This window comes from Azospirillum sp. UENF 312511 (genome assembly GCF_058780635.1).
Window position 1 is genome coordinate 346,030 of record NZ_JBSNCG010000004.1, and the last position, 113,346, is coordinate 459,375.

The following is a 113,346-nucleotide window of genomic DNA, read 5'->3' on the forward strand; positions in this document are numbered from 1 at the left end:
GAAGGCCAGGATTCCGGCGTTCGCGGCGAGGTAGGTTTCGATGGCCCGCCAGAGCTTCCCGGCGTCGGAACGGCCCTGGTTGACGGATCGAAGCTGCCGGAAATAGTTCGGCCCGCCTTCGAGGCCGCCTTGCGCGTGGGAAAGCGCGTGGCCTTTGTCCAGGCCATCGCCGGCCCGTGGGTATCCGTTGTGGTAGGCGTTGTCGCGGGTGTTCGCCGCAATCTCCCGCGTTTTCCCAAACATCATCACGGTGAGTTGGTTGTCGGCGTCGAACAGGCATTCATTCGCGCCATCGCTGAACACCAGGAAATCCACCTCCTTGCCCAGCGACCGGCAATGCATTTTCATGGCGAGCCGGATCATGGTGTCGATCAGCTTGTGCTCGGCCGCGACCTTGTCCTTCTTCTGCGTCTTTTCGTAGCGGTCGAGTATGGACGCATAGGCGGCCATTCCGCTGCGGTCGATGGTGTCGCCGGCCAGAGTGTTGTCGATCAGGCTCGCCAGTGTCTCGGGCATCGGAGCCTCCTCACCCTATCGGTTCCTGCGTTGGCGGTTCCTACCCGGACTTCGTCGTGGCGATGTCGTAGGAGCTGACGATGGGCGCCTGCGGTTTGTGGCCGGCGTCGTAGGGCGTGTATTTCAGCTCGATCTTGGAGAAATTCAGGCTGATCGTTTCGGAAGGGCGACCGGTGCCGTTGGCCGAAACGCTGTACGCGCTGACCAGCGCGTTCTCCAGCGTGTAGGTCATGAAGGTGTCGCCGGGATCGCCGGTGGTGACGAGGTCGATCTGCACCTTCTTGCCGACCTTACCGGCCACCGCCTCCTTGAAGAACTTGGGCGAGGACTTGTCGAGTTCGCGGGTCAGGGTGACTTCGCTGATGGAGGGTTCCGAGGCTTCGCGGTTGGCCGCCCGGCCGCTCGGTGTGCTGATGGCGCGGCCGACGCCGAACTGCATGGAGCCGACGTCCACCCAGTTCTTGTGGGACTCATGCGTCGCGTCGCCTTCGATGCCGTCGATCTTCACGTAGATGGCCATCGGATTCCTCCCGGAGGATTGAAGCGGTTTTCAGTGGATCTCGAAGGAAAAGCGTCCCTGCGGGTCCAGCCCGACCTGGGCAGCCGCGACGGACTCGTCGCGCGCCAAGCGCTCCAGAAGGAGAGCGGACAGGTCGGGCAGCAGGCCGCGGGTCAGGATATGCTCGATGTTGCGGGCGCCGCTGTGAACCTCGCCACACCGCGCGGCAATTGCCTCCACCACCTTGGGGCCGTAGCGGAAGTCGGCGCGGTAAGCCTCGCGCAGGCGCCGGGCGATGCGGTTCAGGTTCAGCTCGACGATGCGGGTCAGGATGTCGGGCGCCAGCGGCAGGTAGGGCACCAGCGTCACGCGGCCGAGGAAGGCCGGCTTGAAGTGGCGCAGCAGCTCCGGCTGCAGGGCCTCGGGCAGCGTGTCCGGCGCCGGCAGGCCGGTGGGAGAGGCCGAGAGCCGCGTCAGCGTGTCCGTGCCGGCGTTGGAGGTCATGATGATGAGGGTGTTCTTGAAGTCGATGTCGCGCCCCTCGCCGTCGCGCAGCATGCCCTTGTCGAACACCTGGAAGAAGATGTCCTGCACGCCGGGGTGCGCCTTCTCCATCTCGTCCAGCAGGATGACGGAGTAGGGGCGGCGGCGCACCGCCTCGGTCAGCACGCCGCCCTCGCCGAAGCCGACATAGCCGGGGGGCGAGCCCAGGAGCATGGAGACCTTATGCTCCTCCTTGAACTCCGACATGTTGATGACGGTCAGGTTCTGCTCCCCGCCGTACAGCGCCTCGGCCAGCGCGAGCGCGGTCTCGGTCTTGCCGACGCCGCTGGTGCCGACCATCAGGAACACGCCGATGGGCTTGCGCGGGTCGGTCAGCCGGGCGCGGGCGGTGCGCACGGCCTGGGCGATGGCCTCCAGCGCGTGGTCCTGGCCGATGACGCGCTCCGACAGGCGTTCGCGCAAGGACAGCACCGCGTCGATCTCGCTGGTCACCATCCGGCCGACCGGGATGCCGGTCCAGGTGGCGACCACGTCGGCCACCGCCGTCCCGTCGACGAAAACATGGACCAACGGCTGCTCGCCCTGCGCCTCGGCCAGTTCGTCGAGCGTCCGGGCCAGCGCCGCCTTGCCCTCCGCCGCCTGGGGGGAGTTGGGTTCGGCGGCCTCGATCGCGTCGCGCAGGCACTTGATCTCCGCGGCAAGCTCCAGCTCCCGCGCCCAGCGCGCCTCGACGGCGGCGAGCGCGGCGATGGCGGCCTCGCGCCGTTCGGTCAGTTCGGCGATGGCGGCCGCGTGGTCGGTGCCCAGCGCGGCTTCGCGGTCGAGCACCGCGATGCGGTTGGCGAGCGCGTCGATGGTCCGTCGCTGGTCCTCCACCGCCGCCGGGGTGGCCGACTGGCTCATGCCGACGCGGGCGCAGGCGGTGTCGAGCAGGCTGACCGCCTTGTCCGGCAGCTGCCGCCCGGCGATGTAGCGGTGCGACAGGCGCACGGCCTCCACCACCGCCTCGTCCAGGATGCGCACGCCGTGGTGCGTCTCCAGCGTCGCCACGAGGCCGTGCATCATCGACAGGGCGGCGGCCTCGTCCGGCTCCTCCACCTTCACGACCTGGAAACGGCGGGACAGGGCCGGGTCACGTTCGAAGTATTTCTTGTATTCGGCCCAGGTGGTGGCGGCGATGGTGCGCAGCTCGCCGCGCGCCAGCGCGGGCTTCAGCAGGTTGGCGGCGTCGTTCTGCCCGGCCTGTCCGCCGGCCCCGATCAGGGTGTGCGCCTCGTCGATGAACAGGATGATCGGCTGGGGCGACGCCTTCACCTCGTCGATGACGGAGCGCAGGCGGTTCTCGAACTCCCCGCGCACGCTGGCGCCGGCCTGCAGCAGGCCGAGGTCGAGCGTCTTTACCGCGACCTCGCGCAGGGCCGGCGGCACGTCGCCGGCGGCGACGCGCGCGGCGAATCCCTCCACCACGGCGGTCTTGCCGACGCCGGCCTCGCCGGTGAGGATCGGGTTGTTCTGGCGGCGGCGGGTCAGCACGTCGACAATGGCGCGGATTTCCGCGTCACGGCCCAGCACCGGGTCGATCTTGCCGGCGCGGGCGCGCTCCGTCAGGTCGATGGTGAAGCGCGCCAGCGCGCCGCCGGCCGCGGCGGGGGTGTCCTCCACCTTGGGGGAGGCGCCGGGAGCCGGGGCTTGGCGGGCCTCGCGGGAATTCCCGGCGATGCCGTGCCAGTCGGCGGCCAGCGCCTCCGCCGATAATTTGGCGAGGGGGCCGAGCGCCGAGCGCGTCGCCTGGGCCAGCGTTTCGTCGCTCAGCAGCGCCAGCAGCAGATGACCGGAGCGGACGCGCGGCGCCCCGCCCTCCATGGCGCCGTCCAGGGAGGCCAGCAGCCATCCTTCCCGCGCGAGGCTGACCAGATAGGGGGACAGCACCGGCGTGCGCGTGTTGCCGGCGCGCATGCTGTCCAGGCTGCGGGTCAGGCTGTCCTGGACGCGGCCGATGTCGATGGCGTGGTGGTGGGCGATGGCGTGCAGGTCGGTGTCGGGCTGGTCCAGCAGGCGGAGCAGCCAATGCTCGATCTCCACCGCCTGGTTTCCCCGCGACAGCGCGAAACCCGGCGCCGCTTCCAGGGCCGTCCGGCATGGTTCGTTCAGCTTTGCAAGGAGCGACGACAGGTTCACCGACACCATCGATCCGGCCTCCTGAACTTGCCCTGGTGTTCGCCTATGCTTGTTCGGCGAGCAAATCTTTCAAAGCAACCGGGGGTGTTTCAAAGGCCATTCCTGTGTATAGGCGATGGGAGTAGCCGGGCGACATCTGTTCGGGTCACTTCCCCCGCAGGATGCGACGATTTCGGGCGTGCCTCCGGTTGGCGGTCAGTTGATGGTGACCAAGCCGCCCTTGATGGCGACCATGGCGTCGCCCTTCACCTGGTTCATGGGAGCTTTCACCTCGGTCATGGCCTGGCCTTCGATGCGCACCATCACGCCGCGGATGGTGACTCCGGTCTGGTCCAGCCGGATCGAGCTTTGGCCGACCTTCAGCTCGATGGACTGCATGGCCTCGCACTCGCTCTTGCCCAGGGCGACCTTGGTGGTCTGGTTGCCCTGCTGGATGGTGAGGGCGTCGTTCCCCATCTCGATGGTGACCGTCCGGTTGCCCTCCTTGATCGTCTCGGTCTGGTTGTTGCCGACCTCCAGCGTGTCGTCCTTCTCCACGACCCGCTGGAAGTCCTTCTGGGCGTGGAAATAGACCTGCTCGCTCCCCTTGCGGTCTTCGAAGCGCAGTTCGTTGAAGTCGGCCGGACCACCGCCCTTGCTGCTGCGCGTCTTGACGCCGCTCTGCGTCTTGTTGTCGGGCAGGGCGTAGGGCACGGGGTTGTCGCCGTTGTAGACGCTGCCGACGATCAGCGGCCGGTCGGGATCGCCGTCCAGGAAATCCACCACCACCTCGGTCCCGATGCGCGGGATGAACTGGTGTCCCCAGCCGCGCCCTGCCGACAGCTGTGCCACACGGATCCAGCAGGAACTGTTCTCGTTGCGCTTGCCCAACCGGTCCCAGTGGAACTGCACGCGCACGCGGCCGTGCTTGTCGCAGTCGATCTCCTCGCCGGAGTTGCCGACGACGATGGCCGTCTGGGGACCGCGCATGACCGGGCGCGGCGTGACCCGCGGCGGACGGAAGGCGACGTCCGCCGGAATGGCGTCGAAACCGTTCTGATAGGTCGCCTGCCCGCCGCCGGTCGACCGCAGCTTCGGGTCGGTGGCGGCGTGCCGGACGCCGGTGACGACGTAGGCGCGGCCGTTCTCCGCGGCCACGGCGTGGTTGTGCAGGGTGAAGCGCCCGCCGGGCACCATGTGGCGGGCGCTGCCGGCTCCGGAGACCTGGAGAAAGGGCGCCTCGATTTCCTCCATCCGCATCTTGGCGCGGGCCGTGCCGGCGCCAAGGTCGGCGTAGCCGCCGGGATACTCGAACCGCTCTTGCGGCGCGCCGCGCATCGACGGCAGCATGGTGTTGCTGGACGCGGTCAGGTCGGTGCGCGGGGTTTCGAAGTTGAAGTCGCGCTGCACCATCCGGTCGGGGCGGAAGCGGTAGCCGCCGACCCACTGCGTGATGCCGCCCCAGCCTTGCCCTTCCCGCGCCATGTCGATCCGGCTCTCGGGAAGATCCTTGTAGGCGGACGCGCTGTCGGCCATGACGAGGACGTGACGGTCGGCCTCGTGCCGGAAGACGTAGAAGATGCCCTCCTCCTCGGCCAGCCGCGAGAGGAAGGCAAAGTCGCTCTCGTCATACTGCACGCAGTAATCGCGCGTCGTGTCCGCCCCCTTGATGCCCGACAGATCGAACTGCACGGCGGGGGAGGCGGCGCGGTGATCCTCCAGAACGGTGCGGATGATGTCGCGCACGCTCTGCTTCTGAAAAATGCGGCAGTCGGTGGTCTGGGTGAGCAGCCATAACCAGGGCACGACCTCCAGCCGATAGGAGCGCTGGCCATCCTCGATGGGGGCGCCGACATCGAATCCCTGCACGAGGGCGTGGAAGCGGCGCGGGGTTCCGGCGGGTGCCGACACCGACCAGGACACCGGCGTGCCGATCAACTCCTCCGGCTTGATCGTCGTGCGCGGGCTGACGACGTCCAGGGTGAAGCGGAACAGCGAGGATATGCCCTCCTCGCCGGAAAAGCCGGTGAGGAGCGTCGCTCCCCTCCCGAGCACGGTGTCCAGTGTCAGCAGGCGGTTGGTGGATGCGATGGCGATGGCGGCGCTCGGGTCCATGGCAACGCTCCCGGCTGGACTTCCGACGGGTCGGGCAGACCGGAAAGACTGCCGAAGCACTCCACCGAACGCAATGCGAGTGCAGTCCGCCGTGGTGGTTTATTGCTGACTAATCCGCTTGTTCTTTTCGTTACCTACATTTTGATGGCGAGTAATCGGCGCTGCTGGACTGAAATGTTCGTGCGTCAAATGGATGTCCGTCATGGATACTTCTTTCGATACGGCCGCGCTTGACCTTGCAGACATTCTGGCTCCGATTTCCGCCGAGGCGCCCACGGGGCCGGACCTGCGCCTGGACTATGCGGACAGGGCCCCCTATCGGCAATTGAAGGACGCGCGGCAGGCCGCGCGCGCGGCGGAACGGCGGCAGGAAGCCGAGAGCGACGCCTCCGCTATACCATCCGAATGGCGGCTCATCGCCGATCTCGCACCGTCCGTCCTGGCCACGCAGAGCAAGGACCTGGAGGTGGCGGCATGGCTGGCCGAGGCGTTGCTGCGCACGCGCGGCATGGCGGGCCTGGCCGACGGCTTTGCCGTCCTGCGCGGGTTGGTGGAGCGCTACTGGCCCGATCTGCACCCGCAACCGGACGAGGACGGCGTCGAGACCACCATCGCGCCGCTGACCGGGCTGAACGGACGGGACGGAAACGGAACGCTGCTTCAGCCGCTCAGCCGGCTGCCGCTGACCTTCGGGGCGGATGGCAGTTCCTACGCGCTGTGGCAGGTGGAGCAGGCGGCCGGGCTCGATCTGCTGGGGGATGATGACCGGCGCGAGCGCCGCATCGCCGCCGGAACGGTGCCCATGGACGTGATCGAAACCAGCGCGCGTGCGACGCCACCCGCCGCCTTCGTGAGGCTGGCCTCGGACATCGACCGTTGCCTCCAGGCGTTTCAGGGGCTGGAGGCGGCGCTCGACGCGCGGCTCGGCGTGGACGGACCGCCGACACGGGCCATCCGTGACACCCTGGAGCAGATGCGCCGGACCTTGACCGGCTTGGCGGGAAGCGCGCTGGAGCCCGCCGGAACGCTTTTCCTCCAGGGCGATGCGGGCCAGGGCGATGCCGGCTCGTCGGTCGGGCCGGCGGCGTCCGCGATGGCGGCGTTTGCCGGGGCGGCGACCCCCGCCGCATCGTCCTGGCAAGGATCTCCCCGAGCGATGGCGATCGAGGGGTTCGCGTCGCGCGAGGACGCGTTGCGCACGCTGGAGGCGGTCGCCCGGTACTTCCGCGAGGCGGAGCCGCACTCTCCCGTCTCCTACACCCTGACCGAACTGGTGCGGCGTGCCCGGCTGCCTTTCGTCCAACTCCTGGCTGAGTTGCTGCCGGACGAGGACGCGCGGCGCGGGCTGCTGACGGCCGCCGGCATCGACAAGCGGCTTGCCGAGCCCGGAGAGGATTAGATGCAGACCGTGACCGTAGAGCCCGAAGGCGTCAGGGCAGGGAGACGAGGCCATGAGAAAGGAACCGTTTCTCCAGCGCATTCCATTATCGGAACCGCGGGGGGCCAAGCCGCCCGAGGATGAGGGCACGGTGGTGCAGCCGATCTCCATCGGACCGAACTCCGAAGGGCTGCCTTCCGAGGGTCCGAACCCCGACGGATCGATGTCGGAAGGGCTGCCGTCCTTGCGCTCGCCGTCCTTGTCGTCGATGTCGTCCGGGTTCCGGCCCCTGCCACGCGCGGCGGAACCGGTCCAGGTCGGCGACGTGCTCAAGGAGCGGTTCGTCCTGGAACAGGTCCTGGGGGCCGGAGGCATGGGCAAGGTCTTCCTGGCGCTCGACCTGCGCAAGCAGGAGGCGTCCGACCGGAATCCCTACGTCGCCATCAAGGTGCTGAAGGAAAGCCTGCGCGAACACCCCAGCAGCATCATCGCCTTGCAGCGCGAGGCGCGCAAAGCGCAGGAGCTGTCGCATCCCAACATCATCAAGGTCTACGACTTCGACCGGGACGGCGACCGCTTCTTCATCACGATGGAGTACCTGACGGGCAAGTCGCTGGACCGCATCATCCGGGCCGAAGGTTTCACCTCCATGCCGCCGGCCGAGGCCGGGCGGATCATCAACGCGGTGGGCGAGGCGCTGGCCTTTGCCCATGGCAACGGCTTCGTCCATTGGGATCTGAAGCCGGGCAACATCTTCATCACCGACTCCGGCCGCGTGAAAGTCATCGACTTCGGTCTTGCCCGCGCGATCAAACAGCCGACGCCGGGGGACGAGGACGCCACGGCCTTCGACGTGGGCAGTCTGGGCGCGATGACTCCCGCCTACGCCAGTCCGGAAATGATCGAGACGCAAACGCCCGATCCGCGCGGGGACATCTACTCGCTCGCCTGCATCACCTACGAGCTGCTCGCCGGGCACCATCCCTTCAGCCGGATGCCGGCCACCCATGCGCGGGACACGCGGATGAAACTCGTGCGCATCCGGGGCCTGGGGACGGCGCAAATGCGGGCGCTGCAAAACGCGCTGGAGTTCGACCCCGCCAAACGAACGCGTTCGGTCGAGGTTTTCCTGCGTGACATGAAGCTGGGACGTGGAGGCGCCGCGCCGAGGTTCGGCTTGGCCGCAAGGGTCGGGTTGGCCGGGACCGCGGTCGCCGCCCTGGTGGTGGGCGGCCTGTGGTGGACGGGCTGGCTTGCTCCGGCGCCGGCGCCGGAGAAGCCAGCGCCACGGCCGGTGGAAAGCGCCGTCGACGTGGCGCCGCCGACGCCAAAGGCGGCACCGCCTTCGGTATCGACACCCATGTCCACGTCCACGCCCACGCCCACTCCCAGGCCGACTCCGGCTCCGCCGCCGGCCAAGCGCCCCGAACTGGAGCGTCCCAAGGCGGTGGAGGTTCCCCGTCCGCCACCGCCCGATCCGCCCGTTCCAAAACCGTTGGTGGCGCCGCCGCCGCCACGCCCGGTCGAACCGACGGGCGTGGAGAATGTCCGTGCGCTCATGGGCGGATGGTGCAGCGGGGTCATGAAGCTGACCCTGGCACCGGCGGAATGGACGCTGTCGTTGCCCAGCGGCTCCGTCGTTCCGATGCGGGTCAGCCGCTATGAAACGGCCGACGGCACGCTGGTCGTCGAACTGACGGGGACTGACGGGCGACGGACATTTTGGGAGTTCGGCGAATTTTCCGGCGACAACCGCACCATGGTTCAACTGCGCGCCCGTTCGGACAGCGATCCGGACTGGCGCGAATACAACCGGCCCTTCCGGCGCTGCTGACGGTCCAGGACCCTTTATCCGCGGGAGAACGGTGATGAGCGACGGGGACACGATCGACGATCATGCGCCGACCCGGACGTTCTGGTTCCACACGGCGGCGGTCAGCCACGCGGGAACCGTCCGGTCCGTCAACGAGGACGCTTGCCTGGACCGCTCGGACGTCGGGCTGTGGGCGGTCGCCGATGGCATGGGCGGGCACGAGGCGGGCGATTACGCCAGCCGGATGGTGATGGCCGCGTTGAACCGCTGCATCGACCCGACCATGGGCGCGCCGACGGGGCGGGAGATCCGCGCGGCCCTCGACGGGTGCAACGCCGCGCTGCTGGACCATGCCGGGCGTCTCGGCAGTGCCGTTGTGGGCAGCACGGCGGTCGTGCTGACCATCACCGGACGCCGCTTCTCCTGCGCCTGGGCGGGTGACAGCCGGCTGTACCGGGCCCGTGGCGGCGCCTTTGTCCAAGTGACCCGCGACCACAGCTATGTCCAGCAGTTGATCGACAGCGGCGTGCTCGATCCGTCCGAGGCGGAAGGGCATGCCAAGTCGAACGTCATCACCCGCGCCGTCGGCGCCACGGACGCGCTGGTCCTGGACACGGTGGAGGGCGACGTGAACCACGGCGACCTCTTCCTCCTGTGCAGCGATGGCCTCACCAAGACGCTCGCCGATCTCGACATATCCGGCGCGCTCGACACCATGGGCCACAGCGCGGACGGTGTTGCGGAAGCGGCCGGACGGCTGCTCGACGCCGCGCTGGCGCGCGGGGCGCGGGACAACGTCACGCTGGTGCTGGTTCTGTGCGAAGCGGTGGCCGGTCCGTTGCGGACCCCGCCACCGGCCGGCGATCCGCAAGATGGTGATCCGCAAGATGGCGATCCGACGCTCACATCGTGAAACGAGACGACACCGAACGGTTCCCTAGGGGGGAGAGACCTTCATGTTAAGTCGGGCGCGCTTTGGTTTGTCCGCGTTTGTCCTCGTGGTGGTTCTCTTATTGTCGGGTTTCGTGGAGCAGGCCATGGCCGCGGAGCGGCGCGTGGCGCTGGTGATCGGCAATGGCCGCTATGACAACGGCGGCTCCGTACCGGGCGCCGTCGCCAGCGCGCGGACCGTGACCGAGGCCCTGCGCAAGGCCGGCTTCGAGGTGGCCACCCAGTTCGACCTCAACCACCGCAACCTCACCCGTGCGCTGTCCCGTTTCCAGGAGGATTTGGCCCGGGCGGACCTCGGTGCCTTCTACTATGCGGGCATGGTGCTCAGCCTCAACGACAAGAGCTTCATCGTTCCCAGCGACGCCCGCCTCAACATGGAGGTGGACGCCATGCTCGAAACCGTTGAGCTGGATTCGGTGCTGGAGCAGATCCAGAACGCCAGCTACCGTTCCATCGTGGCGTTCGATCCGATCGTGCCCAACCCGATGGTGGACCGCCTTGCGACGGCCATGGGAGCGAACGGCCGTTCGGCCAGCCCGCTCCTGGCCACGACCACGCCGCGCGATCGCATGATCATCGCCTTCGGTCAGCGGCCGGGATCGTCCCCGGTGCCGACCAGGGCGAACGGCGCCAGCGCCTTCGCCGCAGCGCTTGCCGAGGAGATCGTCAAACCGGGCGTCCCGGTGAAACGCGCGTTTCAGGCGGTGGACCAGACGCTCGCCAGCGTTTCCGGAGGCGCCCAACGCATCTGGTTCGAGGACCGGTTGGACGGTGATCTGATGCTGGTCGCGGCGCTTCCGCCGCCTCCACCGCCGCCACCCTCCGGCGATCCGGTGGTGAGCAAGGCGGCACCCCCGCCGCCCGCCGCCCCGGCACCCACTCAGCCGCCGGTCCCCGCACCGTCGGCTGTGATCATCGAACCGTTCAAGGGGGACTTCTACACCACGCGCAAGACAACGGTCTTCAAGGACCCGGACGCCAAGTCGTCCCGTGTCCGGACCCTCGACAAGGCGGCCCCTGTGTCCGTCACGGCCAAGGTCAAGGTGGGCAAGGCGGAGTGGATGCGCGTCGAGGAGGGGGGAAGACCGGCTATGTCCAATCCACCCTCCTGACGAAGGATGCGCCGCCCGAACCGCCGGCGAAGACCGAGGAGGCGAAGGCGCCACCACCGCAAAGGCGTCTGAACGAGGGCGACGTTTATGTCACCAGGGATGCGATCGCCATGCGGGACCGTCCGGAGAAGGGGGCGCGCAGCCTGCGCACCCTCGAACGCGGCGCGCCCGTGACCGTTGCCGTTCCGGTGCCCGAAGGCGATTGGGTGAAGGTTCGCGACGTGTTTTGGAACGACGGCTACATTCCACTCGCCAGCCTTTCCGAAGTTCCCAAGCAGGACGCGGCGAAAAGGGCGCCGTTGTCCGGTTCGACCGGCACACCCCCGGACGTGTCCGTGGGGACACCGAATTCGGGCTCATCAAGTCCCGGTTCACCGGGTTCGGGTTCGCCGGCGGAATCGAAGCCGGGCGACCCGTTCGCCAACCTGCCGCCGCCCATCCGATCCGCCGTGGCCAGCGCGCGTGAGACGACCCAACAGGCCACGGCCAAGCGCAACGCCGGCCGCAGCGCGGCAGAGCAGGCACGGAATGCGCAGAAGCGGGCGCAGGCCGCGGCGCAGGATGGGCGCAGCATCAATTCCCAGTTCCCCAACGGCGATTCGTACCGAGGGCAGGGCGACGGGCCGACCAAGAACGGCTACGGAGTCTATCGGTATGGCAACGGCGGTGCCTATGAGGGCGAATGGAAGAACGACGCCATGACCGGGACGGGCGTCTACAGCTTCCCCAGTGGTGAACGGTTCGAGGGCACTTTCGCGAACGGCAGTCCGAATGGGCCGGGCGTCTACCACTTCCCCAACGGCGATGTCTTCACCGGCGACGTCCGCAACGGCCGCCCGAACGGGGCGGGGGAAGTGCTGTTCGGCAATGGCGACCGTTACCTCGGCACCATCGCCGACATGCAACCCGAAGGCATGGGCACCATGACCTTCCGTTCCGGCGACCAGTTTGTCGGCACCTTCCGGAGTGGGCTTCAGAATGGTCCCGGCGTGCGCATAGCCAAGGGCGGGTCGGGTGAGGATCTGGTCATCCCCGGCGTCTGGCAGGGCAGCGTGGTCGTTCAGAAATGAGCGAACGGCAAGGAACCGTTTGCAGCAGGGCCGCCCGGTGCAGAGCGCTTCACGCGTTCGCGCACGGGCCGCCCAAAACCAATCCGAATCTCGAATCGCAACGGCTTGTCAATCCGCCTTAGCTGCGATCGTAAGCCGCCAGCGCGACCGGCAGAGCCTGGATCACGGCGTTGCCGACCGCGGGAAGCCCCGCCAGCACGGCGCTGATGACCTCGTCGCGCGTGGCGCCCAATCGTTTGGCGTCAGCGACATGGAAGGGCAGACCGCTTTCGAGACGGGCGGCGGCCAGAATTCCGATGTAGACGAGTTCGGCGGTTTTGGCGTCCAGGGCGGAGGCCACTCCCAGCGTTTTCACCGCATCGAGCCACGCCTGCTGGTGGGCCGGCGCTTCTTTTATGAACGTTTGGAAGGCATTGCTTGCTTGTGGCGTGTCGGTCATCGGTTCATTCCGCTCTGGTCGTGGACTCCTTTGGGATTCCTGCCGGTCGGTGCCGTGAGACGCCATGATCTGGATGCTCGGAATCAAAATATTCAATCCCTGGGTTGCCCAACCTCACTGCCATGACGTCGTCAGGGGCGAGGCTGAACCGTACCGGGTTTTCCAAAGGCCGTTTGGCCCGGGTCCGGCCGCCGCGTTCCACGCCGCAAACGATAATGAGAATTCTTCGCATTTTGGGGTGAGGCGGGAGGCGTGCCCGTTCGTCTGAGGAGAAGGACCGGTGGCTCCTTCGGAGAGGACGAGATGAGCGTTGGCAAGTCGCGCACGCGGCTGTGGTTTCTGTGGCACTCCTGGCTGGCGATGCCCCTGTGGGCGTTCCTGTTCTTCGTCTGCCTGACCGGCACCATTGCCGTGGTCAGCACCGAGATCATGTGGCTGGTCAATCCCGCCATGCGGGCGTCGGGTGCCGGGGAGCCGCTGCCGGCCAGCGCGCTGATCGCCGCCGCCGAGGCCGCGGCGCCGGGCGGGCGGGTGAGTTCGCTGAGCTGGGGCGGCTCCCACATGGCGGTCAGTGCCCGCATGGCGATGCCCGACGGAACCTCCACCACCGCCTGGGTGAATCCGGTCAGCGGGGCGGTGCAGGGGCTGTCCACCGGCAACTCGTTCCAGAGCTTCTTCCGCGCGCTGCACGGCTGGCTCATGACCTTCCCGGTGGGCTGGTACCTCGTGACCTTGCTGGCCATCCCGCTCCTCGGGTCGCTGGTCACCGGGCTGGTGGTCTACAAGCGCTTCTGGAAATCCTTCTACCAGCCGCGCATACGCTGGCGGCAGGCGCCGCGCGTGATGTGGGGCGACCTGCACCGCGTCGCCGGCACATGGTCGATCTGGTTCATCGCGGTCATCTCGGTCACCAGCCTGTGGTTCCTGATCTACATGATGCTGTTCCATCTCGGGATGGGGCTGGGCGGCGGGAAGGCGCCGGTGCTGCTGGCCCGCGACCAGATCCCGGTGAGCGCGACCGCGCCGCAGCCGGACGTCGACGCCATCATGGCCAGCGCCAAGGCGGCCCTGCCGGACATGCGGCTGCGCTATCTGTGGCTGCCCGGCACCGCCTACGACCCGGCGACGGTGGCGGGGTCCAGCGGGCAGGTGCCGCTGCTGCCCGACTATGTCCGGGTGAATCCCTTCACCGCCGAGGTGATCCTTATCGAGGGCGGGATGGAGGCGGCGTCCGGCATCGAGCTGACCCGCACCATCATGCGCGCCCTGCACACCGGCGATTTCGGCGGCCTGCCGGTCAAGCTGGTGTGGTTCGCCTTCGGTCTGCTGATGACCACGCTGGTCTTCAGCGGCATGCTGATCTGGATGAAGCGGACCGCCCGCGCCACGGTCGAGGCGGTGCGGGGGCTGCGCTTGGCGGAGGGCCCGTCCAATGCGTAAGCTCTGGCAACGCGGCAAGTTCCATCTCAGCGCCCTGATGATGCTGGTGCCGCTGCCCTTCCTCCCCGACTATTTCAGCCCGAAGCCGATCTTCGTCCCGCCCGAGATCCGGCGGGATGTCGCCGTCGGCCCCTTTCCGGTCACGCTGGCGACCTACGACGAGGCGCCCGCCCGCATGCCGACGGGGGAGCGGATGAAGGAATACCGCATCCACATCCGTCCCGCCGACATCGACCGGGTGCGCGGCGTCTTCCTGCGCGTCGGCAAGCCGCGCAGCCTGCGCACCGCGGGCGCGCTCGCCTTCGGCAACCCCTACGAGCGGGAGGCCGACGTGACGGTTCCGGACGAGCTGGCCGGCACGGAGGAGCTGTGGGTGACCATGGAGGATTGGAGCGGCGGGGTGCATCAGGCGTCCCTGCCGCTGGGCGAGATTTTCGGAGGAAAGCGATGAAGACCCACCGCCTGTTCGCCCTGGCGGGGCTGTTCGCCCTGTGCGCCGCCGGTGCGGCGGAGGCCCATTACCCGATCTGCGAATGCCGAATGGTGGAGGGTGAGACCGTGCAGTGCACCGGCGGCTTCTCCGACGGGTCGAAGGCGCCCGGCGTCGTGCTGGACGTCATCGCCTACGACGAGCAGGTGCTGGTCAAGGGCAAGCTGGGGCCGGATTCCACGCTGTCCTTCCCGCGCCCCGCGCAGGACTTCTACGTCCTGTTCGACGCCGGCCCCGGCCACACGGTCGAGATCGAGCACACGGCGATCAAGTAGCGCCCTCAGCGAAGCCGGAACCATGCATCACCAGATCGTCCGCCGCGCCGGGGCCGAGCGCGAGACCCTGTGGGTCCTGCTGGCCGCCAGCGCCATTCTCGCGTCCGCCGCCCTGGCGGTCGGGCTGCGCGCCGTTCCGGACGCGGAAGCCCCGCTGGCCGCCCACCTCATCGACTCCCGCACCGGCCTGACCGCCGCCGAGCAGGGCCTCTACGCCGACCTGAAGGCGGCGGGGGAGGAGATCGCCGCCCTGCGGGAGGCGGAGGGCCGGGCGCCGACGCCGGAGGAACTGGCCGCCGAGGCCCTGCCGCCCTTCGCCGCCGACCCCAGCGCGGCGGCGCGCGGCGGGCACGCCTGGACCCTCGCCGGGACCGGCGATGGCATCGCCTATGCCGGCGTTTCCGCCGCGCCGGAGCTGGCCGGCTCCCTGGTCCTGCGGCTGGACGGCCATGGCGCCGACATCTGGCTGAAGCGCGCCGCCGAAGCCCCGCCCGCCCCACCGGAGGACGCGGCGCTGACCGCCGCCGGCTGGAAGCGGATCGTCTCCACCTTCACCGCCGGGGTGACCCGATGAGCATTCTTCCCAACCGCCGCCTGATCCTGGCCGGCGCCATGGCCGTTGCGGTCCTGCCCGCCGTGGCCATGCCCGTCCGCGCCGTCGCGGCTCCCGCCGGGCGGCGGCGCTTCGGCGTCACCCTGCACCCCTACTATTCCTACGTCGCCAACATCGTCGGCGACGCGGCCGAGGTGGTGCCGATCATCCCGGCCGGCTTCAACCCGCACGCCTACGAACCGCGCCCGGAGGACATCCAGCGCATCGGCGGGCTGGACGCCATCGTGCTGAACGGCATCGGGCACGACGATTTCGCCGGGCGGATGATCGCCGCCTCGGCGAAGCCGTCGCTGCCGGTGGTCGAATCCAATGCCGACGTGCCGCTGCTGCCTGCCGCGGGAACGGCGGCGCGGGCGGCGGGGAAGGTGGTCAACCCGCACAGCTTCCTGTCGATCACCAATTCGGTCCTCCAGGTTTCGACCATCGCGCGCGAGCTGGGGCGGCTTGACCCGGACAACGCCGCCGCCTACGCTGCCAACGCCCGCGCCTATTCCCGTCGCCTGCGCCAGCTGCGGGCCGACGCGCTGGCGAAGCTGGCGACGGCCGGCACCGCCAGCCTGCGCGTCGCCACCATCCACGGCGCCTACGATTACCTGCTGCGCGAGTTCGGGCTGGAGGTCTCCGCCGTCGTCGAGCCCGCCCACGGCATCGAGCCCAGCCCGGCCCAGCTCGCCGAGACCATCGCGACGATGCGCAAGCTCGACGTGCAGGTGATCTTCTCGGAGCTGAACTTCCCCAGCGCCTATGTCGAGACGATCCGGCGCGAGACCGGCATCCGCCTCTACGCCTTCTCCCACATCTCGCACGGCGACTACGCGCCGGACCTGTTCGAGCGCGAGATGGCCCGGAACCTCGACACGCTGGTGCTGGCGATGGCCGAGGCGGCGCCGTGACGGGACCCGCCATCCTGTTCGACGCGGTGGGCCTGACGCTGGGGCGCACGGTGATCCTCGACGGCGTGTCCCTGCGCGTCGCGGCGGGCACTGTCCACGCGCTGGTCGGTCCCAACGGCGGCGGCAAGTCGTCGCTGATCCGCGCCCTGCTCGGTCAGGCGCCCCACCGCGGGGCCATCCGGCTCGACTGGCCGGGCGACGGGCCGGGCACCATCGCCTACGTGCCGCAATCGGTGGAGTTCGACCGCGGCCTGCCGCTGACGGTGGAGGATTTCCTGGCCGTGCTGTGCCAGCGCCGCCCCGCCTTCCTCGGGCCGGACCGCCGCATCGATTACGGCGCGGCGCTGGACCGCGTCGGCATGGCCGGCAAGGCCCGCCGCCGCTTCGGGGCCCTGTCCGGCGGCGAGCGGCAGCGCGTCCTGCTCGCCCAGGCGCTGATCCCGGCGCCCGACCTGATCGTCCTGGACGAGCCGATGACCGCGCTCGACGAGGCCGGGATCGCCATCTTCGAAACGCTGCTGGCCGAGCTGGCCGCCGCCGGGACCACCGTCCTGTGGGTCGAGCACGATCTGGCCCAGGTGCGCCGGCTGGCGACGCGGGTAACCGGCCTGAACCGGCGCGTGCTGTTCGACGGCGCCCCGCTGGAGATGCTGTCGCCGGATCGGGTGTTCGATCTGTTCTCGGCTGTTCCCCGCCGCACCGGAGCCGAGAGGATCGCGTCATGAGCTTCGAGGCCTTGCGCGCCCTGGTGCAGGGCTGGGCCGGGGCCGGGCTGCTGCCCGCCGGGCTGACCCACGGCTTTCTCGTCAACGCGCTGCTGTCCGGGCTGGTCATCGGCCCGGTGCTCGGCGGGCTCGGCACGCTGGTGGTGACCAAGCGGCTGGCCTTCTTCTCCGAGGCGGTCGGCCATGCGGCGCTGACCGGCGTCGCCATCGGCATCCTGGTGGGGGAGCCCTACACCGGCCCTTACGCCAGCCTGTTCGGCTACTGCCTGCTGTTCGCGCTGCTGGTCAACTACACGCGCAACCGCAGCAACCTGACCGCCGACACGCTGATCGGCGTCTTCCTGTCGGTGTCGCTGGCGCTGGGCGCCAGCCTGCTGCTGATCCTGGCGAGCCGGGTCAACATCCACATCCTGGAGAATGTGCTGTTCGGCTCGGTCCTGACGGTGGACGACCGCGACCTGACCGTGCTGCTGATGGTGGCCCTCGGGGTGACCGCGCTGATGCTGCCGCTGTTCAACCGGCTGCTGCTGGCGAGCTTCAACCCGGCGCTGGCGCGGGTGCGCGGCGTGCCGGTGAAGGGGCTGGACTATCTGTTCATCGTGCTGGTGACCGTGGTCACCGTCGCGTCGGTCAAGATCATCGGCGCCATCCTGGTGGGGGCGCTGCTGGTCATTCCGGCCGCCGCGGCGCGGGTCGTCGCCTCGTCGCTGCGCGGCTTCTTCCTGCTGTCGGTCGCCTTCGCCAGCGTGGCGGCGGTGGCCGGAATCCTGCTGCCCGTGCAACTCGCCCTGCCGGTGCCGTCGGGCGGCGCCATCATCCTGGCGGCGGGGCTGCTGTTCCTGGGTGCGCTGCTGGCGCGCCTGTTCATGAAAGGGGAAGAGGGATGAAGCGCGTCACGCTCGCGGCGCTCCTGCTGCTGTCCACGGTGGCGGGCGCCTCCGCCGAGACGGTGCTGGCCGGACACCCGGTCACCGCCGGGCTGGCCCAGGCGCTGACGAAGGGCACGCCGGTGGTGGTGGAGGCGGTGGTTCCGCCGGCCATCCCCATGGGGCGCCAGCACGCCTTCCTGAGCGGGCGCGGGGAAGCGAAGCTGGCGGAGGTCGCCCGCAAGGCCGACGCGGTGCTGACCCTGCGCTCCGCCTGGGGCGAGGACCCGCTCTATCCGCTGGCGCGGCGCGCCAACATCCGCCTCGTCGAGATCGACGCCGCCCGGCCGGTGGACGGCGCCCTGCCGGGGATCGCGGTCAGCGGCGGTGCGGCCTTCCCCTGGCTGGGCATCGCCAACGCCGGGCGGATGGCCGACATCCTCGCCGCCGACCTGCGGCGCCTGTACCCCGGGTCTGCCGACGCCATTGACGCGAATCTCGCCGCCCTCAAGCGCGGGCTGCTGACGGTGTCGTCCCGGTCGGCGCAGGCGTTCGCCGCGTTGCCGGACCCGTCGGCGGCGGCGCTGTCCGACCGCTTCGCCACGCTGGCCGCCGACCTCGGGCTCGACCTGCGCCGGGTCTGGACCCGCGACGACCGCGACTGGACGCCGGAGCGTCTGGCCGAGCTGACCGCCACCCTGAAGGCCGAGGCAATTCCCGTGGTGCTGCACCACCGCCAGCCGGCGCCGGAAATCGTCCAGGCTGTGGCGGACGGCGGCGCCCGGCTGATCGTGCTGGACAGTCTGGAGAGCGGTCCGCCGGCGGCGATGGACACGGCGCTGGGGCATATGGCGGAGCAGGTGGAGGCGGGGCTGCGGTGAAACAATCCCAAACCCCCACCCTTGCCCTCCCCCGCTGGGCGGGGGAGGGGAACACGCTCCTTCCCCCGCCCAGCGGGGGAAGGTTGGGATGGGGGCAACGCCCCGATCACTCGCTCGCCAGCGCCGCCACGGGATCGAGCCGCGCGGCGCGGCGGGCGGGGATCAGGCCGAAGACCATGCCGGTCAGCACGGCGGAAGCCACCGCCCCGGCGATCGCGGTCGCGGTGAAGACCACCGGCATGGCCAGCAGCCCGATCACCGCGCCGCCGGCCAGCCCCAGCGCCACCCCGGCCAGCCCGCCCAGCCCCGCCACCAGCGCCGCTTCCATCAGGAACTGCCGCTCGATGTCGGCGGCGCGGGCGCCGACGGCCATGCGGATGCCGATCTCGCGGGTCCGCTCGGTCACGCTGACCAGCATGATGTTCATGACCCCGATGCCGCCGACCAGCAGCGTGATGACCGCGGCGCAGCCGAGCAGAAGCGTCATGGTGTCCTGGGTCTCCGCCGCCGCCTGGATGCGCGCGGTCCCGTCGTGGATCTGGAAATCCTCCTGGCCGTGACGCTCGGAGAGCAGGGCGCGGATGGCGTCGCGGGTCTGCCCGATCCGCCCCACGTCGTGCACCGAGACGAGGATCATCTCCAGGTCCGGCTTGCCGATCAGCCGTTGCACGCCCGTGGACAGCGGCACGAACACCCAGTCGTCGGTGCTCTGGTTACCGGTCAGGTCGCCCTTCTGCGCCATCACGCCGGTGACCAGGAAGGGAATGTTGTTCACCAGCACATGCTTGCCCAGCGGCGACTCCCCCCGCGGAAACAGCCGTTCGGCGACGCGGTGGCCGAGAACCGCCACCGCCGCCCCGGCCCGTTCGTCGGCGCGGGTGAAGAAGGCCCCCCGGGCGACCGGCCAGCGGTGGGTCAGCGGCAGCGACGCCGAAGTCGCCAGCCCTTCGGTGCGGTGGTCGATGTTGCCGTGGCGGACCATCACCGGCGTGTCGAGGAAGGGCATCACGCTCTCGACGTTGGGCAGTTCCAGGATGGCCTCGCCGTCCACCTCGGTCAGCGGCGTGGCCGGCAGGCGGGGATCGCCGCTGCCCGCCACGACATAGACCAAGTTCACCCCCAGCGCGCCGACCCGCGCCATCACCGCCTGCTTGGCGCCCTCGCCGATGGCGAGCAGAGCGATCACGGACGCCACGCCGATGACGATGCCGAGCAGGGTCAGCGCCGTGCGGAAGCCGTTGGCACCCAGCGACCGCAACGCTGCCGACAGGCCTTCCCCGGCGTCGGTCCACAGGGAGGCGCCGGCGACCGGGCGTTCCGCCGGGGCAGGGGAGGGGGCTGCCGGTGACGGGGCCGGGCGGCCGCTGTCGGCGACGATGCGGCCGTCGCGCATTTCGATCACCCGGCCGGCGGCCTCCGCCACCTTGCGGTCGTGGGTGATGAGGATCACCGTGCGCCCGGCGGCGGACAGCTCGCGCAGCAGCGCCACCACCTCCGCCCCGCTGGCGCTGTCCAAAGCACCGGTCGGCTCGTCGGCCAGGATCACCGGGGCGTCGTTCATCAGCGCCCGCGCGATGGACACGCGCTGTTGCTGGCCGCCCGAAAGCTGGTTGGGGTGGTGATGGCGCCGCTCCTCCAGCCCCAGGCGGCCCAGCAACTCCACGGCGCGGCCTTCGCGCAGCGCGGCGGGCAGGCCCGCGTAGCGGCCCGGCATCTCGACATTCTCCTGCGCCGTCGTGCCGGGGATCAGATGGTAGTGCTGGAAGACGAAGCCGAACCCGTCCCGCCGCAACGCCGCCCGCTCGTCGCCCTCCAGCGCCGTCACGTCGCGCCCGTCGACGCGGTAGCGTCCGGAGGTCGGGCGGTCGAGCCCGCCGAGGATGTTCATCAGCGTCGATTTGCCGGAGCCGGAGCTGCCGACGATGGCGACGAACTCCCCCGCCTCGACGGTCAGGGAAACGCCGCGCAGCACCTCGACCGCCAGGCCGCCGCCGCTGATGTAGGTCTTGCGGATGTCCTCCAGGACGAGGAGCGGGCCGCTCACAGCCGGAACCCGATCTTGGGCGGGCGGCCGTCGTCGGTTTTCCAGCCCACCACGATCCGCTCGCCTTCGGCCAGCCCCTCCAGGATCTGGGCGTTGAAGCGGTCGCGCACCCCGACGCGGACCTCGCGCGTCTCGATGGCGCCACCGCTGCCGATCAGCGTCACGCGGTGCCGCTCCGCCGCCTCATCAGCCGGAGTCGGGGCGGCCGGAGTCGGGACGGCCGAGGTCAGGGCGGCGACCGGCACGGTGACGGCGTCCCTGGCCGCGGCGGCCACGAAGAAGACCTGGGCGGTCATGTCCGGGCGCAGCTCCCCCCGGTCGTTGGCGATCTCGAACAGCGCGGTGTAGAGCACGACGCTGTTGGCCGCTCCGCCGCCCCCGGACGCGGACGATCCGCCGCCGTTTCCCGTTGTGGGCGGCTTCGGCGGTGCGGGCAGAATCTCCTGCAGGCGTGCGGTCCAGCGCCGCCCCGGATGGCCGAGCGTGGTGAAGTAGAGCGGCATGCCGTCCCTCAGCCGCGTCACGTCGGCTTCCGACACCTGTGTCCACACGGTCATGGCCGACAGGTCGGCGATCCGCATCAGGACCGGCGCCTCGTAGGCGGAGTTGATGGTCTGGCCCTGGCGGGCGTCCACCGCGATCAGCGTGCCGCTCATCGGCGCGTAGATGCGGGTGTAGCCGAGCTGCGCCTCGTCGGCCTGGAGGGTCGAGTCCGTCTGGCGGATCTGCGCCTGGGTGGCCTCGACCTGGGCGGCGGCGATGCGCGCCTCCATGCGGGCCTGGTCGAAGGCCTCGCCGCGCCCCGACCCGCTGCGCCGCAGCGCCGCCTGACGGGCCAGTTGGGCCTCGGCGAAGTCGGCGCGCGCCCGCTGCTCGGCCAGCAGGGCGGTCAGGCGGGCGCGTTCGGCGCGCCCGGCCTCGACCTTGGCCTGTTGCAGGGCGGGGTCGATCTCGGCCAGCAGATCGCCCTCGCGGACCTTCTGCCCGACCGTCACGTGCAGCCGGGTCAACTGGCCGGACACCTGGGCGCCGACATCGACGTAGGCGCGCGGCTGGATCTTGCCGAGCGCCGTCACCGTGTCCTCGACCGTGCCGCGGCCGACCACCGCCACCTCCGCCGAGGCGGCGGGATCGGCCGGGCGCAGCAGGGCGGCGGAGGCCAGCCCGCCGAGCACCAGCGCGGCGGCGGCGAGGCCGCGGCGCACACCGCGCCGAGAACCGGAAGCCACCGCCGACCGCCGCGCCGTCATCACCACGTCGCCCGCAGGGACAGCAGGACGTTGCGCGGCTCGCCGTAGTAGCCGGAGACGTCGATGTTGCTCAGATACTTCTTGTCGAACAGGTTGTTGACGTTCAACGTGGCCGACACCTTGTCGGTGATCTGATAGCGGGCCATCAAATCGACCACCGCGTAGCCGTCGCGGTCGTAGCGCTCGGCGCCGGTCCCGGTGTAGACGTCGCCTTCCCACCGGAAATTGCCACCCACCGTCAGGCGGTCCCAGGCGCCCGGCAGGCGGTAGGTGGTGAACAGCTTGAAGGTGTCGCGCGGCACATAGGTCATCATCCGCTGGCCGTCGGCGTTCTTGATCGAGGTGTGGCTGTAGCCGCCGCCGACCTGCCAGCCGGTCATCACCTCGCCCGCGACCTCCAGATCGAAGCCCTTGCTTTCCGCACCCTTCACCGCCCGGTAGGCCTGCGTGCCGTCCGGGGCGAAGCGGCCGGGATCGACCTCGCCCAGGTTGTTCTGCTGGATCAGGAACACGGCGGCGCTGGCGTTCAGGGCGCCGCCGAAGAACTCGGCCTTCAGGCCGGCCTCGTAGGCGTCGCCGTCCAGCGGGTCGAGGGACTGGCCGCTGGCGTCCTTGTAGTTCTGCGGCTTGAAGATGCTGGTGTAGCTGGCGTAAACCGACCAGATGTCGGTCAGGTCGAGCACGACACCGGCGTAGGGCGTGAGCACGCCGTTCTCCGCCCGCTTGCTGTAGCTTCCCGCCCCCGCGTTCGGGCTGCTCTTCTCGATCTGCTCCCACCGGCTGATGCGGCTGCCGAGGATGACCGACAGCGCGTCGATCGGACGCAGGCGGGTCGCGGCGTAGGCGGCCATCTGCCGCTCGTCGGTTTGCGACCGGCCGGTCGGGTTGAGCGTCGGCTGGGCGATGCTGCCGTTCCAGGTGAAGTAGTTGGGGATCGAAGGATCGTAGCCGGGGATGTTCCAGAGCGGGTGGCTGAGCCCCTCGCGCTTGGCGTAATAGCCGCTGACGCCGGCCATCAGGTCGTGCCGCCGCCCGAACAGGTCGAAGCCGCCGTTCACGTCGGCGCTGACGGAGGTCTGCTCCAGGTCGGAGTTCCAGCGGCCCGCCCAGACGCTCATGCCGGTGCCGTCCCGGTTCAGGTCGCCGCGGGTGCCGAAGCCGAGCAGGCTGTCATATTCGCGGTTGTTGCGCTCCACGTTCAGCGTCGCCGTCCAGCCGTCACCGAAGCGGTGCTTCAGCTCGCTGAAGACGGTCAGGTTGTCGTGCATGTGGTACGCCCAGCGGGCGCCGCTGTTGTAGGAGCGGGGGAGGTTCGTCTTCGTCCCGTCGCTGTAGAACAGCGGGAAGCCGGAGTTGGAGGCGTCGTCGGAGCGGTGCTTCTGGTACTCGACGCCGACCGTCCAGGTGGTGTCCTCGGTGACGTCGGCCTCCAGGACTCCGTAGAGCACCTTCTTGCGCCCGTGCAGGCGGTCGATGAAGCTGTCGTTGTCCTGATAGGCGCCGACGACGCGCCCGCGCAGGCGGCCGTTCTCGGTCAGCGGACCCGACAGGTCGGCCTCGCCGCGGTAGCGCTCCCAGGAGCCGATCTGCCCCTCGGCGTAGCCCTGGAGGGTCGGGGTCGGGCGCTTGCGGACCAGATTGACCGAGGCCGACGGCTCGCCGACGCCGTTCAGCAGGCCGGTCGCGCCGCGCACCACCTCGACCCGGTCGAACACCGCCATGTCGGAGATGGAGTCGTCGAACCCGTACACGGTCGACCGCGGGATGCCGTTCACCTGATAATTCGTCACCGGGAAGCCGCGGGCATAGACCTCGTCTCCGTCGCTGCCCATCGCGCCGCGCTGCATCCGCGACACGCCCACCGTCTGGTTGAGCACGTCGCGGATCTCGTTCAGGCCCTGGTCGTCCATGCGCTGGCGGGTCATCACGCTGACCGACTGCGGCGTCTCGCGCGGCGTCAGGGGCAGCTTGGTGGCGCTGTCGGTCGATCCGGTGGTGTAGGAGCCGGTGCCCTCGCTGCGGCCCGGATCGCGGGACAGCCCGCCCTGGACGGTCACCGGGTCGAGCACCGCCGCATTCCCGGCCTGGGCCGGCAGCTTCTCCAGCGTCACCGTGTCGGGATCGACGAAGCGGGCGATCAGGCCGGTACCGGCCAGCAGGCGGATCAGCGCGTCCTGCGGCGCCAGAGTGCCCGTCACCCCCGGCGAGGACACGCCCTGCGCGATGTCGGAGGGGTAGAGCACCTGGAAGCCGGTGGCCTGCCCGTAGGCGGCGAGCACCCCCGGCAGCGGCCCGGCCGCGATGGCGAAGCTGACGGTCCGGCCCTGCTGGGCCACCTGCACGGGCGCTTCCCCGGTCGTCATCGGCGCCGCCATGGCGCCGTGCAGCGCGGTCGATGCCAGCAGCATGCCCAACAAAGCCGGAGCCCAACCGGTCCGCACCTTGTTCCCCCACACCTTGTTCCCGCGCGCCGTCTGCCCCCGCAGCAGACGCCCCCCAACATCGATCATCACCGAGACCCCGTCATTTTGCGAATGAGTTGCATTTTCGCGTATGCAAGTCACGACGTTGTCCGGTGGAAACCACCTCACCTTGATTTGGAAAAAATTTGATACGAACCGGCTAGACGGAACGGATGATGACCAAGCCGGGAACGGGACGCAGCGTGCGCAAGGGAAGCGTGCGGAGAATGGCGTTCAGGGCGGCGTCCGGCCGGCTGATGTCCACGCTGCCGTCGAAGCGCAGGCCGGCGAGCGGGCGGTCCCACAGCACGATGCGGGCGGGGTGGTAGCGGTTGAGATCGGCGATCACCGCGTCGAGCGGCTGTCCCTGGAAGACCAGCCGGCCGTGCCGCCATGCGTTCTCCACCGCCACGCCCTGGCTCAGCAGCGGGCCGGGACCATCGGGGCCATAGGACCGGCTTTGTCCGGCGGCGATGGGAAGGGGGGGCGCCATCCCGGTGGTCAGGCTGGCCGTTCCGGACTCCACCGCCACCACCACGGAGTCCAGGCAGCGGTGCACCACGAAGCTGGCGTCGGCGGTGGCGATCCGCCCGTCGGCGCAGGTGACGACGAAGGGGCGCCCCGGGTCGGGAGCGGTCACGAAATGCGCCCGGCCCCCGGTCAGACGGACGCGCCGTTCCGCGGGAGTGAAGGCGACGGCCACCGCGCTGTCGGCGTCCAGGGTCAGGACCGAGCCGTCGTCCAGCGTCACCGTCCGCCGCTCGCCGATCCCGGTCGTCAGGTCGCTTGGCCAGCCGGTCAGGACGACCACGCCGCCCAGCGCCGCGGCGCAGGCGGCCGCCCCGCCAACGGCGCCGAGCGCCAGGAAACGGCGCCGCGTCGGCGCGGCACGGCGTTCCTTGCGCGGATCGGGCACCCGGTCAAGATCGCCCCACAGCCCGGCCAGCCGGTCGTATTCGCGGCGGTGGGCCGGGTCCTGCGCCAGCCAGGCATGAAAGGCCCGGCGGTCCGCCGCGTCGGCGTCGCCTGACTCCATGCGCACGAACCACGCCAGGGCCGCGTCCCGCGGGGTGTCCGGTAAGTCCGGCTGGTCGCGATCGCGGTCCATCAGAGCGCCAGCCGGTCGCGGCAATGGGCCAGGGCCTTCATGACATGCTTCTCCACCATGCTGCGCGAGATGCCGAGGCGGGCGGCGATGTCGGCATGGCTCAAGCCATCGAATTTGTGAAGCAGAAACACCTCCCGGCAGCGCGGCGGCAGTTCGGCCATGGCTTGGCTCAGCCGCTCCAGCCGCTGCTTGTGCTCCAGCGTCGCCTCGGCGTCCGGCTCGTCCAGCGGGCGGTCGAGGCCCAGCTCCGCCGGGGCGAAGCGGCGCCCCCGGCGGGCTTCCGCGCGCATCCGGTCCAGCGCGATGTTGTCGGCCATGCGGTACAGGTAGGAGCGCGGGTTGTCGATCTCCGGCAGGGCGGTCAGGCTGCGCAGGCGCAGGTAGGTGTCCTGCACGACGTCCTCGGCCAGGCACAGCGACCCCAGGCGCCGGGCCAGATGGCCCGTCATCTCCTCATAATGGTCGAGCAGCAGCCCCAGCAGGGAAGACCGGTCTCGTTCAGCCATGACCTCGGCAACACCCGTTCCCAGAACCGTGAAAACCACTCCTAACCATGAATGCGAATCATTCGCAATCGATAGATCGACCGGAGAAAAAATCTTTGCCATGAGGCGGTGAGGGGGTGGCGGTCGGTGAACGTCCTGTAGTCGGGAGAGGCGTGCGCGTGGGGCGGGTCCCTGATGGACTGGTGTGCTGGAAGCGGTTGCTCCCTCCAGCCGGAGGGATTGCGACGCGCCACCGTGAACTCATCGCCGCTCGGTGGACGCTGGTTTCAACACAGATGACGCCGACCGTACCCGGTGCCGGGTTCTTGATGATCTACAAGGTCAACGCCTGGGCGCCTCGAAAAACGGTAGCGCGGTTGGCCGGCATCGCCCCCAAGCCCTGCGCGATGCGGTGGCGCGCTACAACGCCGAAGGCGTAACCGGGCTTTATGATCGTCCGCTGCCCGGCCGACCGGAATGGCTAAGCGAAGGCGAGCAGGCGACGCTCAGGGCCATCATCTTCCCTGGCCCCGATCCGAGACGGCACGGCTGCATGGAATCACACCAAGGGCAGGTGCGATTGTTGTGATTTAATAAAAATAAGCTAAAATCCACTATGTATTTGATAGTCAGCCTCCTGGCGCCCGGCAATGCGGATTCGTGACCTCCAGTACATAAGCAAATCCTTTTCTACTTTATCCATAGAAAAATTATCCGCTGTTCGCCTGCCTTCATCAATCATTTGCAAAAAAGGAGCTATTTTTTCATCTGATAGATTAACAGATCGACGCAAACTCTTTGCAACTCCTATAATATCCCCTTCGTCGTGCCAAAATCCATTTTCAGCAGTCGCATAACTGCGCCCACCACCTCCATGGAAACCGGCGATGATGCATCCCGCCGCCATAGCTTCAAGAGGAGGAAGGCCTAACCCCTCACGATGTGAAAGCGAAAGAAAAACAGAAGCATACCCTAAGATATGCGCAACATCCTCTTCGCATTGTCCGTCAATAGAAATCCAAGACCATTGAGAGGATTCAGGAATTAGATTTTTGAGGCGCTCGACCAGATCGGGCATTTTGCGTGGCATGAAAGCAATCGTCCGAAGATTTTTCTCCAGGGGCTTAAAAATTTTACTAACCGGCGCAGGAACAACTGGTACATTTCTTACCTTAAAGGTATTACAAATGGCTTCTGCGATTACATCAGAACAAGCAAAAACATCATGTAGGCGAAAACGCTTTGCATCTGACAAAGCTCCTCGACTCATCTCATAATGATTTTGGCAAAAAACAATTCTATATATATCATCCGAGGCAGAGACGGATTCTACGGCGGTTCGCTCAACCTCGGGAAATACAAGAAACGATTTGGGTGGAACTTTAATAGATCCTTCATTCATAAAAATAATAGGCGCACTTGTTTCTAAGAAATATTTAAAATTAGGAGGCGCAAATGCAACGGCATTTATACCGTTTGCGCGCAATAACTCAACATGCTGTAAGATGACTTTCACGCCGCCGGATGGGGTATTGCATACTGGCAAGAAATAGGCGATAACTGCCATTAGATAGCCTCAATGTATATGTATGATGCTGTGTGCATTTCTGCCTCTTTTAATACATCATGGTTGTAGCTGTGGGAAGCTGGCCGAGGGGCCGTTTTACGCAAACTTACCAGGGTAGCAGGCTTGTCATGACGATATTCTTCCACAGCTGGGTTCGGACTCGTAACCAGTAGCCCTACAGTTGAAGTTGCCCGGTCATGATTTGGCGGCCCAGTGATACGTCCTGGTGATGGATCGATAAACCGCCGCTGAGAGCGGGTTCATGCCGATGAGGAGCCGCGCGGGTGGAGAAGCGGCGTATTTCAGGGGCTGAACTCTCGGTTTTGGCTGAAAAGGCGGAAATATGCGGCGGTTTTGGCGCTATACGGGCGCAGTTCGCCCCTCAAGCCAGATCAGGCGTCGGAAATTGTAGGCGAGGTTGGCGCGGCCGATCTTCACTGTCACGCGGCCCAGGTCGATGGTGCGGATGAGCAGCGCCATGCGCGCCTTCTGGTCGGCGAAGTCTTGCCCGCCCGGCCCCCCTATTTGTCGGTCATCAGGCCGGCGCCGCCGAAACCGCCGTCCACGTTCAGGACATGGCCGTGCACATAGCGGCTCTCGTCGGAGCACAGGAAGACGGCCGCCGCGCCGATGTCCTCCGGATTGCCGTAACGCCCCATGGGAATCAGCCGGCCATAGGCGGCGCGGGTCTCGGCGTCGTGGGCGTGACGGACCATCTCGGTCTCGATCGGGCCGGGAGCGATGGCGTTCACGGTGATGCCGTGCTCGGCCAGTTCCACCGCCATGACCTTGGTCAGCAGCTCGAGCCCGGCCTTCGACGTCCCATAGGCCGCCCGCCCGCGTCCGCCGCGCTGGCCGGAGGGGGAGGTGACGTTGACGATCCGTCCCCCGCCGTGCCCGGCCATCACGCGGGCGGCGGCCTGGGCCACCAGGAAGGCGCCGGTCAGGTTCACCGCGATGGTGCGGTTCCAGTCCTCCAGCCGCAAATCCAGAAAGGGCGTGCTGCTGCCGATGCCCGCGTTGTTGACGAGGATGTCGAGGCGGCCGTAGCGCTCCGTGACGGCGCGGATGGATGCCGCGACCGACTCCGCGTCGGCCACGTTCAACGCCAGCGCCAGCCCGTTCCGATGGTCGAGCGTCGCCACCGCCGCACGGGCGCCGTCCCCGTCGATGTCGGCGACCACCGGCACCGCGCCTTCCGCCGTCAGGGCGCGGGCGATGGCGAGGCCGATGCCCCGCGCCCCGCCGGTCACCAGGGCGACTTTGTCCTTCAGTCTCATGCATGCTCTCCGGAATGGTCCTCCCCGCCGCGTGTGACGAAGCGCGGGGGATCGAAGGCGGTGACGGGCGGCGCGTCGCCGTCCCAGCGCTCCACCTCGACGAAGGCGCTCTGCGCCGCGCAGCCCTGGGAGAGGCCGGAGGCGCCGACGTCCGGCGTCACCAGATTGGGATTGCCGTGCTTGTCCGCGCTGCCGTCGCGGTCGGGTTCGAGCGGGTCGTACCAGGCGCCGGTGGCGATCTGGAGCACCCCGGCCCGGATGCCCTCGCTGAGGACCGCGCCCGCCAGGAAGGCGCCCCTTCCGTTGAACACCCGCACCACGTCGCCGTCGGCGATGCCGCGGGCGGCGGCGTCCTGCGGGTTGATGAGGATCGGTTCCCGCCCGGCGATCTTCGAGGCCCGGCTGACCGTTCCGTGGTCGTACTGGCTGTGCAGCCGGGTGCGCGGCTGGTTCGACAGCAGATGCAGGGGATGCACCGCCGACGGGCGCAGATCCGCCGGCGGGGCCAGCCAGACCGGGTGGCCGGGGCAGTCGGGAACCCCGAACCCCGCGATGGTGGCGCTGGCGATCTCGATCCGTCCCGACGGGGTGGGCAACGGAGAGCGTTCCGGGTCCGTGCGGAAGGCCTTCAGGAACACCTTTTCCGGTGCGGGCGGGATTTCGAACAGCCCGTCCTCCCAGAAGCGGTCGAAGGGCGGCAGTTCCACCCCGGCCCGCTCGGCGCGCCCGCGGGACTCCTCGTAGAGGTGGCGCAGCCAGTCCTCCACGCTGCGCCGGTCCGTGTAGGCGTCCCCCACACCCAGCCGTTCGGCCAGGGCGGAGAAGATCGCGTAATCGTCGCGCGCCTCGCCGACCGGCGGAACCGCGCGCTTCATGGCGATCAGGAAGCGGTCGCCCGCCGAGCCGCCGATGTCGTCCCGCTCCAGCGGTGTGGTGGCGGGAAGCACGATGTCGGCGAACTTCGCCTGGGCGGTCCAGAAGGGGTCCTGCACCACGATCGTCTCGGGGCGGCGCCACGCACGGATCAGGCGGTTGAGGTCCTGGTGGTGGTGGAAGGCGTTGCCGCCCGCCCAATAGACCAGCCGGATGTCGGGATAGGTCACCCAGCGCCCGTCGTAGTTGCAGCCGCCGCCGGGATTCAGCAGCAGGTCGGCGATGCGCGCCACCGGGATGAAGGCGGACACCGGATTTGTCCCCTGCGGCAGCCGCGGCCCGGAAAAGACGCGCCGGTCCGATCCGTGGCCGTTCATGGTGCCGTAGCCGATGCCGAGCCCGCCGCCCGGCGTGCCGATCTGGCCGAGCAGGGCCGCCAGCGCCACCGCCGCCCAAAATGGCTGCTCGCCATGGACGGCCCGCTGCAGCGACCAGGCGACGTTCACCGTCGTGCGGTGCCACGCCATGCGGCGCGCCAGATCCCGGATGGACCCGGCCGGAACGCCGGTGATCGCCGCGGCCCATCCGGCGTCCTTCGGCCGTCCGTCCGCTTCCCCCAGCAGGTAGCGGCGGAAGGGCTCGAAGCCCACCGTGCAGCGGTCGAGGAAGTCCGGGTCGTGCAGCCCCTCCGTCACCAGCGTGTGGCTCAGCGCCAGCATCAGCGCCGCGTCGGTGCCCGGCCGGATGGCCAGCCATTCGGCCTCCGGCACGTCCTCCAGATCCTGGCGAACCGGGCTGATGTTGACGAAGCGCACCCCCGCGGCGCGCAGGCGGCGCAGCGCCGGCCGCAGGATGTGGTCGCTCGCCCCGCCGGAACCGACCTGCGCGTTCTTCGCCGGCAGGCCGCCGAAGGCGACGAACAACTCCCCGTGCCGTTCCAGGCTGCTCCAGGCCGTCTGGGCGGGCAGCAGGTCGTCGATGGTGCCCAGGATGTGCGGCAGCAGCACGCGCGCCGCCCCCAGGGAATAGCTGTCGCGGTGGGTGACGCAGCCCCCCACCGCGTTCATGAAGCGGTGGATCTGGCTTTGCGCGTGGTGGAACCGGCCGGCGCTGCCCCAGCCGTAGGAGCCGCCATAGATCGCCGTGTTGCCGTGGATGCGGCGGACCCGCTCCAATTCCCCGGCCACGAGGTCGAGCGCCTCGTCCCACGGCACCTCGACGAAGGGTTCCCGTCCGCGGCCCTCCCGTGAATCCGGGCGTGAATCCGGGCCGGCGCGCAGCCAGCCGGCGCGCACCGCCGGGCGGCGGATGCGGCTGGAGGCGGTGATCCCCTCCACCATGGAGCGGCCGATCGGCGACGGATCGGCGTCCCATGGCATGGGGTCGAGCGCGGTGAGCCGGCCGCGCTCGACGCGCGGCCGGTAGACGCCCCAATGGGTGGCGGTGAGCATTGCGGTCTTCGCGTTCGGGGGGCGCGTCAGTTCGTCTGGTTCTTGTCGAACCAAGCGTTCTTCAGAGAGCCGTAGACCTGGTCGGCGGTGGTCACCACGTCCTTCAGGCTGGCGGCGTGGACCGTGAAGAAGCGCAGCTCGGCCAGCGGAATCGACGGCAGGTCGGTCTGCACGATCTGCTGGAACTCCTTGAAGGTGGCGATGCGGTCCTGCTGGTTGGCCTGCACCTTCGCCCGCGTGATCAACGCGTCCAGCGTCGGGTTGCGGTAGCCGCTGCCGTTGGTCCAGGGCGTGCCCTTGCCGATCCATTCCGACGAGTAGGCGCGCGTCACGCCCACTTGCGGGTCGGAGAAGGCGGCCAGCCAGACGCCGTTGATGTCGAAATCGCGGTCGCCGTAGATGCGCTTCAGATAGGCGGCGGTGTCCTGGCTGCGGATGGTCACCTCGATGCCGACGCGCTTCAGCGCCTGCTTGATGTATTCGCCGGTGCGCTTGTAATCGTCGCCGTAGGGCAGGAAATCCTCATGCAGCGCAAAGCGCACGCCGTCGGCGCCGCGCTTGAACCCGGCTTCGTCGAGCAGGGCCTCGGCCTTCTTCGGGTCGAAGTCGTACTGCGGGACGGTGGCGTCGTGGAAGGCGGCCAGGGTCGAGGGCACCGGGCTGATGGCGGGCTTGGCGAAGCCGAACCAGACGATGGTGGCAATCGCCTTGCGGTCGATGGCGTGGGCGATGGCCCGGCGCACCCGCACATCCTTGAGATACGGGTTGTCCAGATTCAGGTCGAGAAACATCCAGGGCGACAGCCATTCGTAGCCGCGCGTCTCGATCTTCAGGTTGGGCAGCTTGTCGAGCCGTTCGGCGTCCCGGAGGGGAACCGGGCTGAAGACGGCGTACTGGACGTCGCCCTTCTCCAGCGCGGCGGCGCGGGCGGTGGCGTCCGGGATGACCTTGAAGACGATGCGGTCCAGGTAGGGCTTCCCGACGTCCCAGTAATTCGGGTTGCGCTCCAGGATGATGTGGTCGCCCCTGACCCATTCCTTGAAGACGAAGGCCCCGGTGCCGACGGGCTTCAGGTTGTGCGGGTTGTTGACGATGTCGGTGCCTTCGTAGAGATGCCGGGGCAGCACCTGGGCGCCGTTGGCGTTGACCGCGCTGAGGATGGCGAGCGACGGTTCGCTGAGGCGCAGGATCACCGTGTGGTCGTCCGGCGTGTCCACCTGGGTGACGCGTCCGAAGATGGCCTGATTGCGCGGGTGGATGGTCTTCCAGACGTTTTCCAGCGTCCACTTCACGTCGGCGGCGGTGAAGGGATGGCCGTCGTGCCACGTCACGCCCTTGCGCAGGAAGAAGGTGATCGACAGGCCATCCGGCGCCACCTCCCACCGTTCGGCCAGCGACGGCTTCGGATTCAGGTCCAAGTCGTAATCGACCAGACCGTCGAAGATGTTGCCGGCGAGGACGCTGTTCGGCAGCGCGAAGTTGATGGCGGCGGACAAGGCCACCGGTTCCGGTTGAACAATGGCGGTCAGGGTGCCGCCGCGTTGCGGGGCGGCGGTTTGAGCGTCGGCCTGCGCCGCTCCGCCCAGCAGCGCCAGCAGGCCGGCGGCCATCAGCGCGCGGGCACCCCGTGAACGGAGAAGCGGGCGGGTGGAGGGGGTGTGAGAGGTCGTCATCAAGGATTCCTGCGATCCGGGGAATGCGGGTCGGCAGCGCCGCCCGAATTCACATCATTCCTTAGTTTTAAAAACCAATATATCTAGTATTATAGTTGGTTATTGGCGGGTCAAGTGTGTATCATCGTATGCAGCGTTCTTTTTGCGCCGCCCGGACAACGGTGCCCAGACAATGGCGCCCGATGAAGGCGGAAGGGCTGGTCAGCAGCGTCGGCGATCTTCGCTCCGCCCGGGTCCCAGGGTGCTTGGGTAGTTGGAGAAATTTGTTGAAATTATGAAACAGCAAAAACTTCATGTTAGAAATGTGGTTTCAGGCACCATAAATCGATTAAATGTGTAGACAATGACCGGCCGCCGGGCAATGATGGCTGGGAACCGCGGCGTCCGAAGGGTGTCGGCACCCCGGTGACGCCGCCCCGCCATTGCCCTGGAAAGACGTCATGGCCAACCCCCCGACGGCCCGTCCGGCCTCCGCTTCCGCAGCGTCCGACCCTGGAACGGTCTGGGTTCCGCTTCCCGAAGCCATGGGGATTTGCGCCGGGACGGAGTGTCAGGCTTTCCACGCTCCGGCCGGCGGACTCTGGGCGCAGATGCGCGGCGCTTGGCTGAAGGCCCGCCGCACCGGCTGAGCGCACCGTTCCCGAATCCACAGCTTCCGATCCTTCCGTTCGCTGCACGCAAGCGGGCGTTCCCGAACGCATGTCCGCAAAGGAGACTCCTGTGACCGCGACCTCCTCTCCGGCCGACCGGCCGCCGCTGCCGCTTCTCGACCTTGTGCGCCTGGACGGCGGCGCCGCCGACCGCGCCCTGTTCCTGTCGGAACTGCGCGCGGCCATTCGCCGCTTCGGCGCCTTCTACGTGACCGGACACGGGGTCGATGCGGCCTTCCTCGACGCGATCTTCGACCTGTCGCGCGGCTTCTTCACGCTGCCGGAGCGCGACAAGCTGTCCATCGAGATGGTCAACTCACCCCATTTCCGCGGCTACACCCGCGCCGGGTGGGAGCGGACCCGCGGTCGCGCCGACTGGCGCGAGCAGTTGGACATCGGGTCCGAACGGGAGGCCCTGCCCTGGGGGCCGGGGGCGCCGCCCTGGGTCCGCCTGCAGGGTCCCAACCAGTGGCCGGACGCCTTGCCGGACCTGCGCCCGGCCGTGCTGCGCCTGCAGGATGAGCTGACGGGGGTGTCGCGGCGCCTGCTGTCGGCGGTGGCGACCGCTCTGCGCCTGCCGGAGGACGCCTTCGCGCCGATCCTCACCGACCGGCCGACCCAGCTCATCAAGCTGATCCGCTATCCGGGCCATGACGCCGTAGAGGCGGAGGATGGAGAGGGGCAGGGGGTCGGGCCGCACAAGGACAGCGGCCTGCTGACGCTGGTCCTCCAGCACCGCCAGAGCGGTTTGCAGGTCGAGACGGACGGGGGCTGGGCCGATGTTCCGCCGCTTCCCGGCACCTTCGTCGTCAACGCCGGCGAACTGTTGGAACTGGCGACCAACGGCTATTTCCGCGCCGCGGTGCATCGGGTGGTGACGCCGCCGGCGGGGGTGGACCGGCTGTCGACCGCCTTCTTCCTGGGGGCCGGGCTGGACGTCCGCGTGCCGGTGCTGCCGCTGCCGGACGATCTGGCCGCCGAGGCGCGCGGGCCGGAGCAGGACCCGTTGAACCCCCTGTTCGCGTCGGTCGGCGAGAACACGCTGAAGAGCCGCCTGCGCTCCCACCCCGACGTGGCGCAGCGCCATTACGCCGATCTCGTCGGCGCCCCCGCCTGAACGCCGCCCACCCCCCAAAGCACCGAAGAGGGAGCCCTCCCGATGACCGACCGTTCGCCGCGTTTCGAAACCCTGGCCGTCCATGGCGGCGCCTTCCGTTCCGATCCCGTCACCGGGTCGGTCGCGGTGCCGATCCACCAGACGACCTCCTTCCAGTTCCAGGACACCGCCCACGCCCAGCGCCTGTTCGCGCTTGAGGAGCTGGGAAACATCTACACCCGCGTCACCAACCCGACGGTCGATGCGCTGGAGCAGCGGCTCGCCGTTCTGGAAGGCGGAGCGGCGGCGGTGGCGGTCGCCTCCGGCCAAGCGGCATCCTTCTACTCGGTGCTGAATCTGGCGCAGGCCGGCGACAACATCGTTACCTCGACCGACCTCTATGGCGGCACCTGGAACCTGTTCGCCAACACGCTGAAGCAGATCGGCATCGAGGCGCGCTTCGTCGATCCGGCCGATCCGGAGAATTTCCGCCGCGCCACCGACGACCGCACCCGCGCCTACTACGCCGAGACGCTGCCGAACCCGAAGCTGAACGTCTTCCCGATCCGCGAGGTCGCCGACATCGGCCGGGAACTCGGCGTGCCGCTGATCGTCGACAACACGGCGGCCCCGCTGACGGTGCGGCCCTTCGAGCATGGCGCGGCGGTGACGCTCTATTCGGCGACCAAATACATCGGCGGCCACGGCACCACCATCGGCGGCGTCCTGATCGACGGCGGCACCTTCCCGTGGGAGGCCCACGCCGCCCGCTTCCCGCTGCTGACCCAGCCCGATCCCAGCTATCACGGCGCCATCTGGACGGAAGCCGCCAAGCCGCTCGGCCCCATCGCCTACGCGCTGCGTGCCCGCGTCACCCTGCTGCGCGACATCGGCGCGGCGCTCAGTCCGCAATCGGCCTTCCAGCTGATCCAGGGTCTGGAGACGCTGCCCCTGCGCATCCGCCAGCACAACGCCAACGCCATCCTCGTGGCGAACCACCTGAAGGCGCACGCCAAGGTGACGTCCGTCATCTTCCCCGGCCTTCAGGAGGGCGAGGCCCGGCGCCGGGCGGACACCTATCTGAAGGGCGGTTACGGCGGGCTGGTCGGCTTCGAGCTGGCCGGCGGTGCGGAGGCGGGCCGGCGCTTCATCGACGCGCTGAAGCTGTTCTACCACGTCGCCAACATCGGCGACGCGCGGTCGCTCGCCATCCACCCGGCCACCACCACCCACTCCCAGCTGTCTGCGGAAGACCAGCGCGCCAGCGGCGTGACGCCCGGCTATGTCCGCCTGTCCATCGGCATCGAGCATCCGGACGACATCATCGCCGATCTGGAGCAGGCGCTGGCGGAGGCGTGAGGATCGTCGCCCGATAACCCACAGACCGCGCGGATCACGGCCGGCACCGTCCCTTCATCGGGCGTGCCGGCCGAAATTTTTACAGGCGTGCATATTTCTGTATGCGTTCAAACACTACTGTGTAAGTATATTTACTGTAACATAAAGCGAAACAGAGACGTGAAATATCGGTTCCGGACCAGCCGCGGACGCTCAGTCCGCCGCTGGTCCGCGTGACCGATCAGCCCCGGAGGTTTCCGATGGCCAACGCGCCCGGCGCTCCCGCCACCCCATCCGTTTCATCTCTTGAATTCGACGCCCATCTTGAGGCCGACGTCCTCGTTCTGGGCGGCGGCCCCGCCGGCACATGGGCGGCCATCGCCGCCGCGACCGCCGGTGCCCGCACCATCCTGGCCGACAAGGGCTTCTGCGGCACGTCCGGCGCCACCGCCGCGTCGGGAACCACGCTGTGGTACGTCGACCCCGACCCGGCCAAGCGCGCGGCGGCCAAGGCGGCGCGCGAGGGGCTCGGCGGTCATCTGGCCGATCACGGCTGGATGGACCGCGTGCTCGACCGCACCCACGCGGCGGTCGGCCAGCTGGCCGATTGGGGCTATCCCTTCCCGCGCGACGCCGACGGGCGGGACCGCCGCGTGTCGGTGCAGGGGCCGGAATACATGCGGCTGATGCGCCGCCGGGTGAAGCAGGCCGGCGTGACCATCCTTGACCATTGCCCGGCGCTGGAACTGCTGGTCGATGACGGCGGCGCCGTGGCCGGCGCGGCCGGTGTGCGGCGGCAGAAGGGAAGCCGCTGGGCCGTCCGGGCGAAGGCGGTGGTCATCGCCACCGGCGGCTGCGCCTTCCTCAGCAAGGCGCTCGGCTGCAACGTGCTGACCGGCGACGGTCTGCTGATGGCGGCGGAGGCCGGGGCCGACCTGTCGGGGATGGAATTCTCCAACGCCTACGCCATCGCCCCGGCCTTCGGGTCGGTGACCAAGACCTTGCTCTATCAGTGGGCCAGCTTCACGCGGGCGGACGGCGCGGTCATTCCGGGCGCCGCGTCCAAGGGGGGCCGTTCGGTCATCGCGCGGGTCCTGGCGACCGAGCCGGTCTACGCCCGCCTCGACCGGGCCGAACCGGAGCTGCGGGCGGCGATGCGCCAGGCCCAGCCGAATTTCTTCCTGCCCTTCGACCGCGTCGGCATCGATCCCTTCACCCAGCGCTTCCCGGTGACCCTGCGGCTGGAGGGCACGGTGCGCGGCACCGGCGGCCTGCGGCTGGTCGACGAGACCTGCGCCACCGCCGTGCCCGGCCTGTTCGCCGCGGGGGACGCCGCGTCGCGCGAGCCGATCTGCGGCGGCTTCACCGGCGGCGGCAGCCACAACGCCGCCTGGGCGATGTCGAGCGGCCATTGGGCCGGGCAGGGGGCGGCCGATCATGCCCGCGCTCTGGGGAACGGGGCTCGCACGCTGCGGCGGGCCGGCGGCACCGGACTGCGCGAGGGGAAGGGCGCTTCGATCGACGCCGGGGCGCTGACCCGCGCCGTCCAGGCCGAGGTCTTCCCCTACGACATCAACTATTTCCGCACGGAGGAGGGGCTGACCGGCGCGCTCGCCCGGCTGGACCGGCTGTGGAGCGACGCGGCCGGAGCCGCGCCGTCCTCGGCCGACGACTCCCTGCGCGTGCGGGAGGCCGCGGCGATGCTGGCGACCGCCCGCTGGATGTACCGCTCGGCGCTGGCGCGCACGGAATCGCGTGGCATGCACCGCCGCCTCGACCATGCCGCCCTCGATCCGGCGCAGCGCCATCTGCTGACGGTCGGGGGCCTGGACGAGGTCCATGTCTCCGCCCGTCCGGCGCCGCTCCATCCAGATCCGTCCGGGGCGAAGCGGGAGTTGGCGGCATGATCGAACTGATCAGTCCGACCCGCTGCACCGGCTGCAACATCTGCGTCTCCATCTGCCCGATGGACGTGTTCCAGACGGCGAGCGGGCAAACCAAAGGGGCCGCCCCCGCCATCGCCCGGCAGGCCGATTGCCAGACCTGCTTCCTGTGCGAGGCCCATTGCCCCGACGACGCCCTCTACGTCGCCCCCGACGCCGAGACGGTGACGGGGATCGCCGAAGAGGCGGTGGCCGCCGCCGGCCTCTTCGGCAGCTACCGCCGCGCCATCGGCTGGAGCACCGGCCATCGCGACAACCGTTCCGCCGACCAGACCTTCCGGCTGCTGGCGCCCCATTGAGCGCCCGGCCGCACCCGACAGGAGCTTTCAGATCATGACCGTGTTCGATCCTTCCGCTGTGCGCCTCAGCCGTCGCCGCCTGCTGGCGGGCGCGGCGGTGACCGCCGGCGCCGTGACTGCCGGCGCATTCGCCGCCGCGCCGCTGTGGGCCGGCCCCGCGCGCGCCGCGGCGGCCAAGGCGACGCTGGCCTATGGCAGCACCGGCTACACCTGGGCGGTGCCCTTCGTCGCTGAGGCCGCCGGCACCTGGGCCGAGGCCGGCTTCGACCTCAACACCATGGAGTTCGAGAGCGGGCGCGATTCGATGCAGGCGCTGCTCGCCGGCTCCGCCGACTTCTCCGCCTCGACCGACACGCCGGTGGTGTTCGCGGTGCTGCAGGGGCTGCGCCCGCTGATCCTGGTGAATTACAGCCGCTATTCGCGCGACATGAAGATCGTCGTGCGCAAGGACGCCGGCATCGATCCGGCCAAGCCGGCCAGCCTGAAGGGCCGCCGGATCGCCACCCGCGTCGGCACGTCCGGGCAGTACATGCTGGCGAAGTATCTGGAGTTCGCCGGGCTGGCGCAGAGCGACGTCGAGGTCGTCGACCTCACCCCGAACAACATGACCTCCGCCCTGGTGCGCGGCGACATCGACGGCTTCGCCTGGAGCAGCCAGTCAGCGGTGGTGGCGGAGCGCCAGTCGGGCGGCAAGACCGCGGTGATGACCCAGGACGGGCTGGAGAAGTTCTTCCAGAGCCATCAGCTCCTGCTGACCACCGAGAAGGTGGTGAAGGAGAAGCCGGAGCTGGTCGCCGGGGCCATCAAGGCGTTGCAAGCGGCGGAGCGGCGGATTCACGCCGACGGCGGCTGGGCCGACCTGATCGCGCGGCGCATCCACACCCCGCCCAAGGACATCCTGGAGGCGACGTCCGAATTCACCTTCCAGATCGCCTTCGACGACCGCTTCCTCGACGATCTGGTGGCGGAGGCGGAATGGGCCATCGCCGCCGGCCTCGCCAAGCGTCCGGCGGGCGATCTGCGCGCCCTGTTCCGCGGCCTGATCGTCGACTCGCCGCTGAAGGCGGTGGCGCCCGACCGGGTCACCCTCACATGAGGACGGGGGACATGAGGAGGGGGGACATGAGCGGGCCGCTGATCGATTTCGACCGCGTGTCGCAGATCTACGCGTCCCGCGACGGGTCGCCGGTCTGGGCGCTGCGCGACGTGTCGCTGACGGTGGAGGCCGGCGAGTTCGTCTGCCTGATCGGCCCGTCCGGCTGCGGCAAGTCTACGCTGATCCACCTGCTCGCCGGGTTCCTGACGCCGACCTCGGGGGACGTGCGCTTCCGAGGCCGGCCGCTGGCCGGGCCGGGGCCGGAGCGCGGCGTGGTGTTCCAGGAATACGCCCTGTTCGCCTGGATGACCGCGCGGCAGAACGTCGAGTTCGGCCTGCGCATGCAGCGCGTCTCCGCCCCCATCCGGCGCCGCCGGGCGCTGGAGGCGCTGGACCGGGTCGGGCTGCGCCACGCCGCCGACCGCTACCCGCACGAGCTGTCGGGCGGCATGCGCCAGCGCGTCGCCGTCGCCCGCGCCCTGGTGGTGGAGCCGGAGGTGGTGCTGATGGACGAGCCCTTCGCCGCCGTCGACGCCATGACCCGCACCACCCTGCAGGAGGATCTGCTGCGGCTGTGGCGGGAAACCGGGGTGTCGGTCCTGTTCGTCACCCACAACATCGACGAGGCGGTCTTCCTCGCCCAGCGGGTGGTGGTGATGGGCGCCGGGCCGGGCGTCATCCGCGAGGATCTGACGGTCGATCTGCCCTATCCGCGCGACCGCGGGTCGGCGGACTTCGGCCGGGAATACGCCCGCATCGCCGCGGCGCTGGCCCGCGGCAGCCAGAAGGCCGGCGGGACCGATGGCGAACGGAGGGCCGCGTGACCGCGACGACGGAAGGCATGACCGGCAATCGCCGCGCCATCCCCCGGGGCTCGGTAGCAGAGACGCCGTCCGACGGCGCCGCCTTCGCGGAGGAGTTCCGCCGCGCCCACCGTCGCGGCCGGCGGCGGGCGGCGTGGCTGCGCGCCCTGCTGAACGTGACGGGCATCCTGCTGTTCCTGGCGGTCTGGGAGGCGGTGCCGCGGCTCGGCACCTGGGTCAACCCGGTGCTGCTGCCGCCGCCGTCGGTGGTGTTCGACACCTTCGTCCCGATGCTGCTGTCCGGCGAGATTCCAGCCAACATCCTGGTCAGCCTGCGCCGGGCGGCGCTCGGCTTCGCCATCGCGACGGCGACCGGCGTGACCGCCGGGCTGCTGACCGCGCGCATCGGCCTGCTGCACCATGTCAGCGAGCCCATCCTGCACGGCTTCCGCTCCGTCCCCTCCATCGCGCTGGTGCCGCTGTCGGTGCTGTGGTTCGGCATCGGGGAAGGGTCGAAGGTGGCGCTGGTCGCCTGGGGCAGCTTCTTCCCGATCTGGATCACCACCTTCATCGGCGTGCGCGACGTGCCGGCGGCCTATCTGCGCTCCGCCGCCTGTCTGGGGGCAGGGCGGCTGGCGACGCTGCTGCTGGTGGTTCTGCCGGCGGCGCTGCCGATGATCCTGGCCGGCTTGCGGCAGGGCATCGCCGTCTCGCTGATCCTGCTGGTCGCCGCCGAGCTGTCGGGGGCGCGGGAGGGCATCGCCTACATGATGTCCACCGGCCACCAGATGTTCCGGGTCGACATCATGCTGATCGGGCTGGTGCTGCTCGGCACCTTCGGCTTCATCGCCGACCGCCTGTTCGTGGCGCTGATTCGCCGCCTGTTCCCCTGGTACACCACCGCCTCCTGAGGGCTGCCGATGAGCGAACCGACCCTGATCCTGCGCAACGCGCGGGCCATCACCTTCGATCCGGCCCGGCCGCGCGCCAGCGCGGTGGCGCTGGCCGGCGACCGCATCCTCGCCGTAGGCGGGGAGGAGGTGGCCGCGCTCGCCACCGCATCGACCGAGGTGATCGACCTCGGCGGGGCGACGCTGATCCCCGGCTTCAACGACGCCCACGCCCATATGGAGCGCGAGGGGCTGAAACGCCTGCGCCCCTCGCTGGCCGGCGCGCGCAGCGTCGGCGACATCCTGGAGCGGGTGCGGGCGGCGGCGGCGGAAACGCCGCCCGGCCAGTGGATCGTCACCATGCCGATCGGCACGCCACCCTTCTTCTTCGACGGCGCCGCCACCCTGGCCGAAGGGCGGCCGCCGGACCGGCACGAGCTGGACCGCGCCGCGCCGGACCATCCCGTCTACATCCCCGGCCTGTTCGGCAACTGGGGCAAGCCGCCGGGGCACAGCGTCCTGAACAGCCGGGCGCTGGCATTGAACGGCATCACCGCGGCGACCGCGCCGACCTGTTCCGGCGTCGAGATCCTGAAGGACGCCGACGGCGAGCCGACCGGCGTCATCGTCGAGCGCAACAGCCGCCCGACCGTCGAGTTCGACCTGCTGCCGGCGGTTCCCCGCTTCGGCTTCGCCGAACGGCTGGAGGGGGTGCGGTTGTCCCAGCGGCTCTACAACGCCCAGGGCACCACCAGCGTCTATGAGGGGCACGGCTCGGCGCCCGAGACCATCTCGGTCTACCGCCGCCTGTGGGAGCTGGGGGAGCTGACGGTGCGGGTCGGGCTGGTGGTCAGCCCGAGCTGGGCCGACATCGCCGAGGCGCGGCGCGCCATGCGCGACTGGCTGGCCCATGCCCGCGGCGCCGGTCTGGGCGACCCCTGGCTGAGGCTGTCGGGCGTCCACATCGCCTATGGCGGCGATCCGGCGGTGGCCTGCTGCGCCCGCGCCAACCTGCCCGACACCGGCTGGTCGGGTTTCGTCGAGCAGGCGCTGACGCCGGCCGACTTCCGCGAGGCCTGCCTCCTGGCCGCCGAGCACGATCTGCGCCTGCACACCATCGTCAGCGACAAGCTGCACGAGGTGGTGCCGGTGCTGGAGGCGGTGAACGAGCGCCACAGGCTGGCCGGGCGGCGCTGGGTGATCGAACACATCGGCCGTGCCCGGCTGGCGGATCTGGAGGCGCTGAAGCGGCTCGACGTGCTGGTGACGACGATCCCGACCTATTTCCTGTGGAAGGGCGGAACCGCCTATCTGGCCGAGCCGGATGGCGGCGATCTGGTGGTTCCGCACGCCCATCTGCTGAGGCTGGGCATCCCGACCGCCATCGCCACCGACAACATCCCTTACGACCCCTTCTTCACCCTGTGGACGGTCTGCAACCGGCGCGAACGGACCAGCGGCCGGGTGATCGGTCCAGACCAGCGGCTGGACGCCGAGACGGCCCTGCGTCTGTTCACCGTGGCGGGCGCCGCCCTGACCTTCGACGAGGGCTGGAAGGGGCCGCTGCGCCCCGGCTTCGCCGCCGACCTCGCCGTGCTGTCGGAGGACCCCACCGCCATCGACCCGGACCGGTTGCGCGACCTGCGCTGCCGCCTGACCGTCGCCGGCGGGCGGATCGTCCATCGCGAGGGATTGTGAGCGGGCCGGACCCGTTGCGGATCGTCATCGTCGGTGCCGGCGTGTCGGGCAGCGGCGTGGCGGCGGGGCTGGTGCGCGCCGGCGCCGCGGGCGGCTTTTCCGCCGCGGTGGACCTCGTGGACCCGCGGCCATCGCTCGGCGCCGGCCTGACCTACGCCCCTGGTGGCGACCCGCGCCACCGGGTGAACGTGCCCTCCGTCCGCATGGTGGCGGCGACCGGCCGGACGGGGGAGGAGGGCGCGGAGGAGGATTTCCATCGCTGGTGCCTGGAGCGCGGCGTGCTGGAGGCCGATCCGGCGGGCTGGTCGGAGGGGCTTCACTACCCCGCGCGGTCGGCGTTCGGGCGCTACCTCGACGAACGGCTGCGGTCGCTGTTCGCCGCACCCGGACCGGTGCGGGTGACCCACCGCCGCGACCGGGCGGTCGCCGCCCATCGCCGTGGGACGTCCCACGGAACGGGGTTCGTGGTGGAGATGGCCGGCGGCACGGCGACGGAGGCCGACGCGCTTGTCCTGTGCACCGGAAACCCGCCCCCCGAACTGCCGGGCGTGCTGGCGGCGCTGGGCGGGCACCCGCGGGTCGTCGCCGATCCCTGGGCGGCTGGCGCCCTCGACGGCGTCGCGCGGGACGACCGGGTGCTCATCGTCGGCACCGGCCTGACCATGGGCGACGTGGTGGCGACGCTGCTCGGCCGCGGTCATCGCGGACCGCTGACCGCCCTGTCGCGCCACGGGCTGGTGCCGCGCCCGCGCCCGGCCCAGGCCACATCCTGGACCGACTTCACCGCCGACCCGCCCACCCGTGTCGGCGACCTGCTGCGCCGCGTGCGCGCCGCGGTCGCCGCCGCCCGGCGGGCGGGACGGCCCTGGACCGATGTGCTCGAAAGCCTGCGTCTTCAGAATGGAGCGTTGTGGTCCGCCCTGCCGTTTGACGAGCGGCGGCGGTTCCAGCGCCATCTTCGGGTCTGGTGGGACGTCCACCGCTTCCAGGCGGCCCCGCAGGTCGCCCGTCTGGTGGAGGCCGCTCAAGCGGACGGGCGCCTCGCCGTGCTGGCCGGCTGGCTGGTCGCGGCGAGCGCCGGGGAAGGCGCCTCGGGCGGTGATGGGCTGTGGGTCGTCCACCGGCCGCGTGGCGGGGATGGTCCGGTCGGGCGGAGCTACGATGCCCTGGTGAATTGCACCGGCGCCGGGCATGGGGCCTCCTTCGGCCGCAACGCGCTGCTGGCCGGCTTGGCCGCCCAGGGGCTGATCCGGCCGGACCGGCTCGGTCTGGGGATCGAGGTCGACGGGCGGGGCCGGGCGCTCGACGCGGCGGGCCAGCTGGTTCCCGGCCTGTTCGTCGTCGGGCCGCCGACCCGCGGCAGCCTGGGCGAGGTGGTCGGCGCGTCGGAAATCGTTCCTCATGCGCTGGCTGTCGCCGAGGCTTTGACCGACAGGCGACGGCGGGTCGGGAATGCCGCTTTGGTCTCCTGGCGCTCTTGACCCCATTCCTCTCTTCGGAGTTTCTGTTCATGCTGAGGAGAACGCGTTCCACAGGCGACGGTGCGCTGGGTAAGCCGGCTGATCGTCGCGATGTTCGTGGCGCTGGCCCTGGTCGCCGCCCTGCCGCAACGCGCCCTGTGGATTCCCCACACGCTGGGCTGCGAGTGAGACGCGCATCATGAGCGAAGCGAAGGCCGGACGTCTGGCTGGCAAGGTGGCTCTGGTTTTCGGCGCAGGGTCCTCCGCCCCCGGATGGGGCAACGGCAAGGCGACGGCGGTCGCCTATGCCCGCGAGGGCGCCCGCGTGGTCGCCGTGGACAAGGTGGCCGAGGCCGCGGAGGAGACCGCCGCCCTGATCGCCGCGGAAGGCGTCGCGGCGCTGGCCGTCACCGCCGACGTGACGAAAGGGCCGGAGGTCGCGGCCGCGGTCGAACGGACGCTCGCCTCCCATGGCCGCATCGACATCCTGCACAACAACGTCGGCATCACCGAGCCCGGCGGGCCGGTGGAAACCAGCGAGGAGAGCTGGCGCCGGGTGCTCGACACCGATCTGACCGGCGTCTTCCTGACCTGCAAGCACGTGCTGCCGGTGATGGTGGCGCAGCGGTCGGGGGCGATCGTCAACATCTCCTCCATCGCCGCGATCCGCTGGGCCTATCCCTACATCGGCTATGCGGCGGCGAAGGCCGGGGTCAACCAGTTCACCGTCGCGGTGGCCCGCCAGCACGCCCGCGACGGCGTCCGCGCCAACGCGATTCTTCCCGGTCTGATCGACACGCCGATGGCGCGCAGCCAGATCGCCGCCCATTACAAGGACGCGGAGGAAATGCGCCGGGCGCGCGACGCACTGTGCCCGCTGGGCTTCCAGGGCACGGCCTGGGACATCGCCGCGGCGTCGGTCTTCCTGGCCTCGGACGAGGCGCGCTACATCACCGGGGTGTGCCTGCCGGTGGACGGCGGGCTCAGCCTCGGCATCGGCTGAGCCCGTTTCCACGGTTACCAGCCGGGGACGGCGGCGCCGTTGAACTTGGTCTGGATGAACTCCTTGACCACCGGCGACTGGTAGGCGGCGACCAGCTTCTTCACCCAGGGCTGGTCGGCGTCCTTCTTGCGCACGACGATCTCGCAGGTGTACTGCGACTGCGGGCTCTCCAGGATCAGCGAATCCTTGACCGGGTTCAGCTTCGCCTCCAGCGCGTAGTTGGTGTTGACGGCCGACGCGTCCACGTCGTCCAGCGAATGGACGAGCTGCGGCGATTCCAGCTCCACGATCTTCAGCTTCTTCGGGTTCTCGACGATGTCGAGCGGGGTGGCCTTGATGCCGGCCCCCGGCTTCAGCTTGATCAGCCCGGCGCTCTCCAGCAGCAGGAGCGAGCGGGCGCCGTTGCTGGGGTCGTTGGGGATGGAGATGGACGCACCCGCCGGCAGGTCGGCCACCGTCTTGTGACGCTTGGAATAGACGGCGATGGGGAACAGCGTCGTCTTGCCGACCGGAACGATGTCGTAGCCGCGGGCGTCGATCTGCGCCTTCAGGAAGGGCAGATGCTGGTAGGAGTTGGCCTCCAGGTCGCCGGCGGCCAGCGCGGCGTTCGGCTGGATGTATTCGGTGAACTCGACGATCTGGATGTCCAGCCCGTCCTTAGCGGCGTTGGCCTTGACGACCTCCAAAATCTGGGCGTGCGGGCCGGAGGTGGCGCCGACCTTGATGGTCTGGGCCTGGGCCGGGGCGGCCAGGGCGAGCAGCAGGCCGGTCGCGGCGAGAATGAGGCGCTTCATGATGGATGCGGTCTTTCCGGTGGGACGAACGGGGGTCAGGCGGCAGTGCCGGCGTTGAGGAGGATGCGCTCCATCTCGCGGACCACCGGCTTCTCGATCAGCTTGCCGTCCACGACGACGAGGCCGGTCGTGCTCTCCTGGAAGGCGGCGATGATGCGGCGGGCGTGGGCCACCTCCTCCGCCGTCGGCGTGAAGGCGGCGTGGATGGCCGCCAGATGGCCGGGATGGATCAGCGCCTTGCCGGTGAAACCCAGCGCCGCGGCGCGGCGGGCCTCCGTTTCCAGCCCGGCGGCGTCCTCCAGATCGAGGAAGGGCACGTCCAGCACGGCGACGCCGGCCCGCGCCGCCGCGTGCACGATGCGCGAGCGGGCGTAGAGCAGGGCGTCCCAGGTCGGGCGGACACGCAATTCCGCCGACAGGTCGACGGCGCCGATGAACAGGGCGACGATGGAGGGATCGGCCTCGGCGATCTCGGCCACCCGTTCCAGCCCCTCCGCCGTCTCGATGATGACGTAGAGGGCCACCGGCTCAGGGCGGGAGCGCAGCAGGTCGGCGACGATCCGCACCTCGTCGGCGGAGCGCACCTTGGGCAGAACCAGCGCGTCGGGCAGGGTCTCCAGCTTCAGGATGGCGTCGATGTCGGCGATCCCTTCCGGAGAGCGGATGCTGTTGATGCGCAAGGCCTTTTCCGCCCGCGCGGCGCGCTGCTCGTGATAGGTGGGCAGGGAGAGGGCGCGCGCTTCGTCCTTGCGGTCGGGAGCGACGGCGTCCTCCAGGTCGATGCACACCACGTCCGCGCCCGTCTCCAGCGCCTTGGCGAAGCGGTCGGGGCGGAGGCCGGGCACGAACAGGAAGCTGCGGCGGCGGACGGATCGAAGGTCGGTCATGTCGGTGTTTCCGTGTTTCGGAATGGGGGTGAACCGACCGGCGGGCGCCACAACGCGTGGACGTATTCCTCGCCGGTCAGGTCGGGGGTGTCGAAGGAACTCAGGCGCTTCAGATGCGCCGCGCGGTCGGCGAGCCACAGGTCGCGCCCGATGGCCGATACGAGGCGGGGAACGCCGTGCTTCAGACTGGCGATCTCCCCGACCGCGCGCCCGTGGCTGACGACGCCGCCGTAAGTGAAATTGTGGATGTCCTTCAGGAAGGGCGCGGTGCCGGGGACCTTCCCGACGAATTCGAAGCCCGGCCCCAGATAGGGGTTGGCGGCCAACGCCGCGTCCTCCTCGCCGGGCGGCGGGCTGTAGCGGTCGCGCCAGAGGGCGATGGCGTCGGCGAAGCCGGCCAGTTCCAGACGCCGGGCGAGATCGGCGCGGTAGCCGGTGCCGGCGATCACGAAATCGAAGCTGTGGCGTCCGTCGGCGGCTTCCACTTCAACGGTCCCCCCGGTGTCACGCGCCGCGGTCCAGCCGGCGGCCAGATGCAGGTGGAAGTTGGGAAAGCGCGTGGCCCGGCGCACCGTGTCCGGCATCGGGCCGGGAGCGTTCGCGAAGAAGCGCCGCATCAGGCTCCAGCGGTCGGCGTCCGGCAGCTCGTGGAAATGGTCGAGCGCACCGGCGTAGGACAGGCCCTTGACCGTGGTGACCCGCGTCAGGTCGGCGTTGCGGCAGAACAGATGGACGGCGGCGGCGCCTTGCTCCAGAGCGGTGGCGGCGGTGTCGAAGGCGGAGGAGGCCGCCCCCAGCACGCCGATCACCTTCCCGCCAAGCGCCGCGAAGTCGATGGGATCATCGGTGTGGGCGTAGAGGCTCCGCGGCAGGCTGTCCGCGATGACCGGCGGGATGAAGGGGCCGCCGCTGCCGTCCATCCCGGTCGCCAGCACCAGCTTGCGCGCGGTTTCGGTCCGGGACTCGCCGTCCCGCTCCAGACGCAGGCGGAAGCCGCGCGGCGCCGTCGCGTCCAGCGGCTCGATGCTGGTCAGCCGGGTGCGGTTGCGCACGGCGACGCCGGTGGCGTGCCGGTACCAGCGGACATAGTCCGCCCACACCGTGCGCGGGATGCGTCCGAGGACGGCGTAGGCATCCGCCCCGAACGCCGCCTCGTACCAGGATCGGAAGGTCAGGCCGGGCAGGCCGAGTTCCGGGCCGGGCAGGGTCTTGACCGACCGCAGGGTCTGCATGCGGGCGGTGCTTTCCCACACGCCCTCGCGGCCTTCCTCCGCGGCGTCGATGACGGTGAAGTTGGCGATGCCCGCCCGGCGCAGCGCGAAGGCGACGGCCAGCCCGCTCTGCCCGGCGCCGACGACGGCCACGTCGTGGTCGATGCCGGGGCAGGGCGGCACCCAGTTGCCGCCGTCGTCGCCCAGCCGATCCAGAGCGCGCGCCACATCCGCGGCCAGCGCGTCCACGGCGACGGTGTCGATGGTCATTCTTGTTCTCCAGCAGGAGCCGTGCCCGGGACCGGTTCGATCCACATGCGGACCTTCACCGCGCCGAAGCCGCCGACCGCCGGGCCGGGGTCGGTGCAGTGGGCGCCCGGCAGGGTCAGGGACACCGCACCCTCCCGACCGAAGCGGTCGAAGGCGATGCCGACGCGCTGCGCCAGCATCCCCATCAGGAAGACGCAGACCGGTCCGGTCGTCTGCGCCGGGTCGAGGTGCGCGCCCTGCATGACGTAGCGCTGGCCGACGCGGACCCCGGCCATGCAGCGTTCGGCCTCCACGACCTCCGCCACCACCTGATAGCGGGCGCAGCCCTCGAAGAAGCCTTTGGAGCCCTCCAGCATCGCGGCGACCTCGGGGCGCTCGGCCTCCGGCGTGTCGGCGATGAAGGCATCGGGCACCTTGCGGCCGAAGAAGTCGGCGGCTGTCTTGCGGTCCATGATCGGATGCCTCCTCCGTCGCCTCAGCGGCCCGCCGGGTCGCGCCAGACCTCGCCGAACAGGCGCAGCCAGTTGCCGCCCAGCAGCTTGGCGATGCGCGGCTCCGGCCAGCGGCGGCGCTCCATGGCGGCGGTCAGGTTGGGGAAGCCGTCCAGCCGCTCGAAGCCCGGCGGGTTGCGCACCTCCCCCACCTCCAGCAGGCGGCGCCCGGTGCCCTTGTCGAGCGTGAAGTAGCGGATGCCGTCGGCGTCCACGTCCTGGGTGAAGTCGGTGCCGATGGCGACGTGGTCCTCGCCGCACAGATTTACGGTGTGCTCGATGGCGTCCAGATAGTCGTCGATGGTGCTGTCGTTGCCGCGCGGCATGAAGGGCGGGAACATGGTCACGCCGACCACGCCGCCGCGCTCCGCGATGAAGCGCAGCTCCGCGTCGGTCTTGTTGCGCGGGTGGTCCTTCAGCGCCTTGGGTGCGCAGTGGGTGTAGGCGACCGGCTGGCGGGAGGCGAGGATCGCCTCCTCCGCGGTGCGCGACCCGACGTGGCTGAGGTCGATCAGGATGCCGACGCGGTTCAACTCCGCCACCAGATCGCGCCCGAAGTCGGTCAGCCCGCCGTCGCGGCTCTCCAGGCAGCCCGATCCGACGGAGTTCGCGGTGTGGTAGGTCAGCTGCACGACCCGCAAGCCCAGCTCGTGGAACAGCGCCACATAGGGCAGGTGGTCGCCGAAGCCGGTGGAGTTCTGCCAGCCCAGGATCACCCCGACCCGGCCCGTCTCCTTGGCGCGGGCGATGTCCTCCACCTTATGCACCGGGGCCAGCAGGTCGGCGTGCTCGCGCAGCCGGACCTTCCATTGGGCGACGGCGTGCAGCGACGGCTCAAGCCCTTCCCAGACGGAGCAGGTGCAGTTGGCGGCGGCGATGCCGCCCTGCCGCATGCTCTCGAACACCGAACGGCTCCAGCGGGAAACGATCAGGCCGTCGATGACGGTCAGGGACTCGTGCAGGCTCATCGGGGGAAGCTCTCGTCGTTCGAAGGGTGGTCGAGCGCGGCGTCGGCCAGCCAGGACCACAGGTATCCGGCCCAGGGGCGCTCGACATGGAGGCGGAAGACCGGGCCATCCCCGTCGTCCTCCACCCGTTGCAGAAGGACGCCGATGCGCCCGAGCCGGGTGCGCGTCGCCCGGCCCGCCGGGAAGGCGGACGGATGCAGGTCGAGCGCGGTGCCGCCGGCCAGCACGTCGCGGGCGCGCGGGCCGGACAGTTCGAGATCCGGCAGGCCGTCGCCCACTTCCGCCGCGGCCAGCCCGGCGCGCAGCAGGGCGGGGGCGAGGCTGCCCGGCCCGATGCCAGACCCGCTGCCCAGCACCAGCCATTCGTCGGGGCCGAGCCACAGGACGTCGGCGACGGGGGAGCGCGCAGGGATGCCCGGCTGTTCCGGCGGGGCGACGCCCAGCACACCCGCGGCGGCGGCGCTCCACGCGGCCGTGATGCACCCGCGCAGCAGGGTCTTGGGGCGGTGCCCGGGATCGCGCAGGCGGACGACACCGGGGCGCTCGAAGAAGCCCTCCGGCGCCACCTCCGCGAAGGCGCTGCGCGGCGTTGGACGCTCGGCTTTCGTCAGGTTGTCAGGCATGGAGGCGGTGTCCTTCCGGATCGTAGAATCGCGGCTCGGTCACGGTGGCGCGGACGAATTCCCCGTCGCCGTCCACCGTCACCGTCCGGCCGATCCGCTCCCGCCCGTCGCGCAGCAGCGCCAGCGCGATGGAGCAGCCGAGCGCGGGGCTGGCGTAGGACGAGGTGACGGTCCCCAGCTTCGGCACCGGCGGACGCAGGTCGGTGGTCTCCACGATGCAGGCGCCTTCCGGCAGCACCGCCGCCGGGTCCTCCGTCAGCAGCCCGACGAGCTGGAGCCGGCCCGGCCTGGCGAGATGGCGGCGCCGCATCCCGCGCTTGCCCACGAAGTCCGGCTTGCCGTCGGCGACCAGGGCGGACAGGCCGAGGTCGTGCGGGGTCTGCGAACCGTCCGTGTCCTGTCCCAGGATGACGTAGCCCTTCTCGGCGCGCAGGATGTGCACGGCCTCCAGCCCGAAGGGCGCGATGCCGAAGCCCCGCCCGGCCTCCAGCAGCGCGTCCCACAGGGCGGGGCCATTGCCGGCGGGCACGTTGACTTCGTAGGACAGCTCCCCGGTGAAGCTGACCCGGAAGACCCGCGCCGGCAGGCCGGCGACCCGCCCCTCGCGCACCGTCATGTGGGGGAAGGCGGCGGCGGACAGGTCGATGTCCGTGCCTGCAACTCCTAGAACGGCGCGGGCGTTCGGCCCGGCGACGGTGACGCCGGCCCATTGGGCGGTGACGGGGATCACCGCCACGTCGAGATCCGGCCAGTCGCACTGGAGCCATTCCTCAAGCCAGTCGTGGACGGTGCGGGCGCCGCCGCTGGTGGTGCTGACCAGATAGCGGTTCTCCCCCAGCCGCGCCGTCACCCCGTCGTCGAGGATCGTCCCGTCGTCGCGCAGCATCAGGCCGTAGCGCGCCGCTCCCACCGGCAGCGAACGCCAGCGGTTGGCGTAGACGCGCTCCAGCAGTTCCACCGCGTCCGGCCCGTGCAGCTCGATCTTGCCCAGTGTGGAGCTGTCGAACAGCCCGGCGGCCCGGCGGACGGTCAGCGCCTCGCGGGCGATGGCGGCGGCGCGCTCCTCGCCGGGGCGGGGGAACAGGGCGGGGCGGCGCCAGGACCCGGCGTTCTGGAACTCCGCTCCGGCGGCGGCGTGCCGGGAATCGATGGGGGTGACGGCCACCGGCTCGTACAGCGTGCCCACGTCGCGCCCGGCCAGCGCGCCGAAGGGCACCGGCACGTAGGGCGGGCGGTAGGTGGTGGTGCCGATCGCGTCGATGGCTTCGCCGCGCTCCTCGGCCAGGATGCCCAGGGCGAGCAGGTTGCCCGTGCGACCCTGGTCCGGCCCCATGCCGGCGGTGGTGTAGCGCTTCAGATGCTCGACGGAGCGGTAGCCCTCGCGGACGGCCAGCTCCACGTCCGCCACCGTCACGTCGTTGTGCAGATCGACGAAGCGCCGCGCCCTCCGCGATTTGGCCGGGACGCGCCACAGGGCGCGCGGCGCCAGGGGCGGCGTCGGGCTGGCCGACAGGGCGGGCGACGGGGCGCCCGGCGCGTGTCCGGCGCGCTCCGCGGCGTCCCGCCCGGCTTCCATCCCCTCAGCCAGGGCGGTGGCGAGATCGAAGGTGCCGTTGGCCGCCCCGGCGACCCGCCACGGTCCCTCGGACGGGATGGGACGCAGGGCGGCGGTTTCCGCGTCGTAGCGCAGCCGTCCGCCGACATGGGCGTGCAGGTGGACGGTGGGCGACCAGCCGCCGGATTGGGCCAGCAGATCGCAGGCGACATCCCGCTCCGTGCCGGGCAGCAGGGCGCCGCCGTCGTCGGTCAGGCGTGCCAGGATCACGCCGCGCACCGCGCCGCGTCCCCGCACGGCGGCGACCGCATGGCCGGTCAGCAGGGGAATGCCGCGCTCGCGCAACGCCTCCGCCCAGGGGCCGGACACCTCGGCTCTCAGGTCGGCCACCGCCGCCACCGCGACGCCGGCCTCGTCCAGCTCCAGAGCGGTGCGGTGGGCGCTGTCGTTGTTGGTGAAGACCACCGCCCGCCGTCCCGGCGCCACGGCGTAGCGGTTCAGGTAGGTGCGCACGGCCCCGGCCAGCATCACCCCCGGGCGGTCGTTGTCCGCGAAGGCCAGCGGCCGTTCCAGCGCGCCGGTCGCCAGCACGATCCGCTTGGCGCGGACCTTCCACAGCCGGGCGCGCGGACCCTCGGCGTCGGGTGCCGTGCGCTCCAGCACGCTGAGGAACCCGTGGTCGTGCTGCCCCAGCGCGGTGGCGCGGGTCAACACCAGAACGTCGGGCCGGGCGGCGAGCCGCGCCCGCACCGCCTCCACCCATTCCAGCGCCGGGCGCCCGGCGATCTCCTCCCGCCCGCCGAGCAGGCTGCCGCCCAGCCGGTGGTCGGAGTCGACCAGCAGCACGCGCGCTCCCGCCTCCGCGGCGGCCAGCGCGGCGGCCAGACCGGCGGGGCCGCCGCCGACCACCGCCACGTCTGCGTGGTGCCAGCGCTTGGCGTAGCGGCTGGGGTCCGGCTCCTCCGGCGCGTGGGCGACGCCGGCGAGACGGCGGATGACCCGCTCGTAGAGCGGCCACAGCGCGGCGGGTGCCTTGAAGGTCTTGTAATAGAACCCGGCGGGCAGCAGCGGTGCCGCGAAATCCAGCAGACAACCGATGTCGAGACGCACCGACGGCCAGCCGCCGAGACCGCGCGACACCAGGCCGGGCCGCAGCTCCACCGCCGTGGCGGCGGCCAGCGGCTCGACAAGGCCACCGGCCCCGGTTTCCACGAAGCCGTTGGGCTCCTCCACCCCGCTGCCCAGGATGCCGCGCGGGCGGTGCAGTTTGAAGCTGCGCCCGACCACCCGCACCCCGTTGGCCAGCAGGGCGGCGGCGAGGCTGTCGCCCGCGAACCCCTCGTAGGAGCGCCCGTCGTGGACGAAGCGCACCCGCTGCCCGCGGTCGATCAGGCCGCCGCGCGGCAGGCGGTGGGGCTGGCCGCTCATGGCGCGGACTCCGGGCGGGCGGCGCCCATGGGATAGACCGCGGTGATCTCGTGGGTCACCGTGTCGCGCAGCAGGTTGAACCAGCGCCGGCAGCCGTGCAGATGGTGCCAGCGCTCCGCCACCACGCCCCGTGGGTTCGAGCGGACGTAAAGATAGTCCGCGAAAGCGTGATCGTCGGGCGCCTCGGCGAAGGAGGGGCGGGCGACGTGGGATTCGCCGCCGCAGCGGAATTCACGCTCTTCGCGGGGGCCGCAGTGGGGGCAGGGGATCAGCAGCATGGGTGAGGTCTCCCGTGCGTCAGTGCGAAACGCCGGCGGCGGCGGCTTCGTCGATCAGCCGTCCGGTGGCGAAGCGGTCCAGGCCGAAGGGGACGGCCAGCGGGTGCGGCTCCCCCCGCGCGATGGTGGCGGCGAACACGTCGCCGGAGCCGGGGGTGGCCTTGAAGCCGCCGGTGCCCCAGCCGCAGTTGATGAAAAGCCCCTCCACCGGCAGCGGGCCGATGATCGGGCTGAGGTCCGGCGACACGTCCACCGTGCCGCCCCAGCCGCGCAGCACCCCGACGCGGCTGAAGGTGGGGAACAGTTGCAGCAGGTTGGCGATGCAGTCCTCCAGGATCGGCAGACTGCCGCGCTGGCTGTAGGAGCTGTAATTGTCGCGCGCCGCTCCGAAGACCAGCTCGCCCTTGTCGGACTGGCTGACGTAGCAGGACACCTGATTGGACACGATCACGGTGTCGAGCACCGGCTTCAGCGGCTCCGACACGAAGGCTTGAAGCGTGTAGCTGCGGATCGGCAGGCGCAGCCCGGCCATCGCCACCAGCACGCCGGAATGGCCGGCGACGGCGATTCCCACCTTGCCGGCGCGGATCGGGCCGCGCGTCGTCTCCACCCCGGTCACGCGCCCGTTCTCGATGCGCAGGCCGGTCACCGCGCAGTTCTGCACGATGTCCACGCCGCGCCGGTCGGCGGCGCGGGCGAAACCCCAGGCCACCGCGTCGTGCCGGGCGATGCCGCCGCGCCGCTGGATGGAGGCGCCAAACACCGGGAAGCGCGCGGTGGGCGACAGGTCCAGCGCCGGGGCCAGCCGGTGCAGAGCCGCCCGGTCCAGCATCTCCGAATCGATGCCGTTCAGCCGCATGACACGGTCGCGCTGCCGCAGCGCCGTCAGCTCATGAGCGCTGTGGGCGAGGCTGACCACCCCGCGCTGGCTGAACATGACGTTGAAGTCCAGCTCCGCCGTCAGCCCCTCCCACAGCTTCAGGGAGTGTTCGTAGAGGAAGGCGCTGTCGTCCAGCAGGTAGTTGGAGCGGACGATGGTGGTGTTGCGCGCGGTGTTGCCGCCGCCGATCCACCCCTTCTCCAGCACCGCCACGTTGCTCACCCCATAGCGGGAGGCGAGGTAATGGGCGGTCGCCAGCCCATGCCCGCCGCCGCCCACGATCACCACGTCGTAGGCCGGTTTCGGGGCCGCGTCGCGCCAGGCCGGCGCCCAGTGGCGGTGCCCGGTCAGCGCGTTCCGGGCCAGCGAGAGGAGGGAGTAGCGGGTCATTTCCTATTTTCATACCGGAGTAATAGATAATAGGTAGACGACCTGCATTCGAATGTGTAGAAAAATCTGCATGGCCGGTGCGCGGTATCGTTTCCGTTCCACACGGAGACCCGTCACGCCAGAGAAGAATTCACATTGATAAGGGGGCAGCGTGGCTCTGGTCGCGCAGCAGATCGTCAACGGCATCGTCGTGGGCAGCACCTACGCGCTGTTCGCGCTGGGCTTCACGCTGATCTTCGGCGTGCTGCACGTGCTGAACCTCGCCCACGGGGCGGTGTTCATGTGGGGGGCCTTCACCGGCCTGTTCGCGGTCACCGCACTCGGCCTGCCACTGCCGGCGGCCTTCGCCGTCGCCATGCTGGCCGCGGGGCTGCTCAGCGTGCTGGTGGACGCGGTGGCCTTCCGGCCGCTCCGCCGCCGCGGCTCCCCGGAATTCGCGGCGATCATCTCCAGCCTCGGGGTGGCGCAAATCCTGATGAGCGCGGCGCAGATCGCCTCGAATACCCAGGTGCAGCGCTTTCCCTTCGGCACCTTCCCCATCGTCTTCTATCAGGTGTTCGGGCTGCGCGTGTCGCTGCAGCAGATCGTCATCGTCGGCAGCGTCGCCGTGCTGGTGGCGGCGCTGCTGGTCTTCCTGTTCGCGACCAGCTTCGGCCGGCAGATCCGCGCCGTCGCCATTTCCGAACGGACGGCCAGCCTGCTCGGCGTCAACCCCGGTGCCGTGCACGCGCTGACCTTCTTCCTGTGCGGCGCGCTGGCCGGGGCGGCGGGGGTGATCATCGGCATCGCCTTCAACTCCGTCCATTTCCTGATGGGCGAGCCCTATCTGCTGCGCGGCTTCGTGGTGATCGTGCTGGGCGGCCTGGGCAGCGTGGCGGGGGCGGTGGTCGGCGGGCTGCTGTTCGGGATGATCCAGACGCTGAGCGTCGCCTTCCTGTCCTCCGCCCTCAGCGACGCGATCCTGTTCGGGCTTCTCTTCGTCATCCTGCTGCTGCGGCCGAGCGGCTTCTTCGGAACCCTGCGCCGGGAAATCCGGGTGGTGCGGCAATGATCGACCTTCTTCTCGCCCAGCAGCCGTTGGCGGAGCTGATCCTGGTGAACGCCATCCTGGCCTACAGCCAGTACATCGCGCTGCGCGCCGGGGTCTTCTCGCTGGCGACGGCGGGGCTCGCCTCCCTCGGCGCCTACACCGCCGCCGTGCTGACGGTGCGCTGGGGCGTGCCGATGCCGCTGGGGCTGGCCGCCGCCGCGCTGGCTGGGGCCGCCGCGGGCGGGCTGCTCGCCCTGCCGCTGGCCCGGCTGCGCGGGGTGTTCCAGGCCATCGCGACGCTCGCCTTCGTGCAGATCGTCCTGTCGCTGGCCCTCTATGCGGAGCCGCTGACCGGCGGTGCGATGGGCATGAATGGCCTGCCGCGCACCGTCCAGGGCTGGCACCTGCTGGGCGTCTTCGCGCTGGTCCTCTACCTCGTCTTCGCCCTGTCGCGCGGCGGGGTCGGGAGGGCCTTCGACACCATCCGCCAGGAGGAGACGGTGGCCGTCTCGCTCGGCATCCGGGTCGTCCGGTATCACCGGCTGGCCTTCGCGCTCAGCGGCGCCATCGCCGGGCTGGGCGGCGGGGTGATGGCCCACCGCAACTACAGCCTCGTCCCGGAGGATTTCGGCTTCCCCCTGCTCGTGTCGGTGCTGACCTTCGTGGTGCTGGGCGGGCGCGCGGCGGTGCTGGGGCCGCTGGCCGGGGCGGCCGTGCTGACCGCACTGCCGGAGCTGGCGCGCCCGCTGGCCGACTACCGCCTCGCCGTCAACGGTCTGCTGATGGTGCTGTTCATCGTTTATCTGCCGCATGGCGTGGTGGACACGGTCATCCTCCAGGCGCGCCGCCTGCGTCTTGCCGCAAGGCGGCGCGCGGCGGAGGCGCAGGCATGACCTCCCAAAGTCAAGAGGGGCTGGTTCTCGACGGGGTGACCCGCGCCTTCGGCGGCGTGGTGGCGGTGGACAACCTCTCGCTGACCGTCGCGCCGGGCCGCATCACCGGTCTGATCGGTCCCAACGGGGCGGGCAAGAGCACGGTGGTCAACCTCATCACCGGCCTCTTGCGCCTGACCGCCGGGCGCATCCGCCTGGGCGGTCGCGACATCACCGAGGCCGAGGCGCCGGAGGTGGCCCGCGTCGGCATCGCCCGCACCTTCCAGACCGTCCGCCTGCTGAAGGAGGCGAGCGTCCTGGACAATGTGGTCGCCGGCTTCCATAGACACGAGCGCACGGGTCTCGCCGCCGGGCTTCTCGGCCTGCCCTCCGCGGTCGCCGAAGGGCGAGACCTGCGCCGCCGTGCCGCGGCGATCCTGGAGCGCTTCGGCATGCTCGGCTTCGCCGACCGTCCGGCGGGCAGCCTGTCCTACGGTCACCAGCGCCGCGTTGAGATGATGCGGGCGCTGGCCATGGAACCGCGCCTCCTCCTGCTGGACGAGCCGGTGGCCGGCATGAACGACGTGGAGGCCGACGCGCTGGGCCGCATCTTCGCGGAACTGGCGGGCGACGGGCTCGGCGTCCTGTTGATCGAGCACAACATGCGCTTCGTCCTGTCGCTCTGCGCCGAAATCCACATCATCGACAGCGGCCGGCTGATCGCCAGCGGCACCCCCGCAGCGGTGCGCCGCGACCCGGCGGTGATCGCCGCCTATCTGGGGACGTGACCAGGCATGCTGGAAATACACGATCTGGTCACCGCCTATGACGGCATCCGCGCCCTGCGCGGGGTCACCCTGACGGTTCCTGCCGGCGCCATGGTGGCGTTGATCGGCCCCAACGGTGCGGGCAAAAGCACGCTGCTCAACAGCATCAGCGGCGTGGTGAAGCCGGCATCCGGGCGCATCCGTTTCGACGGTGCCGACATCGCCGGGCTGCCCGCCCACAGGGTGGCACGGCGCGGCCTGCTCCAGGTGCCGGAGGGGCGCCAGATCCTCGGCCCGCTGTCGGTGGAGGAGAATCTTCTGCTCGGGCGGCTGGCCGCCGGGACGCGGGGGACCGCGGACATCGACGAGGTCTACGCCCTTTTCCCGATCCTGGCGGAGCGGCGCCGGCAGGAGGGCGGGTCGCTGTCCGGCGGGCAGCAGCAGATGCTCGCCATCGGGCGCGCGCTGATGGGGCGCCCGCGCCTGCTGATGCTGGACGAGCCGAGCCTCGGCCTGTCGCCGCTGATGGCCGCGCAGGTCTTCGCGGCACTGGAAACGCTGCGCCGGTCCGGCCTGACCATTCTGCTGGTGGAGCAGAACGCGCGCCGCGCGCTCGACGCCACCGGCCACGCCTATGTGCTGGAGCAGGGGCGCATCGTCCACCAGGGGCCGAGCGGCGCGCTCGCCCGCGACCCCGCGGTGGTCCGCCACTACCTGCCCGGCGACGACCTTCCGGATTTTTAACGACAAGGATAATTCCGCATGAAGACCCTGTTCGGCGCCGCCGCCCTGTCGCTGGCCCTCGCCGCCGCTCTCCAGCCCGCCCAGGCGCAGGAGGTGGTGATCGGCGTGCCCGTCGCCTCGACCGGCATCTTCTCCTTCGCCGCCGTTCCCGGCCGCAACGGCATCGAGACCGCGCTGGAGGAGTTGAACGCCTCGGGCGAGCTGGGCAACGTGACGCTGAAGCTGCTGATCGAGGACACGGCCAGCGACAAGAACCAGGCGACCACGCTGGTTTCCCGCTTCGCCCAATACGACAAGGCGGCGGTGATCCTCGGCCCGACCTCCAGCGTCGAGGCCTTCGCCGCCCTGCCGGTGGCGCAGGAGCAGGGCGTGCCGGTGGTTTCCACCGCCTCCGCCGACGTGTCGCGGGTCGGCGACTGGATCTTCAAGTCGAACGCCACACCGGCCACCATCATGCAGGCGCTGGGCGAGCAGGCCGCCGCCCGTCTGGCGCCCAAGACCGTCGCCTATGTCTTCAACCGCGACAACGACGCCTACATCGCCCAGAAGAACGGCGTGAAGGACCTGTTCGAGGCCAAGGGCATCAAGACCGTGGCGGAGGAGACCATCGTCGGCAGCGACACCGACTTCACGGCGCTGGCGACCAAGCTGGCCGCTTTGGACATCGACACGCTGCTGATCTCCACCACCGCCGAGACCAGCGCCAACATCATCATCCAGGCCAAGCAGGCGGGCCTGTCCGACAAGGTGCGCATCCTCGGCACGCCCAGCATGGCCTCGCAGCAGTTCCTCAAGGTCGGCGGTGCGGCGGTGGAGGGCACCATCTTCGTCGCCGACTATTTCCTGGAGAGCACGAGCCCGCTGAACAAGACCTTCGTCGAGGCCTACCAGCGCAAGTTCAAGATCGCCCCGGACGTCTTCGCCGCCATCGGCTACAACCAGCTCAAGGTCGCCGCCGCCGCCATCAAGGCCGCCGGCCCGACCTACGACCGGGCCGCCATCCGCGCCGCGCTGCTGACGGTGAAGGACCTGCCGACCGTGCTGGGTGGCGGCAAGCTGACCATCAACGACAACCGCACCCCCACCTACGGCGGCTTCGTGCTGACCGTGAAGGGCGGCGCCTTCACCCTGCTCTGAGCCGGACGCCGGGGCTTCATCATGGATCAGGCCGCATCGTCTGCCGCCTCCGCATCCTCGCGGCGCCGCGGCGTCCGGGAGGGGGAAAGCTTCACCATTTTCTTCGAGGACCGGTTCGGGCAGCGCGCGATTCCGGCCTGGGCGGGGGAGAGCGTCGCCGCCGCGCTGCTCGCCGCCGGGGAGCGGGCGTGGCGCACCGCGGAGGACGGTTCCCCGCGCGGGCTGTTCTGCGGCATCGGGGTGTGCTGGGAATGCCGTTGCATCATCGACGGGCGCCCCAACACCCGCGCCTGCCAGACCGAAGCCCGTCCGGGCCTGTCCGTCCGTTGGCAGGTCGGTCCGGGGCTGCTGCCCGACGGCAGCGTTCCGGATGGAGCGACGTCATGAGCCGTGCGCGGGTGGTGGTGGTCGGCGCCGGTCCCGCCGGCATGATGGCGGCGGCGCAGGCCGCCCGACTGGGCTGCGCGGTCACGCTGGTGGACGAGGCGTCCCGCCCCGGCGGGCAGATACACCGTCAGCCGTCGCCATCGCTGGCGGGCGGCGCCGTCTCCGCCGCGGCCCGGCCGGAGGCGGAGCGCAAGCGGCGCCTGTTCGAACGCTTCGCCCGTCATGCCGGGTCGATCGACCATCGACCGGGAACGTCGGTGACCGCCGTCTACGGCCTGGACCGGATTCTGATCGCCGACGAGACGAGCAGCCAGCTGATCCGCGCCGACGCGCTGGTGGTGGCGACCGGCCTGCACGAGCGTGTGGTGCCGGTCCCCGGCTGGACCTTGCCGGGTGTGGTGACGGCGGGGGCGCTCCAGGCCCTGCTGAAGGGCGGGCGGGTGCGCGCCGGGGATCGGATCGCCTTTGCCGGGGCCGGGCCGCTGCCGCTGGTCGCGGCGGCGCAGATGGTCGAGGCCGGGGCGACGGTGCCGGTGGTGGCTTTGCTGCGTCCGCTGTGGTTGGGGCTGCTGCGCGATCCGGCGGCGCTGTGGGCCGGGCGCGGCGTGCTGTCGGAGGGATGGCGCTGGCTGTCCATCCTGCGCCGCGCCGGGGTGCCGGTGCTGACCCGCCATGTCGCGCTGTCGGTCAGCGGGGATGGAGCCGCCGAACGGCTGGTGATCGCCCGCCACGACGGCCGTGGGCGGCCCGTCCCGGGAACCGAGCAGCGCTTCGCCGCCGACACCATCGCCTTCAACCACGGCTTCACCGCGAACAGCGATCTGGCGCGCATGGCCGGGGCGGAAACCCGCTTCGATCCCCGGCGCGGCGGCTGGGTGCCGGTGCGCGACAGTGACGGGGCGACCTCCGTGCCCGGCCTGTTCGTCGCCGGGGACGCGGGCGGTCTTGCCGGCGGTTTGGCTGCGGCCTGCGACGGCGCCGTGGTCGGGGCCGCGGCGGCGGGATGGGCGCTGCACCGGGATGCCGGGCGCTTCGCCGCGCAGGCCGCCACGGACCGGGCCGAGCGGGCGCGCCACTGGACCTTCCAGGCGGCGCTGGCACCCTCCTGGGAGCTTCCGCCGGACATCCACGCGCTGGTGACGCCGGCCACGGTGGTCTGCCGCTGCGAGGGCGTCACCCGCGCCCGGATCGACCGCGCCATCGCCGACGGGCATGACGGCCTGAACGGGCTGAAGCGCAACACGCGGGCCGGCATGGGCTCCTGCGGCGGGCGGTCCTGCCTGCGCACCCTGGCGGCGCTCGCCGGACCACGGGGAGAGGGGGAAGCGGTCAACGCGCGCCCCGGCATCCGTCCCGTCGCGCTCGCCGCGCTGGCCAACCGGGTTTCGGACGAAAGCGTGGGATCATGACGACTCTTCCCAGGACCGCCGACATCGCGGTGATCGGCGGCGGCGCCTATGGCCTGTCGGCGGCGCTGTGGCTGCGCCGGCTGCGCCCCGACCTGTCGGTCCTGCTGCTCGACCGGTCGGACTTCGCGGGCAACGAGACGGGGCGTTGCGGCGCCGGGTTCCGTGCGCAGTGGGGGGCGGCGGGCAACATCCGGCTCTGCCAGGAAAGCCTGCCGTTCTACGAGAATTTTGCCGAGGAGTTCGGTTATCCCGAGGGCATCGAGTTCAAGCAGGACGGCTACCTGATCCTGGCCCATGGCGAGGAGCAGCTCGCCCAGCTCCGCCGCAACATCGCGCTCCAGGCCCGGTTCGGCGTGGACAGTACGCTGCTGACCGCGGAGGAGGTGGCGCGGCTGGCGCCCGGCCTCAATCCGGCGGGGGTGGTCGGCGGTTCCTTCTGCGCCCGCGACGGCTCCCTGTCGCCGTTTCGGGTGCTGGACGGCTTCCACCGCGCCGCCCTGCGGTCCGGGGTGATCGTCCGCCTCCGCGTGACGATCGATTCCATCGAGCCGCGGAACGGTGCCTTCCGCCTGCGCGTGGGTGGGGGGGCGATCGAGGCCGGGCGGGTCGTCGTCGCCACCGACACGCGGATTCCGCAGCTTCTCGGGCCGCTCGGCATCGACATCCCGGTGCAGCCCTATCCCAACCAAGCCTTCGTCACCGAGCCGCTGCCGCCGCGGCTCGGCCCCTGCGTGGTGTCCTTCGCGCACGAGATGTTCCTGAACCAGACGGTGCGGGGCAGCGTGGTGGTGGTGGCGTCGGATCGACGCCGGGCGCTCGGCGCCGATGCCCAGCCCACCGCGGACCTGTTCCCGCGCGCCGCCGCCCACGCCATCGACCTGCTGCCGGCGCTGGGAACGGCGCGGCTGCTGCGCTCCTGGGGCGGGCTCTACTCCATCACGCCGGATATGCTGGCGGTGCTCGGCGAAACGGCGCTGCCCGGCCTGTTCGTCGCGCTGTCGGGGGCCAAGGGCTTCATGACCGCTCCCGCGGCGGGGTGCCTGCTTGCCCACCTTGTCGACGGGCGGGCCGTTCCGGACTGGTTCGCCCGCCTGTCCCCGGCCCGCTTCGCCAGTGGCGAGGAACTGGAGAAGGAGCCGGCGATCGTGTGAGGCCGTTGCCCGCGACCGCGCCGACGCTTACGCCAGATGCCATCTGGGGATGTGAGTGGTCGCGGAACAGAAAACCTGGGTAAGGCGCCCTCGCGCTTGTCTGCCTGAATTGACCAGGTTCGCCCAGGCGATTCGCATGCATGGACGGCGCTTAGAGCCCGTTTGAGAATGCGGAAAATCCGCAGCATATAGGGAAATAACCTCAGACCACCTACTGTATGTTGTGTTCTGCGCTAGTTCTCAAACAGGCTCTTACAGCGACCGTGAATACTCCGGCCAGCTTTGGGCCGTGGCGGTGCCGGTGCGTGACGAGCAGGGCATTTTCGCAACGCTCAACATCATGATGCCGCGCAGCGCTGCTTCCCCAGAATCCGCCCAGGAGCGGTTCCTCGATATGCTCATAACGAACGCCAACTGACTTGCCCGTGTCTTCCGTCATGCTTCTTGAGGGTAGCGAGATGGCTGTGAGTGACCTTGTCGGGTGCTGTTGACGTCGCGATTGATTGAGCTGAAAGCCTGAACACCCCGCTTGCCGGATGGTTCAGGCAGTCGGGGTGGAGAACGTCGTGCAGACGGCAAATAAGAATGCGACTTGTTCGCAATTGCCTTTTGCCCTATAGGTCTGGCGGCTCGGGGAAGGATTCCGGGGACTGTTCAATCCGGTGGCTGGGAGGCCGATCCATGCCGTTCCATCCCAGAATGCAAAGCAGCACGGAAGGCATCACCATTCTCGGAGACCTTCAGTGGCGCGCCTGGAACGGGATGATCGCAGACATCTGGAACGTCGCGTGCGACCGGAACGGCCAGGGCGAGTATGTGTCCGAGGCGCCGCGGCTGGTGGTGGTCCTCGATCAGGTGGGCGAGGGCGGGCTGCACGTCACCGCCTCGCCCGGCCGCGGCGAGGCCGGCCGGCTCAGCCGGCGCGAACCGCTGAGCTATGTGCCGGCCGGCCTGCGGGTGTGGTCGCGAACGGTGAACGTCCGCCGGCTCACCCATCTCGACCTCCATTTCGACATGTCCGTGCTGGGGGGCCGCTTCGTCGACGGGCTGGACGTCCGGGGCATGGAGCGGCCGCGGCTGAATTTCGCCGACGACCGCCTGTTCGCCCTGGCCCGCCTGATCGCGGCGGAATGCCGGACGTCGGCGAACCTGCACGACCTCTACGGCGAGAGCCTGATGGCCGCGCTGTTCGTCGGCCTCGCGCAGGCGGAGCCCGTCGCCGACCGCAAGCGGGGGCAACTGCCGCCGCGCCAGTTGAGGCGCGTCACCGACTACATCGAGGAGCATTGTGGCCGCTCCATCCGCCTGCAGGAGCTGGCCGAGTTGACCGGCCTGTCCACCACCCATTTCTGCACCGCCTTCAAGGCTTCGACCGGTCTGCCGCCCCACAAATGGCAGATGCGGGTCCGTGTGGAACGGGCCAAGAGCCTGCTGACCGGATCGGACACGACGCTGGCCGCCGCTGCGGTGATGGCGGGCTTCTCCGATCAGGCGCACCTGACGCGCGTCTTCCGTCAGATCGTCGGCACCACGCCCGCCGCCTGGCTGCGCAACCAGACCGGCTGAGCCGGGCGCTGTCCGACGCGACGAATGCCGGAAGATCGTTCAACCCATCCAAAGACCGTTCAATCGCGCTCCTTTGTGCACATGCTAATCATTCGCAACAACGAAGGCGTTTCGCGGATGCCGCATACAGTCCGAGGCCGATTGCGATGAGTGATATTTCCAACGAGCGACTGACCCGCTTCCTCTTGAGCAGCACGGCGCTCGCCGCCCTGCTGGTGCCGGCGCTCGCCCAGGCGCAGGACGCGACCGCCCCGGCGGTCCTGGCGCCGGTGACCGTCGAGGGCAGCCGAGCCGCCGACACCGCGACCAGCCCGGTCCGCGGCTACGTGCCCGGCCGCTCGGCCACGGGGTCCAAGACCGACATCCCGCTGGAGGCGGTTCCGCAATCCGTCTCGGTCATCGGGCGCGAGGAGATGGACGACCGCGGCGCGCAGAAGGTGGACGAGGCGCTGCGCTACACTCCCGGCGTCTTCAGCCAGCCCTTCGGCTCGGACAGCGACACCGACTGGATCTTCATCCGCGGCTTCCAGGCGACGCAGACCGGCATCTACCAGGACGGGCTCCAGCTCTACAGCTACGGCTTCGGCGGCCAGTTCGTGGACAGCTACACGCTGGAGCGGATCGAGGTGCTGCGCGGCGCCTCCTCCGTCCTCTACGGAGGCAGCAACCCCGGCGGTCTGGTGAACTACGTCACCAAGCGGCCCGGCGACACGCCGGTGCGCTCGGTCGAGGCGGGAATCAACCAGCACGGCACCGCCCATCTCGGGCTAGACGTCGGCGGCGCCATCGACCCGACGCTGAGCTACCGGCTGACCGGGCGCATCGCCGGCGGCGACAGCTACACCGACTTCGCCGACGGCTTCCGCGGCACCATCTCGCCGAGCTTCAAGTGGTCGCCGAACGACCGCAGCACGCTGACGGTGCTGAGCAACTACACCGACATCGACGAGACGCACAACGGCGGCGCCTTCCTGCCCTATGTCGGCACGGTGAAGCCGGCCTCCTTCGGGCGCATCGACCGCAAGGCCAACTTCACCGAACCGGACATCGACACCTACCGGCGCCGTCAGGCCTCCATCGGCTACGAGTTCGAGCACCGCTTCGACAACGACTTGACCTTCCGCCAGAACGCCCGCTACGGCTACAGCCGGGTTCACGAGGTCACGGTCTATCCCTTCGGCTACAACGGCTTCTCGGCGGTGCCGACCGATCCGGACAATCGGCTGTCGCGCATCAATTTCGAGCACACGACCAAGGTCAACACCTTCCTGATCGACAACCAGCTCGAATCCAAGTGGCAGACCGGGCCGGTCGCCCACACGGCGCTGGTCGGCGTCGACTACAAGTATTTCAAGATGGATCAGGTGCAGGCGTCCGGCTCGGCCACGCCGATCAGCGCCACCAACCCGGTCTACGGCGCCGTGCAGGGCCAGCGCTTCTCCTACATCGACCAGGAGCTGACGATGGGTCAGCTCGGCGTCTATCTCCAGGACCAGATGCGCTTCGGCCAGGGCTTCCTGGTGACGCTGAACGGGCGCTACGACATCGCCTCGACCGACGCCGACGGCACGCCCGCCTACGACGGCAAGGATGGGAAGTTCAGCGGGCGCGCCGGTCTGGCCTACGAGTTCGCCAACGGCGTGACCCCCTATGTCAGCGCCTCGACCTTCTTCAACCCGGTGCTGGGGTCGTCGGCGGTGGCCGGTGTGTTCAAGCCGGAAACCGGCCAGCAGGTCGAGGTCGGCGTCAAGTACCGCCCGGCCTGGATGGACGCCATCTTCACCGCGGCCCTGTTCGACCTGACGCGCACCAACGTGGTGACCGGCGCCTTCAACGCCGAGACGCAGCTGGGCGAGGTCAACTCGCGCGGCATCGAGCTTGAGGCCAAGGCCAACATCACGCCGAACCTGAAGGCGGTCGCCTCCTTCACCGCGCTCGACCTCGACATCAAGAAGGACGCCAACCCGGCGCTGATCGGCAAGACCCCCTACATCGTGCCGCAGGTCCAGGGATCGGCCTTCCTCGACTACACCTTCCGGGACAGCGCGCTGGACGGCGTGTCGGTGGGTGGCGGCGTGCGCTACGTCGGCTCGTCCTGGGCCGACAACGAGAACACGTTGAAAGTCCCCGCCGCCACCGTCTTCGACGCGCGGATCGGCTACAAGCCCGCCGCCTGGGGTGTGAATCTCGCCGTCACCAACCTGTTCGACAAGGAGTATGTGGCGAGCTGCCAGACCCAGTTCTCCTGCGGCTACGCCGAGGGTCGGACGGCTCTGCTGACCGTCAACATGACGTGGTGAACGTGAATCCCCTCTCCCCTCTGGGGAGAGGGTTAGGGTGAGGGGGTTGCGCTTTTGCCGAACGTGCCGCTACGGACATCCCCCTCACCCTCCCCACGCCTGCGGCGCGGGTCCCCTCCCTCTCCCCGGAGGGGCGAGGGATACAGAGGTGAAGACCGATGAGCCCAGACCAGACCCAACCCCTCTACGACCTCGCAGGCGTGAGCTTCTCCGTTGCCGGACGGGCGATCCTGTCGGGGCTGTCGCTCCGGCTGGATCCGGGGCGGATCTATGGGCTGGTCGGTCCCAACGGTTCGGGCAAGAGCACGCTGATCCGCCTGCTCGCCCGCCAGCAGCCGCCGGGCGGTGGTACCATCCGCTGCCTGGGGGCGGACCTCGCGCGGATCGGCGACCGCGATTTCGCGCGCACCGTCGCCTACATGCCGCAATTCACCCCGCCGGCCGAGGGCATGACGGTGCGGGAGCTGGTGGCCCTCGGCCGCTTTCCCTGGCACGGTGCGCTCGGCCGCTTCGGGGCGGAGGACGCCGCCAAGGTGGCGGAGGCCATCGCCGAAACCCACCTGGACGCCTTCGCCGACCGTCTGGTCGACAGCCTGTCGGGCGGCGAGCGGCAGCGCGTCTGGCTGGCGATGATGCTGGCCCAGGACACGCGCTGCCTGTTGCTCGACGAGCCGACCTCGGCGCTGGACATCGCCAGCCAGGTGGAACTTCTGGGGCTGGTGCGCCGGCTGAGCCGGGCGCGCGGCATCGGCGCGGTCATCGTGCTGCACGACATCAACATGGCGGCCAGCGTCTGTGACGAGATCCTGGCGATGCGCAACGGCGCGCTGATCGCCCAGGGCACGCCGGACGCCATCATGACCGGCGAGACGCTGGGGGCCATCTACCGCCTCGCCATGACGACCGTCCCGCACCCGGTGACCGGCAAGCCGATCGGTTGCGTGCTGTGACGGGGCAGGCGACGATCACCCGCCGCCACGCGCTGGGCCTCGCCGCCGGAGCGGTGCTGCTGCCTCGCCTCGGGCACGCCGCGTCCGGGCGCCGGGTCGCCGCCATCGACTGGGCGGGGCTGGAGACGGCGCTGGCGCTGGGCATCCTGCCGGTCGCCGCGACCGAGCTGATCCAGTTCCGCAAGACCGTCGTCGAGCCGGAGGTCCCAAAGTCGGTGATCGACCTCGGCTTGCGCGGCACGCCCAATTACGAGGCGCTGACGCTGGCCAAGCCGGACCTCATCCTCACCTCCAACTATTATGAGGGGCAGCGGGCCAGCCTGGAGCGGGTGGCGGAAACCCTGTCGCTGCCGATCTACCAGCCGGGCGTGCCGCCCTACACGCTCGCCGCCGAAGCGGCGCTGACCCTCGGCCGGGCGCTGGGTCGGGAGGCGGAGGCCCGCGCCTTCGTCGCGGGGGCCGACGCGGAGATCGCCCGGCTGGGCGACTCTCTGAGCGGCACCGTCCGCCGCCCGGTGCTGGCGATCAACTTCGGCGACGCCCGCCATGTCCGCGCCTTCGGCGACGACAGCATGTTCGGCACGGTTCTCCAGCGGTTGGGGCTGCGCAACGCCTGGGCCTCGCAATCGAGCTACAGCGCCGCGGCACCGCTGGGGATCGAGGCGCTGGCGCGCATGCCGGACGCCATCGCCGTCGTCGTTCCGCCGCTGCCGTCCGACGTGGTGCGGGGGCTGGACGACAGCGCTCTGTGGCAGGCCCTGCCGATGGTTCGGGAAAAGCGCGTGAGCGTGATCGAGCCGGTCAACCATTTCGGCGGGCTTCCGGCGGCCCTGCGCTTCGCCCGCCTCGTCACCGCCGCCCTGCTGCGGCCGGAGACCGTCCGCCATGGCTGAGCGCGTGGCCGTCAACCGAATCCTGCTGTGGAGCGGGCTGGCGCTGGCCGCCGCCGCGTTGTCCGCTTGGCAGGTCGCCGGGCACGCCGCGGCGCCATCCATGCCCTTGCCGCCGGACGCCGCGTGGCTGGACGGCGTCATCCTCTATCACAGCGTGTTGCCGCGGATCGCGGTGGCGCTGGTCGCCGGGGCGGCGCTCGGCCTGTCCGGGCTGCTGCTCCAGCGCGTTCTGCGCAACCCGCTGGCCGAGCCTTCGACGCTCGGCGTGTCGGCGGGCGCCCAGCTCGCCCTGACGCTGGGGATGCTCTACGCGCCGGCGCTGATGGACGGCGCGCGGGAGGGGGTGGCGCTGGCCGGCGGGCTGGCTGCGGTCGGGCTGATCCTCGCCATGACGTGGCGGCGCGGGCTGGAGCCGGTGGCCGTCGTGCTGGCCGGCATGATGGTCGCCCTGACCGCGACGATGGGCAGCGCCGCGCTGATCCTTGCCAACGGCGAATATCTCTTCTCCATCTTCATCTGGGGCGGCGGGGCGCTGGCCCAGCAGAGCTGGGGGCCGACGCTGACCATCGCCCTCCGGCTGCTGATCGGTGCCGGCGCCGCCGTCCTGCTGATGCGCCCGCTGGCCATCCTCGGGCTGGACGACGCCAGCGCCCGCAGCCTCGGCGTCGCCCTCAACGCCACGCGCTTCGGCGTCATCGGGGTCGCGGTCTGGCTGGCGGCCAGCGTGACGGCGGAGGTCGGGGTGATCGGCTTCGTCGGTCTGGCCGCCCCGGCGCTGGCGCATCTGAGCGGCGCGCGGACTCAGGGCCAGAGGCTGATCGCCGCCCCTCTGATCGGCGCGCTCCTGCTCTGGCTGACCGATGGGCTGGTGCAGCTTTTGGCCGGGGTGGACGGGGAGCGGGTGCCGACCGGGGCGGCGACGGCGCTGCTCGGCGGCCCGCTTCTGCTGTGGCTGCTGCCGCGCCTGCGCATGTTCGAATGGCCGTCGCTGAACAGCCGTCCCGCGCCGTCGCGCCGCAGCCCGCACCCCCATCGGCTGATCGCCCTGTTCGCCGTCCTCGGCGCCGTCGCCGTGGGCCTCGCGCTCACGGTCGGCTACGGGCCGGGCGGCTGGACGCTGTCCACCGGCCCGTTGCTCGACACGCTGCTGGGCTGGCGCGGCCCGCGTGTGGCGGTCGCGGCGGCAGCGGGGGCGATGCTGGCCGCCGCTGGAATGCTGCTGCAGAGGGTGACCGCCAACCCGCTGGCCAGCCCGGAAATCCTCGGCGTCGGCACCGGGGCCGGCGTCGGGCTGACCGCCGCGCTGTTCCTCGTCGCGGCCCCTGGCTTCGGCGTGCAGCTCGCCGCGTCGGCGGCGGGGGCGGTGCTGACTCTGGCCGCCATGCTGGCCCTGTCGCTGCGCGCCGGCTTCGGGCCGGAGCGGCTTCTGCTCGCCGGGATCGCCATGAGCGCTCTGTGCAGCGCCGTGCTGACCGCGGTCATCGCCACCGGCACGCCGCAGGCCTTCGCCCTGCTGCGCTGGCTGAGCGGCTCGACCAACGAGGCCGGTCCGGGCGACGCCTGGTTCTGCGCCGGTGTGGCGGTGCTTCTGCTGGCAACCCTGCCGTTGACCGCCAAGTGGCTGGAGATCCTGCCGCTGGGCGACGTGACGGCGCGGGCCGTCGGGTTGCCGGTGCGGCGCTGCCGCGTCCTGCTGGTGCTGCTGGCCGGACTGCTGACCGCGGCGGCCGCGCTGTTCGTCGGGCCGTTGAGCTTCATCGGCCTGATCGCCCCGCATCTCGCCCGGCTGGCCGGGCTGGGCCGCCCGCTTCAGCAGGGGATCGGGGCGGTGTTTATCGGCGCCGGGCTGATGGTGGTGTCGGACTGGCTGGCGCGCACCGTCGCCTTCCCCTATCAATTGCCGCTTGGCCTGTTCGCTGCGCTGCTCGCCGGCCCCTATCTGGTCTGGCTGCTCGGCCGCTCCAACGCCCGCAGCCATTGACGTCATCCGATCATTTCCGCCGTTCCGCAATGAGAAGAGCCATGCTTCGCCGCTTCCTCTCCTACTACCGCCCCTTCACCGGCCTGCTGGTCCTCGACATCGTCTGCGCCGTCCTGTCGGGCCTGCTGGAGCTGGGGTTCCCGATGGCCGTGCGCGCCTTCGTCGACCAGCTCCTGCCGACCCAGGACTGGCCGTTGATCGTCGCCGCCACGGTGGCGCTGCTGGCGATCTATATGGCGAACGGCGGCCTGATGGCCATCGTGACCTACTGGGGCCACATGCTCGGCGTGAACATCGAGACGGAGATGCGCCGCAAGAGCTTCGACCATCTGCAGAAGCTCTCCTTCAGCTTCTACGACAACAACAAGACGGGCCATCTCGTCGGGCGGGTCACCCGCGACCTGGACGAGATCGGCGAGGTGGCGCACCACGGCCCCGAGGATCTGCTGATCGCGGTCATGACCTTCGTCGGCGCGTTCATACTCATGGCCGTCGTGCATCTGCCGCTGGCGCTGATCACCGCGGCCATCGTTCCGGTGATCGCCTTCGTCACCAGCCGCTACGGCGGGCGGATGACGAAGAACTGGCAGTCGCTCTACTCCCGCGTCGGCGACTTCAACGTCCGCATCGAGGAGAATGTCGGCGGCATGCGCGTGGTCCAGGCTTTCACCAACGAGGACCACGAGCGCAAGCTGTTCGCCGAGGACAACGACCGCTACCGCACCACCAAGCTCGCCGCCTACAAGATCATGGCGGCCTCGACGACGCTCAGCTACATGAGCATGCGGCTGATCCTGATCGTCGTCATGCTGACCGGCGCCCATTTCGTGCTGGTGGGCGAGCTGACCCAGGGCGGGTTCTTCGCCTTCCTGCTGCTGGTCAACACCTTCTTCCGCCCGATCGAGAAGATCAACGCGGTCATCGAGACCTACCCCCGCGGCATCGCCGGCTTCCGCCGCTACACCCAGCTGCTCGACACCCAGCCGGACATCGCCGACGCGCCCGACGCCGTCGCGGCCCCGGCGCTGAAGGGCGACATCCGCTATGAGGGCGTGTCCTTCGGCTACGACCCGGCGCGCCCGGTGCTGAAGGGCATCGACCTGACGATCAAGGCCGGCTCCACCGTCGCCTTCGTCGGGCCGTCGGGCGCCGGCAAGACGACGATCTGCTCGCTGCTGCCGCGCTTCTACGAGGTCATGGCGGGGCGCATCACCATCGACGGGCTGGACATCCGGGCCATGACGCTGGCCTCGCTGCGCCGGCAGATCGGCATCGTCCAGCAGGACGTGTTCCTGTTCGGCGGCACGATCCGCGAGAACATCGCCTACGGCCGTCTCGGCGCCGGCGACGCGGAGATCATGGAGGCGGCGCGGCGGGCGCATCTCGACGGGCTGATCGCCTCCCTGCCGGAGGGGCTGGACACCGTCATCGGGGAGCGCGGCGTGAAGCTGTCCGGCGGGCAGAAGCAGCGCCTGACCATCGCCCGCATGTTCCTGAAGAACCCGCCGATCCTGATCCTCGACGAGGCGACCTCCGCGCTCGACACCCAGACCGAACGGGAAATCCAGAAGTCGCTGATGGAACTGGCGGAGGGGCGGACCACCCTGGTCATCGCCCACCGGTTGGCGACCATCCGCAACGCCGACGAGGTCTATGTCGTCGGCACCGAGGGCGGCCTTCAGCGCATCACCCACGAGGAGCTTGCCGCGCGCGGCTGATCGCGTGGCGGACTCAAGGCGAATTCAAGCGAGCTGCGGCGTCCGGCGCATCTCATCGAGGCGGCGGGAAATCTGCTCGGCGAATTTGGCGGCGGCGACCGGCAGGGTGCGGCCCTTCTGCTGCCCCAGCACCAGCGGGCCGTGGGCGAGATCGACGTCGCTCAAGGGGATCACCGAAAGGCCCGGCTCCAGGGTCGGCGAGGGCGCCCCGATTTCGATCTGGAAGGTCACCACCTGGCTCATGCGGGCGAGGTTGCGCAGCATCTCGAAGGAATTCGATTCCAGCTCGACCGACAGTTTCGTCGAGCTGACCGCCAGCACCTTGTCCAGGATGTTGCGGGTCCCGAAACTGGCGTCCGGCAGGGCGATCGGGTAGGGCGCGCAGTCCCGCAGGCGCAGGCTCGGCCGCCCCGCCAGGGGATGGTCGGCGGCCATGATGGCGACGACCCGTTGGCCGAGCGTCATCAGGGGCTGGAATTCCGCCGTCCGGCGCGGGCTGAAGATGATGGCGATGTCGGCCTCGAAGTCGGCGAGCATCTTCAGCGCCGTGCCCTGGTCGACCACCAGGATCTCGAAGCTGACCAGCGGAAAGCTCTCGCGGAAGGACGTAATCTCCTCCGCGAGGAAGGAGCTGACCAGCGCCTGGCTGCAGGCGATCCGCACTTGGCCGCGCCGCAGGCCCGACAGGTCCTCGATCTGCGACCGCACGCGCTCCAGGTCGGCGGACTGGGCGCGCACCCAGCGGATGAAGCTCTCGCCGGCCGCCGTCAGGCGGATGCCCTGGGCCGACCGCTCGAAGATCGTCGCCCCCAGATCCTCCTCCACGTCCTGGATGCGCCGCTGCAGGGCGGAGGGCGTGATGTTCAGATGCTCCGCCGCCTTGCGCAGCGACCCGAACCGGGCCGCCTCGTCCACGTAGCGCCAAATCCGCATGTGCCGCATGCCGGCCGATCCCCCCGTGTATACTTTTCGTCATCACCCTAACAGAAAATCAGCGTTTGAGGTGCTGTTCGTGGCCGCATAGCCTCCTCCCGTCACCAGGAAGCGTCATGCCGGACAGGCGGGGGCGACGGACTTCCTGTCACACCTTACGGGAGTTGACGGCCTCATGGACAAGCGGTTGAACATCTGGTCCGCGACGTTGGCGGGCGTTCTCCTCAGCGTGGCCGGCGGCTCCACCGCCGCGATGGCCGAGACCCCGGTCAAGCTGGTGCTGAACTGGAAGTATCAGGGTCCCCAGGCGCTGATCCTGCTGGCCGAGGACAACGGCTACTTCAAGGCGGAGGGGCTGAAGGTCACCATCGACCAGGGCGAGGGCTCCGGCGCGTCGATCACCAAGGTGGCGACCGGCTCCTACGACGTCGGCTTCGGGGACATCAACTCCCTGATCACGCTCGCCGCCAAGTCGCCGGACGAGGCGCCGATCGCCGTCTACATGATGTACAACACGCCGCCCTTCACCGTCGCCGTGAAGGCCGACGGGCCGATCCGCACGCCCAAGGACCTGGAGGGCAAGACCATCGGCAGCCCGGCCAGCGACGGCGCCCTGAAGCTGTTTCCCGCCTTCGCCACCATGGCCGGGATCGACGCCGGCAAGGTGACGCTGACCAACATGCAGGCGAACCTGCGCGAGCAGATGCTGATGCGCGGCCAGGTGGACGGCGTGCTCGGCTACGTCAACACCATCACCTTCGGCGCCAAGGCCGCCGGGATGAATCCCGACAAGGACTTCCGCTTCATCAAGTACGGCGACTACGGCATGGATCTCTACTCCAACGCCATCGTCGTCTCGCGCGCCTTCGCGAAGGAGAACGGCGAGGCGGTGAAGGGCCTGCTGCGCGCCATCAACCGCGCCACCAAGGACATGATCGCCGACCCGGCGAAGTCGGTGGGCTCGGTGATGAAGCGCGAACCCCTGCTGAACGAGGCGGTCGAGATCGAGCGCACCGAGGCCACCATCCGGCAGGAGATGAACCATCCCGAGATCGCGCGGATCGGTCTGGGCGACGTGGACCCGGAGCGCTTCCAGCGCTCCATCGAGATCGTGGTCAAGGCGAACGGGCTGGAGCGGACGCCGAAGGCGTCGGACGTCTTCACCGACGCCTATCTGCCGCCCCGCGCCGACCGGCCGAGCCGCGTCGCCCCGTAACACGGCTCCAACAGGCAACACGGCCCCAACAGCAAGACGACGAGCAATGACGATGAATCTGGAACTGAAGGGGCGGGTCGTCCTGATCACCGGCCCGGCGAAGGGCATGGGCGAGGCGGTGACGATGGCCTTCGCCGACGAGGGCTGCCGGCTGGCGCTGGTCGGGCGCGACACCACCGCCATCGAACCGGTCGCGGCGCGGGTCCGCGCCGCGGGCGGGGAGGCCATCGTCATCCCCTGCGACATCACCGACGAGCGGCAGTGCCAGGGGGCGGCGGAGCGCACGCTGGCGGCCTACGGCCGCATCGACGTGCTCGTCAACGTCGCCGGAGGGTCCGGTCCCATCGGCAAGACGGGGTGGGAGACCAGCCAGGAGGAATTCAACGAGATCGTCACCCTCAACATGACCGGCTGTTTCAACACCATGCGCGCCGTCATGCCGACCTTCGCCGCCCAGCGCTACGGAAAGATCGTCAACGTCGGCGGCACCTTTGGGATGCGCGGGCGGGCGGGCCGGATGGCCTATTCGGCGTCCAAGTGGGGCTTGCGCGGCATCACCAAGTCCTTTGCGCTGGAGGCCGGTCCCTTCAACGTCAACGTCAACTGCGTCGCCCCCGGCATGGTCGAAGGGCCGCGCTTCCGCGGCAAGGTCGTGCCGGAAATGGCCCGCCGCCTGGGCATCAGCGAGGAGGCCGCCGCCGAGCGCCACGCCGCCGACTATGCCCTGCGCCGCGTCTCCACGGGCGAGGACGTGGCCAACGCCTGCCTGTTCCTGGCGAGCGACGCCTCGCGGCAGATCACCGGCGTGGACCTTCCGGTCGACGGCGGATGGGCGGCGCTGTGACCGCGCCTCCGGCGGGTCCGAAGACGGAAGGGCAAACGATGTTCCTGCAGAACGCCACACCGGCCGAAACGGCCGAGCTGACCACGCCGACCGGCCTCAAGCCGCCGGGCGGGGCGCGGCCCATCATCGAGTTCGAGCGCGTCACGGTCTCCTACGGGCGGGACGCCGCCGCGACCCAGGCGCTCGCCGAAAGCACCTTCCGCATCGACCACGGCGACTTCATCGCCCTGGTCGGCCCCTCCGGCTGCGGCAAATCGACGATCCTGAAGCTGGTGGGCGGGCTGCTGAAGGCGTCCAGCGGCCATGTCTTCGTCGCCCGGCGCGAGGTCGGGGCGGAGGACGTGCGCATCGGCATGGCCTTCCAGAATCCGACGCTGCTGCCCTGGCTCAGCATCCGCGACAACGTGATGCTGCCGCTGAAGATCGCGCGGCCCTTCCGCGAGGAATGGCGGCAGAAGCGCAAGACCGAGTACCGCGACCGCGCCGACGCCCTGCTTGCCAAGGTCGGGCTTCAGGATTTCGCCAACAAGTTCCCATGGCAGCTGTCCGGCGGGATGCAGCAGCGCGCCTCGCTGTGCCGCGCCCTGATCCACGACCCGACGCTGCTCCTGCTCGACGAGCCCTTCGGCGCGCTCGACCAGTTCACGCGCGAGGAGCTGTGGGCCACCCTGCAGACGCTGTGGATGGAGCGCCGGCCGACCGTTCTCCTGGTGACGCACGACCTGCGCGAAAGCGCCTTCCTGGCCAACCGCATCATGGTGATGAGCGCGCGTCCCGGCCGCATCCTGGTGGATGAGCGGGTGAACTTCCCGCGGCCGCGCACGCTCGACACCACCTACCAGCCGGAATTCACCAGCCTGACGCACACGCTGCGCAGCCTCATCGTCGCCGCGCGGAGCGGCGCAGGAGCGCCGTCATGAGAGCCGTGAACCGCGAGAAGCTTGCCTCCGCCGCCCTCATCGTCGGCGTCTTCGTCCTGTGGGAGGTCTCCTGCCTCGTCTTCGGCATCAGCGAGATCATCCTGCCGCGGCCCAGCCAGATCATCGCCACGCTGATCGACCGCTGGCCGGCGCTGATGCCGCACGCGGTGCAGACGCTCTACACCACGCTGGTCGGCTTCGCGCTGGGTGTCGGGGCCGGGGTGGTGATCGGGCTGCTGATCGGCTCCTCCCGCCTCGCCTACAACGTCGCCTTCCCGCTGCTGGTCGGCTTTTCCTCCATCCCCAAGGTGGCGGTGGTGCCGATCTTTGTCCTGTGGTTCGGCTCGGGCACGGTGCCGGCGGTGCTGACCTCGGCGATCATCTGCGTCTTCCCGGTGGTGGTGAACATGGCGACCGGCCTCGCCACGACCGAGCCGGAGCTGGAGGACGTGCTGCGCACCCTGAAGGCGTCCAAGCGCGACATTCTGCTGAACGTCGGGCTGCCCCGCGCGATGCCTTATTTCTTCGCGTCGCTGAAGGTGGCCGTCACCCTGTCCTTCGTCGGGACGGTGATCTCGGAGACGGTGGCCTCCAACCGCGGCGTCGGCAACATGATGCTGATCGCCTCCTCCAACTTCAACGTTCCGCTGGTCTTCGCCGGCCTGTTCATCCTGGCCGGGCTGGGCGTCGCCCTTTACGTGATCTTCTCGCTGATCGAGCGCCGCGTCACCGGCTGGGCCAACCGCAAGACGGAGTTCGCAGGCGGGTGACCGGTTCAGCCCGCTTCCGGTCATAGCCAAAAACATCCTCGGTATGGAGACAGGCATGTTCACCATCACCCGCCGCGCCGCGCTTCTGGCCGGGCTCGGCCTTTCCCTGGCCCTTCCCTTTGCCCCGGCCGTCGCGCAGGAGCGCACGCCGATCCGCTTCACGCTGGACTGGAAGTATCAGGGCATCCACGCCTGGTACTTCGTCGCCCAGGAGAAGGGCTACTTCCGCGAGGAAGGGCTGGACGTCACCATCGACCAGGGCGAAGGCTCCTCCGCCACCGTCACGCGCATCATGTCGGGCGCCTACGACGCCGGCTTCGGCGACATCAACGCGGTGATCCAGCAGGTGGCCCAGAAGCCCGCCGAGGCGCCGGTGATGGTCTACCACATCTACAACAAGCCGCCCTTCGCGGTGCTGACCAAGGCGGACAGCGGCATCACCGGGCTGAAGGACCTCGTCGGCAAGACGGTCGGCGGCCCGGCCGGCAGCGCCGCCACCCGCCTGCTGCCCGCCCTGCTGGAGCGCAACGGCCTGGACCCGTCCGGCGTCGAGGTGCTGAACATGCAGCCAAACCTCCAGGAGCAGATGCTGATCCGCGGCGAGGTCGCCGCCTCGCTGGTCTTCAACGTCACCAGCTACGTCAACCTGATCCAGCAGGGGCAGAACCCCGACACCGGCTTCCGCTGGATCAGCTACGCCGACCACGGCCTCGACCTCTATTCCAACGGCGTGATGGTGTCCCAGGCGCTGGCGCGCGACAAGCCGCAGGCGGTGAAGGGGCTGGTGCGCGCCATCAACCGCGCCGTCCAGGACGTGATGGCCGACCCGGCCGCCGCCGTGAAGACGCTGGTCAAGGTCGAGCCGCTGATCGACGCCGGAAGCGAGCAGCGCCGCTTGCGGTTCGCCTTCGATGCCATGATGATCACCCCGGAATCGCGCGAGATCGGGCTGGGCGACCTGTCGGACGACCGGCTGGCGCGCTCCATCGACGTGATGGCCGCGGCCTACAAGCTGCCCAACCAGCCGGCGCCCGGCCGGATCTTCGACCGCTCCTTCCTGCCGCCCCAGACGGAGCGGCGCATCGTTCCCTCCGCCGGATGAGGTTGCCATGACGGTCCGTTCCATCGCCTGCACCGCCCTGCTCGACGGGCCCGGCTACACGCCGCGGGGACCGGGGCGGCTGACGCTCCGCGACGGACGGATCGCGGCGGTGGAGCCGGTGATGGGAACCGGGGAGGCCGCGGAGCCGCTGTTCGCCCTGCCGGCGCCCGTCAACGCGCACGACCACGGGCGGCCGGTCCGCTCCAGCTCCTTCGGGGCGGCGGGCAAGCCGCTGGAGGTCTGGCTGCACTATCTGGCCCTGCTGCCGGCAGTCGATCCCTATCTGGCCGCCGCTGCGTCGCTGGGGCGCAGCGCGCTCGGCGGCGCCGGGGCGGTCATGGTGCATTACACCCGCACCCAGGGGCTGACTCCGTTGCCTGAGGAAGCGGCGGAGGTCGCCCGCGCCGCCCGCGACGTGGGGCTGCGGATCGCCTTCGCGGTGGCGCTGAAGGACCGCAACCCGCTGGTCTACGGCCCGTCCGAGGAGTTGCTGGCCCTACTGCCCGACGAGGCGCGGCGGGAATTCGCCCGCCGCACCGCCGCGCCGCCGCCATCCCCCGCCGAGCAGATCCGGCTGGTGGAGGAGGTGGCGGCCGCCGTGGCGGGCGAGCTGGTGGATGTGCAGTACGGCCCGACCGGCGTGCAGTGGTGCTCGCCGGAGCTGTTGCAGGCGGTGGCCGACGCCTCCGCCCGCACGGGGCGGCGCGTCCACATGCACTGCCTGGAGACGCGCTACCAGCGCGCCTGGGCGGACCGCCAGTTTCCCGACGGTCTGTTCCCGTATCTGAAGCGGATCGGCCTGCTGTCGCCGCGCCTCACGCTGGCCCATTGCACCTGGATCAGGCCGGAGGAGATGGACATCCTCGCCGAGACGGGCGTGACCGTGTCGGTGAACACCGGCTCCAACCTCGGCCTGCGGTCGGGCATCGCGCCGCTGGCGGAGATGGTGGCGCGGGGCTGCCGAGTGGCGCTCGGCCTCGACGGGCTGGCCTTGAACGAGGACGACGACGCGCTGGGCGAGATGCGGCTCGCCAACGCGCTGCACTGCGGCTGGGGCTTCGACGGGGCGGTCGACGAGGCGCAGATGCTGCGCATCGCGCTCGCCAATGGGCGCGCGTCGGTCACCGGACGGGAGGAGGGCGGCGTCATTGTCCCCGGCCAGCCGGCCGACCTGCTTCTGCTGGACGCCGGCGCGCTCGATTCCGACCGGCTGCTTGACGGGCTGTGCCTGCGCGACCTGCTGTTCGCCCGCGCCGGGGCCGGCCACATCGCCGAGCTGCTGGTCGCCGGGAGGACCATCGTGCGGCGGGGCCAGGTCACCAGCATCGACCACCCGGCGGTGCAGGCGGAGTTGCTGGCCCGGCTGCGCCACGGCATGGCCGGCAGCGCCGCGCTCCAGGCCGCCCTGCCGGCGCTGGAGGACGCCATGCGGCGCTACTATGACGCCGCCCCCTGCTGTTGATTGAGTTCCCGCTTTTTTAGGACCGCTCCATGCCGCTCGACCTTTTTCCGACTCCCGAATGCGTGCATTGGGGCTTTTTCGATGGAACGCTGCCGCCGGTCGCCGAGATCGCCAGCGGCGACGTCGTGACGATCCACACCGTCAGCGGCGGGACGGAGGATTTGCCGCCGGACGGGCGCGGCATGACCGTCCGCCCGGAGCACCGGCGAATCCTCGCCGCCGTGGAGCCGGGGCCGGGACCGCACATCATGACCGGGCCGATCGCCGTCCGCGGCGCGGAGCCGGGGGACGCGCTGCGGGTGGATATCCTGGAGGTGTCGCTGCGCGACGACTGGGGCTTCAACCTGATCCGCCCCGGCGCCGGGGCGCTGCCCGATCTGGTGCCCGATCTGGCGCCAGGGGGGGGCCGCATCCATCTGCCCATCGACCGCGCGCGCGGCGTGATCCAGATGCCCTGGGGACTGGAGATTCCGGCCCGCCCCTTCTTCGGCGTGATCGGGACGGCGCCGCCACCCGCCGACGGGCGGCTGACGTCCATCGTGCCCGGCGCCTTCGGCGGCAACATCGACAACAAGGAGCTGACGGCGGGCGCGGTGCTGCACCTGCCGGTGTGGACCGCGGGCGCGCTGCTGTCCGTCGGTGACGGCCACGCCGCGCAGGGCGACGGCGAGGTCTGCCTGACCGCGGTCGAAACCGGCCTGACCGGGTGTTTCCGTGTCGAGCTGGTGAAGGGGGCCGGTCTGGCCGGCCCGTGGGCGGAGACGGCGGACCACGTCATCACCATGGGGTTCGACCCGGACCTCGACGAGGCGGCGCGGATCGCGCTCCGCGCTATGATCGCGCTGATTTCCGGCCGCACCGGCCTGTCCGCCGAGGAGGCCTATCGCCTGTGCAGCGTCGCCGCCGATTTGCGGGTGACGCAGCTGGTCAACCGGCACAAGGGCATCCACGCCCTGCTTCCGCGCTGGGCGCTGCACGGCGCGTCCTGAGCCCGCCGGCTCGCCCTCTCCCTGCCGGAGGAGGAGAGGGCGGCGCGGTCAGAGCAGGGCAATCTCGAAATCCTTGGCCCCTTCCCACAGCACCAGACGGCCCAGCTCCGGCAGGTTCTCCAGCCCGGACGTCAGGGTGATGACGTGGTTGCCGGCGAGCTGGCCGACCTTGCTGGAGAAGCTGACGCCGCCGTAGGCCAGCAGGATTTCCGTCTCGCTGAGGCCGCCGGGGTACAGGATGATCTGCCCCGGCGCCGGATGGCTGGTGTGGTTCTCGTAGGGGACGGCGAAATCCGTCTCCCCCAGCGGCACCCACACGCCCTCGCCGCTCCAGCGGACATGGACGATGCGGCTGCGGAAGGGAAGCCGCGCGCGGAGCGCGGCAACCGTCTTCGGCGCCCCGTCCGTCTCGAAGCGGGCTTCGAAACGGAAGGGGCCGGCGGTGATGAGGAGGTCGCTCATGGCCGGCGTCCCCGTCACGGCTTGGCGGCGGTGACCGCCGCGCTGATCTGGGCGGCGGTGACCGCCGCGATGGTCTTGTGGATGTTGCGCGGCTCGGCCGGCGGCATGCGCTGGATGGTGTGGACGGAGCGGCCGTGGCCCCTCATGGTCTCGACCAGGGCGCCGTCGCGCACCACGAAGGCCCCGCGGACCAGCGTGTGCTTCAGCTTTCCCTTCACCTTGCGCCCGTGCCAGGGGGAGATGCGCGACAGCGAGTGCAGCTTGAAGTCGTCGATCACCCACTCCTCGGACAGGTCGAACAGCGCGAGGTCGGCGTCGGCGCCGGGCAGGATGGCGCCCTTCTGCGGGTAGAGGCCGAAGCTCTTGGCCGGGGCTTCCGAGCTGGCGCGGACATAGTCGCGGATGTCCATGCGGCCTTCCGCGACGGCGGTCAGCATCAGCGGCATCTGCGTTTCCACGCCGGGGAAGCCGCAGTCGCAGTTCCAGATCACCGACCGGGTCTTCTCCTCCGGCGTGTGGGGCGCGTGGTCGGTGGCGATCATGTCGATCGTGCCGTCCTTCAGGGCGTTCCACAGCGGCTCGTGGCAATCGGCCTCGCGCACCGGCGGGTTGACGCGGATGACGCCCTTGCAGCGCGCGTAGTCGTCGGTGCTCAGCATCAGGTAGTGCGGGCCGGTTTCGCCGGTGATGTCCACGCCGCGGGCCTTCGCCTCGGCGAGCGGGCGGAGTTCCTCCTTGGAGGAGATGTGCAGGATGTGGATGCGCGCACCGGTCCATTCGGCCAGGGTCGCGGCGCGCTCCACCGCCTCCACCGCCACGACGGCCGGGCGGGAGTCGAGGTGGGCGAGCGGATCGTTGCGGCCGGCCTCGCGCAGGCGCTTCTCCCGCCGCTCCATGATGGTGTTGGTTTCGGCGTGCAGGCTGACGCGCTTGCCGGTCGGCGCGACGCGCTCGAACAGTTCGAGCATGGCGCCGGTGTCCGGCGACGGGATGCGCCCAAAGGTGTTGCCCATGTAGAGCTTGAAGCCGATGACGCCGCCCTCGGCCAGCGCTTCGACGTGGTCGAGCGACTCCTCGCCCAGCACCGCGTAGAGGCCGTAATCGACAAAGGCCTTCTCGTCCGCGATGGCGTGCTTGGCGGCCAGGATCTCCGGCGTGGCCACGGTCGGGATGGTGTTGGGCATGTCGAAGACGGTGGTCACGCCGCCGAACGCCGCGGCGCTGGTGCCGCTGGCCCAGTCCTCCTTGTGGGTGTAGCCGGGATCGCGGAAATGCACATGGACGTCGATCCCGCCGGGCAGGATGGCGAGGCCGGTCGCGTCCAGCGTTTCGGCCGACGGCGGCATCGTCTCCGGCGCGCCGATGGCGGCGATCCTGCCGTTGCTGATGGCGATGCTGGCCGGGAAACGCGCCGCGGAGGTGACGATTTCACCCCCGTGAATCACGAGATCGGCGATCGAATCTGTGCCTGCCACCGGATGTTCCTTCATCATTCAAGCCCGCAATGTGGTGTGGAGCGGTCACGTCGCGTCGTGGACAGGTGGCAGGCTAGGCAGCGTCGCGATTCACCTCAAACGCCAATTTCCGGCAAGGGCGTCGACAAAAAGTACAAGCCCACAGGCGGCCTGGGGGCTGCCGGGCGGTTGTCTCGCGGTATGGCGGGAGGTCAGGAGAGGGCCTTCCGCAACTCCTCCTTGGTCATGCGGGACCGGCCGGGCAGGTTCTGCTGCTTGGCCTTTTCGTAGAGGGCGGCACGGGTCAATTCCCCGCCGTCGTGGTGCCGGAAGGGGGCCGTCTTGCGGGCCACGTCGTCCGGCTGCCGGGAGAACTGCCGGCCCTTCGTCGTGTCGGCGCGCTTCTTGTCGCTGGTGCGCTGGTAGTCCGCCTTGGACAGGTGGTCGCGGGCGTGCCGGGGCAGGTAGCGTTCCCCCGTTTCCCCGCTCGGCTTGCCGGAGCGCGTACCCCAGTCCTCGTCGGTCCACTGCTTCAGGCTGTTGTCCGCGGACTTCGGGCCTTCGTAGCCGCCGCCGCGCCGCTTGTACTCCTGGACGGCCATCTGGGCCTTGCGGGCGGACCACTGGCCGGGCTCGCCGCCTTTGTCGCCGTGTTGAATGCTTGCCTTGACCTTTTCCCACAAACCGGGGTCGGAGCGCTCGGCGCGCGATGCCATGGTGGCCTCCTGCCTGTGATACCGAAGGCGTTTGATGGCTTCCATCAAACGCCTTCGGTTCAAACCCGACAGCACATGGCGCAGCCATGTGCGAAAGGGTCATACGGCCGGCCGATCATGGAACTGTTCATGCGCCGGCCGTATGACACAGTGCAGGAACAGATCGATGTCGGGAGTGGTGCCGTGCCCAGGACCGAATCCGCCGTTCCGCGGTCGTGCCGCATCATCCGTCCTCGCTTCGCCTTGCCAAATTTGCGAACGGATTTGGAGATTCTCCCCCTTTACAAGGGGTAGCGATTGCAACCTTCGCGTCCTGTGGTACTTTGGTGATCCATGCAACCATCCTTGCTCCGGAGACGGGAACGGAGGTGGTCATGACGGCGATTGGGACAGGAAGGGCTGCATCCGTTCGTCGGGTGATGGCCGGATTGGCGCTGTTGCTCGCCGCCCTCGCGGCGATCGCCGTCCTGTCGATGGCCGGTCCGTCCGGCAATGGCGCCCGCGCCGCCGAGACCGCCCAGAACGCTCCGCCGCCGGTGACGGTCAGCCCGCCGCTGCGCAAGGAGATCGTCGAGTGGGACGAGTTCACCGGCCAGTTCCAGGCGGTGGACTTCGTGGAGATCCGGGCGCGGGTCAGCGGCTATCTCGACTCCATCGCCTTCCAGGACGGCCAGCTCGTCAAGCAGGGCGACCCGCTGTTCGTCATCGATCCGCGCCCCTTCGAGGCGGCGCTGGCCTCGGCGCGGGCGGAACAGCAGCAGGCCGAAGCCAAGCTGGATTTGTCGAACCGCCAGCTCGCCCGCGCGTCGGAGCTGCGGCGCAGCGACAACGTCGCGGCCAGCGTGTTCGACGAGCGCCAGCAGCAGGTCCGCGTCGACGCCGCCGGGGTCGAGGTGGCGAAGGCCGCCGTGCGGACGGCGGAGCTGAACCTGAACTTCACCCGAATCACCGCCCCGATCGCTGGCCGCATCAGCCGGCGCGAGGTCAGCGTCGGCAACCTCATCGTCGGCGGCGACACCAGCACGACGACCCTGCTGACCACCATCGTCTCGCTCGACCCGATCTACTTCATCTTCGACATGAGCGAAGCCGACTACCTCGCCTATCAGCGGGCGGCGGCGCGCGGTGCGTTGAAGTCGCAGCGCGACGGCGGCATCGAGGTCGAAGGCCGCCTGTTCGACGAGCAGAACTGGCCCTTGAAGGGCACGCTCAACTTCATCGACAATCAGGTGAGCCCCGGCGCCGGCACCATCCGTGCCCGCGCCGTCTTTCCCAACCCGTCGCTGCTGCTGACGCCCGGCCAGTTCGGGCGGCTGCGCCTGCCGGGGTCCGACCGCTACACCGCCACGCTGATCCCCGATCAGGCGGTGGTCAGCGATCAGGCCAACAAGATCGTCCTGACGGTCGGCAACGACGGGACGGTGGTGCCGAAGCCGGTGCGCCTCGGCCCCATCGAGGACGGGTTGCGCGTCGTGCGCTCCGGGCTGGAGGAGACCGACAAGGTCATCATCAACGGCCTCGTCCGGGCCCGGCCGGGCGCCAAGGTGACGCCGCAGGACGGACGGATCGAGCCACCCAAGCCGCCGGCCGGTTGAGCGGAGCCGGCGCCATGAACATTTCGCACTTCTTCATCAACCGGCCGATCTTCGCGGCGGTCCTGTCCATCTTCGTCACGCTCATCGGGATCTTCGCCTATCTGACCCTGCCGGTCGCGCAGTATCCGGAGATCGCGCCGCCGACCATCGTGGTCAATGCGACCTACCCCGGCGCGTCGGCGCAGGTGGTCGCCGACACCGTGTCCGCCCCCATCGAGCAGGAGGTCAACGGCGTCGAGGACATGCTCTACATGTCCTCGCAGGCGACCAGCGACGGACGGCTCCAGCTCACCATCACCTTCAAGCTGGGCACCGACCTGGACACCGCGCAGGTGCTGGTGCAGAACCGCCTTGCCGTGGCCGAGCCCCGCCTGCCGGAGGACGTGCGGCGCATCGGCGTGACCGTGCGCAAGAACTCGCCCGACATGCTGATGGTGATCCATCTGAACTCGCCGGATGGGACGCGCGACCAGCTCTACATGTCCAACTACGCGCTGCTGCAGATCAAGGACGTGCTGGCGCGCCTGGACGGGGTGGGCGACATCCAGGTGTTCGGTGCCCGCGACTACGCCATGCGCGTCTGGCTCGACCCCGACCGGGTGGCGGCGCGCGGCCTGACCGCCGGCGACGTGGTGCGGGCGATCCAGGCACAGAACGTCCAGGTGTCGGGCGGTGTCATCAACCAGCCGCCGGTGCCGGCCCCCGGCGCCTTCCAGCTCAACGTCGAGACGCTGGGCCGCCTGACCGACCCGCGCGAGTTCGGCAACATCATCGTCAAGACCGACGGGGCCGCGGTCACCCGCCTGCGCGACGTGGCGCGGGTCGAGCTGGGGGCGCAGGACTACAATCTGAACGCCTATCTGGACCGCCAGCAGGCGGTGCCGCTGGTCATCTTCCAGAGGCCGGGCTCCAACGCGCTGGAAACCGCCGACCGCATCCTGGCGACCATGGCGGACCTCTCCAAGGGCTTCCCCAGCGGGATGCGCTACGACGTGGTCTACAACCCGACGGAGTTCATCGCGCAGTCGGTGGAGGAGGTCTACAAGACGATCTTCGAGGCCGTGGCGCTGGTGGTGGTGGTCGTCATCCTGTTCCTTCAGACATGGCGCGCCTCCATCGTGCCGATCGCCGCGATCCCGGTCTCGCTGATCGGCACCTTCACGGTCTTGGCGGCGCTGGGCTATTCGCTGAACACGCTGTCGCTGTTCGGGCTGGTGCTGGCGATCGGCATCGTCGTGGACGACGCCATCGTCGTGGTGGAGAATGTGGAGCGCTTCATCCGCCAGGGCATGAAGCCCAAGGACGCCGCGCACGAGACGATGAACGAGGTCGGCGGCGCGCTGATCGCCATCGCCCTGGTGCTCACCGCCGTGTTCATCCCGGCGGCCCTGGTCAGCGGCATCTCCGGCCAGTTCTTCCGCCAGTTCGCGGTGACCATCGCGACCGCCACGGTGATTTCCTGTCTGGTGTCGCTGACCCTCAGCCCGGCGCTGTGCGCGCTGCTGTTCAAGCCGCACGAGGCGCACCCGCCCAAGCCGTCGCCGCTGATGCGCCCGGTCAACGCCTTCTTCGGCGGCTTCAACCGGGGCTTCGATCGGCTGTCCAACGGCTATGCCGGGCTGACCGGGCGGCTGGTGCGGCTGCCGGTGATCGTGCTGGCGGTCTACGGCGTGCTGCTCGCCCTGACGGGATGGCAATTCAGCCGGGCGCCGACGGGCTTCATCCCGAACCAGGACCAGGGCTACCTCATCACGGTGGTGCAGTTGCCGCCCGGCTCGTCGCTGGCCCGTACGGACGAGGTGGTGCGCACCGCGGTGGACACGCTGCTGAAGACGCCGGGGGTGATCCACGCCGTGCCCTTCGCCGGCTTCGACGGCGCCACCTTCACCAACGCGCCGAACGCCGGGGCGATCTTCGTGACGCTTGCCCCCTTCGCCGACCGCATCCCGAAGGGCCAGACCGCGGAGTCCGTGCTGGGCGACCTGAGGACCCGGCTGGGCGCCATCGAGGACGCCTTCATCATCACCATCCCGCCGCCGCCGGTGCGCGGCATCGGCAATTCCGGCGGCTTCAAGATGATGGTCGAGGACAAGCGGGGCCGCGGCCTGCCCGCGCTGGAGGAGGCGGTGAACGAGCTGTCCGGCGCGGCGAACCGCATCCCGGGCCTCGTCGGCGTGTTCTCGCTGTTCAACACCAAGACGCCGAAGGTCTTCGCCGACATCGACCGCCAGCGCGCCGAGATGCTGGGCGTCACCGCCGATCAGGTGTTCGAGGCGCTGCAGATCTATGTCGGCTCCTCCTTCGTCAACGAGTTCAATCTGCTGGGCCGCACCTACCGGGTGACCGCGCAGGCCGACGGGCGGTTCCGCCAGACCCCGCGCGACATCGCCAACCTGAAGACCCGCAACGCGCAGGGCGACATGGTCCCGATCGGTGCTGTGGCGGAGTTCCAGAACATCACCGGACCCTACCGCGTCGCCCGCTACAACCTGTATCCGGCGGCGGAGCTGCAGGGGAACACGCTGCCCGGCTTCTCCACCGGCTACGCGCTGGCGGCGATGGAGAAGGCGGCGGCCGACACCCTGCCGGACGGCTTCGGCTTCGAATGGACCGAACTGGCCTACCAGGAGAAGGCGGCGGGCAACACCGGCCTGCTGGTGTTCGGGCTGTCCGTCGTCTTCGTCTTCCTGGTGCTGGCGGCGCAGTACGAGAGCTGGGCGATGCCGCTGTCGGTCATCCTGATCGTGCCGATGTGCCTGCTGGCCTCGGTGACCGGCCTGCTGATGCGCGGGCTGGCGGTGGACATACTGGCGCAGGTGGGGTTCGTCGTGCTGGTCGGGCTGGCCGCCAAGAACGCCATCCTCATCGTCGAGTTCGCCCGCCAGAACGAGCTGTTCGAGGGCAAGGACCGCTTCGAGGCGGCGGTCGCGGCGGCGCGCACCCGGCTCCGCCCGATCCTGATGACGTCCTTCGCCTTCATCCTGGGCGTCGTGCCGCTGATGATCGCGCAGGGCGCGGGGGCGGAGATGCGCCAGTCGCTGGGCACCGCGGTGTTCATGGGAATGCTGGGGGTCACGCTGTTCGGGCTGATCTTCACCCCGGTGTTCTACACGGTGATCCGCGGCCTGTTCAGCGGGCCGCTGGCCGTCAACCAGCATCCCAACCCGAACGCCGAGGCGTCCGACCGAGCCCCGGCCGGAGGAGCGTCGTCGGACGATTGGGGAAATGCCGGGCACATCCGTGGCGTTCCGGCCAAGGAAGACTGAGTGGACATCCCGATGCGGCGAAAGGCAGCGCCTTCCACCTCCGGCTGAAAAAGCCGGTGGCGCTGCGCGGGTGGTCTGATAGGCTGGATCCCCTTGAAGGCGTTGCCTGCAAGCGGAATGGATCGGTGGATGATGAGGAAGCCAAGCCGGTGGCTGCTCAGGGCCGCAGCCGCGCTGTCCATCGTCGTGGTCCTCTACGGGGTGTGGCTGTTCCTGCAACCCAGGGGGCTGCCCGCCGGTCTGGCCAGCGGCAACGGCCGGATCGAGGCGGTCGAGATCGACATCGCCACGAAAACCGCCGGACGGGTCGAGGACATCCTGGTCGATGAGGGCGATTTCGTCACCGCCGGGCAGGTGCTCGCCCGCATGGACACCGACGTGCTCCAGGCCCAGGCCAAGCAGGCCGAGGCGCAGAAGCAGCAGGCGGTCATCGGCGTCGAGACCGCCCGCCATCAGGTGCTCCAGCGCCAGGCCGAGCGGCAGTCGGCGCTGTCCCTGGTCGCCCAGCGCGAGGCCGAGCGGGACGTCGCCCAGAAGCAGCTCGCCCGGTCCGAGGAGTTGGAGGCGCGGGGCACGACGTCGCGGCAGGTGCTCGACACCGACCGCGCCCGCTTCGAAAGCGCGAACGCCGCCGTCAGCGCCGCCAAGGCGCAGGTCGCCGCGGCCGACGCCGCCATCGCCACCGCCGAGGCCCAGGTCGTCAACGCCAAAGCGGCGGTCGACGCCGCCGCGGCCACCATCGAGCGCATCCAGGCCGACATCCGGGACAGCACGCTCCGCTCGCCGCGCGACGGCCGGGTGCAGTTCCGGGTGGCGCAGCCGGGCGAGGTGCTCGGCGCCGGCGGGCGGGTGCTGAACATGGTCGATCTCAGCGACGTCTACATGACCTTCTTCCTGCCGACGGAGGCCGCCGGGCGGGTGAGGATCGGGACGGAGGTGCGCATCGCTCTCGACGCCTTCCCGCAATACGTCATTCCCGCCAAGGCCACCTTCGTGGCCGACGTCGCCCAGTTCACTCCGAAGACCGTGGAGACGGCCAGCGAACGCCAGAAGCTGATGTTCCGGATCAAGGCCCAGGTCCCCCCTCCGTTGCTCAAGAAATACATCCGTGACGTGAAGACCGGCTTGCCGGGGGTGGCCTATGTGCGGATCGATCCGGACACCGAATGGCCGGCCAGCCTGCAAAACCTCGTGCCATGAGCGCCGACCGCGCCGACCGCTCCGCCGCATCACCCGTTGCGCGTCTGCGGGACGTTCGTCTGCTGTACGGAAAGGTCCGGGCCATCGACGGGGTCAGCCTGGACGTTCCGGCGGGGCGCGTCTCAGGGCTGATCGGTCCCGACGGGGTCGGCAAGTCGAGCCTGCTGTCGCTGATGTCGGGCGCGCGCGCCCTGCAGGAGGGGACGGTCGAGGTGCTGGGCGGCAGCATGGCCCGGGCACGCCACCGCCGCGCCGTGTGCCCCCGCATCGCCTACATGCCGCAGGGCCTCGGCAAGAATCTCTACCCGACGCTGTCGATCGCCGAGAATCTCGACTTCTTCGGACGGCTGTTCGGCCAGGGCGGGGCCGAACGCCGGAGGCGCATCGCCGACCTGACGCAAAGCACCGGTCTGGCGCCGTTTCTCGACCGGCCCGCCGGCAAGCTGTCCGGCGGCATGAAGCAGAAGCTCGGCCTGTGCTGCGCGCTCATCCACGATCCGGACCTGCTGATCCTCGACGAGCCGACCACGGGCGTGGACCCGCTCTCCCGCCGGCAGTTCTGGGAGCTGATCGACCGCATAAGGGCGGACCGGCCCGGCATGAGCGTGGTGGTGGCCACCGCCTACATGGAGGAGGCGGCGCGCTTCGACTGGCTCGTCGCCATGGACGAGGGGCGCGTGCTGGCCACCGGCAGCCCACGGGACCTGCTCGACCGCACCGGAACCGCGACGCTGGAGGAGGCCTTCGTCGCGCTGATGCCCGAGGAGAAGCGCCGCGGCCACAAGGCCGTCGCGATCGTGCCGCGAGCGGGCGACGCAAGCGACATCGCCATCGAGGCGAAGGGCCTGACCATGCGGTTCGGCGGTTTCGTGGCGGTCGATCATGTCAGCTTCCGCATCCCGCGCGGCGAGATCTTCGGCTTCCTCGGCTCCAACGGCTGCGGCAAGACGACGACGATGAAGATGCTGACCGGCCTGCTCCAGCCGAGCGAGGGCGAGGCCCGGCTGTTCGGGCAGCCGGTGGACGCCGGCAACATCGAGACCCGGCGGCGCGTCGGCTACATGTCCCAGTCCTTCTCGCTCTATTCGGAGCTGACGATCCGGCAGAACCTGGAACTGCACGCCCGCCTGTTCCAGGTGCCCGAGGACGTCCTTCCCCACCGGGTCGCGGCGGTGGCGGAGCGCTTCGGCCTCGCCGACGCGATGGAGGCGTTGCCGGACCGGCTGCCCCTCGGCCAGCGCCAGCGCCTGTCCCTCGCCGTCGCGATGGTCCACGAGCCCGCCATGCTGATCCTGGACGAGCCGACGTCGGGCGTCGATCCCATCGCGCGCGACGCGTTCTGGGAGATCATGATCGGGCTGGCGCGCCGGGACGGGGTGACGATCTTCATCTCGACGCATTTCATGAACGAGGCCGAGCGCTGCGACCGCGTCTCGCTGATGCACGCCGGCCGCGTGCTGGTCAGCGACACGCCGGCGGCGCTCGTCGCCAAGCGCGGCGCCGCGACGTTGGAGGAAGCCTTCATCGGTTATCTGGAGGAGGCCGTGGCGGCGCGCCGGGAAAGCGATGCGGCGGCGGCTCCTAACGATCGCCGGCCGGTTCCGCCGCCCGCCGCCCCTTCCGGTGAACGCACGGAAGGCCGGTTCTTCAACCCGCGGCGCATGCTCAGCTACTCGCGTCTGGAGGCGCTGGAGTTGCGGCGCGATCCCATCCGGGCGACGCTCGCCCTGGTCGGCAGCCTCCTGCTGATGGTCATCATGGGCTACGGCATCAACATGGACGTCGAGGACCTGTCCTTCGCGGTCTTGGACCGGGACCAGACGACGGTGAGCCGCGACTACACGCTCAATCTCGCAGGCTCCCGCTACTTCGTCGAACAGGCGCCGATCATCGACTACGAGGATCTCGACCGGCGCATGCGGGCGGGCGACCTTTCCCTGGCGCTGGAAATCCCGCCGGGCTTCGGGCGCGACGTCGCCCGCGGGCGTCCGGTCCAGATCGGGGCGTGGATCGATGGTTCCATGCCGGCGCGCGCCGAGACGGTCAGCGGCTATGTGCAGGGCATGCACAGCCAGTGGCTGGCCTCGCGGAGCCAGACGCCCGGCCTCGCCACCATCGAGACCCGCTTCCGCTACAACCCGGACGTCGAGAGCCTGAAGGCCATCGTGCCGGCGGTCATCCCGATCCTGCTGCTGCTGATCCCGGCGATGCTGGCCGCGCTCAGCGTCGTGCGGGAGAAGGAACTCGGCTCGATCATCAACCTCTACGTCACGCCGGTCACCAAGCTGGAGTTCCTGATCGGCAAGCAACTGCCCTATGTCGGGCTGGCCATGCTCAACTTCCTTCTGATGGTGGCGCTGGCGGTCACCGCCTTCGGCGTGCCGCTGACCGGAAACCTGCTGGCCCTGACCACCGGCGCCGTGCTCTACACCGTCGCGGCGACCGCCATGGGGCTGCTGATGTCCAGCTTCATGCGCAGCCAGATCGCCGCCGTCTTCGGCACCACCGTCGCGACGCTGATACCGGCGACCCAGTATTCCGGCATGATCGATCCGGTCTCCTCCCTGGGGGGTGCCGCGGCCCTCATCGGAGAGGTCTACCCGACCACCCATTTCCTGACCATGTCGCGGGGCGTCTTCTCCAAAGCCCTGGGCTTCGGGGATCTGCACGCCGCCTTCGCCGCGCTGCTGATCGCCGTGCCGGTCCTGATCGGGGTGAGCGTGCTGCTGCTGAAGAAGCAGGAGACCTGAGCGATGCAGGCGTCCAACGTCCTGAACCTCGGCATCAAGGAACTGCGCAGCCTCGCCCGCGACCCGATGCTTCTGGCCCTCATCGTCTACTCCTTCACGCTGGCGATCTACACGGCGGCCACCGCCATCCCGGAGACGCTGAACAAGGCGGCGATCGCCATCGTCGACGAGGACCGCTCGCCCCTGTCGGCCCGCATCGTCGGCGCCTTCTACCCGCCCTATTTCCTGCCGCCGGTCCTGATCACGCCCGCCGAGATGGACGCCCGCATGGACGCCGGGCTCGACACCTTCGCGCTCGACATTCCGCCCAACTTCCAGCGCGACGTCCTCGCCGGGCGCCAGCCGGCGATCCAGCTCAACGTCGATGCCACCCGGATGACCCAGGCCTTTTCCGGGAGCGCCTACATCCAGCAGATCGTGAGCGGGGAGGTCGGCGCCTTCGTGCAGCGTTACCGCGGGGAACAAACCCTCCCGGTCGACCTCGCCCTGCGGGTCCGCTTCAATCCCGAGCTGAACAAGGGCTGGTTCGGATCGGTGATCGAGGTCATCAACCAAGTCACGATGCTGTCGATCATCCTGACCGGCGCCGCCCTGATCCGGGAGCGCGAGCATGGCACCATCGAGCATCTGCTGGTGATGCCGGTCACGCCCGTCGAGATCATGGTCGGCAAGATCTGGTCGATGGCGCTGGTCGTGCTCGTCGCCTGCGCCTTTTCCCTGGTCTTCGTCGTCCAGGGGCTGCTGGCGGTTCCCATCGGCGGGTCCGTCGCCCTGTTCCTCGGCGCCGCCGCCCTGCACCTGTTCGCCACCACGTCGATGGGCATCTTCCTGGGGACGGTGGCCCGCAGCATGCCGCAGTTCGGCATGCTGCTGATCCTGGTGATGGTGCCGTTGCAGATGCTGTCGGGAGGCATGACGTCGCGGGAGAGCATGCCCGCCCTCGTCCAGGATGTGATGCTCGCCGCGCCGACGACCCACTTCGTCATGCTGGCCCAGGCCATCCTGTACCGCGGCGCCGGCCTCGACGTGGTCTGGCCGCAATTTCTGGCGCTGATCGGGATCGGCGCGGTCCTGTTCAGCCTGTCGCTGGCGCGCTTCCGCAAGGCCATCAGCCAGATGTCGTGAGCCGCGCCGGCCGATCCCGGAGCGGCTCGCCAAGGTCAAGATCGGGCCATCACCATTTCAGCGTGGCGTGCACCAGGAAGGAACGGCCGGCCTCCAGATAGCGGCGGCGGTCGGGCGAGGTCTCGCTGACGCCGACGACGTTGACGTAGTTGTAGTAGCCCTGGTTGAACAGGTTGTTGACCGAGGTGCCCAGGCTGATGTTCTCCGTCGGGTTGACGTAGGCGGCCAGGTCCACCGTGGTGTAGGCCGGAGCCTTCAGGTAGGTCGGGTTGCTCACGTCATCGGCCTTCTTCGCCATCACGTGGGTGGCGGCGACCTGCGCGCCCCAGAAATCGTCCGGCGCGGTGTAGGACAGGCCGGCGTTGACGGTGAAGGGCGCCACCTCGTCGATGGCGGTGCCGGCGTCGATGTCGAAGCCGCGGGCAAAGGCCGCCGCGCCGAACAGCGCCCAGCCCGGCCGGAACCGCCACTCGCCCTTGCCCTCGGCGCCGAAGATCTCGACCTTCGAGACGTTCTGCGCCTGATAGCGCAGGATGCCGCCGGCGCCGGTGCCGACTGCCCTTTGCAGGATGAAGTCGCTGTAGCGGTTGTAGAAGCTGGAGACTTGGAAGCTCGACCCGTCGCTGAACTTGCCGCGCAGGCCGGCCTCGACGCCGTCGCTGCTCTCCGGCTTGAGGTCGGCGTTGGGCAGCACCTCGTAGCCGTAGGTCGGGTTGGAGAAGCCGAGGTTGGCGTCGTCGTAGGGCGGCGCGCGAAAGCCGTGCGCGTACTGGCCGAACAGCGCGTATTCCTTGGTCAGGTCGTAGGTCGCGCCGAACTTCGGAGACAGGGCCAGCTTGTCCAGCTTCTCCGGCTGTGTGGAGGGCCGGGCGGCGAAGTAGGCGGCGTCCTTGTCTGGGTCCATCCGGTAATAGTCGAGCCGAAGCGCCGGCACCAACCGCAGCCGGTCGATGGTGATCTCGTCCTGCACATAGGCCGAGGCCATCAGCGTGTCGGTGTTGGGGAAGGTGCGGCTGGGGTAGGTGTCGCCGTTGTAGCTCTTCGCGGTGGCCCCGGTCGCGAGGTTGGTCAGCGTCACGTCGCGCATCCGCTCGGTGCGGATGGAATCAACGCCGAAACCGTAGGAGATGCTGTTGCGCAGCCCGAAGAGTTGGGTGTCGGAGCGCAGGTTGACGGCGGCGCCGACGATCGTCTGCTTGGATTCGTTGCTGGTGGATTCCCGCAGGGCGGTGCCGGCGGCGAACAGCGGACTGGTGGAGGTGGCGACGCGGGCGTTGCGGGTGCGCTTCTCCTCGCGGTCGAACTGGGTGCCGTAGAGGCGCCAGTCGATGTGGTCGATGAAGCCGATGGGCGCGTCGTGCGCGTGCTCCAGGCTGACGCGCCAGCGGGTCGCCGTATCGTCGGCCGTGGAGCCGGTGAAGGCGCCGCGGGTCATCCGCATCGGCACCATGGAGAAGATGTAGCTGGCGCTGCCGCCGACGTCGTTGCGCAGCGTCGTGTCGGTGCTGCGGTGGAAATACTCGCCGGTCAGCGTCACCTTGTCCGGCCCGTGGTCCCAGACCAGCTTGGCGAGGCCGTTGTTGCCCTCATAGTCCTGCGGGTTGCGGTAGGCCTTGTCCTTGGACTTGTACTCCTCCCCGTCGCGGCGCGTGTAGATGCCGAGCAGGGAGAAGTCGCCGGAGCGCAGCACCCCCGTGCCGGTCTCCGACAGGCTGGAATCGACGCTGTCGTAGGTCGTCTTCAGCGACACGAAGCTGTCGCGGCCGGGCCGCAGATAGTCGGCCGGGTCCTTGGTCACATAGGTCACCACGCCGCCCAGCGCGTCCGACCCGTAGAGCGCCGAGGCCGGCCCGCGCACGATCTCCACCTGCTTGACCGAGTCCAGATCGACCACGTCGCGGTTGTAGCCGGCGGACGGCGCGGCGGAGGCCGGCGATTCCGGAAGCCGCGTGCCGTCGACCTGCATCAGGATGCGGTTGTTGCTGATGCCGCGGATGGTGAAGCCGCCGGCCCCGGCGCGGGACGGGGAGTTGCTGACCGTCACGCCGGGCTCGTAGCGCGGCAGGTCCTGGAGGCGGTGGACGCCGCGCTTCTCAAGCTCGTAATCGGGGATGACCGACACCGTGCCCGTGTTCTCGCCCACGCTGCGCAGGCCGCGCTCGCCATAGACCGTCACCGCGTCGAGGATGGTCGGGGGCGGCGGGGTGGTCGCCTGCGCGGTCTGGGTGGTGGCCTGCTGATTCTGCTGCGCCTGGGCGGCAGGGGCCAGCAGCGTCAGGGCGGAGGCCGACAGCCACAGCGCCGCGCGCAGACGGGAACGGGACGGTGGGAGGGGAGGGCGGTGGGACACGGGTGGCACGATCATCTCTGTCTCTCTGCACGAGGTTTTTCTGGCGTGTTGTTTTTGTAGAAATGCGACTGCGTCTTATTCGCAATTTATAGGCTGAAGCCGCCCGGTGTCGGCGCTGACTCAGGCGGTGCCGTGCGGTGCCCCGCACAGGCGCGCTTTCAGCGCCTCGAACCGCTCCACCTGATCGGGCAGGAGCTGGCGGGCGTCGTCGCGGCCGACGAAGACCTTGAACATCGCCTCCCCGTCGCCGTTGAAGAAGACGACGGAGGCGCTGTCGGCGCTGCCCATGAAGGGCCGGCGGACGAAGCCGACGGTGCGGCAGCGGTCCAGCCGGATGTGGCCGCCGATCGGGCTGCCGCCGGCGAGATTGTAGAAGCCGCGTCCGAATTGCCCGCGCGGCAGCGGCCCCTTGCACTCCAGAACGAGGTCGGCGCTGTGCACCAGCACGGTGACCGTGCCCCAGTCGGCCATGTCCAGCATCGCCGCCTCGGCCGTTTCCCCCGACGCGAAGGCGCGCAAGCCGTCCGGCAGGCATTCGGTGACGGTGAGCAGGCTGACATTGCTCTCCGCTGCGACTGCCTCCAGCACGCCGTTCGGCGCGGCGGCGAGGCGTTCGCGCAGGGCGGCGAGCGTGTCGGGGGGCGGGGCGGTGGGGGTGCTGTGCGGCATGGAAGCAGTCCGGAGCGTCGGTTGCAAACTAAATTGAGAATAGTTCGCATTCGCAAATTTGCTCAACGGCGCTTCGCTTAATTTCGCTTAATGGAGAATGCCGGTGATGGCGCCAGGAACGGCAGGGGCCGTCACCGGGCGGCCCCGGCGTTCCAGCCGGACCACCGCGCGCAGGCCCGGACCGTTGTCCTCCAGCCGCAGGGCGCCGCCGTGCAGCCGGGCGATGGCGTCCACGATGGCGAGGCCAAGCCCATGGCCGGGCACCCGGTCCGACGGGTCGAGCCGGCAGAAGCGCTGCACCGCGAGCGCGCGCTGGCCGGGAGCCAGCCCACGGCCGCGGTCGGCGACGACGATCTCGTTCCAGCCGTCGCGCCGACCGGCCGACAGGTGCAGCGCCTCGCCCGGCGCGTATTTCAGGGCGTTGTCCACCAGATTGGCGATGGTCTGGAACAGCAGCGTGCGGTCGCCGCGCAGATCGAGGTCGCGCTCCACGGCGACGGTGATGACGGTGCCGGTGCCCTCGGCCAGCGGCAGGTAGGATTCGGCCACCTCGTCCAGCAGCGCCTTCGCGTCCAGCGGCTCCACCGCCAGGGTGCAGCGCCCGGTCTCGATCTCGCCCAGCCGCATGATGGCGCGGAACAGGTGCTGGATGCGCCGCGTCTCCTCGATCCCTTCCTCCAGCTCGCGGCGCAGGGCGTCGTCGGGGCAGTTCTCGGCGATGGTGGCCAGCCGGTTGTGCAGGTGGGTCAGCGGCGTGCGCATCTCGTGCGCGATGCTGCTCGACACGCTGGACACCTCCTCGACGAGCCGGGTCACGCGGTCGAGCGTGCGGTTGATCTCGCGGCCGAGCCGCGCGAACTCGTCGTCCGGGCCGGTGATGGCGACGCGGCGATCGCGGTCGCCCGCCGCGTAGGCGGTCAGCGCCATGGTGATGGCCGACACCCGGCGCAGCGTGCCGGCGCTGAAGCGGATGCCGAAGGCCACGCTGGTCAGCAGGAACACCAGCACGCCGCAGCCCGCCGCCAGCGGTACGGCGCGGAGCTGGTCGAGCATGGGCTGGAGGTCGTAGGCGTTGACGTAGCGTCCGCCGTCGCCCAGCCGTACCACCATCCCGCGCACCTTCCAGCCGTCGCCGCGCTGGTCGATGCGGCCGGTTTCGCAGGGGGCCGGACCGCCGCAGGCGATGACGGCGAGCAGCCGCCGGGCCATCGCCTCGTCGCCGTAGAGCACGCGCCCGTCGCGGTCGATCACCATGCGCCGCCGCGTGCCCTCCGGCGCGAAGCGTTCGCGGCGGCGCAGCTCCGCGACCAAGGCGGCGGCATCGCCGAAGCCGCCGTGCAGGCGGTGCGTTTCCTGGTCGCGCTCCAGCAGGTCGACGACATGTTCGTTGACCAGCTCCACCAGCAGGGCGCGGCTCCACAGCACGGCGGCGCCGGCCACCACCAGGAAGACCGCGCCGATGGCCATGGCCTGGCGGAAGCTGCGCGTGTCGAGATGGCGGCGGAACCTCCGGACCCAGGCCGGTCTAGCCCAGGACATAGCCGATGGCCCGCACGGTCTTCAGCAGGGGCGGGTCGAAATCCTTGTCGATCTTCGCCCGCAGCTTGAAGACATGGACCTCCACCAGATTGGTCGGGGGGTTGAAGCCGTAGCCCCAGGCCTTCTCCAGCAGCATGCTGCGGGTCACGGTGCGGCCGGGGTTGCTCATCAGGATGTGCAGGAGCTTGAACTCCTTGTCGGTCAGCTCGATGGGCACGCCGCGCCGGGTCACTTGCCGGCGGGTGACGTCCATCACCAGATCGGCGACCTCCAGAACGTCGCCGGCCCCGGCCAGGACGGCGCGGCGGGTCGCCAGATGCTCCAGCCGGACCAGCAGCTCGGCGAAATCGAAGGGCTTGCCCAGATAGTCGTCGGCCCCGGCGCGCAGCCCGGCCACCCGTTCCGTCGTCTCGTCCAGGGCGGACAGCACCAGGACCGGCGGGTGGCGGGTGCCCTGCAGGCGCTTCAGCACCTCCATGCCGTCCAGCTTGGGCAGCATGCGGTCCAGCACCACCACGTCGAACGCCTCCTCGCGCAGCAGGCGCAGCGCGTCCTCGCCATCGCCGGCGAAGCGGCAGGAATGGCCGGAGCCGCCGAGCTTCGCTCCGATCCAGTAGCTGACCGCCGCGTCGTCCTCAACGATCAGAACACGCACCGTCCCCTCCCTCCGACGCCTCTTTCGGGCGCCCCGTCTCGTCCTCAGTTTGCTATTAATAATCATTCGCAATTGATTTTTCCAGACGCCGCGGCGCGTCCGGTGGCGGCGTAGACCACGCCCTCCTCCTCGGGCAGGTCGAGCCGGACGAAGGCCGTGCCGAAGACGCGCTCCAGCACCGGCACCGGCAGGTCGGCCATGGCGCCGGCCCAGGCGACGCGCCCGCCGGCCAGCAACAGCCCGTCGTCGGCGTAGCGCGCGGCCAGCGTCAGGTCGTGCAGGATCACCGCGCAGCCGCCGCCGGTCCGCTCCACCCAGTCGCGCGCCGCCCGCAGCAGATGGTGCTGGTGGGCGGGGTCGAGGCTGGCCGTCGGTTCGTCCAGCAGCAGGTAGGACGGTCCTGCCACGTCGCGCCCGTGCCGGCCCGCGGCCAGCTGGGCGAGCGCGCGAGCGAAGGCGACGCGTTGGCGTTCACCGCCGGAGAGCTGGGGCATCAGCCGGCCGGCCAGGCCGCCGGCCCCGGCCCGGATCAGGCAATCGGCGATCAGCGCCCGCCGGTCGCCGGGACGGATCAGCCAGGGCTCGGTCGCCAGCTCCATCACCTCCTCCACCGAAAAGGCGAAGGCGACTTGCTGGTGCTGCGCCACCAGGGCGCGGCGGACGGCCAGCCGCGGCGCCGGGATGGCCGCCATTTCCACCCCGTCCAGCAGGGCGTGACCGGCGGTCGGCCGCCGCTCCCCGGAGAGGAGGGAGAGCAGGGTGGATTTGCCGGCCCCGTTGGGACCCAGGATGGCCAGCACCCGGCCGGGCCGCACCGCGGCGGTCACGCTGTCGAGCAGGCGGGCGCGGCCGATGGTCAGGCCGGCGTCGATCGCTTCCAGCATGGTCAGGTCCCTCCCAGCGCGCCGGCGCGGAGGCGCAGAAGCCACAGGAAGAAGGGACCGCCGACGGCGCCCAGCAGCAGGCCGGCCGGCACGTCGGCCGGGGCGGCGATGGTGCGGGCCACCGTGTCGGCCAGGACCAGCAGGACCGCCGCGGCCAGGGCCGTCGCCGGCATCAGCCGGCGGTGCACCGGTCCCAGCAGAATCCGCATGACGTGCGGCACGATCAGCCCGACGAAGCCGATCAGGCCGGACACCGCCACCGCCGCCCCGACGCCCAGCGCCACCAGAAGCACCGTGCGCACGGCGAAGCGGTGCGGGTCGAGGCCCTGGAGGAAGGCCTCCCGCTCGCCCATGGCGAACAGGTCGAGCCGCCGCGCCCCGGCCAGCAGCCCGGCGGTCGCCAGTCCCATCAGGAGCATCGCCGGCCCGATCTGCGCCCAGCTCGACCCGCCGAAGCCGCCCATCATCCAGAAGGTCATCTGGCGCAGCGCGAGGTCGTCGCCGAGGTAGCTGAACAGCCCGATGCCGGCCCCGCCCATGGCGTTCACCGCGATGCCGGCCAGCAGCATGGTGGCGGGAGAATTGCGCCCGTCGCGGCGGGAGATCGCCAGGATCAGCACGGTGGCGGCCAGCGCGCCGAGGAAGGCGGCCAGCGGCAGCACGGTGGCGAGGGACAGGCCGCTGCGCGCCAGCCCCAGCCCCGACACCCCCAACACCATGGCGGCGGAGCCGGCCAGCGCCGCGCCGCTCGACACCCCGACCAGCCCGGGATCGGCCAGCGGGTTGCGGAAGACGGCCTGGAGCGCCACCCCCGCCACGCCCAGCGTCACCCCGACCGCGGCGGCCAGGACGATGCGCGGCAGGCGCAGCATGGTCAGCACCATCCAGTCGCGTTCGGACAGCGGCGTTCCGGGCAGGCCGAGCAGGGCGGCGAGGTGGGACAGGCTGCGGTCGAGCGGGACGGACACGCCGCCCGTCGCGACGGCAATCAGCACGGCCAGCGCCAGCGCCACGGCCAGCGCCGCCAGCACCGGGACGAGGGGTGGGCGCCGGAAAGACGGCGCCGCCCGGTCTCCTTTCCGGGAGGACGGCATGGACAAGGTCAGGCTCATGGTTGCCCTTGAGGAGAGGTGCCCTGGACGCGGGTGAGTTCGGCGACCGCCTCGGCCGTGCGGGGGCCGAGTCCCATCAGCAGCGCCCCGTCCACCACCGCCACCCGCCGGGCCTTGGCCGCCGGGGTCAGGGCAAGCTGCGGCGTCGCCAGGAACGGGTCGAGCCCGCCCGACCGGTCGACCAGCGACCAGCTGACCAGCAGGATGTCGGGCGCTGCGGCCAGGACGGATTCCGACGACATCGGCACATAGTCGCGCTCCACCTCCAGGGCGTTGCGCGCGCCGGCCATGGCGATCAGCGCCGCGGGGACGGAGCGGCTGCCCGCCGCCATCAGACCGCCGGGCCCGCCGCCGACCACGCCGAGCACGACCGGCGCGCCGTCCTTCGTTCCGGCTTGGGCGGCGATGGCGGCCAGAGCGGCGAGGTCGCGGTTCAGCGAGTCCGCCAGCCGCCGCCCCTCCGCCTCCCGGCCGAGCAGGCGGGCGACCCGCTCCACCTTGTCGAGCAGACCGGCCAGCGTCGGCGTTTCCGGCACGACCTCCACCGTGACGCCGAGCGCCCGCAACTGGTCGAGCGTCGTCTCGGGGCCGGCGCCCTGGATCGCCAGGACGTGCGTCGGGGCCAGCGACATCACGCCCTCCGCCGAGAGGGCGCGCATGTAGCCGACATCGGGCAGGCCGTTCACCGGCTGCGGATAATGGCTGCTGGTGTCGCGCCCGACGACCGAGCCGCCGTCGCCGAGCGCGAAGACCAGCTCGGTCACCGGCGGGCCGACGGTGACGATCCGCCGCTCCGCCGCCCCGGCCAGGGTGGCGGCGGTGAGCGCAAGGGTGGCGGCGATCGCCGCGGGGAGAAAGCGCAGGCTCCTCATCGGCCGGCCTCCGTTCGTCACAGGGATGCGGCGAGCGCGCGCCACTCCGCCCGCTCCGGCTTGTCCTCGTCGCGCTGGCCGCAGAGGATCGCCGCGTTGTCGCCCTGGTCGTCGTACAGCTCGACGGTGGTGATGCCGCCCTTGTCGGTCGGCTTGTGGACGACCCAGGCGCTGGACAGCCGCGCCTGGATGGCGCGCAGGGTGAAGCCGGCGTCGTCGATGCGCAGCAGCCCGTCGGCGGCGGCCGGGTGGTCTACCGAGCCGGTGTGGATCTGGATGCAGCCGGCGTTGCCGACGAAGATCATGATGTCGAGGCGGCGGTCGCGCGCCGCCTCCAGCAGCGGCAGGAGGGTCGCGGCGGGCAGCTCCCGTGCGAAGCCCGGCCCGGCGAGGCGCAGCGCCTGCCGGCGTCCGACCCCGAAGGTCCTCAACATGCCGAAGAACTCGTGCACGTCGGTCATCGCGCTCCAGGCGGCGCGCAGCCCCTCCACGTCGATCTCGGCGTCGGGCCGCTCGGCGGCGGGGGCGGGCAGGGGTTCCAGGACCGGCGCGTCCTGGTCGGCGGCGCGGTGCAGGATCAGGAAGGCGTCCCAGGCGGCGGCGTTGGTCTCCGCGGTGCGGTGGATGGCGTGGATGGCGCGGCCGTGGCGGTCGAAGACGCGGATGGCCTCGGCCTCGCCGTCCGCTTCCGGCGTGTGGACGGTGATGGTCCAGTGGCGCGGGAAGACGCGCAGGTCGACCTCGCGGTTCAGCACGATCAGGGCCGGGCCGTTGCCGTCAACATTGCCGAAGCGCCCGGTCTTCCCGTGGGTGATGCTACGGTTTCCGGTGACGACCCGGACCGTCCCCAGGACGTCCAGCTTCCTCAGGGCATCGGTCCAGTCCACCTCCAGCCGCGTCGGGCGGGCGGCGCCGTTTTCCCAGCCGGGGAAGACGGACAGGATGGGATCGGCAATCGGAAGGACAGTGGGCAGGCGGGTGTCGGGCATTGGGAGCTTCCCTTGACAAGATGCGGTGTGGTCGGCCCGTCCGGACAGGGCCAAATTTCCCGCAAATGATCATGAGAAGCATTATCAGTTACAAGGCGCCGATCATTAACCGGCATTAATCGCCCGGCGCCCGCTGGAAGCGGGGATTGCGCGTGGCGATACGTTCGGCAAAAGCGCAACCCCCTCACCCTAACCCGGTCGCTCGCAAGTCTCGCGTCCTCTCTCCGCCTTTGATCGCCTTCGGCGCTCAACCGGCCTCCGGCCGGCGGCTTCGAGCCCCAGAGGGGAGAGGGGATTTCAATACGATCACCTTGCCCGTCAGGCCGCTTCTTCGATTTTCTCGTTGCGGTCAGGAAGGGCGGTCTCGCGCACCGTGGCGACCGGCGCGCGCGGGGTCTCGTCGACGCGCATGCTGAACAGGTCCGGCCGCGCGTAATGGCCCACCGGATCGAAATCGAGCTTGGCGCCGACCAGATCCTCGACGTCCACCTCGGCGGTCAGGATGCCCTCCGCGTCGACCAGCGGGCCGGCGAGGATCTCGCCGAGCGGCCCGACGATGACCGAGCGGCCGTGCATCATCCACTCGTCCGGCCCGGCGTCGATGCGGCTCGCGTAGTCCGCCGGGAAGTCGGAGCGGCGCATCACCTGGCAGGCGCCGATCACGAAGCAGCGCCCCTCCATGGCGACGTGGCGCATGGTGGCGATCCAGCTTTCACGGTCGTCCGCCGTCGGCGCCGCCCAGAGCTGGACGCCCTTGGCGTAGTAGGCCGCGCGCATCAGCGGCATGTAATGCTCCCAGCAGATGGCGCCGCCGACACGGCCGAACGGCGTGTCCATGACGGTGAGGGTCGAGCCGTCGCCGAACCCCCAGACCAGCCGCTCCGACCCGGTCGGCATCACCTTGCGGTGCTTGCCCATCTGGCCGTCCGGCGACAGGTAGAGCACCGTGCAGTAGAGCGTCCCGCCGTCACGCTCGATGACGCCGACGACCGCATGGATGCCGTGCCGCGCGCAGGCCGCCGACAGCGTCTCGGTCTCCGGTCCCGGCACCGTGATCGCGCCGCGGACGTAGCGGGCGAAGTCGGCGCGCCCCTCCGGCGTGCGCCGGCCGATCGAGCAGCCGAAGTCGAGCCCCTTCGGGTAGCCGCCGATGAAGGCCTCCGGGAAGACGGCGAGCGACGCGCCGGTGGACGCCGCCTCGGCGATCAGGTCGACCGTGCGGGCGGTCGCAGCGGCGGCGTCGAACGGCACCGTCGCCGCCTGCACCGCGGCCACTTTAACCTTGGTCATGCTTGTCGTTCCTTGCAGTGTGTTTCGGTGGGTTGAGGCGCGGTGTCGGCCCAGACCGGCCGGACCAGATCGAAGACGTCGCGGGTGCGCAGATAGGCCGAGGGGCCGTGCATGCGGGCGACGAGGTCGAGCGCCTCATGGTCGATGCGGGGGCGGTCGGGGTTGCCGGTCAGGACGCGCGTCGCGACATGGGCGTGCAGCACCTCGCCCACGAACAGCCACTGTCCGGGACCGCTTTCGAACTCGTGGATCAGACGGCATTCGAAGGCGACCGGCGATGCGGCGATGCGCGGCGGCCGGACCGCGACGCTCGGCAGGGTGGCGAGGCCGGCGAGCCGGGTCTCGTCCACTTCGGGCGGCGCCTCGACGCAGGTGAGGTTCATCGCCTCCGCGAGGTCGAAGGGGACGAGGTTGATCACGAATTCCCGCGTCGCCCGGATGTTGACCGCCGTGTCCTTCGGCCGGTCCGGGCGCGCCAGCACGCCGAGACAGACCACCGGCCGGTCGGAGCCGAAGACGTTGAAGAAGGAATAGGGGGCCGCGTTCACCCGGCCCTCGGCCGAGCGGGTGACCGCCCAGGCGATCGGCCGCGGCAGGACCGCGGCGGTCAGAAGGCGGTAGCGGTCGGGCGCCGGCAGCGTGGCGAAGTCGAAATGGCGCGTTGGAGGGGCGGGGGCGTCGTCAAGTCGTAGGGTCATGAAGTCTCCTTCGGCGCGGCCCGGCACGGCCGCCGCCCCGTCCTGCGCGATGCGTCGGGATCGCCGGCCGATCAGCCGACGATCTTGACCGTCTTCGGATCGAAGCTCTGGGTCGCGAAGGCGGCGTCGACCTTGCCGGCGATGGTCGTGTCGACGAACTTCGAAACGTCCGGCAGGCGCGGCAGAAGCTTCGCCTCGACGCCCCATTCGGCAAGCTGGTTCAGCTTTTTGATCTGCTCGTCGGAGAGCGCCGCCTTGATGTCGGTGGGCGCCTTGGCGTTCCAGGCGGGGTCGTAGCCCGACGCCTTTTCCAGCACGGCCTCCGGGATGTTCTTCGCCGGCTCCAGCGAGCGGAACCAGCCGTTGACGAGGTCGTGGTTCTGGCTGGCGAAGTACAGCGCCTGGGAGTTGGCGAGCAGAAAGCGCTCCGCCACCTCGGGCCGGTCCTTGAAGAAGCGGTTATTCGCGGTCAGCACGATGACCGGGGTCAGGTTCTCCGAAACGACCTGGGCGAAGCCCGCGTTCTCGAAGAAGCTCACGAACGGGTCGTAGGTGAAGAAGGCGTCGATCCGCTGCGCGCCCACCGCGTCGGCCAGCTCCGCCGGCCCGACATTGACGAAGGTCATGTCGCGGCCGGGGGTGAGGCCGGCCTTGATCATCGCCTCCTGGGCGTTCTGGAAGGCGGTGATGCCGAAGGTGCCGTAGACCTGCTTGCCCTTCAGCCCGGCGACGTCGGTGATCCCCGATTTCTTGGTCACCAGCACCGCCGAGCGGAACCGCGCCTGCGAAGCGATGGTCGTGACCGGCGCCCCGACCGCCATGGTGGTGACGGCGGCGAAGTCGGACAGCGTGCCGACGTCGGCCGCGTTCGACACGATCGCCTCGTTCACCGCCGGCGAGGCGTTGAGCTGGATCATGTTCATGCGCAGGCCGTTGCGAGCCGCGATGTCGGTGCGCATCAGCACATGGGCGATCTGGGCCGAGACGGTGGTGGTGTTGAACCAGCCCATCTTGACGACGTCCGCGCCCTGCGCGCGGAGGATCGCCGGCTTGGCGAGGGTTGCGGCGGCGGCGATGCCGGCGGCGAGTTGGCCGAAACGACGGCGCGAGAGTGTCGAGGTCACGTTCATTCCCCTTTTTGCCATTCGGGTTTCAGGGTCTCCCACAGGTCGTTGACCGTAGAGACGAACCAGGGATCGGAGCGCATCTCGGCCGTGCGGGGCCGCGGCAGCGGCACGGCGACCTCCTCGCGCACCCGGCCGGGCCGCGGGCTCATCACCACCACGCGGTCGGCCAGGAACACCGCCTCGTCGATGCCGTGGGTGACGAAGATCACCGTCTTGCCGGCCTCGGACGAAATGCGGGCGATCTCCTCCTGCAGAAGCACGCGGGTCTGCGCGTCCAGCGCGCCGAACGGCTCGTCCATCAGCAGGATGTCGGGGTCCGGGGCGAGCGCGCGGGCGATGGCCGCCCGCTGCTTCATGCCGCCGGAGATCTGGTGCGGGTACTTCTCCTCGAAGCCGGTCAGCCGGACCATGTCGATCAGCGAGCGGGCGATCTCCGCGCGCTCCTTCTTCGCCATGCCCTTGGCCTTCAGGCCGAACTCCACGTTCTGCTGCACGGTCATCCAGCCGAACAGCGCGTAGTCCTGGAAGACGACCGTCCGCGATGGGTCCGGCTTGACGATGGGGCGGCCGTTCTGCAGAAGCGTCCCGCTCGACGCCGACTGGAAACCGGCGACGATGCCGAGCAGGGTCGACTTTCCGCAGCCCGAGGGGCCGAGCAGCGAGATGAACTCGCCGCGGCGGATGCGCAGATCGACCCCGTCGAGCGCGACCACCATGTTGTCGGACGAGGTTCCGCCATAGACCTTGCCCAGATTCCGGATGTCGATCTGGATGTCGGCCGGCTGGGCCTGCGGCGCGCCGGGGGGCGGGGAGGGGGTCTTGAGTGCGGTGTTGGCGGCCATGTTCCTTCGCCTCCTGCTCAATTGCGCTCGGAAGGCGCCCAGGCGTTCACCCGACGCTCGATCCGTTCGAGGACGGCGGACATGGCGAAGCCGACGAGACCGATGGCCACCATGCCCGCAACGACGTTGTTGATCTGGAAAAGCATGCGCGACTGCTGGATCAGGTAGCCGAGGCCGGTCTGCGCGGCGATCAGCTCGGCGGTCACCACGCACATCCAGCCAACGCCCAGCGCGATCCGCAGCCCCGGCAGGATGATCGGCAGCGAGGCCGGGATCAGCACGTCGGTGAAGAGCTGCCAGGGCGTCGCGCCGAGGCAGAGCGCCGCGTTCATCTGGTTCCGGTCAAGGCCGCGCACCGCCGTGTAGGTGGCGACGAAGGCCGGGAAGACGGCGCCCAGGAAGACCAGGAAGTAGGAGGCGGCGTCGCCGAGCCCGAACCACAGGATGGTGATCGGAATCCAGGCGAGCGGCGGGATGGGGCGGAGCGCCTCGACGACCGGCCGCACGAAGTCCGCGACGCTGCGCCACCAGCCGCACATCAGCCCGAGCGCCATGCCGACGACGCAGGCGAGCGCGAAGCCGACCGCCACCCGCTGCAGGCTGGCGCCGAGATGGACCCACAGCGAGCCGTCGAGCGCCATGTCCCACAATGCCCCGGCCACAGCGACCGGCGAGGGCAGAAGGAAGGCGTCGATGATGCCGAGCGAGGTCAGCGCCTGCCAGACGGCGAAGAAGGCCGTGAGGCCCATCGCCGCGCGGAAGGACCGGTCCGTCAGAATGCGGGGACTCACGGCGCGGCGCGGCGCCCTCTGCATGAAAGGCGGCGGCGCCGCATGCGCTTTCGTGTTCGCTTCCATCACCTTCCCTCGTTCCACCGTTCGGCGCCGTCTCGCGGGACGTCAGCGTCCTTGGACGACGACAAAACGATGACAGTGTCGGAAAAATCCGTCAATTCGAAAAATACAAATGAATGACGCTTGGCAGCCCAAAACTTGCCGTTTTAACGGGCATATGGCGGGATAAAAGCCCATTTTATCGCCCTTGTGCCAAAGTGGTGATGTCGGATGTCGGCAATTTATCGGCAAAAACCGACGATGGACGGGTGGCGCGGAATCGGGCATGTTGCGACGCGATTCAAAAGGGAGCACGTGGGTGAATCTGGAGGAGAAGCTGTCCCGGATCGGCATATCGGGGACGCTCTACAAGCTCTATCTGACGACGATCCGCCTTGGCGGCGGCTCCGTCACGGAGGTGGCCGCGGGCGCCGGCATGGCCCGCACCACGGCGCACGACGCTCTCGCCAAGCTGGAGGCGGAGGGGCTCGTCCGCTTCGTCGATCACGGGAAGCGCCGCTTCGTGGTCGCCCAGGACCCGGGCATCCTGCTGGAGCGCAGCGAGGCCCGGCGGCAGATGCTCGAAGACGTGATGCCGGTCCTGCGGTCGATGTACCATCACGAGAACGGCCAGCCGAACGTCCGCTTCCACCCCGGCCCCGAAGGCATCCGCACCGTCCTGTGGGAGACGCTGAGCGGCGACGAGAAGGAGCTGCGCGCTACCCTCTCCATGCGGGAGCTGATGGTCGAGCCGGGGCTGGAGGAGATGGAGCGCTATTTGAAGGAGCGGGCGCGGCGCGGCATCTGGCTGCGGGTGATCCGCTCGGAGGAGCGCGACATCGCGCCGATCTGGCCGTCGAGCCAGGAGGAGCGGCGCGAACTGCGCTACGCGCCCGCCACCTACAACCTCGCGATGACCTGCTTCATCCACGGCAGCAAGGTTTCGGTCATCTCGTCGGCCCGCGAGAGCTACGGCCTGATCCTCGACAGCGCCGATTTCGCGGCCTTCCAGGCGTCCATGTTCGATGCCATGTGGAGCCTGAGCACACCGGCGCCGACCATCCCCTGACCCCTCGGCCATGCGCCTAATTGAGGAGGTGGTTCTCGCGCAGGCGGGCCACGGCGAGGTCCACGAAGGCCCTCACCTTGGCCGGGGCGTGGCGTCCCTCGGGGTGGAGGACGTGGATGGGCAGGGGCGGCTCCTCATGGTCGGCGAGCACGATGCGAAGCTCCCCGGCCAGCAGGGCCGGGCCGATCTGGTAATGAAGAACCCGGGTGAGGCCCCAGCCCGCCTTGGCGGTCGCGATCACCGCCTCGTTGGTGTTGCATTGCAGGACCGGGTCGATGGTCACCCGTTGGTCCCGGGCGAACCGCCACTCCGGCGATGCCCAGGCGCCGGTCGACACGGCGATGCGGTGGTGCTTGAGGTCGGCCGGCGCCGCCGGGACGCCGTGGCGCTCGAAATAGGCCGGGGCGCCGCAGACCACGCGCCGGACCGTGCCGACCCGGATCGCCGTGAACCCGGAATCCGGCAGGTGACCGATGCGCACGGCGACGTCGATGCCCTCTTCCACGATGTTCACCGGACGGTCGACGAAGAAGGTCTGCGCGCGCATGCCGGGGTAGCGATCCAGATACTCGGTCACGATCGGCAGCACATGCATCGGCCCGAACAGCGCGGAGGCGGTGACCGCGAGCGTTCCGGTCGGGGTGGCGTAGACGCCGCCCGCGGCGGCTTCCGCTTCGGTGATGTCCGACAGGATGCGACGGCAGTCTTCCAGGTAACGCGCGCCGGCTTCGGTCACCTTGACCGAGCGCGTGGTGCGCACGAACAGGCGGGCACCGATGAGATCCTCAAGGGCCGCCACGGCGCGCGTCACCGCGGGCGCACTCAGATGCAGGTGGCGGGAGGTTTCGGCGAAGCTTTCCGTTTCCGCGACCTTCACGAAGATCCGCATCGCCTGCAGCCGGTCCATGCGTGCCTCCGTTTCGCCGCGTCCCCGTCACAGTCTGTGGCCGAACCCGCCCCGGATAGCAACCTCCGCCTGCGCCGCCGAGCCAGAAGCTGTCGGGTCAGAAGCCGCCGCGTCAGAAGCCGCCGCGTCAGAAGCCGAAGTGGCTGAGGCCCGGATGGTCGTCCGGACGGCGGCCCAGCGGCCAGCGGAACTTGCGGTCGGCCTCGGCGGTCGGGTGCTCGTTGATGCTGGCGTGGCGGACGCGCATCAGCCCATCCTCGGCGAACTCCCAATTCTCGTTGCCGTAGGCGCGGAACCATTGGCCGCTGTCGTCGTGGTATTCATAGGCGTAGCGCACGGCGATGCGGTTGCCGCCGAACGCCCACAGCTCCTTGATCAGCCGGTAGTCCAGCTCGCGGTTCCACTTGCGGGTCAGGAAGGCTTCGACCTCGGCGCGGCCGTTGGCGAACTCCGCGCGGTTCCGCCAGCGTGTATCGGTGGTGTAGGCCAGCGCGACCTTGGCGGGATCGCGGCTGTTCCAGCCGTCTTCCGCCAGACGGACCTTTTCGATGGCGGATTCTTCATTGAAGGGAGGCAGAGGGGGACGGGGCATGGCGAACTCCTGTCGTTTTGCGGGGGAGGGGGGTGAAGGGGCAGGTCAGAGCGCGAGCTGAAGGGGAGCGTCCTCAACGGTCTCCGCTTCGGCGGGGACGGCGCAGCACAGCAGCACCTCGTCCGCGGCGACCGACGCGCTCGGCTCCTTGACGTAGGTGACGGTGCCCTTGAGCAGCTTGGTGCGGCAGGTCCCGCAGGTGCCCTCGCGGCAACCGAAGGCGGGGTCGAGGCCGCGCGCTTCGGCGAGATCGAGCAGCGTGCCGGAGCCGGGTGTCCAGCGCGCCTCCTTGAGCGTGTTCATGAAGGCGACCGGCACCGGCTTGGTCGAGGGCGGCCGGCGCGCCGGTGCGGCGGCCACTGTCTCCGCTCCCGTCCGCTTCAGGGACGACGGTCCGAACGCTTCGGCGTGAATCCGGTCGTCGGCGATGTTGAGGCCGCGCAAGCCGTCGTAGAGCGCCTGGGTGAGAGCGGGCGGCCCGCAGACGTAGAAGTCGTAATCGTTGAAGCCGAGGATGCGCGTCAGCAGCGTCATGTCGATTCGGCCCACCGCGTCGTAATCGGCGCCCGGCACGGCCTCGCCGGGATCGCTGAGGACGCGGACGAGCCGGACGGCGCCGTTCGCCGCAGTGACGAGGTCGGCGATTTCCCGGTCGAAGGGGCGCTCCGCCTTGGAGCGCGCCGCGTGGACCAGGATCGTCGGGCGGATGCGCTGCGTGCGCAGACCCTCATAGACCACGTGGCGCAGCATGGCGAGCAGCGGCGTGATGCCGACGCCGCCAGCCAGCAGCACCGCCGGCCGCGTCGCGCGGGCGTCGATGGTGAAGCCGCCCGCCGGCCCGCGCGCCTCGATGACGTCGCCGACCCGGACGTGGTCGTGCAGATGCCGCGACACCAGGCCCTCGCGCTTGACGCTGATGCGGTAGATCCCGTCCGACGGGGCGACGGACAGCGTGTAGGTCCGGACGACCGGCGTGTCGGCGCCCGCCGGGGTGACGCGGATGGGCAGATGCTGGCCGGCCAGATGCGGCAACAGCCCCGCGCCGTCGGTCGGCCGCAGATGGAAGGAGCGGATGGAGGCGCTTTCCTCCATGATGTCCGTCACCGTCATCGGCCGCCAGCGCGTCGCCGTTTCCTCCGCGCGCAGCCGGTCGGCGGCTTGGCCCCAGTCGCCGGTCATCAGTGAGCTGGGGGACCAGCCGTCCGCCCGCAGCGTCCAGCGCAGGGCCAGGGCGCCGCGTCGCCGGACGATCCTGCGCGCCTTGAACGTCCACAGCCGCTCGGCCCCCTGGAAGGCGGCGATCTCCGGCGAGTCCAGGACCAAAGCGGCGTCGCCGGTCATTTGCAGCAGGTCGCCGCTGGCGAAATCGACGAAGAGCAAACCCGCCTTTCCGTTGAGCAGGATGTTGCCGAGCGTGGCGAAGAAGAGGTTCCCGTCGAAGTCGGGAATGGTGAGCGTGCCGTCCCCAGCCACGCGGACGAATCCGGCCTTGCCGCCGCGATGCGACACGTCGACCTGACGATGGTCGCCACGGTCGGCGTAGGAGGCGACGAAGAAGGCGTCTGCCGCTTCGATCACCGTCCGCGCCGCCGGATCGAGGGCCGTCAGCTTCTCGACGGCGCTGGCGAAGGGCTGGGCGGGGTCGCGGGCCAGCGTGGCGTCGCGCAGCTGGATGTAGCGGGGGCAGTTGCCGAAGCTCTGGTCGACCGCGACGCGGAAGCCCTCGGGCGTCGCCGTGACGACGCCGTTCATGCGGTTGCGCCGCCGCGTGTTCATCTCGATGCCGAGGAGGCCGACCGGCGCCCCATCGGTCAGGCCGGCCGCTGCGGGATCGCCGGCGTTCGGGCGCGCGGCGATGTCGAGAAGGGTCGGCGACGGTGAGGACAGGAAGCCGGGCCGGCCTTCCAGCACGGTCGCCCAGGCATCGCCGTCCGGGTCGGCGCTGCCGATCACGAGGAAGGGGAGCTGGGCGTAGAAGTCGCGGTGCTGGTCGGGCATGAAGTCGCGGATGACCCTCTGCCCCACCATCGCCATCCGCTCGGCGACGTCGGCGCCAACCTTCTTCTGCAGGAACGTCTCGCCCTCATGCCAGATCGGCAGCGTCTTCGCGGTCTCGCCCATATTCCGTCTCCTCGGTACCCGTCTCCCCGGTGAAAGAAGCGCGCGCGCCGGATCGCGCGCCCAGGCAGCGCGTCACGCGGCTGTGAGCCCCGCCGGCGTCTGGGCGAAGGGGACGAAGCCCGGCAGCGCCTCGACCCGGCGGAGGAAGGCGTTGACGGCTGGATAGCCCGACAGATCGACATTGCCTTCTGGGGCGCGGGCGACGTAGCTGTAGATGGCGACGTCGGCGATCGTCGGCTGGACGCCGACCAGCCAGTCGCGGCCGGACAGGTGGTTGTCGAGCCGCTTCAGCAGGGTGTGGGCGCGGCCGATGACCTCATCGGGGTTGAAGCCGGCGCCGAACACCGTGACCAGCCGCGCCGCCGCCGGGCCGTAGGCGACCTCGCCGGCCGCGACCGACAGCCAGCGCTGGACGGCCGCCGCGTTCCGGGCGTCCTCGGGCAGCCAGTCGCTGCGGCCGGCCTTCTTCGCCAGATAGACCAGGATGGCGTTCGAGTTCTGAGACGACCACGCCGTCGTCCTCCAGCACGGGGACCTGACCGAACGGGTTCAGCGCCAGGAATTCGGGGGTCTTGTGTGCGCCCGCCTTCAGGTCGACCTCGACCAGCTCGTGCGGCAGTCCGAGCAGGGAGACGAACAGGCGGGCGCGGTGCGCGTGGCCCGACAGCGGGTGATGATAGAGCTTCATGGCTGACTCCTGCGGTGCTGGCCGGGACCATCCCGATCCGCACACCGAGAGTGCGCCCGTCAGCAGATCACGAGAATGACCCGGTTTGGCAGTTCATCATTACAGCCATTGCAATAATGCCGGTTGGGAAGGGGCGTTTGGGGGGAGTGCGTTAGGCGTTCCCTCTCCCCCTGGGGAGAGGGTTAGGGTTAGGGTGAGGGGGTTGTGCGTGTCGGTACGCTCGGCAAAAGCGCAACCCCCTCACCGGCCCTTCGGGCCACCCTCTCCCCAGAGGGGAGAGGGTTATGAGAAAGCCAATTGCAACAGTTCCGCATGATCGCTCAGGCCGGCTTGACCTTCGGCCGCTTTCACGGCATTATGATGCATCATACATCGGATGACCGGCAACGGCGGGAAGGGCGAAGGATGAGCGGGTTCGATCTCACCCTTCTCGAACACGACAATCTCGGCGGCACGATTTACCAGAAATTGTGCGAGGCCCTGATGAAGGGGGCCTTCAAGCCGAACGACCGCCTCAAGATCCGTGATCTCGCCGACCGGCTGGGAACGAGCGTCACCCCGGTGCGCGACGCCATCCTGCGGCTGGTGCAGGATCAGGCCCTGGTGCTGCGCTCGCCGCGCGACATCCGGGTTCCGATGCTGACTCGGGCCACGTACCTGGAGATCCGCGACATCCGGGTCAATCTGGAGGGGCTGGCCGCCGCGCGGGCCGCCGAACAGGCCACGCCCGCGCAGATCGCGGCTTTGGACGCTCTGCTCAAGCGCAACGAGGAGGCGATGGCCGCCGGCAACACCGCGCTGGCCACCGAACTCAACCAGATCTTCCATTTCAAGGTGTCCGAGTTCGCGGACATGCCGGTGCTCGGCGACATTCTGCGGCGGCTCTGGCTGCAGATGGGACCGTTGATCGCCGACGTCTATGGCGGCGCCGGGCGCACGATGATCGACCATCATTACCCGCTGATGGACGCCATCCGCGGCCATGACGGTCCAGCCGCCGCCCGCGCCATCCAGGCCGACATCCTGCTGGCCAGCGGCCCGATCCTGGAGAGGATCGACGGCGTGCATCCCGAGCCGCTCGCCGTCTGATTCTCGCCGATCCCATCCGCGTCCTCAGCCGATCCACCCGCCACTATGATGCATCAAACATTGACCGCTTCGCACCACAAGGAGACACCGGCGATGACACCGGCCCCGACCCAGGGTGACGTTCTGACCACCGCCGCGCCGGCAATCTCCACGGAGGAGGCCGGCGCCATCCTGCAACGGTGGTTCGGCGTGGCCGGCACCGTCCGCGAACTGAGCAGCGAGCGCGACCGCAACTTCCACATCGCCACGCCGGAAGGACAGGGATATGTGCTGAAGTTCACCAACCCGGCGGAGCCGCAACCCGTCACAAGCTTCCAGACCGGGGCCATG

Annotated in this window: 98 protein-coding genes (2 of these 98 cut by a window edge); 53 read left to right on the plus strand and 45 right to left on the minus strand. The window is 69.9% G+C overall.

Going from position 1 to position 113,346, the window contains the following annotated elements:
• The 4 genes from ACWPN7_RS26990 to ACWPN7_RS27005 form a co-directional block, all read right to left on the minus strand.
• Positions 1-516 carry the 5' portion of a hypothetical protein gene (locus tag ACWPN7_RS26990; protein ID WP_459196245.1) on the minus strand. 123 nt of this gene lie to the left of the window's left edge, so 516 of the gene's 639 nt are visible here — the first part of the coding sequence; it begins with the start codon at positions 514-516; the stop codon falls past the left edge of the window.
• 40 nt (positions 517-556) lie between these two features.
• Positions 557-1,036, minus strand: coding sequence for an Hcp family type VI secretion system effector (locus ACWPN7_RS26995; protein WP_459196246.1), 480 nt, complete (start codon positions 1,034-1,036; stop codon positions 557-559).
• A gap of 30 nt (positions 1,037-1,066) precedes the next feature.
• The gene (gene tssH / locus ACWPN7_RS27000; RefSeq protein WP_459196247.1) at positions 1,067-3,706 is read right to left on the minus strand and encodes a type VI secretion system ATPase TssH; all 2,640 of its coding nucleotides are present in this window, start codon (positions 3,704-3,706) and stop codon (positions 1,067-1,069) included.
• A gap of 186 nt (positions 3,707-3,892) precedes the next feature.
• The gene (locus ACWPN7_RS27005; RefSeq protein ID WP_459196248.1) at positions 3,893-5,791 is read right to left on the minus strand and encodes a type VI secretion system Vgr family protein; all 1,899 of its coding nucleotides are present in this window, start codon (positions 5,789-5,791) and stop codon (positions 3,893-3,895) included.
• A gap of 202 nt (positions 5,792-5,993) precedes the next feature.
• On the opposite strand from ACWPN7_RS27005, the gene tssA reads away from it, so the two are divergent.
• From tssA to ACWPN7_RS27030, 5 genes are all read left to right on the plus strand, one after another.
• Positions 5,994-7,190: a type VI secretion system protein TssA gene (gene tssA, locus ACWPN7_RS27010; RefSeq protein ID WP_459196249.1), complete on the plus strand. Its 1,197-nt coding sequence runs from the start codon at positions 5,994-5,996 to the stop codon at positions 7,188-7,190.
• A gap of 52 nt (positions 7,191-7,242) precedes the next feature.
• Positions 7,243-9,003, plus strand: a complete 1,761-nt coding sequence (locus tag ACWPN7_RS27015) for a serine/threonine-protein kinase (RefSeq protein ID WP_459196250.1) — start codon at positions 7,243-7,245, stop codon at positions 9,001-9,003.
• Positions 9,004-9,037: 34 nt separating this feature from the next.
• Positions 9,038-9,895, plus strand: a complete 858-nt coding sequence (locus ACWPN7_RS27020; RefSeq protein WP_200774789.1) for a PP2C family protein-serine/threonine phosphatase — start codon at positions 9,038-9,040, stop codon at positions 9,893-9,895.
• A gap of 124 nt (positions 9,896-10,019) precedes the next feature.
• Positions 10,020-11,045: a caspase family protein gene (locus ACWPN7_RS27025; RefSeq protein ID WP_492273516.1), complete on the plus strand. Its 1,026-nt coding sequence runs from the start codon at positions 10,020-10,022 to the stop codon at positions 11,043-11,045.
• 110 nt (positions 11,046-11,155) lie between these two features.
• Positions 11,156-12,115 (plus strand): MORN repeat-containing protein, encoded by a 960-nt coding sequence (locus ACWPN7_RS27030; RefSeq protein ID WP_492273517.1) that lies wholly within the window; start codon positions 11,156-11,158, stop codon positions 12,113-12,115.
• Positions 12,116-12,233: 118 nt separating this feature from the next.
• Here ACWPN7_RS27030 and ACWPN7_RS27035 read toward each other — a convergent pair whose 3' ends face one another.
• The gene (locus ACWPN7_RS27035) at positions 12,234-12,554 is read right to left on the minus strand and encodes a carboxymuconolactone decarboxylase family protein (RefSeq protein ID WP_200774791.1); all 321 of its coding nucleotides are present in this window, start codon (positions 12,552-12,554) and stop codon (positions 12,234-12,236) included.
• Positions 12,555-12,857: 303 nt separating this feature from the next.
• Here ACWPN7_RS27035 and ACWPN7_RS27040 point away from each other — a divergent pair, with 303 nt between their 5' ends.
• From ACWPN7_RS27040 to ACWPN7_RS27075, 8 genes are read left to right on the plus strand one after another with little or no spacing between them, the layout of a single operon-like run.
• Complete coding sequence (locus ACWPN7_RS27040) at positions 12,858-13,994, plus strand: PepSY-associated TM helix domain-containing protein (protein ID WP_040137688.1); 1,137 nt, start codon at positions 12,858-12,860, stop codon at positions 13,992-13,994.
• Entirely contained in the window at positions 13,987-14,445 is a 459-nt protein-coding gene (locus tag ACWPN7_RS27045) for a PA2404 family protein (RefSeq protein ID WP_040137687.1), read from the plus strand. Before ACWPN7_RS27040 ends, ACWPN7_RS27045 begins: the two co-directional genes overlap by 8 nt.
• Positions 14,442-14,759 (plus strand): hypothetical protein, encoded by a 318-nt coding sequence (locus ACWPN7_RS27050; protein WP_145677953.1) that lies wholly within the window; start codon positions 14,442-14,444, stop codon positions 14,757-14,759. Before ACWPN7_RS27045 ends, ACWPN7_RS27050 begins: the two co-directional genes overlap by 4 nt.
• Positions 14,760-14,781: 22 nt before the next feature.
• Positions 14,782-15,333, plus strand: a complete 552-nt coding sequence (locus ACWPN7_RS27055) for a DUF6162 family protein (protein WP_349619215.1) — start codon at positions 14,782-14,784, stop codon at positions 15,331-15,333.
• Positions 15,330-16,265, plus strand: coding sequence for a metal ABC transporter solute-binding protein, Zn/Mn family (locus tag ACWPN7_RS27060; protein ID WP_040137684.1), 936 nt, complete (start codon positions 15,330-15,332; stop codon positions 16,263-16,265). The genes ACWPN7_RS27055 and ACWPN7_RS27060 overlap by 4 nt, the downstream gene beginning before the upstream one ends.
• The gene (locus tag ACWPN7_RS27065; protein ID WP_349619214.1) at positions 16,262-16,990 is read left to right on the plus strand and encodes a metal ABC transporter ATP-binding protein; all 729 of its coding nucleotides are present in this window, start codon (positions 16,262-16,264) and stop codon (positions 16,988-16,990) included. The genes ACWPN7_RS27060 and ACWPN7_RS27065 overlap by 4 nt, the downstream gene beginning before the upstream one ends.
• Positions 16,987-17,877 (plus strand): metal ABC transporter permease, encoded by an 891-nt coding sequence (locus tag ACWPN7_RS27070; RefSeq protein WP_456524422.1) that lies wholly within the window; start codon positions 16,987-16,989, stop codon positions 17,875-17,877. The genes ACWPN7_RS27065 and ACWPN7_RS27070 overlap by 4 nt, the downstream gene beginning before the upstream one ends.
• Positions 17,874-18,737 carry a metal ABC transporter solute-binding protein, Zn/Mn family gene (locus ACWPN7_RS27075; protein WP_459196252.1) on the plus strand — a complete coding sequence of 288 codons (864 nt, stop codon included), beginning with the start codon at positions 17,874-17,876 and terminating at the stop codon, positions 18,735-18,737. Before ACWPN7_RS27070 ends, ACWPN7_RS27075 begins: the two co-directional genes overlap by 4 nt.
• A 106-nt stretch (positions 18,738-18,843) precedes the next feature.
• Here ACWPN7_RS27075 and ACWPN7_RS27080 read toward each other — a convergent pair whose 3' ends face one another.
• The 9 genes from ACWPN7_RS27080 to ACWPN7_RS27120 form a co-directional block, all read right to left on the minus strand.
• Positions 18,844-20,781 (minus strand): MacB family efflux pump subunit, encoded by a 1,938-nt coding sequence (locus tag ACWPN7_RS27080; RefSeq protein WP_459196253.1) that lies wholly within the window; start codon positions 20,779-20,781, stop codon positions 18,844-18,846.
• Positions 20,778-22,010: an efflux RND transporter periplasmic adaptor subunit gene (locus ACWPN7_RS27085; protein WP_459196254.1), complete on the minus strand. Its 1,233-nt coding sequence runs from the start codon at positions 22,008-22,010 to the stop codon at positions 20,778-20,780. Before ACWPN7_RS27085 ends, ACWPN7_RS27080 begins: the two co-directional genes overlap by 4 nt.
• 20 nt (positions 22,011-22,030) lie before the next feature.
• On the minus strand, positions 22,031-24,541 hold the full coding sequence (locus tag ACWPN7_RS27090; RefSeq protein ID WP_492273518.1) for a TonB-dependent siderophore receptor: 2,511 nt from the start codon (positions 24,539-24,541) through the stop codon (positions 22,031-22,033).
• Positions 24,542-24,653: 112 nt separating this feature from the next.
• Positions 24,654-25,601, minus strand: a complete 948-nt coding sequence (locus ACWPN7_RS27095) for a FecR family protein (protein ID WP_200776530.1) — start codon at positions 25,599-25,601, stop codon at positions 24,654-24,656.
• Complete coding sequence (locus tag ACWPN7_RS27100) at positions 25,601-26,107, minus strand: sigma-70 family RNA polymerase sigma factor (protein WP_040137678.1); 507 nt, start codon at positions 26,105-26,107, stop codon at positions 25,601-25,603. Before ACWPN7_RS27100 ends, ACWPN7_RS27095 begins: the two co-directional genes overlap by 1 nt.
• Positions 26,108-26,690: 583 nt before the next feature.
• Positions 26,691-27,653, minus strand: a complete 963-nt coding sequence (locus tag ACWPN7_RS27105; RefSeq protein WP_349619208.1) for a glycosyltransferase — start codon at positions 27,651-27,653, stop codon at positions 26,691-26,693.
• A gap of 521 nt (positions 27,654-28,174) precedes the next feature.
• Positions 28,175-28,933: an SDR family NAD(P)-dependent oxidoreductase gene (locus ACWPN7_RS27110; RefSeq protein WP_459196256.1), complete on the minus strand. Its 759-nt coding sequence runs from the start codon at positions 28,931-28,933 to the stop codon at positions 28,175-28,177.
• Positions 28,930-31,257 (minus strand): molybdopterin-dependent oxidoreductase, encoded by a 2,328-nt coding sequence (locus ACWPN7_RS27115; RefSeq protein WP_459196257.1) that lies wholly within the window; start codon positions 31,255-31,257, stop codon positions 28,930-28,932. Before ACWPN7_RS27115 ends, ACWPN7_RS27110 begins: the two co-directional genes overlap by 4 nt.
• Positions 31,258-31,283: 26 nt before the next feature.
• A complete protein-coding gene (locus tag ACWPN7_RS27120) occupies positions 31,284-32,930 on the minus strand; it encodes an ABC transporter substrate-binding protein (RefSeq protein WP_459196258.1) in 1,647 nt (548 codons plus the stop codon).
• 440 nt (positions 32,931-33,370) lie between these two features.
• Between ACWPN7_RS27120 and ACWPN7_RS27125 the strand changes: the two genes are divergently transcribed.
• From ACWPN7_RS27125 to ACWPN7_RS27175, 11 genes are all read left to right on the plus strand, one after another.
• Positions 33,371-33,559 (plus strand): hypothetical protein, encoded by a 189-nt coding sequence (locus ACWPN7_RS27125; RefSeq protein ID WP_492273519.1) that lies wholly within the window; start codon positions 33,371-33,373, stop codon positions 33,557-33,559.
• Between the two features lie 91 nt (positions 33,560-33,650).
• Positions 33,651-34,697 (plus strand): isopenicillin N synthase family dioxygenase, encoded by a 1,047-nt coding sequence (locus ACWPN7_RS27130; RefSeq protein ID WP_459196259.1) that lies wholly within the window; start codon positions 33,651-33,653, stop codon positions 34,695-34,697.
• Between the two features lie 42 nt (positions 34,698-34,739).
• The gene (locus ACWPN7_RS27135) at positions 34,740-36,035 is read left to right on the plus strand and encodes an O-acetylhomoserine aminocarboxypropyltransferase/cysteine synthase family protein (protein ID WP_456529235.1); all 1,296 of its coding nucleotides are present in this window, start codon (positions 34,740-34,742) and stop codon (positions 36,033-36,035) included.
• A 239-nt stretch (positions 36,036-36,274) separates the two neighbouring features.
• Complete coding sequence (locus ACWPN7_RS27140; RefSeq protein WP_459196260.1) at positions 36,275-37,921, plus strand: FAD-binding protein; 1,647 nt, start codon at positions 36,275-36,277, stop codon at positions 37,919-37,921.
• The gene (locus tag ACWPN7_RS27145) at positions 37,918-38,256 is read left to right on the plus strand and encodes a 4Fe-4S dicluster domain-containing protein (RefSeq protein WP_459196261.1); all 339 of its coding nucleotides are present in this window, start codon (positions 37,918-37,920) and stop codon (positions 38,254-38,256) included. The genes ACWPN7_RS27140 and ACWPN7_RS27145 overlap by 4 nt, the downstream gene beginning before the upstream one ends.
• 34 nt (positions 38,257-38,290) lie before the next feature.
• Positions 38,291-39,352, plus strand: a complete 1,062-nt coding sequence (locus ACWPN7_RS27150) for an ABC transporter substrate-binding protein (protein WP_103039365.1) — start codon at positions 38,291-38,293, stop codon at positions 39,350-39,352.
• Positions 39,353-39,378: 26 nt separating this feature from the next.
• Positions 39,379-40,176, plus strand: coding sequence for an ABC transporter ATP-binding protein (locus tag ACWPN7_RS27155; RefSeq protein ID WP_201042304.1), 798 nt, complete (start codon positions 39,379-39,381; stop codon positions 40,174-40,176).
• Positions 40,173-41,066 (plus strand): ABC transporter permease, encoded by an 894-nt coding sequence (locus tag ACWPN7_RS27160; RefSeq protein ID WP_349619201.1) that lies wholly within the window; start codon positions 40,173-40,175, stop codon positions 41,064-41,066. Before ACWPN7_RS27155 ends, ACWPN7_RS27160 begins: the two co-directional genes overlap by 4 nt.
• Positions 41,067-41,075: 9 nt before the next feature.
• The gene (locus ACWPN7_RS27165; RefSeq protein ID WP_459196262.1) at positions 41,076-42,743 is read left to right on the plus strand and encodes an amidohydrolase; all 1,668 of its coding nucleotides are present in this window, start codon (positions 41,076-41,078) and stop codon (positions 42,741-42,743) included.
• Positions 42,740-44,224, plus strand: coding sequence for an FAD/NAD(P)-binding protein (locus tag ACWPN7_RS27170; RefSeq protein WP_459196263.1), 1,485 nt, complete (start codon positions 42,740-42,742; stop codon positions 44,222-44,224). The genes ACWPN7_RS27165 and ACWPN7_RS27170 overlap by 4 nt, the downstream gene beginning before the upstream one ends.
• A gap of 178 nt (positions 44,225-44,402) precedes the next feature.
• Positions 44,403-45,206 carry an SDR family NAD(P)-dependent oxidoreductase gene (locus ACWPN7_RS27175; protein ID WP_459196264.1) on the plus strand — a complete coding sequence of 268 codons (804 nt, stop codon included), beginning with the start codon at positions 44,403-44,405 and terminating at the stop codon, positions 45,204-45,206.
• Between the two features lie 14 nt (positions 45,207-45,220).
• On the opposite strand, the gene ACWPN7_RS27180 is transcribed toward ACWPN7_RS27175, so the two are convergent.
• From ACWPN7_RS27180 to ACWPN7_RS27220, 9 genes are read right to left on the minus strand one after another with little or no spacing between them, the layout of a single operon-like run.
• On the minus strand, positions 45,221-46,000 hold the full coding sequence (locus ACWPN7_RS27180) for a MetQ/NlpA family ABC transporter substrate-binding protein (RefSeq protein WP_459196265.1): 780 nt from the start codon (positions 45,998-46,000) through the stop codon (positions 45,221-45,223).
• A gap of 35 nt (positions 46,001-46,035) precedes the next feature.
• Positions 46,036-46,887, minus strand: coding sequence for an HpcH/HpaI aldolase/citrate lyase family protein (locus tag ACWPN7_RS27185; protein WP_137118388.1), 852 nt, complete (start codon positions 46,885-46,887; stop codon positions 46,036-46,038).
• Positions 46,884-48,368 (minus strand): FAD/NAD(P)-binding protein, encoded by a 1,485-nt coding sequence (locus tag ACWPN7_RS27190; RefSeq protein ID WP_459196266.1) that lies wholly within the window; start codon positions 48,366-48,368, stop codon positions 46,884-46,886. The genes ACWPN7_RS27185 and ACWPN7_RS27190 overlap by 4 nt, the downstream gene beginning before the upstream one ends.
• Positions 48,365-48,820 (minus strand): hypothetical protein, encoded by a 456-nt coding sequence (locus ACWPN7_RS27195; protein WP_200774945.1) that lies wholly within the window; start codon positions 48,818-48,820, stop codon positions 48,365-48,367. Before ACWPN7_RS27195 ends, ACWPN7_RS27190 begins: the two co-directional genes overlap by 4 nt.
• Before the next feature lie 23 nt (positions 48,821-48,843).
• The gene (locus tag ACWPN7_RS27200; RefSeq protein ID WP_459196267.1) at positions 48,844-49,827 is read right to left on the minus strand and encodes a dipeptidase; all 984 of its coding nucleotides are present in this window, start codon (positions 49,825-49,827) and stop codon (positions 48,844-48,846) included.
• Positions 49,824-50,450, minus strand: coding sequence for a sarcosine oxidase subunit gamma (locus ACWPN7_RS27205; protein ID WP_200774947.1), 627 nt, complete (start codon positions 50,448-50,450; stop codon positions 49,824-49,826). The genes ACWPN7_RS27200 and ACWPN7_RS27205 overlap by 4 nt, the downstream gene beginning before the upstream one ends.
• Positions 50,443-53,433 (minus strand): sarcosine oxidase subunit alpha family protein, encoded by a 2,991-nt coding sequence (locus tag ACWPN7_RS27210; RefSeq protein WP_459196268.1) that lies wholly within the window; start codon positions 53,431-53,433, stop codon positions 50,443-50,445. Before ACWPN7_RS27210 ends, ACWPN7_RS27205 begins: the two co-directional genes overlap by 8 nt.
• Positions 53,430-53,711: a sarcosine oxidase subunit delta gene (locus tag ACWPN7_RS27215; RefSeq protein ID WP_201042313.1), complete on the minus strand. Its 282-nt coding sequence runs from the start codon at positions 53,709-53,711 to the stop codon at positions 53,430-53,432. The genes ACWPN7_RS27210 and ACWPN7_RS27215 overlap by 4 nt, the downstream gene beginning before the upstream one ends.
• 19 nt (positions 53,712-53,730) lie before the next feature.
• Positions 53,731-54,981 carry a sarcosine oxidase subunit beta family protein gene (locus ACWPN7_RS27220; RefSeq protein WP_459196269.1) on the minus strand — a complete coding sequence of 417 codons (1,251 nt, stop codon included), beginning with the start codon at positions 54,979-54,981 and terminating at the stop codon, positions 53,731-53,733.
• A gap of 151 nt (positions 54,982-55,132) precedes the next feature.
• On the opposite strand from ACWPN7_RS27220, the gene ACWPN7_RS27225 reads away from it, so the two are divergent.
• The 14 genes from ACWPN7_RS27225 (at position 55,133) to ACWPN7_RS27290 (ending at position 71,886) form a co-directional block, all read left to right on the plus strand.
• On the plus strand, positions 55,133-56,032 hold the full coding sequence (locus tag ACWPN7_RS27225) for a branched-chain amino acid ABC transporter permease (RefSeq protein WP_198129054.1): 900 nt from the start codon (positions 55,133-55,135) through the stop codon (positions 56,030-56,032).
• Positions 56,029-56,904: a branched-chain amino acid ABC transporter permease gene (locus ACWPN7_RS27230; RefSeq protein ID WP_145703116.1), complete on the plus strand. Its 876-nt coding sequence runs from the start codon at positions 56,029-56,031 to the stop codon at positions 56,902-56,904. The genes ACWPN7_RS27225 and ACWPN7_RS27230 overlap by 4 nt, the downstream gene beginning before the upstream one ends.
• Positions 56,901-57,671, plus strand: a complete 771-nt coding sequence (locus ACWPN7_RS27235) for an ABC transporter ATP-binding protein (protein ID WP_459196270.1) — start codon at positions 56,901-56,903, stop codon at positions 57,669-57,671. Before ACWPN7_RS27230 ends, ACWPN7_RS27235 begins: the two co-directional genes overlap by 4 nt.
• A 6-nt stretch (positions 57,672-57,677) precedes the next feature.
• Positions 57,678-58,394: an ABC transporter ATP-binding protein gene (locus tag ACWPN7_RS27240; protein ID WP_040137660.1), complete on the plus strand. Its 717-nt coding sequence runs from the start codon at positions 57,678-57,680 to the stop codon at positions 58,392-58,394.
• A gap of 18 nt (positions 58,395-58,412) precedes the next feature.
• Positions 58,413-59,531, plus strand: coding sequence for an ABC transporter substrate-binding protein (locus ACWPN7_RS27245; RefSeq protein WP_459196271.1), 1,119 nt, complete (start codon positions 58,413-58,415; stop codon positions 59,529-59,531).
• Between the two features lie 21 nt (positions 59,532-59,552).
• Positions 59,553-59,918, plus strand: coding sequence for a (2Fe-2S)-binding protein (locus ACWPN7_RS27250; RefSeq protein WP_201042319.1), 366 nt, complete (start codon positions 59,553-59,555; stop codon positions 59,916-59,918).
• Positions 59,915-61,327 (plus strand): FAD/NAD(P)-dependent oxidoreductase, encoded by a 1,413-nt coding sequence (locus tag ACWPN7_RS27255; RefSeq protein WP_201042320.1) that lies wholly within the window; start codon positions 59,915-59,917, stop codon positions 61,325-61,327. The genes ACWPN7_RS27250 and ACWPN7_RS27255 overlap by 4 nt, the downstream gene beginning before the upstream one ends.
• Entirely contained in the window at positions 61,324-62,478 is a 1,155-nt protein-coding gene (locus ACWPN7_RS27260) for an NAD(P)/FAD-dependent oxidoreductase (RefSeq protein WP_492273520.1), read from the plus strand. The genes ACWPN7_RS27255 and ACWPN7_RS27260 overlap by 4 nt, the downstream gene beginning before the upstream one ends.
• 762 nt (positions 62,479-63,240) lie before the next feature.
• The gene (locus tag ACWPN7_RS27265; protein ID WP_459196273.1) at positions 63,241-64,044 is read left to right on the plus strand and encodes a helix-turn-helix domain-containing protein; all 804 of its coding nucleotides are present in this window, start codon (positions 63,241-63,243) and stop codon (positions 64,042-64,044) included.
• Positions 64,045-64,190: 146 nt separating this feature from the next.
• Complete coding sequence (locus ACWPN7_RS27270; protein ID WP_459196274.1) at positions 64,191-66,344, plus strand: TonB-dependent siderophore receptor; 2,154 nt, start codon at positions 64,191-64,193, stop codon at positions 66,342-66,344.
• A gap of 158 nt (positions 66,345-66,502) precedes the next feature.
• Positions 66,503-67,294 carry an ABC transporter ATP-binding protein gene (locus ACWPN7_RS27275; protein WP_349619184.1) on the plus strand — a complete coding sequence of 264 codons (792 nt, stop codon included), beginning with the start codon at positions 66,503-66,505 and terminating at the stop codon, positions 67,292-67,294.
• Positions 67,291-68,187, plus strand: coding sequence for an iron-siderophore ABC transporter substrate-binding protein (locus ACWPN7_RS27280; protein WP_459196407.1), 897 nt, complete (start codon positions 67,291-67,293; stop codon positions 68,185-68,187). The genes ACWPN7_RS27275 and ACWPN7_RS27280 overlap by 4 nt, the downstream gene beginning before the upstream one ends.
• On the plus strand, positions 68,180-70,168 hold the full coding sequence (gene fhuB / locus ACWPN7_RS27285) for a Fe(3+)-hydroxamate ABC transporter permease FhuB (RefSeq protein ID WP_459196275.1): 1,989 nt from the start codon (positions 68,180-68,182) through the stop codon (positions 70,166-70,168). The genes ACWPN7_RS27280 and fhuB overlap by 8 nt, the downstream gene beginning before the upstream one ends.
• Before the next feature lie 41 nt (positions 70,169-70,209).
• The gene (locus ACWPN7_RS27290) at positions 70,210-71,886 is read left to right on the plus strand and encodes an ABC transporter ATP-binding protein (RefSeq protein ID WP_459196276.1); all 1,677 of its coding nucleotides are present in this window, start codon (positions 70,210-70,212) and stop codon (positions 71,884-71,886) included.
• 24 nt (positions 71,887-71,910) lie between these two features.
• Here the strand turns inward: ACWPN7_RS27290 and ACWPN7_RS27295 are convergent, their stop codons facing one another.
• Entirely contained in the window at positions 71,911-72,828 is a 918-nt protein-coding gene (locus tag ACWPN7_RS27295; RefSeq protein WP_451996609.1) for a LysR family transcriptional regulator, read from the minus strand.
• Positions 72,829-72,994: 166 nt separating this feature from the next.
• Here ACWPN7_RS27295 and ACWPN7_RS27300 point away from each other — a divergent pair, with 166 nt between their 5' ends.
• From ACWPN7_RS27300 to ACWPN7_RS27330, 7 genes are read left to right on the plus strand one after another with little or no spacing between them, the layout of a single operon-like run.
• Positions 72,995-74,035 carry an ABC transporter substrate-binding protein gene (locus ACWPN7_RS27300; protein WP_459196277.1) on the plus strand — a complete coding sequence of 347 codons (1,041 nt, stop codon included), beginning with the start codon at positions 72,995-72,997 and terminating at the stop codon, positions 74,033-74,035.
• A 46-nt stretch (positions 74,036-74,081) separates the two neighbouring features.
• Complete coding sequence (locus tag ACWPN7_RS27305) at positions 74,082-74,879, plus strand: SDR family NAD(P)-dependent oxidoreductase (protein WP_247874650.1); 798 nt, start codon at positions 74,082-74,084, stop codon at positions 74,877-74,879.
• Between the two features lie 38 nt (positions 74,880-74,917).
• A complete protein-coding gene (locus tag ACWPN7_RS27310; RefSeq protein ID WP_200476232.1) occupies positions 74,918-75,799 on the plus strand; it encodes an ABC transporter ATP-binding protein in 882 nt (293 codons plus the stop codon).
• Positions 75,796-76,569, plus strand: a complete 774-nt coding sequence (locus ACWPN7_RS27315) for an ABC transporter permease (RefSeq protein WP_040137649.1) — start codon at positions 75,796-75,798, stop codon at positions 76,567-76,569. Before ACWPN7_RS27310 ends, ACWPN7_RS27315 begins: the two co-directional genes overlap by 4 nt.
• Before the next feature lie 55 nt (positions 76,570-76,624).
• Positions 76,625-77,671, plus strand: a complete 1,047-nt coding sequence (locus ACWPN7_RS27320) for an ABC transporter substrate-binding protein (RefSeq protein ID WP_459196278.1) — start codon at positions 76,625-76,627, stop codon at positions 77,669-77,671.
• A gap of 7 nt (positions 77,672-77,678) precedes the next feature.
• Entirely contained in the window at positions 77,679-79,133 is a 1,455-nt protein-coding gene (locus tag ACWPN7_RS27325; protein WP_459196279.1) for an amidohydrolase family protein, read from the plus strand.
• Between the two features lie 29 nt (positions 79,134-79,162).
• Complete coding sequence (locus ACWPN7_RS27330) at positions 79,163-80,122, plus strand: acetamidase/formamidase family protein (protein WP_459196280.1); 960 nt, start codon at positions 79,163-79,165, stop codon at positions 80,120-80,122.
• Positions 80,123-80,170: 48 nt separating this feature from the next.
• Here the strand turns inward: ACWPN7_RS27330 and ACWPN7_RS27335 are convergent, their stop codons facing one another.
• The 3 genes from ACWPN7_RS27335 to ACWPN7_RS27345 all read right to left on the minus strand — a co-directional run bounded on the left by ACWPN7_RS27335 (position 80,171) and on the right by ACWPN7_RS27345 (position 82,754).
• Positions 80,171-80,584, minus strand: a complete 414-nt coding sequence (locus ACWPN7_RS27335) for a DUF3830 family protein (protein WP_200476228.1) — start codon at positions 80,582-80,584, stop codon at positions 80,171-80,173.
• A gap of 14 nt (positions 80,585-80,598) precedes the next feature.
• Positions 80,599-82,059, minus strand: a complete 1,461-nt coding sequence (locus ACWPN7_RS27340) for a dihydroorotase (RefSeq protein WP_459196281.1) — start codon at positions 82,057-82,059, stop codon at positions 80,599-80,601.
• A gap of 191 nt (positions 82,060-82,250) precedes the next feature.
• Positions 82,251-82,754, minus strand: coding sequence for a DUF5872 domain-containing protein (locus tag ACWPN7_RS27345; RefSeq protein ID WP_201042328.1), 504 nt, complete (start codon positions 82,752-82,754; stop codon positions 82,251-82,253).
• 437 nt (positions 82,755-83,191) lie between these two features.
• On the opposite strand from ACWPN7_RS27345, the gene ACWPN7_RS27350 reads away from it, so the two are divergent.
• From ACWPN7_RS27350 to ACWPN7_RS27370, 5 genes are all read left to right on the plus strand, one after another.
• Positions 83,192-84,349 (plus strand): efflux RND transporter periplasmic adaptor subunit, encoded by a 1,158-nt coding sequence (locus tag ACWPN7_RS27350; protein WP_459196282.1) that lies wholly within the window; start codon positions 83,192-83,194, stop codon positions 84,347-84,349.
• A gap of 14 nt (positions 84,350-84,363) precedes the next feature.
• Positions 84,364-87,615: an efflux RND transporter permease subunit gene (locus tag ACWPN7_RS27355; protein ID WP_081863401.1), complete on the plus strand. Its 3,252-nt coding sequence runs from the start codon at positions 84,364-84,366 to the stop codon at positions 87,613-87,615.
• 129 nt (positions 87,616-87,744) lie between these two features.
• On the plus strand, positions 87,745-88,815 hold the full coding sequence (locus ACWPN7_RS27360; RefSeq protein WP_459196283.1) for an HlyD family secretion protein: 1,071 nt from the start codon (positions 87,745-87,747) through the stop codon (positions 88,813-88,815).
• Positions 88,812-91,565 (plus strand): ribosome-associated ATPase/putative transporter RbbA, encoded by a 2,754-nt coding sequence (gene rbbA / locus ACWPN7_RS27365; protein ID WP_459196284.1) that lies wholly within the window; start codon positions 88,812-88,814, stop codon positions 91,563-91,565. The genes ACWPN7_RS27360 and rbbA overlap by 4 nt, the downstream gene beginning before the upstream one ends.
• A 3-nt stretch (positions 91,566-91,568) precedes the next feature.
• On the plus strand, positions 91,569-92,690 hold the full coding sequence (locus ACWPN7_RS27370) for an ABC transporter permease (RefSeq protein WP_459196285.1): 1,122 nt from the start codon (positions 91,569-91,571) through the stop codon (positions 92,688-92,690).
• 49 nt (positions 92,691-92,739) lie between these two features.
• Here the strand turns inward: ACWPN7_RS27370 and ACWPN7_RS27375 are convergent, their stop codons facing one another.
• From ACWPN7_RS27375 to ACWPN7_RS27435, 13 genes are all read right to left on the minus strand, one after another.
• The gene (locus ACWPN7_RS27375; protein ID WP_456524387.1) at positions 92,740-95,055 is read right to left on the minus strand and encodes a TonB-dependent hemoglobin/transferrin/lactoferrin family receptor; all 2,316 of its coding nucleotides are present in this window, start codon (positions 95,053-95,055) and stop codon (positions 92,740-92,742) included.
• Between the two features lie 105 nt (positions 95,056-95,160).
• The gene (hutX, locus tag ACWPN7_RS27380) at positions 95,161-95,709 is read right to left on the minus strand and encodes a heme utilization cystosolic carrier protein HutX (protein ID WP_451996628.1); all 549 of its coding nucleotides are present in this window, start codon (positions 95,707-95,709) and stop codon (positions 95,161-95,163) included.
• An 87-nt stretch (positions 95,710-95,796) separates the two neighbouring features.
• Positions 95,797-97,248, minus strand: coding sequence for a sensor histidine kinase (locus ACWPN7_RS27385; protein WP_451996630.1), 1,452 nt, complete (start codon positions 97,246-97,248; stop codon positions 95,797-95,799).
• Positions 97,235-97,903 (minus strand): response regulator transcription factor, encoded by a 669-nt coding sequence (locus tag ACWPN7_RS27390; protein WP_349619170.1) that lies wholly within the window; start codon positions 97,901-97,903, stop codon positions 97,235-97,237. The genes ACWPN7_RS27385 and ACWPN7_RS27390 overlap by 14 nt, the downstream gene beginning before the upstream one ends.
• 62 nt (positions 97,904-97,965) lie before the next feature.
• A complete protein-coding gene (locus ACWPN7_RS27395; protein WP_451996632.1) occupies positions 97,966-98,787 on the minus strand; it encodes an ATP-binding cassette domain-containing protein in 822 nt (273 codons plus the stop codon).
• A 2-nt stretch (positions 98,788-98,789) separates the two neighbouring features.
• On the minus strand, positions 98,790-99,899 hold the full coding sequence (locus ACWPN7_RS27400; RefSeq protein WP_451996634.1) for a FecCD family ABC transporter permease: 1,110 nt from the start codon (positions 99,897-99,899) through the stop codon (positions 98,790-98,792).
• On the minus strand, positions 99,896-100,771 hold the full coding sequence (locus tag ACWPN7_RS27405) for a heme/hemin ABC transporter substrate-binding protein (protein WP_451996636.1): 876 nt from the start codon (positions 100,769-100,771) through the stop codon (positions 99,896-99,898). Before ACWPN7_RS27405 ends, ACWPN7_RS27400 begins: the two co-directional genes overlap by 4 nt.
• A 17-nt stretch (positions 100,772-100,788) precedes the next feature.
• Entirely contained in the window at positions 100,789-101,760 is a 972-nt protein-coding gene (locus ACWPN7_RS27410; RefSeq protein ID WP_459196286.1) for a ChuX/HutX family heme-like substrate-binding protein, read from the minus strand.
• Positions 101,761-102,078: 318 nt separating this feature from the next.
• Positions 102,079-103,050: a carbon-nitrogen hydrolase family protein gene (locus ACWPN7_RS27415; protein WP_349619165.1), complete on the minus strand. Its 972-nt coding sequence runs from the start codon at positions 103,048-103,050 to the stop codon at positions 102,079-102,081.
• Positions 103,047-103,748, minus strand: coding sequence for a flavin reductase family protein (locus ACWPN7_RS27420; RefSeq protein ID WP_201042334.1), 702 nt, complete (start codon positions 103,746-103,748; stop codon positions 103,047-103,049). Before ACWPN7_RS27420 ends, ACWPN7_RS27415 begins: the two co-directional genes overlap by 4 nt.
• Before the next feature lie 71 nt (positions 103,749-103,819).
• A complete protein-coding gene (locus ACWPN7_RS27425) occupies positions 103,820-104,878 on the minus strand; it encodes an ABC transporter substrate-binding protein (RefSeq protein WP_247874651.1) in 1,059 nt (352 codons plus the stop codon).
• Complete coding sequence (locus ACWPN7_RS27430; RefSeq protein ID WP_349619164.1) at positions 104,875-105,717, minus strand: ABC transporter ATP-binding protein; 843 nt, start codon at positions 105,715-105,717, stop codon at positions 104,875-104,877. The genes ACWPN7_RS27425 and ACWPN7_RS27430 overlap by 4 nt, the downstream gene beginning before the upstream one ends.
• A gap of 17 nt (positions 105,718-105,734) precedes the next feature.
• A complete protein-coding gene (locus ACWPN7_RS27435; protein WP_247881777.1) occupies positions 105,735-106,508 on the minus strand; it encodes an ABC transporter permease in 774 nt (257 codons plus the stop codon).
• Between the two features lie 361 nt (positions 106,509-106,869).
• Between ACWPN7_RS27435 and ACWPN7_RS27440 the strand changes: the two genes are divergently transcribed.
• Complete coding sequence (locus ACWPN7_RS27440; RefSeq protein ID WP_199230067.1) at positions 106,870-107,619, plus strand: TrmB family transcriptional regulator; 750 nt, start codon at positions 106,870-106,872, stop codon at positions 107,617-107,619.
• 16 nt (positions 107,620-107,635) lie between these two features.
• Here ACWPN7_RS27440 and ACWPN7_RS27445 read toward each other — a convergent pair whose 3' ends face one another.
• The 5 genes from ACWPN7_RS27445 to ACWPN7_RS27465 form a co-directional block, all read right to left on the minus strand.
• On the minus strand, positions 107,636-108,526 hold the full coding sequence (locus tag ACWPN7_RS27445) for a LysR family transcriptional regulator (protein ID WP_200774822.1): 891 nt from the start codon (positions 108,524-108,526) through the stop codon (positions 107,636-107,638).
• A 127-nt stretch (positions 108,527-108,653) separates the two neighbouring features.
• The gene (locus ACWPN7_RS27450) at positions 108,654-109,118 is read right to left on the minus strand and encodes a nuclear transport factor 2 family protein (RefSeq protein ID WP_349619163.1); all 465 of its coding nucleotides are present in this window, start codon (positions 109,116-109,118) and stop codon (positions 108,654-108,656) included.
• A gap of 45 nt (positions 109,119-109,163) precedes the next feature.
• Positions 109,164-111,239: a 2Fe-2S iron-sulfur cluster-binding protein gene (locus ACWPN7_RS27455; RefSeq protein WP_459196287.1), complete on the minus strand. Its 2,076-nt coding sequence runs from the start codon at positions 111,237-111,239 to the stop codon at positions 109,164-109,166.
• A gap of 72 nt (positions 111,240-111,311) precedes the next feature.
• Positions 111,312-111,584, minus strand: a complete 273-nt coding sequence (locus ACWPN7_RS27460) for a glutathione binding-like protein (protein ID WP_492273521.1) — start codon at positions 111,582-111,584, stop codon at positions 111,312-111,314.
• Positions 111,556-111,927 carry a glutathione S-transferase N-terminal domain-containing protein gene (locus ACWPN7_RS27465; RefSeq protein WP_492273522.1) on the minus strand — a complete coding sequence of 124 codons (372 nt, stop codon included), beginning with the start codon at positions 111,925-111,927 and terminating at the stop codon, positions 111,556-111,558. Before ACWPN7_RS27465 ends, ACWPN7_RS27460 begins: the two co-directional genes overlap by 29 nt.
• A 405-nt stretch (positions 111,928-112,332) precedes the next feature.
• Between ACWPN7_RS27465 and ACWPN7_RS27470 the strand changes: the two genes are divergently transcribed.
• Both ACWPN7_RS27470 and ACWPN7_RS27475 read left to right on the plus strand, forming a co-directional pair.
• Positions 112,333-113,016, plus strand: coding sequence for a GntR family transcriptional regulator (locus ACWPN7_RS27470; protein ID WP_407824306.1), 684 nt, complete (start codon positions 112,333-112,335; stop codon positions 113,014-113,016).
• A 93-nt stretch (positions 113,017-113,109) separates the two neighbouring features.
• Positions 113,110-113,346, plus strand: partial view of a phosphotransferase gene (locus tag ACWPN7_RS27475; protein WP_459196289.1) — the beginning only. The gene runs 813 nt beyond the window's last position; 237 of the gene's 1,050 nt are visible here — the first part of the coding sequence; the start codon lies at positions 113,110-113,112; the stop codon falls past the right edge of the window.

What these genes read in the sequence shown, in the direction of transcription:
- ACWPN7_RS26995 (WP_459196246.1), bottom strand. Translation starts at nt 1,036, where the DNA reads ATGGCCATCTACGTGAAGATCGACGGCATCGAAGGCGACGCGACGCAT.
- tssH (WP_459196247.1), bottom strand. Translation starts at nt 3,706, where the DNA reads ATGGTGTCGGTGAACCTGTCGTCGCTCCTTGCAAAGCTGAACGAACCA.
- ACWPN7_RS27005 (WP_459196248.1), bottom strand. Translation starts at nt 5,791, where the DNA reads ATGGACCCGAGCGCCGCCATCGCCATCGCATCCACCAACCGCCTGCTG.
- tssA (WP_459196249.1), top strand. Translation starts at nt 5,994, where the DNA reads ATGGATACTTCTTTCGATACGGCCGCGCTTGACCTTGCAGACATTCTG.
- ACWPN7_RS27015 (WP_459196250.1), top strand. Translation starts at nt 7,243, where the DNA reads ATGAGAAAGGAACCGTTTCTCCAGCGCATTCCATTATCGGAACCGCGG.
- ACWPN7_RS27020 (WP_200774789.1), top strand. Translation starts at nt 9,038, where the DNA reads ATGAGCGACGGGGACACGATCGACGATCATGCGCCGACCCGGACGTTC.
- ACWPN7_RS27025 (WP_492273516.1), top strand. Translation starts at nt 10,020, where the DNA reads ATGGCCGCGGAGCGGCGCGTGGCGCTGGTGATCGGCAATGGCCGCTAT.
- ACWPN7_RS27030 (WP_492273517.1), top strand. Translation starts at nt 11,156, where the DNA reads ATGCGGGACCGTCCGGAGAAGGGGGCGCGCAGCCTGCGCACCCTCGAA.
- ACWPN7_RS27035 (WP_200774791.1), bottom strand. Translation starts at nt 12,554, where the DNA reads ATGACCGACACGCCACAAGCAAGCAATGCCTTCCAAACGTTCATAAAA.
- ACWPN7_RS27040 (WP_040137688.1), top strand. Translation starts at nt 12,858, where the DNA reads ATGAGCGTTGGCAAGTCGCGCACGCGGCTGTGGTTTCTGTGGCACTCC.
- ACWPN7_RS27045 (WP_040137687.1), top strand. Translation starts at nt 13,987, where the DNA reads ATGCGTAAGCTCTGGCAACGCGGCAAGTTCCATCTCAGCGCCCTGATG.
- ACWPN7_RS27050 (WP_145677953.1), top strand. Translation starts at nt 14,442, where the DNA reads ATGAAGACCCACCGCCTGTTCGCCCTGGCGGGGCTGTTCGCCCTGTGC.
- ACWPN7_RS27055 (WP_349619215.1), top strand. Translation starts at nt 14,782, where the DNA reads ATGCATCACCAGATCGTCCGCCGCGCCGGGGCCGAGCGCGAGACCCTG.
- ACWPN7_RS27060 (WP_040137684.1), top strand. Translation starts at nt 15,330, where the DNA reads ATGAGCATTCTTCCCAACCGCCGCCTGATCCTGGCCGGCGCCATGGCC.
- ACWPN7_RS27070 (WP_456524422.1), top strand. Translation starts at nt 16,987, where the DNA reads ATGAGCTTCGAGGCCTTGCGCGCCCTGGTGCAGGGCTGGGCCGGGGCC.
- ACWPN7_RS27075 (WP_459196252.1), top strand. Translation starts at nt 17,874, where the DNA reads ATGAAGCGCGTCACGCTCGCGGCGCTCCTGCTGCTGTCCACGGTGGCG.
- ACWPN7_RS27090 (WP_492273518.1), bottom strand. Translation starts at nt 24,541, where the DNA reads ATGATCGATGTTGGGGGGCGTCTGCTGCGGGGGCAGACGGCGCGCGGG.
- ACWPN7_RS27095 (WP_200776530.1), bottom strand. Translation starts at nt 25,601, where the DNA reads ATGGACCGCGATCGCGACCAGCCGGACTTACCGGACACCCCGCGGGAC.
- ACWPN7_RS27100 (WP_040137678.1), bottom strand. Translation starts at nt 26,107, where the DNA reads ATGGCTGAACGAGACCGGTCTTCCCTGCTGGGGCTGCTGCTCGACCAT.
- ACWPN7_RS27105 (WP_349619208.1), bottom strand. Translation starts at nt 27,653, where the DNA reads ATGGCAGTTATCGCCTATTTCTTGCCAGTATGCAATACCCCATCCGGC.
- ACWPN7_RS27110 (WP_459196256.1), bottom strand. Translation starts at nt 28,933, where the DNA reads ATGAGACTGAAGGACAAAGTCGCCCTGGTGACCGGCGGGGCGCGGGGC.
- ACWPN7_RS27115 (WP_459196257.1), bottom strand. Translation starts at nt 31,257, where the DNA reads ATGCTCACCGCCACCCATTGGGGCGTCTACCGGCCGCGCGTCGAGCGC.
- ACWPN7_RS27120 (WP_459196258.1), bottom strand. Translation starts at nt 32,930, where the DNA reads ATGACGACCTCTCACACCCCCTCCACCCGCCCGCTTCTCCGTTCACGG.
- ACWPN7_RS27125 (WP_492273519.1), top strand. Translation starts at nt 33,371, where the DNA reads ATGGCCAACCCCCCGACGGCCCGTCCGGCCTCCGCTTCCGCAGCGTCC.
- ACWPN7_RS27135 (WP_456529235.1), top strand. Translation starts at nt 34,740, where the DNA reads ATGACCGACCGTTCGCCGCGTTTCGAAACCCTGGCCGTCCATGGCGGC.
- ACWPN7_RS27140 (WP_459196260.1), top strand. Translation starts at nt 36,275, where the DNA reads ATGGCCAACGCGCCCGGCGCTCCCGCCACCCCATCCGTTTCATCTCTT.
- ACWPN7_RS27145 (WP_459196261.1), top strand. Translation starts at nt 37,918, where the DNA reads ATGATCGAACTGATCAGTCCGACCCGCTGCACCGGCTGCAACATCTGC.
- ACWPN7_RS27150 (WP_103039365.1), top strand. Translation starts at nt 38,291, where the DNA reads ATGACCGTGTTCGATCCTTCCGCTGTGCGCCTCAGCCGTCGCCGCCTG.
- ACWPN7_RS27155 (WP_201042304.1), top strand. Translation starts at nt 39,379, where the DNA reads ATGAGCGGGCCGCTGATCGATTTCGACCGCGTGTCGCAGATCTACGCG.
- ACWPN7_RS27165 (WP_459196262.1), top strand. Translation starts at nt 41,076, where the DNA reads ATGAGCGAACCGACCCTGATCCTGCGCAACGCGCGGGCCATCACCTTC.
- ACWPN7_RS27175 (WP_459196264.1), top strand. Translation starts at nt 44,403, where the DNA reads ATGAGCGAAGCGAAGGCCGGACGTCTGGCTGGCAAGGTGGCTCTGGTT.
- ACWPN7_RS27180 (WP_459196265.1), bottom strand. Translation starts at nt 46,000, where the DNA reads ATGAAGCGCCTCATTCTCGCCGCGACCGGCCTGCTGCTCGCCCTGGCC.
- ACWPN7_RS27185 (WP_137118388.1), bottom strand. Translation starts at nt 46,887, where the DNA reads ATGACCGACCTTCGATCCGTCCGCCGCCGCAGCTTCCTGTTCGTGCCC.
- ACWPN7_RS27190 (WP_459196266.1), bottom strand. Translation starts at nt 48,368, where the DNA reads ATGACCATCGACACCGTCGCCGTGGACGCGCTGGCCGCGGATGTGGCG.
- ACWPN7_RS27195 (WP_200774945.1), bottom strand. Translation starts at nt 48,820, where the DNA reads ATGGACCGCAAGACAGCCGCCGACTTCTTCGGCCGCAAGGTGCCCGAT.
- ACWPN7_RS27200 (WP_459196267.1), bottom strand. Translation starts at nt 49,827, where the DNA reads ATGAGCCTGCACGAGTCCCTGACCGTCATCGACGGCCTGATCGTTTCC.
- ACWPN7_RS27205 (WP_200774947.1), bottom strand. Translation starts at nt 50,450, where the DNA reads ATGCCTGACAACCTGACGAAAGCCGAGCGTCCAACGCCGCGCAGCGCC.
- ACWPN7_RS27210 (WP_459196268.1), bottom strand. Translation starts at nt 53,433, where the DNA reads ATGAGCGGCCAGCCCCACCGCCTGCCGCGCGGCGGCCTGATCGACCGC.
- ACWPN7_RS27215 (WP_201042313.1), bottom strand. Translation starts at nt 53,711, where the DNA reads ATGCTGCTGATCCCCTGCCCCCACTGCGGCCCCCGCGAAGAGCGTGAA.
- ACWPN7_RS27220 (WP_459196269.1), bottom strand. Translation starts at nt 54,981, where the DNA reads ATGACCCGCTACTCCCTCCTCTCGCTGGCCCGGAACGCGCTGACCGGG.
- ACWPN7_RS27230 (WP_145703116.1), top strand. Translation starts at nt 56,029, where the DNA reads ATGATCGACCTTCTTCTCGCCCAGCAGCCGTTGGCGGAGCTGATCCTG.
- ACWPN7_RS27235 (WP_459196270.1), top strand. Translation starts at nt 56,901, where the DNA reads ATGACCTCCCAAAGTCAAGAGGGGCTGGTTCTCGACGGGGTGACCCGC.
- ACWPN7_RS27240 (WP_040137660.1), top strand. Translation starts at nt 57,678, where the DNA reads ATGCTGGAAATACACGATCTGGTCACCGCCTATGACGGCATCCGCGCC.
- ACWPN7_RS27245 (WP_459196271.1), top strand. Translation starts at nt 58,413, where the DNA reads ATGAAGACCCTGTTCGGCGCCGCCGCCCTGTCGCTGGCCCTCGCCGCC.
- ACWPN7_RS27250 (WP_201042319.1), top strand. Translation starts at nt 59,553, where the DNA reads ATGGATCAGGCCGCATCGTCTGCCGCCTCCGCATCCTCGCGGCGCCGC.
- ACWPN7_RS27255 (WP_201042320.1), top strand. Translation starts at nt 59,915, where the DNA reads ATGAGCCGTGCGCGGGTGGTGGTGGTCGGCGCCGGTCCCGCCGGCATG.
- ACWPN7_RS27260 (WP_492273520.1), top strand. Translation starts at nt 61,324, where the DNA reads ATGACGACTCTTCCCAGGACCGCCGACATCGCGGTGATCGGCGGCGGC.
- ACWPN7_RS27265 (WP_459196273.1), top strand. Translation starts at nt 63,241, where the DNA reads ATGATCGCAGACATCTGGAACGTCGCGTGCGACCGGAACGGCCAGGGC.
- ACWPN7_RS27270 (WP_459196274.1), top strand. Translation starts at nt 64,191, where the DNA reads ATGAGTGATATTTCCAACGAGCGACTGACCCGCTTCCTCTTGAGCAGC.
- ACWPN7_RS27275 (WP_349619184.1), top strand. Translation starts at nt 66,503, where the DNA reads ATGAGCCCAGACCAGACCCAACCCCTCTACGACCTCGCAGGCGTGAGC.
- fhuB (WP_459196275.1), top strand. Translation starts at nt 68,180, where the DNA reads ATGGCTGAGCGCGTGGCCGTCAACCGAATCCTGCTGTGGAGCGGGCTG.
- ACWPN7_RS27290 (WP_459196276.1), top strand. Translation starts at nt 70,210, where the DNA reads ATGCTTCGCCGCTTCCTCTCCTACTACCGCCCCTTCACCGGCCTGCTG.
- ACWPN7_RS27295 (WP_451996609.1), bottom strand. Translation starts at nt 72,828, where the DNA reads ATGCGGCACATGCGGATTTGGCGCTACGTGGACGAGGCGGCCCGGTTC.
- ACWPN7_RS27300 (WP_459196277.1), top strand. Translation starts at nt 72,995, where the DNA reads ATGGACAAGCGGTTGAACATCTGGTCCGCGACGTTGGCGGGCGTTCTC.
- ACWPN7_RS27305 (WP_247874650.1), top strand. Translation starts at nt 74,082, where the DNA reads ATGACGATGAATCTGGAACTGAAGGGGCGGGTCGTCCTGATCACCGGC.
- ACWPN7_RS27310 (WP_200476232.1), top strand. Translation starts at nt 74,918, where the DNA reads ATGTTCCTGCAGAACGCCACACCGGCCGAAACGGCCGAGCTGACCACG.
- ACWPN7_RS27315 (WP_040137649.1), top strand. Translation starts at nt 75,796, where the DNA reads ATGAGAGCCGTGAACCGCGAGAAGCTTGCCTCCGCCGCCCTCATCGTC.
- ACWPN7_RS27320 (WP_459196278.1), top strand. Translation starts at nt 76,625, where the DNA reads ATGTTCACCATCACCCGCCGCGCCGCGCTTCTGGCCGGGCTCGGCCTT.
- ACWPN7_RS27325 (WP_459196279.1), top strand. Translation starts at nt 77,679, where the DNA reads ATGACGGTCCGTTCCATCGCCTGCACCGCCCTGCTCGACGGGCCCGGC.
- ACWPN7_RS27330 (WP_459196280.1), top strand. Translation starts at nt 79,163, where the DNA reads ATGCCGCTCGACCTTTTTCCGACTCCCGAATGCGTGCATTGGGGCTTT.
- ACWPN7_RS27335 (WP_200476228.1), bottom strand. Translation starts at nt 80,584, where the DNA reads ATGAGCGACCTCCTCATCACCGCCGGCCCCTTCCGTTTCGAAGCCCGC.
- ACWPN7_RS27345 (WP_201042328.1), bottom strand. Translation starts at nt 82,754, where the DNA reads ATGGCATCGCGCGCCGAGCGCTCCGACCCCGGTTTGTGGGAAAAGGTC.
- ACWPN7_RS27355 (WP_081863401.1), top strand. Translation starts at nt 84,364, where the DNA reads ATGAACATTTCGCACTTCTTCATCAACCGGCCGATCTTCGCGGCGGTC.
- ACWPN7_RS27360 (WP_459196283.1), top strand. Translation starts at nt 87,745, where the DNA reads ATGATGAGGAAGCCAAGCCGGTGGCTGCTCAGGGCCGCAGCCGCGCTG.
- rbbA (WP_459196284.1), top strand. Translation starts at nt 88,812, where the DNA reads ATGAGCGCCGACCGCGCCGACCGCTCCGCCGCATCACCCGTTGCGCGT.
- ACWPN7_RS27370 (WP_459196285.1), top strand. Translation starts at nt 91,569, where the DNA reads ATGCAGGCGTCCAACGTCCTGAACCTCGGCATCAAGGAACTGCGCAGC.
- ACWPN7_RS27375 (WP_456524387.1), bottom strand. Translation starts at nt 95,055, where the DNA reads ATGATCGTGCCACCCGTGTCCCACCGCCCTCCCCTCCCACCGTCCCGT.
- hutX (WP_451996628.1), bottom strand. Translation starts at nt 95,709, where the DNA reads ATGCCGCACAGCACCCCCACCGCCCCGCCCCCCGACACGCTCGCCGCC.
- ACWPN7_RS27385 (WP_451996630.1), bottom strand. Translation starts at nt 97,248, where the DNA reads ATGTCCTGGGCTAGACCGGCCTGGGTCCGGAGGTTCCGCCGCCATCTC.
- ACWPN7_RS27395 (WP_451996632.1), bottom strand. Translation starts at nt 98,787, where the DNA reads ATGCTGGAAGCGATCGACGCCGGCCTGACCATCGGCCGCGCCCGCCTG.
- ACWPN7_RS27400 (WP_451996634.1), bottom strand. Translation starts at nt 99,899, where the DNA reads ATGAGCCTGACCTTGTCCATGCCGTCCTCCCGGAAAGGAGACCGGGCG.
- ACWPN7_RS27405 (WP_451996636.1), bottom strand. Translation starts at nt 100,771, where the DNA reads ATGAGGAGCCTGCGCTTTCTCCCCGCGGCGATCGCCGCCACCCTTGCG.
- ACWPN7_RS27410 (WP_459196286.1), bottom strand. Translation starts at nt 101,760, where the DNA reads ATGCCCGACACCCGCCTGCCCACTGTCCTTCCGATTGCCGATCCCATC.
- ACWPN7_RS27415 (WP_349619165.1), bottom strand. Translation starts at nt 103,050, where the DNA reads ATGACCAAGGTTAAAGTGGCCGCGGTGCAGGCGGCGACGGTGCCGTTC.
- ACWPN7_RS27420 (WP_201042334.1), bottom strand. Translation starts at nt 103,748, where the DNA reads ATGACCCTACGACTTGACGACGCCCCCGCCCCTCCAACGCGCCATTTC.
- ACWPN7_RS27425 (WP_247874651.1), bottom strand. Translation starts at nt 104,878, where the DNA reads ATGAACGTGACCTCGACACTCTCGCGCCGTCGTTTCGGCCAACTCGCC.
- ACWPN7_RS27430 (WP_349619164.1), bottom strand. Translation starts at nt 105,717, where the DNA reads ATGGCCGCCAACACCGCACTCAAGACCCCCTCCCCGCCCCCCGGCGCG.
- ACWPN7_RS27445 (WP_200774822.1), bottom strand. Translation starts at nt 108,526, where the DNA reads ATGGACCGGCTGCAGGCGATGCGGATCTTCGTGAAGGTCGCGGAAACG.
- ACWPN7_RS27450 (WP_349619163.1), bottom strand. Translation starts at nt 109,118, where the DNA reads ATGCCCCGTCCCCCTCTGCCTCCCTTCAATGAAGAATCCGCCATCGAA.
- ACWPN7_RS27455 (WP_459196287.1), bottom strand. Translation starts at nt 111,239, where the DNA reads ATGGGCGAGACCGCGAAGACGCTGCCGATCTGGCATGAGGGCGAGACG.
- ACWPN7_RS27465 (WP_492273522.1), bottom strand. Translation starts at nt 111,927, where the DNA reads ATGAAGCTCTATCATCACCCGCTGTCGGGCCACGCGCACCGCGCCCGC.
- ACWPN7_RS27470 (WP_407824306.1), top strand. Translation starts at nt 112,333, where the DNA reads ATGAGCGGGTTCGATCTCACCCTTCTCGAACACGACAATCTCGGCGGC.